This window comes from Duganella sp. BJB476 (assembly GCF_003416895.1).
Taxonomy (GTDB): domain Bacteria; phylum Pseudomonadota; class Gammaproteobacteria; order Burkholderiales; family Burkholderiaceae_D; genus Rugamonas.
The window spans coordinates 282,584-369,609 of record NZ_QVIO01000007.1 but is presented as its reverse complement, the minus strand read 5'-3'; the positions used below and the strand labels follow the sequence as shown (position 1 = coordinate 369,609).

The 87,026-nt window shown below is 63.9% G+C and carries 83 protein-coding genes and 1 rRNA gene (1 of these 84 cut by a window edge); 49 read left to right on the top strand and 35 right to left on the bottom strand.

Going from position 1 to position 87,026, the window contains the following annotated elements; translation table 11 throughout:
- Positions 1–93 precede the first annotated feature (93 nt).
- The 3 genes from rrf (at position 94) to D0T21_RS25775 (ending at position 6,248) form a co-directional block, all read left to right on the top strand.
- Positions 94–206: ribosomal RNA gene (gene rrf / locus D0T21_RS25785) — 5S ribosomal RNA — on the top strand.
- Positions 207–460: 254 nt separating this feature from the next.
- On the top strand, positions 461–2,257 hold the full coding sequence (locus D0T21_RS25780; protein WP_229211642.1) for a serine hydrolase: 1,797 nt from the start codon (positions 461–463) through the stop codon (positions 2,255–2,257).
- Positions 2,258–2,339: 82 nt separating this feature from the next.
- Positions 2,340–6,248, top strand: coding sequence for a two-component regulator propeller domain-containing protein (locus tag D0T21_RS25775; RefSeq protein ID WP_116992216.1), 3,909 nt, complete (start codon positions 2,340–2,342; stop codon positions 6,246–6,248).
- A gap of 10 nt (positions 6,249–6,258) precedes the next feature.
- Here D0T21_RS25775 and D0T21_RS25770 read toward each other — a convergent pair whose 3' ends face one another.
- The 5 genes from D0T21_RS25770 to D0T21_RS25750 form a co-directional block, all read right to left on the bottom strand.
- Complete coding sequence (locus tag D0T21_RS25770) at positions 6,259–6,600, bottom strand: DUF1840 domain-containing protein (RefSeq protein WP_116992217.1); 342 nt, start codon at positions 6,598–6,600, stop codon at positions 6,259–6,261.
- Between the two features lie 175 nt (positions 6,601–6,775).
- The gene (locus D0T21_RS25765) at positions 6,776–7,282 is read right to left on the bottom strand and encodes a hypothetical protein (RefSeq protein ID WP_116992218.1); all 507 of its coding nucleotides are present in this window, start codon (positions 7,280–7,282) and stop codon (positions 6,776–6,778) included.
- Positions 7,282–8,988 carry a M1 family metallopeptidase gene (locus tag D0T21_RS25760; protein WP_116992219.1) on the bottom strand — a complete coding sequence of 569 codons (1,707 nt, stop codon included), beginning with the start codon at positions 8,986–8,988 and terminating at the stop codon, positions 7,282–7,284. Before D0T21_RS25760 ends, D0T21_RS25765 begins: the two co-directional genes overlap by 1 nt.
- Before the next feature lie 122 nt (positions 8,989–9,110).
- Complete coding sequence (locus D0T21_RS25755; protein ID WP_116992220.1) at positions 9,111–10,622, bottom strand: YifB family Mg chelatase-like AAA ATPase; 1,512 nt, start codon at positions 10,620–10,622, stop codon at positions 9,111–9,113.
- A 98-nt stretch (positions 10,623–10,720) separates the two neighbouring features.
- Positions 10,721–10,960: an accessory factor UbiK family protein gene (locus tag D0T21_RS25750; protein ID WP_008444917.1), complete on the bottom strand. Its 240-nt coding sequence runs from the start codon at positions 10,958–10,960 to the stop codon at positions 10,721–10,723.
- A 278-nt stretch (positions 10,961–11,238) separates the two neighbouring features.
- On the opposite strand from D0T21_RS25750, the gene D0T21_RS25745 reads away from it, so the two are divergent.
- From D0T21_RS25745 to D0T21_RS25685, 13 genes are all read left to right on the top strand, one after another.
- Entirely contained in the window at positions 11,239–12,003 is a 765-nt protein-coding gene (locus D0T21_RS25745) for a TorF family putative porin (protein ID WP_116992530.1), read from the top strand.
- An 11-nt stretch (positions 12,004–12,014) separates the two neighbouring features.
- Positions 12,015–12,353 (top strand): P-II family nitrogen regulator, encoded by a 339-nt coding sequence (locus D0T21_RS25740; RefSeq protein ID WP_008444920.1) that lies wholly within the window; start codon positions 12,015–12,017, stop codon positions 12,351–12,353.
- Between the two features lie 11 nt (positions 12,354–12,364).
- The gene (locus D0T21_RS25735) at positions 12,365–13,933 is read left to right on the top strand and encodes an ammonium transporter (RefSeq protein ID WP_116992221.1); all 1,569 of its coding nucleotides are present in this window, start codon (positions 12,365–12,367) and stop codon (positions 13,931–13,933) included.
- A 206-nt stretch (positions 13,934–14,139) separates the two neighbouring features.
- Entirely contained in the window at positions 14,140–15,441 is a 1,302-nt protein-coding gene (gene gshA, locus D0T21_RS25730; protein ID WP_116992222.1) for a glutamate--cysteine ligase, read from the top strand.
- 85 nt (positions 15,442–15,526) lie between these two features.
- Positions 15,527–16,474 (top strand): glutathione synthase, encoded by a 948-nt coding sequence (gene gshB, locus D0T21_RS25725; protein WP_116992531.1) that lies wholly within the window; start codon positions 15,527–15,529, stop codon positions 16,472–16,474.
- A gap of 60 nt (positions 16,475–16,534) precedes the next feature.
- Positions 16,535–16,942, top strand: coding sequence for a PTS sugar transporter subunit IIA (locus D0T21_RS25720; RefSeq protein ID WP_116992223.1), 408 nt, complete (start codon positions 16,535–16,537; stop codon positions 16,940–16,942).
- A gap of 50 nt (positions 16,943–16,992) precedes the next feature.
- Positions 16,993–17,262, top strand: coding sequence for an HPr family phosphocarrier protein (locus tag D0T21_RS25715; RefSeq protein WP_008444930.1), 270 nt, complete (start codon positions 16,993–16,995; stop codon positions 17,260–17,262).
- A gap of 44 nt (positions 17,263–17,306) precedes the next feature.
- Entirely contained in the window at positions 17,307–19,049 is a 1,743-nt protein-coding gene (ptsP, locus tag D0T21_RS25710) for a phosphoenolpyruvate--protein phosphotransferase (RefSeq protein ID WP_116992532.1), read from the top strand.
- 110 nt (positions 19,050–19,159) lie between these two features.
- Complete coding sequence (locus tag D0T21_RS25705; RefSeq protein WP_229211638.1) at positions 19,160–20,275, top strand: homoserine O-acetyltransferase; 1,116 nt, start codon at positions 19,160–19,162, stop codon at positions 20,273–20,275.
- The gene (gene metW / locus D0T21_RS25700) at positions 20,272–20,883 is read left to right on the top strand and encodes a methionine biosynthesis protein MetW (protein ID WP_116992225.1); all 612 of its coding nucleotides are present in this window, start codon (positions 20,272–20,274) and stop codon (positions 20,881–20,883) included. Before D0T21_RS25705 ends, metW begins: the two co-directional genes overlap by 4 nt.
- On the top strand, positions 20,883–22,148 hold the full coding sequence (locus D0T21_RS25695; protein WP_116992226.1) for an AmpG family muropeptide MFS transporter: 1,266 nt from the start codon (positions 20,883–20,885) through the stop codon (positions 22,146–22,148). The genes metW and D0T21_RS25695 overlap by 1 nt, the downstream gene beginning before the upstream one ends.
- Positions 22,135–23,025 carry a M48 family metallopeptidase gene (locus tag D0T21_RS25690; RefSeq protein ID WP_116992227.1) on the top strand — a complete coding sequence of 297 codons (891 nt, stop codon included), beginning with the start codon at positions 22,135–22,137 and terminating at the stop codon, positions 23,023–23,025. Before D0T21_RS25695 ends, D0T21_RS25690 begins: the two co-directional genes overlap by 14 nt.
- On the top strand, positions 23,025–23,912 hold the full coding sequence (locus D0T21_RS25685; protein ID WP_116992228.1) for a pseudouridine synthase: 888 nt from the start codon (positions 23,025–23,027) through the stop codon (positions 23,910–23,912). The genes D0T21_RS25690 and D0T21_RS25685 overlap by 1 nt, the downstream gene beginning before the upstream one ends.
- Here D0T21_RS25685 and D0T21_RS25680 read toward each other — a convergent pair whose 3' ends face one another.
- On the bottom strand, positions 23,913–24,680 hold the full coding sequence (locus D0T21_RS25680) for an exodeoxyribonuclease III (protein ID WP_116992229.1): 768 nt from the start codon (positions 24,678–24,680) through the stop codon (positions 23,913–23,915).
- A gap of 76 nt (positions 24,681–24,756) precedes the next feature.
- On the opposite strand from D0T21_RS25680, the gene pyrE reads away from it, so the two are divergent.
- The 3 genes from pyrE (at position 24,757) to D0T21_RS25665 (ending at position 26,738) form a co-directional block, all read left to right on the top strand.
- Complete coding sequence (pyrE, locus tag D0T21_RS25675; protein WP_020704822.1) at positions 24,757–25,434, top strand: orotate phosphoribosyltransferase; 678 nt, start codon at positions 24,757–24,759, stop codon at positions 25,432–25,434.
- 75 nt (positions 25,435–25,509) lie between these two features.
- The gene (locus D0T21_RS25670) at positions 25,510–25,881 is read left to right on the top strand and encodes a hypothetical protein (RefSeq protein ID WP_116992230.1); all 372 of its coding nucleotides are present in this window, start codon (positions 25,510–25,512) and stop codon (positions 25,879–25,881) included.
- Complete coding sequence (locus tag D0T21_RS25665) at positions 25,881–26,738, top strand: alpha/beta fold hydrolase (protein WP_116992231.1); 858 nt, start codon at positions 25,881–25,883, stop codon at positions 26,736–26,738. Before D0T21_RS25670 ends, D0T21_RS25665 begins: the two co-directional genes overlap by 1 nt.
- A 2-nt stretch (positions 26,739–26,740) precedes the next feature.
- On the opposite strand, the gene D0T21_RS25660 is transcribed toward D0T21_RS25665, so the two are convergent.
- The 4 genes from D0T21_RS25660 to D0T21_RS25645 all read right to left on the bottom strand — a co-directional run bounded on the left by D0T21_RS25660 (position 26,741) and on the right by D0T21_RS25645 (position 30,470).
- On the bottom strand, positions 26,741–28,009 hold the full coding sequence (locus tag D0T21_RS25660) for a M56 family metallopeptidase (protein WP_116992232.1): 1,269 nt from the start codon (positions 28,007–28,009) through the stop codon (positions 26,741–26,743).
- Positions 28,006–28,377 carry a BlaI/MecI/CopY family transcriptional regulator gene (locus D0T21_RS25655; protein ID WP_116992233.1) on the bottom strand — a complete coding sequence of 124 codons (372 nt, stop codon included), beginning with the start codon at positions 28,375–28,377 and terminating at the stop codon, positions 28,006–28,008. Before D0T21_RS25655 ends, D0T21_RS25660 begins: the two co-directional genes overlap by 4 nt.
- 114 nt (positions 28,378–28,491) lie before the next feature.
- Entirely contained in the window at positions 28,492–29,796 is a 1,305-nt protein-coding gene (locus D0T21_RS25650) for an ATP-binding protein (RefSeq protein ID WP_116992234.1), read from the bottom strand.
- Entirely contained in the window at positions 29,793–30,470 is a 678-nt protein-coding gene (locus D0T21_RS25645) for a response regulator (protein ID WP_116992235.1), read from the bottom strand. The genes D0T21_RS25650 and D0T21_RS25645 overlap by 4 nt, the downstream gene beginning before the upstream one ends.
- Positions 30,471–30,664: 194 nt before the next feature.
- Between D0T21_RS25645 and D0T21_RS25640 the strand changes: the two genes are divergently transcribed.
- The 3 genes from D0T21_RS25640 to D0T21_RS25630 are packed head-to-tail and all read left to right on the top strand — an operon-like array spanning position 30,665 to position 32,701.
- Complete coding sequence (locus tag D0T21_RS25640; RefSeq protein ID WP_116992236.1) at positions 30,665–31,243, top strand: porin family protein; 579 nt, start codon at positions 30,665–30,667, stop codon at positions 31,241–31,243.
- A 7-nt stretch (positions 31,244–31,250) separates the two neighbouring features.
- Positions 31,251–32,015: a MipA/OmpV family protein gene (locus D0T21_RS25635; protein WP_116992237.1), complete on the top strand. Its 765-nt coding sequence runs from the start codon at positions 31,251–31,253 to the stop codon at positions 32,013–32,015.
- Between the two features lie 5 nt (positions 32,016–32,020).
- Positions 32,021–32,701 (top strand): hypothetical protein, encoded by a 681-nt coding sequence (locus tag D0T21_RS25630; RefSeq protein WP_116992238.1) that lies wholly within the window; start codon positions 32,021–32,023, stop codon positions 32,699–32,701.
- Here D0T21_RS25630 and D0T21_RS25625 read toward each other — a convergent pair.
- Positions 32,690–33,268: a nucleotidyltransferase family protein gene (locus D0T21_RS25625; RefSeq protein ID WP_116992239.1), complete on the bottom strand. Its 579-nt coding sequence runs from the start codon at positions 33,266–33,268 to the stop codon at positions 32,690–32,692. The two genes, D0T21_RS25630 and D0T21_RS25625, sit on opposite strands and share 12 nt — an antisense overlap.
- A 150-nt stretch (positions 33,269–33,418) precedes the next feature.
- Here D0T21_RS25625 and D0T21_RS25620 point away from each other — a divergent pair, with 150 nt between their 5' ends.
- On the top strand, positions 33,419–34,456 hold the full coding sequence (locus D0T21_RS25620; RefSeq protein ID WP_116992240.1) for a 5'/3'-nucleotidase SurE: 1,038 nt from the start codon (positions 33,419–33,421) through the stop codon (positions 34,454–34,456).
- Positions 34,453–35,091 (top strand): hypothetical protein, encoded by a 639-nt coding sequence (locus D0T21_RS25615; protein ID WP_116992241.1) that lies wholly within the window; start codon positions 34,453–34,455, stop codon positions 35,089–35,091. The genes D0T21_RS25620 and D0T21_RS25615 overlap by 4 nt, the downstream gene beginning before the upstream one ends.
- Positions 35,092–35,124: 33 nt before the next feature.
- On the opposite strand, the gene D0T21_RS25610 is transcribed toward D0T21_RS25615, so the two are convergent.
- The 10 genes from D0T21_RS25610 to gatC all read right to left on the bottom strand — a co-directional run bounded on the left by D0T21_RS25610 (position 35,125) and on the right by gatC (position 45,859).
- Positions 35,125–38,085: a sensor histidine kinase gene (locus tag D0T21_RS25610; protein WP_116992242.1), complete on the bottom strand. Its 2,961-nt coding sequence runs from the start codon at positions 38,083–38,085 to the stop codon at positions 35,125–35,127.
- A gap of 47 nt (positions 38,086–38,132) precedes the next feature.
- Positions 38,133–38,528: a hypothetical protein gene (locus D0T21_RS25605; protein ID WP_116992243.1), complete on the bottom strand. Its 396-nt coding sequence runs from the start codon at positions 38,526–38,528 to the stop codon at positions 38,133–38,135.
- A gap of 23 nt (positions 38,529–38,551) precedes the next feature.
- Entirely contained in the window at positions 38,552–40,513 is a 1,962-nt protein-coding gene (locus D0T21_RS32115) for a DUF4253 domain-containing protein (protein ID WP_116992244.1), read from the bottom strand.
- 16 nt (positions 40,514–40,529) lie between these two features.
- The gene (locus tag D0T21_RS25595; protein WP_116992245.1) at positions 40,530–41,330 is read right to left on the bottom strand and encodes a lysozyme inhibitor LprI family protein; all 801 of its coding nucleotides are present in this window, start codon (positions 41,328–41,330) and stop codon (positions 40,530–40,532) included.
- Positions 41,327–41,812 (bottom strand): GNAT family N-acetyltransferase, encoded by a 486-nt coding sequence (locus D0T21_RS25590; protein WP_116992246.1) that lies wholly within the window; start codon positions 41,810–41,812, stop codon positions 41,327–41,329. The genes D0T21_RS25595 and D0T21_RS25590 overlap by 4 nt, the downstream gene beginning before the upstream one ends.
- Positions 41,813–41,922: 110 nt before the next feature.
- Complete coding sequence (locus D0T21_RS25585) at positions 41,923–42,240, bottom strand: DUF5615 family PIN-like protein (RefSeq protein WP_199538563.1); 318 nt, start codon at positions 42,238–42,240, stop codon at positions 41,923–41,925.
- Entirely contained in the window at positions 42,224–42,442 is a 219-nt protein-coding gene (locus D0T21_RS25580; RefSeq protein ID WP_116992247.1) for a DUF433 domain-containing protein, read from the bottom strand. Before D0T21_RS25580 ends, D0T21_RS25585 begins: the two co-directional genes overlap by 17 nt.
- Positions 42,443–42,543: 101 nt before the next feature.
- Complete coding sequence (gene gatB, locus D0T21_RS25575) at positions 42,544–44,004, bottom strand: Asp-tRNA(Asn)/Glu-tRNA(Gln) amidotransferase subunit GatB (RefSeq protein ID WP_116992248.1); 1,461 nt, start codon at positions 44,002–44,004, stop codon at positions 42,544–42,546.
- Between the two features lie 24 nt (positions 44,005–44,028).
- Positions 44,029–45,501: an Asp-tRNA(Asn)/Glu-tRNA(Gln) amidotransferase subunit GatA gene (gene gatA, locus D0T21_RS25570; protein ID WP_116992249.1), complete on the bottom strand. Its 1,473-nt coding sequence runs from the start codon at positions 45,499–45,501 to the stop codon at positions 44,029–44,031.
- Between the two features lie 55 nt (positions 45,502–45,556).
- Entirely contained in the window at positions 45,557–45,859 is a 303-nt protein-coding gene (gatC, locus tag D0T21_RS25565) for an Asp-tRNA(Asn)/Glu-tRNA(Gln) amidotransferase subunit GatC (RefSeq protein ID WP_116992534.1), read from the bottom strand.
- A gap of 274 nt (positions 45,860–46,133) precedes the next feature.
- Here gatC and D0T21_RS25560 point away from each other — a divergent pair, with 274 nt between their 5' ends.
- The 8 genes from D0T21_RS25560 (at position 46,134) to D0T21_RS25525 (ending at position 56,362) form a co-directional block, all read left to right on the top strand.
- The gene (locus D0T21_RS25560) at positions 46,134–47,177 is read left to right on the top strand and encodes a rod shape-determining protein (protein ID WP_008445008.1); all 1,044 of its coding nucleotides are present in this window, start codon (positions 46,134–46,136) and stop codon (positions 47,175–47,177) included.
- 92 nt (positions 47,178–47,269) lie between these two features.
- The gene (mreC, locus tag D0T21_RS25555; protein ID WP_116992250.1) at positions 47,270–48,406 is read left to right on the top strand and encodes a rod shape-determining protein MreC; all 1,137 of its coding nucleotides are present in this window, start codon (positions 47,270–47,272) and stop codon (positions 48,404–48,406) included.
- A complete protein-coding gene (gene mreD / locus D0T21_RS25550) occupies positions 48,403–48,915 on the top strand; it encodes a rod shape-determining protein MreD (protein WP_116992251.1) in 513 nt (170 codons plus the stop codon). Before mreC ends, mreD begins: the two co-directional genes overlap by 4 nt.
- Before the next feature lie 41 nt (positions 48,916–48,956).
- Entirely contained in the window at positions 48,957–50,939 is a 1,983-nt protein-coding gene (gene mrdA / locus D0T21_RS25545) for a penicillin-binding protein 2 (protein WP_116992252.1), read from the top strand.
- A gap of 9 nt (positions 50,940–50,948) precedes the next feature.
- Positions 50,949–52,061, top strand: a complete 1,113-nt coding sequence (gene rodA, locus D0T21_RS25540; protein ID WP_116992253.1) for a rod shape-determining protein RodA — start codon at positions 50,949–50,951, stop codon at positions 52,059–52,061.
- The gene (gene rodA, locus D0T21_RS25535) at positions 52,061–53,206 is read left to right on the top strand and encodes a rod shape-determining protein RodA (RefSeq protein WP_116992254.1); all 1,146 of its coding nucleotides are present in this window, start codon (positions 52,061–52,063) and stop codon (positions 53,204–53,206) included. The genes rodA (D0T21_RS25540) and rodA (D0T21_RS25535) overlap by 1 nt, the downstream gene beginning before the upstream one ends.
- Positions 53,203–55,206: a penicillin-binding protein 2 gene (gene mrdA, locus D0T21_RS25530; protein WP_116992255.1), complete on the top strand. Its 2,004-nt coding sequence runs from the start codon at positions 53,203–53,205 to the stop codon at positions 55,204–55,206. The genes rodA (D0T21_RS25535) and mrdA (D0T21_RS25530) overlap by 4 nt, the downstream gene beginning before the upstream one ends.
- Before the next feature lie 10 nt (positions 55,207–55,216).
- Entirely contained in the window at positions 55,217–56,362 is a 1,146-nt protein-coding gene (locus D0T21_RS25525; protein WP_116992256.1) for a septal ring lytic transglycosylase RlpA family protein, read from the top strand.
- 5 nt (positions 56,363–56,367) lie between these two features.
- On the opposite strand, the gene D0T21_RS25520 is transcribed toward D0T21_RS25525, so the two are convergent.
- From D0T21_RS25520 to argS, 9 genes are all read right to left on the bottom strand, one after another.
- A complete protein-coding gene (locus D0T21_RS25520; protein WP_116992257.1) occupies positions 56,368–57,498 on the bottom strand; it encodes a sterol desaturase family protein in 1,131 nt (376 codons plus the stop codon).
- Between the two features lie 40 nt (positions 57,499–57,538).
- Positions 57,539–59,776, bottom strand: coding sequence for a hypothetical protein (locus D0T21_RS25515; protein ID WP_116992258.1), 2,238 nt, complete (start codon positions 59,774–59,776; stop codon positions 57,539–57,541).
- Between the two features lie 87 nt (positions 59,777–59,863).
- Positions 59,864–60,556, bottom strand: a complete 693-nt coding sequence (locus tag D0T21_RS25510) for an SPOR domain-containing protein (protein WP_116992259.1) — start codon at positions 60,554–60,556, stop codon at positions 59,864–59,866.
- Between the two features lie 18 nt (positions 60,557–60,574).
- Positions 60,575–61,342 carry a type III pantothenate kinase gene (locus tag D0T21_RS25505; RefSeq protein ID WP_116992260.1) on the bottom strand — a complete coding sequence of 256 codons (768 nt, stop codon included), beginning with the start codon at positions 61,340–61,342 and terminating at the stop codon, positions 60,575–60,577.
- Positions 61,339–62,139: a biotin--[acetyl-CoA-carboxylase] ligase gene (locus tag D0T21_RS25500; RefSeq protein ID WP_116992261.1), complete on the bottom strand. Its 801-nt coding sequence runs from the start codon at positions 62,137–62,139 to the stop codon at positions 61,339–61,341. Before D0T21_RS25500 ends, D0T21_RS25505 begins: the two co-directional genes overlap by 4 nt.
- Positions 62,136–62,942 (bottom strand): SDR family oxidoreductase, encoded by an 807-nt coding sequence (locus tag D0T21_RS25495; RefSeq protein ID WP_116992262.1) that lies wholly within the window; start codon positions 62,940–62,942, stop codon positions 62,136–62,138. Before D0T21_RS25495 ends, D0T21_RS25500 begins: the two co-directional genes overlap by 4 nt.
- Positions 62,943–62,944: 2 nt before the next feature.
- On the bottom strand, positions 62,945–63,616 hold the full coding sequence (locus D0T21_RS25490; RefSeq protein ID WP_116992263.1) for a thiol:disulfide interchange protein DsbA/DsbL: 672 nt from the start codon (positions 63,614–63,616) through the stop codon (positions 62,945–62,947).
- 25 nt (positions 63,617–63,641) lie between these two features.
- Positions 63,642–64,337, bottom strand: coding sequence for an SPOR domain-containing protein (locus D0T21_RS25485; protein ID WP_116992264.1), 696 nt, complete (start codon positions 64,335–64,337; stop codon positions 63,642–63,644).
- 21 nt (positions 64,338–64,358) lie between these two features.
- Positions 64,359–66,068, bottom strand: a complete 1,710-nt coding sequence (gene argS / locus D0T21_RS25480; protein WP_116992265.1) for an arginine--tRNA ligase — start codon at positions 66,066–66,068, stop codon at positions 64,359–64,361.
- Positions 66,069–66,290: 222 nt separating this feature from the next.
- On the opposite strand from argS, the gene rsmB reads away from it, so the two are divergent.
- From rsmB to D0T21_RS25440, 8 genes are all read left to right on the top strand, one after another.
- Positions 66,291–67,697: a 16S rRNA (cytosine(967)-C(5))-methyltransferase RsmB gene (gene rsmB, locus D0T21_RS25475; protein WP_116992266.1), complete on the top strand. Its 1,407-nt coding sequence runs from the start codon at positions 66,291–66,293 to the stop codon at positions 67,695–67,697.
- On the top strand, positions 67,690–68,343 hold the full coding sequence (locus D0T21_RS25470; RefSeq protein WP_199538564.1) for a DUF4390 domain-containing protein: 654 nt from the start codon (positions 67,690–67,692) through the stop codon (positions 68,341–68,343). The genes rsmB and D0T21_RS25470 overlap by 8 nt, the downstream gene beginning before the upstream one ends.
- On the top strand, positions 68,344–70,641 hold the full coding sequence (locus tag D0T21_RS25465; protein ID WP_116992268.1) for an ATP-binding protein: 2,298 nt from the start codon (positions 68,344–68,346) through the stop codon (positions 70,639–70,641).
- 63 nt (positions 70,642–70,704) lie between these two features.
- Positions 70,705–71,418, top strand: coding sequence for a response regulator (locus D0T21_RS25460; protein WP_116992269.1), 714 nt, complete (start codon positions 70,705–70,707; stop codon positions 71,416–71,418).
- A 16-nt stretch (positions 71,419–71,434) separates the two neighbouring features.
- A complete protein-coding gene (locus D0T21_RS25455) occupies positions 71,435–71,842 on the top strand; it encodes a GTPase (protein WP_229211636.1) in 408 nt (135 codons plus the stop codon).
- Between the two features lie 111 nt (positions 71,843–71,953).
- Positions 71,954–72,211 (top strand): DUF3567 domain-containing protein, encoded by a 258-nt coding sequence (locus tag D0T21_RS25450; protein WP_020704859.1) that lies wholly within the window; start codon positions 71,954–71,956, stop codon positions 72,209–72,211.
- Between the two features lie 53 nt (positions 72,212–72,264).
- Positions 72,265–73,032: a class II glutamine amidotransferase gene (locus D0T21_RS25445; RefSeq protein ID WP_116992271.1), complete on the top strand. Its 768-nt coding sequence runs from the start codon at positions 72,265–72,267 to the stop codon at positions 73,030–73,032.
- A 93-nt stretch (positions 73,033–73,125) separates the two neighbouring features.
- Positions 73,126–74,406, top strand: a complete 1,281-nt coding sequence (locus tag D0T21_RS25440; protein WP_116992272.1) for an EAL and HDOD domain-containing protein — start codon at positions 73,126–73,128, stop codon at positions 74,404–74,406.
- Between the two features lie 19 nt (positions 74,407–74,425).
- On the opposite strand, the gene D0T21_RS25435 is transcribed toward D0T21_RS25440, so the two are convergent.
- Positions 74,426–74,815 carry an SPW repeat protein gene (locus D0T21_RS25435; RefSeq protein ID WP_116992273.1) on the bottom strand — a complete coding sequence of 130 codons (390 nt, stop codon included), beginning with the start codon at positions 74,813–74,815 and terminating at the stop codon, positions 74,426–74,428.
- Between the two features lie 162 nt (positions 74,816–74,977).
- Between D0T21_RS25435 and D0T21_RS25430 the strand changes: the two genes are divergently transcribed.
- The 4 genes from D0T21_RS25430 to D0T21_RS25415 all read left to right on the top strand — a co-directional run bounded on the left by D0T21_RS25430 (position 74,978) and on the right by D0T21_RS25415 (position 78,241).
- On the top strand, positions 74,978–75,919 hold the full coding sequence (locus D0T21_RS25430; protein WP_116992274.1) for an ABC transporter ATP-binding protein: 942 nt from the start codon (positions 74,978–74,980) through the stop codon (positions 75,917–75,919).
- A 10-nt stretch (positions 75,920–75,929) separates the two neighbouring features.
- Positions 75,930–77,243: an ABC transporter permease gene (locus D0T21_RS25425; RefSeq protein WP_116992275.1), complete on the top strand. Its 1,314-nt coding sequence runs from the start codon at positions 75,930–75,932 to the stop codon at positions 77,241–77,243.
- Between the two features lie 10 nt (positions 77,244–77,253).
- The gene (locus D0T21_RS25420; protein ID WP_116992276.1) at positions 77,254–77,466 is read left to right on the top strand and encodes a DUF6434 domain-containing protein; all 213 of its coding nucleotides are present in this window, start codon (positions 77,254–77,256) and stop codon (positions 77,464–77,466) included.
- A gap of 100 nt (positions 77,467–77,566) precedes the next feature.
- Positions 77,567–78,241: a hypothetical protein gene (locus tag D0T21_RS25415; protein WP_116992277.1), complete on the top strand. Its 675-nt coding sequence runs from the start codon at positions 77,567–77,569 to the stop codon at positions 78,239–78,241.
- Here D0T21_RS25415 and metH read toward each other — a convergent pair.
- Positions 78,190–81,963, bottom strand: coding sequence for a methionine synthase (gene metH, locus D0T21_RS25410; protein WP_116992278.1), 3,774 nt, complete (start codon positions 81,961–81,963; stop codon positions 78,190–78,192). The two genes, D0T21_RS25415 and metH, sit on opposite strands and share 52 nt — an antisense overlap.
- A 241-nt stretch (positions 81,964–82,204) precedes the next feature.
- On the opposite strand from metH, the gene D0T21_RS25405 reads away from it, so the two are divergent.
- Positions 82,205–83,050 carry a glycosyltransferase gene (locus D0T21_RS25405; protein ID WP_116992279.1) on the top strand — a complete coding sequence of 282 codons (846 nt, stop codon included), beginning with the start codon at positions 82,205–82,207 and terminating at the stop codon, positions 83,048–83,050.
- Here D0T21_RS25405 and D0T21_RS25400 read toward each other — a convergent pair.
- A complete protein-coding gene (locus D0T21_RS25400; protein ID WP_116992280.1) occupies positions 83,028–83,660 on the bottom strand; it encodes a TetR/AcrR family transcriptional regulator in 633 nt (210 codons plus the stop codon). The two genes, D0T21_RS25405 and D0T21_RS25400, sit on opposite strands and share 23 nt — an antisense overlap.
- 143 nt (positions 83,661–83,803) lie before the next feature.
- Here D0T21_RS25400 and D0T21_RS25395 point away from each other — a divergent pair, with 143 nt between their 5' ends.
- The 3 genes from D0T21_RS25395 to D0T21_RS25385 are packed head-to-tail and all read left to right on the top strand — an operon-like array spanning position 83,804 to position 85,896.
- Positions 83,804–84,466: a DUF3313 domain-containing protein gene (locus tag D0T21_RS25395; RefSeq protein ID WP_116992281.1), complete on the top strand. Its 663-nt coding sequence runs from the start codon at positions 83,804–83,806 to the stop codon at positions 84,464–84,466.
- 42 nt (positions 84,467–84,508) lie between these two features.
- On the top strand, positions 84,509–84,967 hold the full coding sequence (locus D0T21_RS25390; RefSeq protein ID WP_116992282.1) for a hypothetical protein: 459 nt from the start codon (positions 84,509–84,511) through the stop codon (positions 84,965–84,967).
- Entirely contained in the window at positions 84,964–85,896 is a 933-nt protein-coding gene (locus tag D0T21_RS25385; RefSeq protein ID WP_116992283.1) for a DUF2145 domain-containing protein, read from the top strand. Before D0T21_RS25390 ends, D0T21_RS25385 begins: the two co-directional genes overlap by 4 nt.
- Here the strand turns inward: D0T21_RS25385 and D0T21_RS25380 are convergent.
- On the bottom strand, positions 85,893–86,531 hold the full coding sequence (locus D0T21_RS25380; RefSeq protein ID WP_116992284.1) for an NAD(P)H-dependent oxidoreductase: 639 nt from the start codon (positions 86,529–86,531) through the stop codon (positions 85,893–85,895). The two genes, D0T21_RS25385 and D0T21_RS25380, sit on opposite strands and share 4 nt — an antisense overlap.
- Before the next feature lie 102 nt (positions 86,532–86,633).
- Between D0T21_RS25380 and D0T21_RS25375 the strand changes: the two genes are divergently transcribed.
- Complete coding sequence (locus tag D0T21_RS25375) at positions 86,634–87,014, top strand: MerR family transcriptional regulator (protein ID WP_116992285.1); 381 nt, start codon at positions 86,634–86,636, stop codon at positions 87,012–87,014.
- Here D0T21_RS25375 and D0T21_RS25370 read toward each other — a convergent pair.
- Positions 86,977–87,026, bottom strand: partial view of a 2-hydroxychromene-2-carboxylate isomerase gene (locus tag D0T21_RS25370; protein WP_116992286.1) — the 3' portion only. Its footprint extends 559 nt past the window's final position; 50 of the gene's 609 nt are visible here — the last part of the coding sequence; its start codon lies off the right edge, out of view; it ends in the stop codon at positions 86,977–86,979. The two genes, D0T21_RS25375 and D0T21_RS25370, sit on opposite strands and share 38 nt — an antisense overlap.

Genomic DNA, 87,026 nt, shown 5'->3' with positions numbered 1-87,026 from the left:
GTTGGAACGTTCGTTGATACAACTTCATTACCCCATTACTTACTTTTTCCAGATTCGGAGCGTCGCTGAAAGCGTCGCTCGTACAAGTCAATGCCTGATGACCATAGCAAGTTGGTCCCACCCCTTCCCATCCCGAACAGGACCGTGAAACAACTCTGCGCCGATGATAGTGCTGCAACCAGTGTGAAAGTAGGTTATCGTCAGGCTAGTTATAAGAAGAAGCCCACCAGGTGATCCTGGTGGGCTTTTTTGCGTCTATTGAATGCTAATATGGTAATTATCAAGTTATCTATTGGAGTTTCATATGTCGACTCGTTCCGTAATCGCAACCGTAATTGCATTGGCTTTCTCCGCATCGGTCTATGGGCAGAAGCTCGACGCCGATACATCGTTGGGGGCGGGCGTTTCAAAAATCACTGGCGCCCGTGACTGGACCGCTCGCCAGGAGCCCGGGTTGATTGTGCTGGAAGCACCCGAAGGCGATACCCGCATGGTGCTGGTCGAAGTCGATGCCGCGGATGCTGCGGCCGCGACAGCCGCAGCATGGACACGCTACCAGCCCACCTTCAAACGCACCATCAAACTGGTGACGGTGGAAGAGGCAACTAATGGCTGGCAGGAGCGCAAGGCGACCAGCTACGAGACATCCCCCAGCGAAAAAGCAGTGATCTACGCGGAAGCATTCCGCGACGGCGACAAATGGACGGTGCTGCTGCTCGATGGCAGCGAACAAACCGTCGGCAAGCGCGATGCCGCGCTCGACCTTGCGCTGCAAAGCCTGCGCCCCAAGAACTATCTGCCGGAATCGTTCGCCGGCCGCGCGGCGCATCCGCTGGATGCCGCGCGCCAGGAACAGTTGCGCACCTTCCTGCAAGACTCCATGAAAGTGCTGGGTGTCCCCGGCCTGTCGTACGCGCTGCTGGATCACGGCAAGATCGTCTACGAAGGCGGCCTCGGCGTGCGCGAACTTGGCAAGCCGGCGCCGGTCGATGCCCATACCTTGTTCATGGCGGCCTCCAATACCAAGGGCATGAGCACGCTGATGCTGTCGACGCTGGTCGATGAGGGCAAGCTCAAATGGGACCAAAAGGTCACCGAGGTCTATCCGGCTTTCAAGCTGGGCAGCGCGGAGACCACGTCCAAGGTCGAGGTCAAACACCTGGTGTGCGCCTGCACCGGCCTGCCACGCCAGGACCTGGAATGGATCTTCGAATTTAAAAACGCGACGCCCGAAACGTCGCTCAAACTGCTGGCTACCAACAGCCCGACCAGCGGATTCGGCGAAGTCTACCAGTACAACAACCTGATGGCATCGGCCGCCGGCTATATCGGCGGCCACATCGCGTATCCGGACAAACCCTTGGGCGTGGCCTACGATGAGGCGATGCAAAAGCGTATCTTCACGCCGCTGGGCATGAACGATACGACCTTCGACATGGCCCGCGCGCTGCGCTCCGACCATGCCAGCCCGCACTCCTACAATGTCGACAGCAAAGTCGAGGTGCTGCCGATGAACTTTAATTATTCGGTTGTGCCGCATCGGCCCGCCGGCGGCGTCTGGACCTCGGCCCATGACTTGATACGCTACGTCCAGTTGGAGGCCAATCAGGGCACGCTACCAGACGGCAAGCGGCTGGTATCGGCCGACGCCTTGCTGGCGCGTCGCCAGCCGCAAGTGGCGGCGGGTGAAAACCGCAGCTACGGCATGGGCTTGTCGGTCGAGACAGCCTGGGGCGTGCCGGTCGTCTATCACGGTGGCAGCATGTTCGGCTACAAGAGCGACATTTACCTGATCCCCGGCGAGGGCACAGGTGCAGTGTTGCTGACCAACTCCGACCAGGGACGCGCGTTGTTGCGTCCCATGTTGCGCCGTTTGATGGAAATCCTTTACGACGGCAAGCCGGAAGCGGTCGAAGCGGTGCGTCGCGCCGCCGAACGCGGAGCAGCTGAACGCAAGCAGGAGCGTAGCGCCACCACCTTGCCGCCGGATGCCAGCGCCGCAAGTGGCCTGGCCCGACGCTACCGCAGCGCCGAACTGGGCGACCTGACTGTGCGCCGCAATGGCAAGAAGCTGATTTTCGATTTCGGCGAATGGCAGACGCCGGTGGGCACGCATAAGAACGAGGATGGCAGCCTGTCCTTCATGACCAGCGCCGCCGCGTTTTCCGGCCTGGAACTGGTGGCTGGTCGCAGCTCCGGCAAGCGTACGTTGACGGTGCGCGACGGTCAGCATGAATATATCTTTACTGAGCTTTAGCCCTTGCCAACCCCGCCAGTGAATTGGTGGGGTTTTTTACCTTTGTGCATTAGAATGGCTTGCATCTAGGAGACGCAGCCCTATGCCAGGTTACGCAACACGTTCCATCCTTTTATGTGGCTTGCTCCTGCTGGCGCTGACGCCTATTGCGCGCGCGGCGCCGCTCAGCCTGCGGTTCGAACACCTCGGCATCGAACAGGGACTGACCCAGGAATCGGTCACCGCGGTATTGCAGGACCGTCACGGCTACATGTGGCTGGGCACGCAGGCCGGCCTGAACCGCCACGACGGCTACCGCACCACCGCCTTCAAGAACGATCCGGCCAATATCCGCAGCCTGCTCGACAACTACATCCATGCGCTGTACGAAGACGGCAACGGCACCATCTGGATCGGCAGCAAAGGCGGGCTGGACCGTTACGATCCCGCCACCCAGTCGTTTGTCCACCAACTCAGCAAGAGCGGCCTGACCGTCCTGAGCATCGTCGGCGACGGCGCGCAGGGGCTGTGGCTGTCCACCAGCGAAGGCTTGCAGCATCTGGACACCGCCAGCGGCAAGGTGCAGACGCTGCGCCACGCGGCGGCCGATGCCGACAGCCTGGGCGACGACCGCATCGGCCCGCTTGCGCGCGACCCGTTCGGCAACCTGTGGGTGGGCACGGCCAGCGGCCTGGAAATGTTGCAAGCCGGCGGTCACAAGTTCAAACACTGGTCTGCGCGCGATGGCGCTGCGCCGTCCAGCAATATTCTGTCGCTGTCGATCGGCGCCGACGGCGTGCTGTGGGCCGGCACCATGCAGGGTTTGCAGGCATGGCGCCTGGCCAGCGACGGCGCCGAGCGCGTGCCGCTGGCGCCAGCCGATGATTTGCACGAGCAGCGCATCACCGCGCTGCTGCACGACAGCGACGGCGTGCTGTGGGCCGGCAGCTATAGCGACGGCTTGAAGCGGCGCGATCCGGTCACGCGGCATTTCTACACCTACCGCCACAACAGCCAGGACCGCCACGGCGTCGGCGACAACCAGATCAGCGCGTTGTACCAGGACCGCACCGGCACGCTATGGGTGGGCAACTGGTACACCGGCCTGGATTGGGTGGACCTGACCAGTGGCGGCTTCGAGCGCTACACCGAATACCCCGGCGTGATGCCCAGCATCAGCAACAACAAGGTGCGGGTGATCACCGGCGCCGGACCCAACAAGGTCTGGCTGGGCACCGGCAACGGCTTGACCCTGCTCGACACCGCCAAGGGCGACACCGAGGTCTGGCGCCATAATGACCGCGACCCGGCCAGCCTGCCGGGCGACCAGATCCAGGCGCTGCAGACCGACCGGCGCGGCCGCCTGTGGGTCGGCAGCACCACCGGCCTGGCCTGGCGCGATGCGGCCGGCGGCCCGTTCAGGCGGGTCGTGCTGGATGCCGATCCGGCGGCGGCGACGATACAGCGCATCGTGGTCGATCGTGGCGGCGTCATCTGGGTGGCGTCGCGCGCCGGCTTGCACCGCGTCGATCCGCAAACCAGCGCGGTCAGCACCTGGCGCCACGACGCCGCCGACCTGAACAGCCTGGATGGCCGCATCTATTCGCTGATGGAGGACAGCCACGGCGTGCTGTGGGTGGGCACGGAAAACGGTCTCGACCGATTCGACCGCGCCAACGGCACCTTCCGCCACTATCGCCACGAGCCCGGCAAGGCGGACAGCCTCAGCCACAAACGCGTGCACTACACCTATGAAGACGACAAGGGCCGGCTGTGGATAGGCACGGCGGCCGGTCTGTGCCGCGCCGAGCCGGGCGCCGACGGCGAACTGCATTTCCGTTTCTACCCGACCAACAGCGGCCGCGCGCCGGACCCGGTCGGCGCCATCGTCGGCGATGACCAAGGCCGCTTGTGGATCAGCAGCACGTCCGGCCTGGCGATGCTCAATCCCGACACCGGCGTGTTCAAGGAGTACACCTCGCGCGACGGCCTGATCGACGGCTCCTACTTCATCGGCTCCGGCTACAAGGCGGCCGACGGCACGCTGTTCTTTGGCGGCCTGTCCGGCGTGACGGCGTTGCTGCCGTCGCGCATCCACGACAACCCGCATGCGCCGCCGGTGTCGATCACCGATTTTTCCATTTTCAACCAGTCCATCCTGACCGGCCAGGCGCGCAGCGACGTGCTGGAGAAGGGGCCGATCTACGAAGCCAAGACGCTCAGGCTGGGCTACCGCGACGCTGTCTTCTCGTTCGAGTTCGCCGGCCTGCATTACGCCGATCCGCAACGCAACCGCTTCGCCTACCAGCTGGAAGGCTTCGATCCGCAGTGGGTGACGGCCGACGCCGGCAAGCGCTTCGCCACCTACACCAATCTCGACCCCGGCCGCTACGTGTTCCGCGTCAAGGCCGCCAACAAGGACGGGGTCTGGAGCAGCGAACCGGTGGCGATGGAAGTGATCATCGCGCCGCCGTTGTGGGGGACCTGGTGGTTCCGCCTGCTGATGCTGAGCCTGGTGCTGGGCGGTGTCTACCTGCTGTTCCGCATCCGCATCCGCATGCTGGTCAACCAGAAGCATGCGCTGGAGGCCGAGGTCGGCAACCGCACGCGCGAGCTGGTGCAGCAGAAGGAATCGATCGAACGCCAGAAGCGCGAGGTTGAACGCCAGAAGGAAAGCGTGGAGCTGGCGCACCGGAACATCTCGCTGCTGTCCGATATCGGCCGCCGCATCACCGCCAACCTGGACAGCGAAGCCATCATGTCGATGCTGTACCAGCAGGTGCATGCGCTGATGGACGCCAGCGTGTTTGGCATCGGCATCTACCGGCCCAAGGAGGAAGTGATCGAGTATCCGTTCGCGATGGAGAAGGGCAAGCGCTACACGCCCTACACCCGCAGCATGCGCGAGCCCAACCAGCTGGCGGTGTGGTGCATCACGCACGCGCAGGAAGTGTTCATCAACGACCTGGAGCATGAATACCAGCGCTACATCGACCACCTGGAGCTGGTCTCGGGCGCCGACGACATGGGCACGCTGGAGGACGGCTCGCTGCCGACCGAGCCGCGCTCGCTGATCTATGTGCCGATTTCGGTGGCCGGCCAGGTGCGCGGCGTGATCACGGTGCACAGCTACCGCGCCAACGCCTACCAGCGCATCGATCTCGACATGCTGACCACGCTGGCGTCCTACGTGGCGGTGGCGTTCGCCAACGCCGATTCCTACCGCAAGCTGCAGGACACGCAGCAGCAGTTGGTGGAACGCGAAAAACTGGCGGCACTGGGGGCGCTGGTGGCGGGCGTCGCGCACGAGCTGAACACGCCGATCGGCAACAGCCTGGTGATCGCCAGCACGCTGGAAGACAAGACGGCGGAGATCGACCTGCGCCAGACGCAGAACACCTTGCGCCGTTCCGACCTGAGCAGCTTCATCGAGGCGGCGCGCGAGGCGTCGCTGCTGCTGATGCGCAGCCTGCGCAACGCGGCGGAATTGGTGAACAGTTTCAAGCAGGTGGCGGTGGACCAGGCCAGCGCCAAGCGGCGCCATTTCAATCTGCACCAGGCCAGCCAGGAAATCGTGACGACGATGAAGAACCAGATCCGCAAGGCCGGCCATCAGGTGGAGCTGGAAATGCCGGACGATATACAGATGGACAGTTTCCCCGGCCCGTACGGCCAGGTCATCATCAACCTGATCAACAACGCGCTGCTGCATGCGTTCGAGGGACGCAGCGGCGGCGTCATCAAGCTGTGGGCGGTGCGGCTGGGGCCGGACCAGGTGCGCATCGTGTTCCAGGATGACGGCAAGGGCATCCAGCTGGAACACCAGGCCCGCATCTTCGACCCTTTCTTCACCACCAAGCTGGGGCAGGGCGGCAACGGCCTGGGCCTGAGCATCACCTACAACATCGTCACCTCGCTGCTTGACGGCACCATCCGGGTCGACAGCGCGCTCGATGTGGGCACGCGTTTTACGCTGGATCTGCCGCTCAAGGCGACGCTGTTGGGCGACTAGCGGGCGGGGCTCAGATGCCCCAGATGATGCTCTCGTTTTCCTGCTTGGCCGAGCGCAACATTTCCAGCAGCGGGAAGGCGCGGGCGGCAAAACCAACCCGTTGCATCACCGCGTGTTCCGTCGATTCGCCTTCTTCCTGCTCATGGGTGTGGACGTCGTGCTCGACGTCCGTTTCCGGATGCAGTTTACTTGCGGCAACTTCACCTTCGAGCAGGGACAGGGCGTGGGCCGCTTCCTGCGCCGTGATAACGCCGCGCGTAGGATTCTTGTGCAGCAAATCCAGGATGCGCTGGGCATGTTCCTGGTACATCAACACTTCTGGACTGGACTTCGATTTGAAGGAAATTAACATAGCGTGCTTTCTTAATCTTGTAATTGGAACGATAGCACGGCGCACCGTTTCTTGCCTGAGCGGTCCGCCGTAGTCTAGACATTAGGCCTTGGGGACCACTATACAAGAGGCGACCCCATCTGTATGAGCGCTAGCGCACATCAGATTAAGCATTTTCTAAGCCTGGGGCCTGGTTTCAGTTCAGTTTGAAGGAACTCAGGTAGGTTTCGACGCTGTCCTGCACGATATGCTTGTCGCGGCCCATGACGATCACCTGGTAAATCCGCTTGTCGCGGGCGATGAAGTGGCCGATCAGGCGCATCGCTTCGCCATTCCGGCTGCCCTTGGCCTCGACGTCGAGCGTGGCCTGCTTGCCGTCGGCGGATGACTTGGTGCTGGTGACGGTGGCGCCGATATTGTTGACCAGCGCCGTCTTCATGGCTTCGATCGCTGCCGGGCCCTGGACCGCGTCCGGCAGCTGCGCGCTACCGACGGCGAAGATGACGCCGTCCACTTCGGCCGCCGTCATTGTCATGTTCACCGACAGCTTATCGAGCTGGATGCTGCGGGTCTGGCTGGCCGGCTTGCCAGGGAAGAGCACGGCGTAGGGCGCGTCATTGCTGCGGTAGTCGCGCCAATCGTATTGCGGGCTGCAGGCGGACAGGGCGGCCGCCAGCAGCAGCGCCACGGAGATTTTTTTCATCACGATTTGGCTTTCTTTTTACGTTGTTCTTCCTGGCGTTTCCAGTCGTCGATATGGACTTGTTGGCGCAACACGCGGGAGTTCGGATCGATGGTGTAAAGCGCTTGCTGCGGCAGCGTCAGTTCGCCTTTGCCGTCGGCCATGGCCAGTGTTTCTATGCGGCCGTTGACGCGCACTTCGACCGGCATCGGGAAGGCGCCGCCATCCTTCAGCTTCCAGCTCAGCTTGAGCTGATTGCCGCTGCGCTCCTCGACCAGCTCCGGCAGCGCCGCGTGGTACAGGTAGGCGTCGAAGAACCAACCCAGGTCGCGGCCGCTGGCCTCGTTGGCGATGGCGATGAATTCCGTCGTGCTGCTGTAGCGCGGCCTGAAGTTGCCCGGCTTGGGCGTCTCGGTGCCGTAAACCATGCGGCGCGTGGCGCGGAAGAAGGCGTCGTCGCCGATCAGATTGCGCAGCGTGTGCAGGATCAGCGAACCCTTGGTGTAGATGTCGTTGCCGGGGCCGCCTCGTTCGTCTTCGTAGACATCTTCGATGCGCTTCGATTTTCCGCTGACCACGGGCACCTTGTTGAGCAGCGATTTGCGCTGGGTGAACAGCTCGGCCTGGAACTCCCTTTCGCCGCGCAGGTGCTCCAGGTACAGCGGCTGCATATAGCTGCCGAAGCCTTCGTGCAGCCACATGTCATCCCAGTCGGCGTTGGTCATCTGGTTGCCGAACCATTCGTGCGACAGCTCGTGGTGCAGCAGCCAGTCGTAGCCGAACGGCGACTTGGCGTAGCCGTTGCCGTAGGCGTTGATGGTCTGGTGCTCCATGCCCAGGTGCGGGGTTTCGACCACACCCATCTTCTCGTCGCCAAACGGATAGGGGCCGATGCGGGCCTCAAAGAAATCTAGCATCGGCGCGAATTCGGCGAACAGGCCCTGGGCCTGCTTGTCGTGGCCCTTCAGGTACCACATGCGCAGCGGGATCTTGTTGCCGTAGCGGCTGTCGTAGTCGCCCGACAGCACCTCGTAGGGGCCGATGTTGAGGGCGACGCCGTAGGTGCTGGGGTTCTTCGCGCGCCAGTGGTAGGTGCGCCAGCCGTCTTTCTCGTCCATGCCGAGCGCGATGCCGTTGCCAGCCACCACCAGCGGCGACGGCACGCTGATGTGGAGGTCGATTAATCTTGGCTTGCCTTGCGGGTGGTCGATGCAGGGCCAGAACAGGTCGCAGCCTTCGCCTTCGACGGTGGTGGAAATCCACGGCTGGCCGTCTTCGGTTTTGCTCCACATGAAGGCGCCGTCCCATGGCGCGTGCGAGGCCACGTGCGGCACGCCGTGGTAGCGGATGCGCACGGTGGTGCGGGCGCCGGCGGCCAGTGGCGTCGGCAGAGTCAGGTAGAGGCGGCCGTCCGGGTTGCTGATCGCCGACGGCGCCAGCTGCACGCCGTCCACGCTGGCGAAATCGATGGGCAGGTTGCGGTCCAGCTCGACCGCGATGCGGGTCAGCGGCGCGCCAGCCAGGAAGGTCAGCGCGGCGTCGCCGCTGATGCTGCGGGTGGCGGGATCGACGCGCAGCGCCAGGTCGGCCTGTTCGAACGTGACGGCCAGCTGTTCCGGCGCGCGCGGGCTGCCGGAGTTGGCGGTGAAGTCGGTCAGCGGCAGCTGGGTGGTGGCACAACCGGCCAACAACGCGCTGGCGGCAAGGTAGAGGGGCAGGCGTGTCATTGATTTCCCGGCGGGTTGTAGGGGCACCGAGCAATATAGCAGCAAGGCTAACGAAGAGGTGATGCTTAGCGCCGGGATCGGCAGAATTTAGCACGGGCGGTGGATGCCGGGATGTGGAGCGCTCAGCGGTCGCGCAACGCCCGCCGGTACTGGACCGCTTCGCTGACATGCGGTTCGAGGATGCGTTCGCTGCCAGCCAGGTCGGCGATGGTGCGGGCCACACGCAGGATGCGGTGGTAGGCGCGGCCGGACCAGTGGAAGCATTCCATGCTGAGTTTCAGGCTGGCCTTGCCGGGGCGGTCGAGTTTGCAGTACTGGTCGATCTCGCGCGTGCTCAGGTACTGGTTGCGCTTGCCCTGGCGTTGCAGTTGGCGGTCGGTGGCCGCCTGCACGCGGGCGGCGATCACGCGCGACGGTTCGCCGTTGGCGTCCGCCGCCAGGATGTCAGGATCGACCGCCCCCACTTCCAGCTGGATGTCGATGCGGTCCAGCAGCGGACCGGAAACGCGGCCCTGGTAGCGCTGGATAATGTCCGGCGTGCAGCGGCAGATGCCGCTGATGTGGCCGTCGTAGCCGCAAGGGCAGGGGTTCATCGCGGCAATTAGCTGGAAGTGCGCGGGGAAGTCGGCCTGCCGGGCGGCGCGTGAAATGGTGATGCGGCCCGACTCCAGCGGCTCGCGCAGCACATCCAGTACGCTGCGCGCAAATTCGGGGAGCTCATCAAGAAAAAGGACGCCCCTGTGCGCCAGCGAAATCTCGCCCGGCCTCGGCACGCTGCCGCCACCGACCAGCGCCACGCCGGATGAGGTGTGGTGCGGCGAGCGGAACGGACGACGCTTCCATTGCTCGATATGGAAGTTGCCCGTCAGCGATTGCACGGCGGCCGCTTCCAATGCTTCCTCGTCAGTCATCTCCGGCAGCAGGCCGGGGAAGCGTGCCGCCAGCATGGTCTTGCCCGCGCCTGGCGGGCCGACCAGCAAAACCGAATGATTTCCTGCGGCCGCCACCTCCAGCGCCCGCTTGGCGAACACCTGTCCCTTGACGTCGGCAAAATCGGGATACTCCAACTGCGCCACCTGCGGCGTCGAGTCATGACGCGACAGCATGGACTCGACCGACTTGGCGGCGAAATGGCTGCACACCTGCAGCAGCGATTGCGCCGGGTAGATGGCGGCGTTGCCGACCAGCGCCGCCTCGTCGGCATTGGCCAGCGGCAGGATGAAGGCCAGCGTGCCGCCGTCGCGGCGCGTCGCCAGCGACATCGCCAGTGCGCCGCGTATCGGCCGCAATTCGCCCGACAGCGACAGCTCGCCGGCGAACTCGTATTGATGCAGGCGGGTGGAGGGGATTTGTTTGGACGCCGCCAGGATGCCCAGCGCGATCGGCAAGTCAAACCTGCCCGACTCTTTCGGCAAATCAGCGGGGGCGAGGTTGACGGTGATGCGTTGCGCGGGAAATTCGAAGCCGCCGTTCTGGATGGCGGCGCGGACGCGGTCCTTGGCTTCCTTGACCTCGGTGTCGGCCAGGCCGACGATGGCGAAGGCGGGCAAGCCGTTGGCCAGATGCACTTCGACGCTGACCTCCTGCGCCTCCATGCCCGCCAGGGCGCGGCTTTTGAGTACGGCTAGGCTCATGGGTTAGCGGACGACCAGTGGGGATACCAGCCGCCAGCGTAGCCCAGGCCCGCTGTGGTGCTTTGCGCTAGCCCAAACGGGCGCGGCGCGGACCTGCTTTATTGACCGGCTTTGGCTTCCAGTTCCGCCAGGCGCGCTTCCAGCGCTTCCAGCTTGGCGCGGGTCTTGGCCAGGACTTGCGCCTGCACATCGAATTCCTCGCGCGTCACCAGGTCCAGCTTGGCAAAACCCTGGGTCATCATCGACTTCACATTCTTCTCGATGTCCTTTGCTGGTGAGTTTTCGATGGCCTGATTGATCTTGCTTTGCAAGTCGTTAAAAAAAGTGTTCATATCCATAATATTCCTTGATCTCGCCAGCAATGCACTGCACCATTGCAGTGCACTCCAGCCTTAATGTGGTGCGAAATTCGGCAAAATCACCGTCGCACCCATCCCATTCTCACATTCTTTCAAATGCGGTCCCGTTGCCCTAGTTGATACGGCAGCTATCACCTCGACAACATTAGCTGGCACGCATTCTGCTACAGAAGCTATGAACGCATTCACCGCTTCGCTACACACAGGATTTTAAACCGCAACTGCTAAATAAGTTCAACTACACAAGGAAAACAATGATGAAAAGCCTGAGCAAGAACTTTACCCTGATCGCAGCGTTGACTTTAGCATTCGCCTCCATGAGCGCCGGCATGGCGCGCGCCGAAGACGCGACACCCGCGCCGGAAGCGAAACCGGACAATGAAGTCAGCTTCAACGCTGCCATTGCCAGCGACTACCGCTACCGCGGCGTATCGCAAACCCGTCTGAAGCCTGCCTTGCAGGGCGGCGCGGACTACACCAACAACCCGACCGGCCTCTACGCCGGCACCTGGCTGTCCACCATCAAGTGGACCAAGGACGCGGGCGGCGACGGCGATGTCGAATGGGATCTGTACGCCGGCAAACGGGGCGAGATCGTCAAGGATGTGACTTATGACGTCGGCGGCCTGTACTACTTTTACCCGTCGAATGGCCTGCACCCGAACGCCAACACCTTCGAATTGTACGGCCAGATCGGCTACGGCCCGGTCACGCTGAAATACTCGCAATCGACCACCAACCTGTTCGGCTTTGCCGACAGCAAGAACAGCGGCTACGTCGACGCATCCGGCAACTTCGACCTGGTCGACGGCTATGTGCTGAACGTGCACGCCGGCCACCAGAATGTCAAACACAACGGCGCCTCCAGCTACACCGACTACAAGCTGGGCGTGACCAAAGATTTCGGCGTAGTGACGGTGGCATTGGCGGCGGTCTATGCCGACACGAAAGCCTACGTCGGACCGGATGGGAAGAACCTGGCCAAAACCGGGGCTGTCCTGACCATTTCCAAAACCTTCTAAGCGAGGCCAGCATGAAAATGATTACCGCCATTATCAAGCCGTTCAAGCTCGACGAGGTCCGCGAGGCCCTGTCGGCGATCAACGTGCAAGGCATCACCGTGACCGAGGTCAAAGGCTTCGGTCGCCAGAAAGGCCACACCGAGCTGTACCGCGGTGCGGAATACGTGGTGGACTTCCTGCCCAAGACCAAGATCGAAGCGGCGGTGGACGATTCCATCGTCGAGCAAGCGATAGAAGCGATCGAAGGCGCTGCCCGCACCGGCAAAATCGGCGACGGCAAAATCTTCGTGTACAACCTGGAACAAGTCATACGCATTCGTACCGGCGAAACCGGCAACGAAGCTCTTTAAGGGGAAGCTTGATGAAAAAAACTATAACAACGTTGCTGGCTGGGGTATCCATCCTGTTCGCGCTGTCCGCGCCGGTGCACGCCGAGGATGCCAAACCGGCCGCTTCGGCCCCGGTCGCCTCCGCTGCTGCACCGGCCGCGTCGGCGCCTGAAGCGGCTCCAGTTGCCGCTCCTGCTGCCGCCGCGCCAGCCGCTGCGCCAGCCGCCGCAGCGCCGGCGGAAGCCGCCCCGGCCGCTCCGGCCGCCGCCCCCGTGCCGAATAAAGGCGACACCGCCTGGATGATGGTCTCGACCATCCTGGTCATCATGATGTCGATTCCCGGCCTGGCGCTGTTCTACGGCGGCCTGGTTCGTTCCAAGAACATGCTGTCCATCCTGCTGCAGGTGTTCACCATCTTCGCGCTGATCATCGTGCTGTGGTGCGTGTACGGCTACTCGCTGGCCTTCACCGAAGGCAACGCGTTCGTCGGCAAATTCGACCGCCTGTTCCTGAACGGTATCTGGGATCCGGCCAAGGCCACCTTTGCCACCGCCGCCACCTTCAGCAAAGGCGTGGTCATTCCGGAGTTCGTGTATGTGGTGTTCCAGGCGACCTTCGCCGCCATCACCTGCGGCCTGATCGTCGGTTCCTTCGCCGAACGCGCCAAGTTCACCGCGGTGCTGGCTTTCATCGTGCTGTGGTTCACTTTCGCTTACCTGCCGATCGCCCACATGGTCTGGTTCTGGACCGGTCCTGATGCGATCAAGGATGCCGCGACGCTGGCCACCGAAACCGCCAAAGCCGGCTTCCTGTGGCAAAAAGGCGCGCTGGACTTCGCCGGCGGCACCGTGGTGCACATCAACGCCGCTGTTGCCGGCCTGGTGGGTGCTTACATGATGGGCAAACGCGTTGGCTACGGCCGCGAATCCATGGCGCCGCACTCGCTGACCATGACCATGATCGGCGCTTCGCTGCTGTGGGTGGGCTGGTTCGGTTTCAATGCCGGTTCGGCACTGGAAGCGGGCGACGTCGCCGCACTGGCCTTCGTCAACACGCTGCTGGCTACCGCCGCCGCCACCATGTCCTGGCTGCTGGGCGAGTGGATCGTCAAAGGCAAGCCTTCGATGCTGGGTGCCGCTTCGGGCGCCGTCGCCGGCCTGGTGGCCATCACCCCGGCTTGCGGCTACGTCGGTCCGATGGGCGCGCTGATCATGGGCCTGCTGGCCGGTGTCGTCTGCCTGTGGGGCGTGAACGGCCTGAAACGCCTGCTGGGCGCCGACGATTCGCTGGACGTGTTCGGCGTGCACGGCGTCGGCGGTATCCTGGGTGCGCTGCTGACCGGCGTGTTCGCTTCGCCATCGCTGGGTGGCCAGGGCATCTTCGACTACGTCACCAACAAGATGTCGGCCGATCCATACTCGATCGTCAGCCAAGTGACGATCCAGGGCACGGCCATCGTCACCACCATCCTCTGGTCGGGCCTGGTTTCGCTGATCGCCTACAAGCTGGTCGACATCGTCATCGGTCTGCGCGTGCCGGAAGAGCAGGAGCGCGAAGGCCTGGACATCACCAGCCATGGCGAGTCCGCCTATCACGCTTAACCTCACGCTTAAACCTATGCTTAATTGCTAATGTTGTGCGGGCCCGCTGCGGCGGGCCCACCGGGAAGCGCCTCCAAAAGAGGCGCTTTTTTTATTTCCCGCCTTTAAAATAGGGTTTTCGCCCCGATTTGGGGTATCTGCACGGTAATATCTGATGTTCTGTGTGCCTGGAGGGTCGTCCTCCCGCATCATTTAAGGAAGTAATCATGGTTCCCCACCTCGTCACGGCCCTGACCGGACCGCTGCTCGACCTCGAAGAAAAGATCCTGGCTGCAACGCCGGCCATTGAGCGCTGGTTCCGCCTGGAGTGGCAGGAGCACACGCCGCCGTTCTATTGCTCGGTCGATATGCGCAATGCCGGCTACAAGCTGGCGCCGGTCGACACCAATCTGTTCCCCGGCGGCTTCAACCATCTGGCGACGGAAATGCTGCCATTGTCGGTGCAGGCCGCCATGGCCGCCATCGACAAGTACTGCCCTGACGCCCGCAACCTGCTGCTGATTCCGGAAGTGACCCAGCGCCATCCGACCTACTGGCAAAACGTCGCGCGGCTGATGCAGATCTTCCGCCAGACCGGCTTGCACGTGCGCCTGGGTTCGCTGTCGCCGGAAATCACCCAGCCGACCCCGCTGGCTTTGCCGGACGGCAATATGCTGGTGGTCGAGCCGCTGGTGCGTTCGGCCAACGGCCGCCGCGTGGGCCTGAAGGATTTCGATCCCTGCACGATCTTGCTGAACAACGACCTGTCGGCCGGCATTCCTGACATTTTGCAGAACATCCACGAGCAAAGCCTGCTGCCGCCGCTGCATGCCGGCTGGGCCGTGCGCCGCAAGGGCAACCACATGAACGCCTACGACGAGGTGGTCAAGAAGTTCGGCAAGCTGATCGGCGTCGATCCGTGGATGCTCAACCCCTTCCACGCCAAGTGCGACGCCGTCAATTTCCGCACCGGCGAGGGCTACGACTGCCTGGCCGCGAATATCGACGCGCTTCTGTCCAAGATCAAGAAGAAGTACAAGGAATACGGCATCAAGGACCAGAAGCCCTTCGTGATCGTCAAGCCGGACGCCGGAACTTACGGCACCAGCATCCTGACGATCAAGGATTCCAGCGAAATCAAGGACTTGAGCCAGGCCCAGCGCGACAAGATGATCGTCATCAAGGATGGCAAGGAAGTGACCGACTTTATCATCCAGGAAGGCGTGCCGACCTTCGAGAGCATCAAGGACGCCGTGGCTGAGCCGGTGGTCTACATGATCGACCGCTACGTGGTGGGCGGTTTCTACCGCGTGCACGCGGAAAAGGGCATCGACCAGAATCTCAACGCACCCGGTTCGCAGTACGTGCCGCTGGCTTTTGCCCAGCAGCACGCGGTGCCGGACCTGAAGGCCAAGCCGGGCACGGCGGCGCCGAACCGTTTCTACGTCTACGGCGTGGTGGCGCGGCTGGCCTTGCTGGCGGCGTCGCTGGAAATGGAACGCACCGATCCGAATCCGGAAGTCTACTAAGTCCCATGGGAGCGGCCTGGTCCGCTCCCCGGTGCCGCAGGCGAATCTCGGCTAAAATCAGGCATTACCCAGAATGGATGCGCCCATGAAAATAGCTTTCCTCGCCGATCCCTTGGCCAGCTTCAAAACCTACAAGGATTCGACCTACGCCATGATGGTGGAAGCGGCCAAGCGTGGCCACACCGTCTACGCCTTCGAGCAAAAAGACATGGCGCTGGACAGCGGCGTGGTCTACGCCAACGCGGCCGAGATCACCATCACCGGCGACAGCCACGACTGGTATCGCGCGGCGCCGTCCCACGAAACCAACCTGGGCGAGTTCGACGCCATCATCCAGCGCAAGGATCCTCCATTCGACATGGAGTACATCTACGGCACCTACCTGCTGGAGTTGGCCGAAAAGCAGGGCGCCAAGGTGTTCAACAAGCCGGCGGCGATCCGCGACCACAATGAAAAGCTGTCCATCGCCCAGTTCAGCCAGTTCACCTCGCCGACCCTGGTGACGGCCGACGAAGCGCGCATCCGCGCCTTCCAGAAACACCATGGCGACATCATCCTCAAGCCGCTGGACGGCATGGGCGGCGCCGGCGTGTTCCGCGTGACGGCCGACGGCATGAACCTGGGGTCCATCATCGAAACGCTGACCGACAACGGCGCCCGCACCATCATGGTGCAGCGTTATATTCCCGAGATCGTCAAGGGCGACAAGCGCATCCTGGTCATCGCCGGCAAGCCGGTGCCGTTCGCGCTGGCGCGCATCCCGCAGAACGGCGAAGTGCGCGGCAACCTGGCGGCCGGCGGCGTCGGCGTAGCCCAGCCGCTGACCGAACGCGACTATGAAATTGCCAATACCCTGGGTCCGATACTGGCCGCCCGTGGCTTGTTGCTGGTAGGATTAGACGTTATTGGTGATTGCTTAACGGAAGTGAACGTCACCAGTCCAACCTGCTTCCAGGAAATCACCCAGCAAACGGGCTTCCAGGTGGCGGCGATGTTCGTCGACGCCGTCGAAGCGGCCGTGCAGGGCAAATAACTAACAATTAACTTGCGTCGGACGTCAAAAAACGTCCGCGCTCACTGGCGGTTTAAGAATATGGTTGGCATACTGCTTATGACGCACGCACCACTGGGACAGGCCTTCATTGCCGCCTGCGCCCATGTGTTCCGTGGTCCCACCGAGCGGCTGGAGGCGATCGACGTGATCGCCGACCAGGACCTCGGCGAAGTCCAGGCACTGGCGGCGGCGGCGATCAAGCGTCTCGACGACGGCGACGGGGTGCTGGTCATCACCGACGTCAAAGGCGGCACGCCCGCCAATTGCTGTAACCGCCTGGCGGACGCCGGCCGGGTGGAGGTGATCGCAGGCATCAGTTTGCCGATGCTGCTGCGCGCCATCACCTACCGCCGCGACGTGCTGGACGTGGTGGTAGAAATGGCCCTGGCCGGCGCGCAGAGTGGGGCAGTGCGCGTCGATAACCGAATCCGGGTCGGGCAATCCTGACTCCGGAATTATTTTTTGCAGTGCGCATTTCTGATTGAGACAAAAGAAAAATGATTCAACAAGAACTTGAGATTATCAACAAGCTTGGTTTGCATGCGCGTGCCTCCGCCAAATTCACCCAACTGGCAGCAAAATTTCAAAGCGACGTCTGGCTGACCCGCAACGCGCGCCGCATTAACGCCAAGTCCATCATGGGCGTGATGATGCTGGCCGCTGGCAAGGGCGCCAAGGTCACGCTGGAAGCCGATGGCGCCGATGAGGGCGATTGCATCGCCGCGCTGACGGCGCTGGTCAACGACAAGTTCGGCGAAGGCGAGTAATGCCTGCGGAACGCAGCCGTCCCCGCACCCCCACCGGCCCGGCCATGGCTTCCTTCACGCTGCATGGCATCCCGGTGTCGCGCGGCATCGCCATCGGCCGCGCCCACAAGCTGGCGCCGGCGGCGCTGGACGTCAAGCACTACCTGGTGGCGGAAGAGCACCTGGAGGCCGAAGTATCGCGCCTGCAGCAGGCGCTGGTGCAGGTGCACAAGGAGCTGCAGACGCTGTGGAACGAACTGCCGAAGGATGCGCCGACCGAACTGGGCGCCTTCATCGACGTCCATGCGCTGATCCTGTCCGACCCGATGATCTCGGAAGCGCCGCTGGACATCATCCGCACCCGCCACTACAACGCCGAATGGGCGCTGCTGACCCAGATCGACGAGCTGTCGGCGCAGTTCGACGAAATCGAAGACCCCTATCTGCGCGAGCGCAAGGCCGACATCCAGCAGGTCGCCGAGCGCGTGCTGAAGGTGTTGATGGGCACCGCCCAGATCCTGCCCGCCACCACCGGCGAGGACGGCTTCCAGGCGCAGATGATCATCGTCGCCCACGACATTTCGCCGGCCGACATGCTGCAGTTCCGCGACCGTTCCTTCATCGGCTTCGTCACCGACGTCGGCGGCCAGAACTCGCACACGGCCATCGTCGCCCGCAGCCTGGACATCCCGGCGGCGGTGGGCATGTCCGGCGCCTCGACCCTGATCGAGCAGGACGACTGGCTGATCATCGACGGCGACGCCGGCGTGGTGATCGCCAACCCGAGCGCGCTGGTGCTGGAGCAGTACCGCGAACGCCAGGGCGCCGCCGCCCGCGCCCGCAAGAAGCTGCAGAAGCTCAAGAAAACCCCGGCCATCACCAAGGACGGCGTCGAGATCATGCTGATGGCGAACATCGAACTGCCGGACGATTGCCCGGCCGCGATGGAGGCGGGCGCCAACGGCGTCGGCCTGTTCCGCTCCGAGTTCCTGTTCATGGGCCGCAACAGCCGCATCCCGTCCGAGGACGAGCAGTTCGAACAGTACAAAAAGGCCGTGGTGGCGATGAAGGGCCGGCCGGTGACCATCCGCACGCTCGACATCGGCGCCGACAAGCCGCTCGACCAGACCGAGCACACCGCGCTCAATCCGGCGCTGGGCCTGCGGGCGATCCGCTACTGCTTGGCCGAGCCGCAGATCTTCCTGACCCAGCTGCGCGCCATCCTGCGCGCGTCGGCATTCGGCAAGGTGCGCATCCTGATCCCGATGCTGGCGCACGCCTTCGAGATCGACCAGTCGCTGGCCATGATCGCCCAGGCCAAGGCCGAGCTGCGCGAGCAGAACATCAAGTTCGACGACGATGTCGACGTCGGCGCCATGATCGAAATCCCGGCCGCCGCGCTGGCGCTGCCGATGTTCGTCAAGCGCATGGACTTCCTGTCGATCGGCACCAATGACCTGATCCAGTACACGCTGGCGATCGACCGGGTTGATTATGAGGTCGCACACCTTTACAATCCGCTGCATCCGGCTGTGCTGCAATTGATCTCGATGACGATTGCGGCCGGGCATAAAGCCGGGATCGACGTGGCCGTATGCGGCGAGATGGCGGGCGATATCAAGCTCACGCGCCTGCTGCTGGGCATGGGTTTGCGCGAATTCTCGATGCACCCGGCGCAGCTGCTGTCGGTCAAGCAGGAAATCCTGAACAGCGACCTTGCGCGCATCATGCCGCAAACCCGCAAGATCATGCGCTCGATGGAACCAAATGTAATTGCAGACGCGGTCGAACAATTGCAGTTGATGTAGTAAGTGGTGGGACCCATCCTCGCGGTCCCACCTTGATAGATGGCCCGCGGGGCCGACCCCTATAAAAATTAAACCACATGCCATCCTTAGGATACGTTACTCCGCAAACCATGCATTTTGCGCAGCCGCTGCCGCTGCAAAGCGGCGCGTCGCTGCACGACTACATGTTGATGTATGAAACCTACGGCACCCTCAATGCCGACAAATCGAACGCGGTGCTGGTCTGCCACGCGCTCAACGCCTCGCACCACGTGGCCGGCGAATATGAAGGCCAGCCGAAAAGCCTGGGCTGGTGGGACAATATGGTCGGTCCCGGCAAGCCGCTCGACACCGACCAGTTCTTCGCCATCGGCATCAACAACCTGGGTTCCTGCTTCGGCTCGACCGGGCCCATGCACATCAATCCCGCCACCGGCAAGCAGTACGGCGCGGCCTTCCCGGTCGTCACGGTGGAGGACTGGGTCCATGCCCAGGCGCGCCTGGCCGATCAACTGGGCATCACGCAGTTCGCCGCCGTCATGGGCGGTTCGCTGGGCGGCATGCAGGCGCTGGCCTGGTCCATCATGTACCCGGACCGTTTGCGTCACTGCGTGGTGATCGCTTCCACCGCCAAGCTGTCGGCGCAGAACATCGCCTTCAACGATGTCGCCCGCCAGGCCATCCTGTCCGATCCCGACTATCGCGGCGGCGACTTCTATGAACACGGCGTGGTGCCGAAGAACGGCCTGCGCGTGGCGCGCATGGTCGGCCACATCACCTATCTGTCGGACGACGACATGGCCGAGAAGTTCGGCCGCAAGCTGAGGGATGCCGCGGAGGCGGGCGACTACAAGTTCGGCTTCGGCGTCGACTTCGAAATCGAATCCTACCTGCGCTACCAGGGCGACAAGTTCAGCGAATACTTCGACGCCAACACCTACCTGCTGATCACCAAGGCGCTCGATTACTTCGACCCGGCGCGCGCGCACGGTGGCGACCTGGCCAGGACTCTGGCCGGCACCAAGGCCAAGTTCTTCCTGGCCTCGTTTACCACCGACTGGCGCTTCTCGCCGGAGCGCAGCCAGGAGATCGTCAAGGCGCTGATCTGCAACCGCCGCCAGGTCACCTACGCGGAGATCGATGCGCCGCACGGCCACGACGCCTTCCTGCTGGAAGATCCGCGCTACATGAACCTGGTGCGCGCCTACTACGATCAGGTGTGGAACGAAATAAAGGACGCAGGATGAACTTCAACGATTTAAGCAGCGCCCGGCCGGACCTGGCCTTCATCGCCCACTGGGTGCCGAAGAATGCACACGTGCTCGACGTCGGCTGCGGCGACGGCGTGATGATGGACTACCTGCAAAGCGACAAGCAGTGCAGCGGCTACGGCATCGAGATCGCCGACGACAAGGTGCTCGACTCCACCAAACGCGGCGTGCGCGTGATCCAGCAGGACATGGAGAACGGCCTGGCCCTGTTCGGCGACAACAGCTTCGACACGGTGCTGTGCCTGTCGTCGCTGCAGATGATGAAACATGTGGAGCCGCTGTTGCGCGACATCGTCCGCGTTGGCAAAGAGGCGATCGTATCGTTCCCCAACTTCGCCTACTGGCCGCACCGCGTGGCCTTGCTGAAAGGCCGCATGCCGGTGTCGGAATCGCTGCCGTACGAGTGGTACGACACGCCGAATATGCGTTGCGCCACCATCACCGATTTCCGCGACCTGGCCGAAGAATGCGGACTGGAAGTGATCGAATGCGTGGCGCTGGCCGAAGGCCAACGCGTCTCGTTCCTGCCCAACCTGCGCGGCGACCTTGCCGTGTTCCGCTTGCGTAAAAAGGTCAGCCACTGATGACGATCCAGGAACAGCCATCGAGCGCGCCCGGCTGGCGCACCTACCTGAACGGCCGCACCGTCTCCATTCTGTTCCTGGGCTTCAGCTCCGGCCTGCCGCTGTACACGCTGATCTACCTGATGCAGGCGTGGCTGGCCAAGTCCGGGCTGGACGTGAAGGCGCTGGGCCTGTTCGCGCTGGTGACCTTCCCGTACACCTTCAAGTTCCTGTGGGCGCCGTTCATGGACCGCTACGCCATCGGCTCGCTGGGCCGGCGGCGCGGCTGGATGGCGTTGACGCAGCTGGCGCTGTTCCTGGTGATCGGCGGCCTCGGCATGCTGGATCCGAAGCTGGAGCTGACCCTGATCGCCGGCACGGTGTTCGTGATCGCCTTCCTGTCGGCCAGCCAGGACGTGGTGATCGACGCCTACCGCCGCGAGATCCTGGCCGAGAACGAGCAGGGCCTGGGCGCGGCTATCGTCGTCAACGCCTACAAGGCCGCCAGCCTGATTCCAAGCGCGCTGGGGCTGGTGCTGGCGGACAGCATGCCGTGGCAGGCTGTGTTCTGGATCGTCGCCGCCTTCATGCTGCCGGGTTTCATTTGCACGCTGCTGGCCAAGGAGCCCGCCGTGTATGGCGCGCCGCCCAAGAACCTGCAGGAAGCGGTGGTGCTGCCGTTCCGCGAGTTCGTGCAGCGCGATGGCTGGAACCAGGCCTTGCTGATCATCGGCTTTGTGCTGCTCTACAAAATCGGCGACAGCATGGCCACTGCGCTGTCGACCAAGTTCTTCCTCGATATCGGCTTCACCACCAAGCAGATCGGCCTGGCGGCCAACGCCACCGGCTGGTGGGCGGCGCTGGCCGGCGGCGCCGTCGGCGGCATCTGGATGATCAAGCTGGGCATCAACCGCGCCTTGTGGGTGTTCGGCGTGTTGCAGGCGATCGCCATCCTGGGCTTCGCCTGGCTGGCCAAGACCGGGCCCGATCCGCTGCTGCTGAGCGCCGTGTTCGGCTTCGAAGCCTTCGCCAGCCTGGGGCTGGGCGCGGCGGCGCTGGTGGCCTTCATGTCGCGCGCCACCGATCCGCGCTATACGGCCACCCAGTACGCCTTGTTTTCCAGCCTGGCCGCGGTGCCGCGCACATTCATCAATTCCTCGGTCGGGTATATAGTGGCGGAAACCGGATGGTTCTGGTTCTTTATTGTGTGCTTCATCCTGGCGTTTCCTGCCATGATGATGCTGCCTAAAATCGCCCCATGGAATACCAGGAATGAACCAGCTTAAATTAAACGCCGCCTTGCTGGCGCTGCTCTGCTGCGCCGGCGCCGTCGCGCCCGTAGCCGCCGGTGGCCAGGACGACGGCATCCCCGTCACCAGCATGTCGCGCCTGCGCGGCATCGGCGGCGACGCCCGCCAGTTCGACCAGCAGTCCAAGCTGCAGTACGACCAGATGCTGGCCCAGGCCCACCAGAAGGACGCCGTCGCCACCGAGCGCAATCCGCAGCTGATACGGCTGCGCGCCATCGCCAAGCGGCTGATCCCGTTCACCGCGCGCTGGAATCCGGACTCCGCCAACTGGAAGTGGGAAGTCAACCTGCTCAACTCGCCGACGGTGAACGCCTTCTGCATGCCGGGTGGCCGCATCGCCTTCTACAACGGCATCCTGACCAAGCTGAACCTGACGGACGACGAAGTGGCGATGGTCATGGGCCACGAGATCGCCCACGCGCTGCGCGAACACGCGCGCGAGCAGGCCGGCAAAAACACCATCACCTCGGTCGGCGCCCGCATCGCCGGCGCGCTTGGCTCGGCTTACTTCGGCGTTGATCCGCGCCTGGGCGACGCGGCGGCCGGTATGGTGGCGCAGGGCGCCGCGCTGAGCTTCTCGCGCGGCGACGAGAGCGAGGCCGACCTGGTTGGCCTGGACCTGGCAGCCCGCGCCGGCTTCGATCCGCGCGCCGGCATCGCGCTGTGGCAGAAAATGAGCGCGGTGAACAAGAGCCAGCCGCTGCCTTTCCTGTCGACCCACCCGAGCGGCAGCAAGCGCATCGAGGACATGAACAAGAATATGTACCTGGTGCTGCCGGTGTACGCGCGCGCCAAGGGGCTGGATGCCAACGCGCTGCCGCCGTATCACTCGCTGGCGCTGCCGCGTTCATAATGTCGCGCGCTCCGCTGCCGATGCGCGACGGTGTCGCGCCCAGCTATCTGTGGCTGCCGGAAGGGCAGTGGCCGGACCTGCTCACCTTCCTGATCGCGCGCTATCCCGACGTGACGGAGGCCTCGTGGCGCGACCGCATGGCGCGGCATGAGGTGGTGGACGGCGACGGCAACGAGCTGGCGCCGCACAGCGCCTACCGGCGCGGCATGCGCATCTTCTACTATCGCGAGCTGGATGCCGAGACGCCGATTCCGTTCGAGGAAGAGGTGCTGTTCATGGACGAGCATCTGGTGGTGGTCGACAAGCCGCACTTCCTGCCGATGATACCGACCGGCCGCTTCCTGCACGAGACGCTGCTGGTGCGGCTGAAGAAAAAGCTGGGCGAGCAGGATCTGACGCCGATCCACCGGCTGGATCGCGAGACGGCCGGCGTGGTGATCTTCTCGCGCCGCCAGGACAGTCGGGGCGCCTACCAGTCGATGTTCCAGAAGCGCGTGATCGAGAAAGAGTACGAAGCGCTGGCGCCGCGCCTGCACGGGCGCGACTTCCCTTTTACTTACCGCAGCCGCATGGTCGACGGCGACAAATTCTTCATCATGAAGGAGGAGCCGGGCGAGCCGAATTCCGAAACGCTGATCGACGTCATCGAGCACCGCGCCGACTGCACCTTGTACCGGCTGCATCCGCACACCGGCCGCAAGCATCAATTGCGCGTGCACCTGGCGTCGCTGGGGATCCCCATCATCAACGACGCTTTCTACCCGGTGGCACTGCCGTGCAAGCAGGACGACGTCTCGCAGCCCTTGAAACTGCTGGCGCGCCGCATCGCCTTCACCGATCCGCTGAGCGGCGAGCGGCGCGAATTCCGCAGCCGCCGCAGCTTGTAGTTACGCGTAGGTGATGGTCAACGGCGCGTGGTCGGAGAACTTTTCTTCCTTGTAGATCGCGACCGTGGTGGCCTTGGCGGCGATGCCCGGGGTGGCGACGTGGTAGTCGATGCGCCAGCCGACGTTCTTCGCGTACGCCTGGCCGCGGTTGCTCCACCACGTGTATTGCTCTTCGCGCGGATCGAGGCCGCGGTGCACGTCGACGTAGCCCACTTCGTCGAAGACGCGCGTCATCCACTCGCGCTCTTCCGGCAGGAAGCCGGAATTCTTCTTGTTGCCCTTCCAGTTCTTCAGGTCGATTTCCTTGTGGGCGATGTTCCAGTCGCCGCAGATGACCACTTCGCGGCCCTCTGCGTGCAAGGCTTGCAGGTGCGGCAGGAACAGGTCCATGAAGCGGAACTTGGCTTCCTGGCGCTCCGGACCGGACGAGCCGGACGGGCAATACACGGAAATCACCGTCAGGTTGCCGAAATCGCAACGCACATAGCGGCCCTCGGCGTCGAACTCCGGCGAACCGAAGCCGATCACCACGCGGTCCGGCTCGATCTTGCTGTAGACGCCGGTGCCGGAATAGCCTTTTTTCTCGGCATAGTGGAAATGGCCGTGGTAGCCGCCCGGATTGAGGAATTCCGGCGTCATGTCCGGAGCCTGCGCCTTCAATTCCTGGACACAGACGAAATCGGCGTCCTGCATGGCCATCCATTTGAAAAAGCCCTTGGTGGAGGCGGAACGGATGCCGTTCAGATTGGCAGAGATGATTTTTGGCATGGTCGATTCGATGCGTAAATTTTGGAATGCGCTAGTGTAGCGTTAAAATACAGGCACTTTACAGAAATGAGGCAGTATGACGAATCCACTGAACCCCCTGCGCCAGCAATTTATCGAATTTTCGGTCAAAACCGGTGTGTTGCGCTTCGGCGACTTCACCACCAAGGCCGGGCGCCAGTCGCCGTACTTCTTCAACGCCGGCCTGTTCCATGACGGCGCGACCTTGGCCCAGCTGGCCCAGTTCTACGCGCAGACGCTGCTGGACTCCGGCGTCGAGTTCGACATGCTGTTCGGCCCCGCCTACAAGGGCATCACGCTGGCCTCGGCCACGGCGGTGGCGCTGGCCGGCAAGGGCCGCAACACCTCGTTCGCCTTCAACCGCAAGGAAGCCAAGGACCACGGCGAAGGCGGCACCATCGTCGGTGCCAAGCTGCAAGGCAAGGTCGTCATCATCGACGACGTGATCTCGGCCGGCACCTCGGTGCGCGAATCGGTGGACATGATACGCGCCGCCGGCGCCGAACCCTGCGCCGTGCTGATCGCGCTGGACCGCATGGAACGCTCGGGCAAGGACGACCAGCTGTCGCCCAGCTCGGCGGTGCAGGAAGTGGCCAAGGCCTACAACATCCCGGTCATTTCGATCGGCAACCTGGACGACCTGTTCAGCTACCTGAACGGCGCCGGCGCCGATCCACAGCTGTTGCAATACAAGGACGCCGTGGCCGCCTACCGCACCCGTTACGGCATTGCCTAACTAGCCATATTGCTAGACTTTGAAATTTCTTTGATGTAACCTCATTCGGTATACCGGAGACCAAGGGGCAAACCCATGAACATCGCAACACTGAAGGTGCACGGCGACGACGACGGCCTGTACGACATCCGCGACGGATTGCCGACCGAGCCGGACAGCGACTGGGAAAAGGGCGACGTCAAGCCCGACGGCCGGGTGCGCCTGGATTCGGGCTTCTATGTGGCCGTCGGCGCCGACCAGAACCCGGACCAGCTGCTCAAGCAGATCCGCCATTACCTGGCCGAGTGCCAAGCGCGCGGCATCCACTTTGAGCGTTCCGATGTCGCGGCCGAGCTGCGCATCTCCTTCACCACCGAACGCGGCGAAGCGACCCCCAGCCTGGACTTCACGCTGGCCGACCTGAAGCTGCTGGTCGACATGGGCATCAACCTGAGTATCACGGCTTGATGCGGTTCTCCGAAGACCGCCTGGCCAGCTTCCGCGCCGGTCCGCAGGCCGAGCGCCGCGTCCACATCTGGGAACCGGCCGCGCCGCGCGCGGTGATCCTGGCCATCCACGGCGGCATGGCGCACGCGGGCGACTACGTCACGCCGGCGCTGTACTTCCGCCAGCACGGCATCGCCACCGTGGCCTACGACTTGTGCGGCCACCAGGATGCGCGCCGGGTCGACATTCCCGGCTTCGGCGTCTTCCTGGACGACAGCGTGGCTTTCCTGCAGTGGGTCAAGCAGCAGTATCCCGGCTTGCCGGTGTATGTCATGGGCCATTCGATGGGCGCGCTGATCGCCACCCACCTGGGCCTGGGCCACTTCGCCGGCGACGCCGCCATCAAGGGCTTCATCCTGTCGTCGCCGTACTATGTGAACGCGATCAAGGTGTCGCCGGTGCTGCTGGCGCTGGCCGGCGTGCTGGGCGCGCTGGCGCCGCGCATGAAGGTGCCGCTGGCGCCGTTGACCGACATGCTGACCCACGACAGCGCCATCACCGCCCGCCATCACGACGATGAACGCGACGGCGTCCGCGCCACTGAGATCACGGTCCGCTTCGGCAACGCGCTGACCCATGCCCAGCAAGGGCTGGCGCCGCGCATGGCCGGCTGGACGCATCCGCTGTTCGCGGTGGTGGCCGGCGACGACAAGCTGGCCGACGCCGATGCGGCGGAGAAGATGCTGAAATCGGTGCCGCCGGCGCTGTTGACCTACCAGCGGCATCCGCAAAACTACCACGAGAATTTCAATGAGCTCAATCGCGAGCAGATCTTTGCCGACATCCTGGCGTGGATGGCGTTAAGCCCCGCCCACTAGATTTACTTCAGCACCCACACGTACTGCATCTGCATCCACGATTCCACCGGCTTGCCGGCGCTGGTGGCGGGCTTGAACGAGCACTTCTCGATGCCGGTGCGGGCCGCTTCGTCCAGGTCCGGATGGCCGCTGGATTTCGCCACCTGCGATTCTTTGAACTTGCCGTCGGTGCCGACCAGGAACTTCAGCGTCACGGTGCCGGTCTCCTTCCGTGCAATGGCGCCTTCCGGCCATTTCGGCTTGCTGCAGGTGCTGAAGTCGGCGACGGCATGCACGTTCGCCACGGCGGCCTTGTCGGCGGCCACCGCCTCCGCGTAAATCGACATGCAGGCCAGCGCCAACCCCAGCATCGGCAAGGCGGCTTTCCAGTTCAGGGCCTGCGGGGCAGGGCGGCACAGACGTTGAATACGATCCATCAAATTTCCTCCGTTGGCCGCTTGGGCCAGGTGGTGAGTTGAGAACTGGAGACGCTCCAGCTCTGAAAGTGCAAGGGCCAGACGCCGCGGTTCGCCGAGCTGCCTTGCTGCGAAATCGTCTGCGATCAGTTCGCGTTCGATGCGAATGCGGCGCGAGATCCACCAGACGGCAGGGTGGTAGAACAGCAGCGTTTCGATCACGTTCTGAAGCAGGTTAATCAGGTAATCATGGCGTTTGATGTGCGCCACTTCGTGCGCCAGCAGCGCCTCCAGCAGATCGGGCGGCATGCCCGCCACCAGCGCGGCCGGCAGCAGCACGATAGGACGCCACAAGCCGGCGGTGATCGGGCTGGACACCGTGTCGACGATGCGCAGCCGCACCTTGCGGCCGATGCCGAAGCGCTCGGCGAGGCGCGCCAGGCTGGCTTCCCAGCGCAGTTGGTCCTGGCGGTGGCGGCAGTCGCAATGCTTGGCGGCGCGGTCTATCCACAGCAGGCCGAGTACCATGCGCAGCGACAGCACGATGGCGCACAAGGCCCACAGGGCGACGATGTCGCGCACCGAGTCGCGCAGGTCGAACGGCTGGCCGTTGCCGACGATGGACTGCGCGGCCAGCCGCAGCATGCCGGTGCCGATCACGCCGGTGATGTCGGCGCCGCCGGTCATGCGCTGATACAGTTCAAGCGCCGGCCAGCACAGGCAGGCCAGCAGCGCCGAGCAGGCCACCAGATAGCGGTATTCGGCGCGGCTATTACGCAGCAAGGTCAGGGCAACGGCGGTGGCGCAGCCCAGCAGCAGGCCTTGCCACAGGAAGTGCATCAGCGTCAGGCCGAGGGCGAAAATGAAGGCGCTCATTTCTTTTCATCCTTGAGGATTTTCTCGATCTCTTCGCGCTCCTTCTTCGAGATGCCGGAGCGCAGCGCCGCCAGCACCAGCGCCTTGGCCGAGCCGGCGAAAGCCTTCTGCATCAGGTCCTTCAGCAGATTGGTTTGCAGCGCGTCCTGCGCCTGCGCCGGCGCGTAGATGTGCGAGCGCTGGCTTTCGTCGCGGATCAGGATGCCCTTGGTGTGCATGATCTGCATCAGTCGCAGCACGGTGCCGTAGGCTAGCTCCGGTTTCTGTTCCAGCATGGCCTCGTGCACCTGCTTGGCGGTGGCCGAGCCGAGTGGCCACAGGGCTTGCAGTAGATCGAGTTCGGCGGCGGTCGGTTTGGGTATGCTCATGATGTGTCTCTTGTGGGCTTGCTAAAGTATTTGTAGATTAGTCTGTCTAGACAAAAATGTATACTTTAATTTCCAGCGCCGCCACAGCGTGTTGCTTAGCGTAGACAGGATTGTCTATAAAGTGATGGTGATGCGGGCGCCGCCCAGAGGCGAATCGTCGATGGCGATGGCGCCGCCGTGCAGCTGGACGGCTTTGGCGGTGATGGCGAGACCCAGGCCGTAGCCGCTGGCGGCGTAGTCCTGTTCGCGGGCCAGTCGGTAGAAGGGTTCGAACACGCGCTCGCGCGCCTCAGGCGGGATCCCGGGGCCGTCGTCCTCCACCGTGATGTGCACGGCGCTGCCATCGCGTTCGGCCGACAGCACGACGCGCGAGACCGCGTACTTGGCGGCGTTGCCCAGCAGGTTGTTGACGGCGCGCGCCAGCAGGCGGGCGTCGCCTTGCAGCTCGCCCAGGCCTCCGGCGATGCTGGCGCTGAACTGCTGTCCTTGCGCCGGGGACTGCGGCGGCGCGCAGCCTTGCAGCAGCGGCGCCAGCGAGAACAGCTGGCGCGGCATGGGTTGCGCCTGGTCGAGCTGCGTCAGGCCCAGCAGTTCGTTGACCAGCGTTTTCAATTCGTCGACATCGGTCTCCATCGCCACGATGCGTTTTTGCAGCGACGGGTCGTCGGCCGCGTGGCGCTCGCGCAGCAGCTCCAGGCCGAACTCCAGCCGCGCGATCGGCGTGCGCAGCTCGTGCGACACGGAGCGCAGCAGGTTCTTGTGCGCGTCCATCAGCAGACCGATACGCTCGGCCATGTCGTTGATGCGGCAGGCCAGCGGCGCTATGCTCGACGCCGGCCGCACCTCGGCCCGCGCCGCCAGGTTACCCTGGCCGAAATCGTCGGCCACCTTCGACAGCGCCAGCAAACCGCGCCAGTGCCGGCGCGTCCACCAGCCTATCGGCACCAGCAGGAACAGCGCGATCACGCCGAAGCGGATGGCTTCCATGCTCAGCGCCTGGCCGATGTCGATCGGCAGGCGCTGAGCGTGGATCACGTCGTCGTCGCTACCGATGTAGCGCGCGCCGGTGGTGTCGACGCGGCGGTAGAACGCCTTGCCGCCGACGTCGATGATCACCGCGCCTTGCAGCAGCTGCTCGCGTTTGGAGGGGGGCAGCGCCGCCAGTGCCGTTGGCAGCGGCTGCAGCTCCAGCGTGGCTTCGGACACTTCGCGCACCTTGTTCAGGCGCGGCAGCCATTCGTCGCTGGGCGCCTTGTCGATATACTGCTCCAGCAGGAAGATCTGGCCGGCCGCCTGGCGGCGCGCGATCTCCTCCAGCGGATCGCCGAACAGGCGGCTGAAGGTGAAGTAGATCGCGCAGGTCGCCAGCGTGATGGCCAGCATCACCAGCAGTGCAAAGCGCCAGAAAAGACGGTTCATTCCCAGGCCGAGGGGCTGAACAGATAGCCTTCGCCCCAGACGGTCTTGATACGCTCCGCGCCGCCGTCGCCGAACTTGCGGCGCAGGCGCGAGATGCAGTTGTCGATGCTGCGATCGAGGCCGTCGAATTCGATGCCGCGCATCTTGACCAGGATGTCGTTGCGCGACATGACCTTGCCCGAGGCGTCGGCCAGGATCACGAACAGTTTGAACTCCGCGCTGTTCATCGCCACTTCCTCACCGCGCCAGTAGACGGCGCGGTTCTCGCGCGAGATGCGCAACTGGCCGATGACGATGTCGTTGTTGGCGGCGCCGCTGCCGCGCCTTTGCAGTGCGCGCAGGCGCGCCAGCAGCACGCGCGGCTGCACCGGCTTGTTGACGTAGTCGTCGGCGCCCTGTTCGAGGCCGGAGACTTCGTCGAAGCTGTCTTCACGCGCGGTCAGTATCAGGATCGGCACGGCGCTCAGTTGGCGCAGCTGGCGGCACACCACCAGGCCGTCGACGCCGGGCAGGGTCAGGTCGAGTATCACCAGGTCCGGCTGGGTATCGCGGAAGTGGTCGAGCGCGCGGTCGCCGCGTGTCACCACGTCGACGGCGTAATCGTATTCGTCCAGGTATTCCTTGACCAGCGCGGCGAGCCGCGCATCGTCTTCCACCAGCATTACACGCTGCATCGGGCCTCCATTTCGCAGGTATTGTAGTGGAGCGCGGCGCCGAAGTGGCATTTTCGACAATCGGGTACACATTCGTACACTTTTTATACAAATGACGCCTACAAATTGAGGACAATTCAACGACAGACCGAGGCGGATTCCGCGACGAAGGGTGCCTACCATTGGAGGCTCTTACTTCAACCTGGAATCGGAACATGAAAAAGACTGTATGCAGTGCCCTGATCGCTCTTGCCGCAAGCCCTCTGGCGCATGCCGAAGGGGTGTATGTTGGCGCCAATGTCAGCGGCCGGACCGACGGCAGCGTCAAATATACCGAGAACGGCGTGACGACCGATCACGGCGCGGTCAAGAAGGCGACGCCATTGGGGCTGTTTGCGGGATATGATCTGTCGCCGGTGTGGGCACTGGAAGCCGGCTATCGCAACGACAGCAGCTCGACCAGCTTCGACATTAGCCCCGGTTACCAGCTCAAGACGCGCGTCAGCACGGCCTACCTGGCGGCGCGGGGGACGTGGAAGCTGAGCGAGGACTGGGCCCTGTTCGGCAAGGCGGGTGTGGCTCAGGGACGCCTGAAGATGGATATCAGCGGCAAGGATGCGCCACCGGGCGAGTCGGCGCACAAGACCGGCTTGTACCTGAGCGTGGGCGCGTCCTACCTGATCACCAAGGACGTGGCGTTGCAACTGGAGTTGGAACGCAGCGATAAACTCAAACACGAAGGCCTCACCGCCGGCACGAATCGTCTCGCCTTGGGCGTGCGCTTCGGTTTTTAAGGAATTCATGAGCAAGCTATCCCCGTTATTTTTGCTGCTGGCCGCGAGCGGCCCGGCGTTGGCCGAAAACACCACCGAATTGATGATGCCCGATGGGAGCAAGGATATGTACGCGGGGCTGGCCTTCACCACCAGGACAGCTGCTGCGGAGGGCGAGACGCGCCCGGTGATCCTGCGGCCGCTGCTCCAGGTCCAGTGGAGCAACGGCATATTTGCGTCGGCCAGTGGGGTGCTGGGCATGCACCTGTCACAAACAGCGGGCGTGGAATATGGGCCGCTGATCTTTGACAGCAACTCGCGCAACCCAAGCGACAGCTGGCGGCTGCGTGGCACGCATCCGGTCAGGGGGACGCTCGATGGCGGGGGCTTTTTTAACTACTACCTGGGTGACGAGGCGCGCGTGACGTCGAACCTGATGTACGACACCAGCGCACATGGTTTCCGTGGCCAGGTCGGCGTGCAGAAAACCTTGCCTTCGCCGGCACCGCACCACACGGTGACGCTGTCGGCCGGTGTTTCGCTGGCCAGCGATCCGGTGATGCGCGAGTTGTACGAAGTGAGCACTACTACCGGCGGCGTGCGCAACTACCGTCCTTCCGCCGGCGTGATGTCTGCAAGCGCGGGCGTCAACTGGAACTGGGCTTTGAGCAGCAACTGGCTAGTCAACAGTTCGGTGACCGGCACGCGGCTCGGCAGTGGACCGGCCGGCGCTCCCTTTGTCGATCGCCGCAATTTCATCACCTGGTCCAGTGGACTGGCTTACCGGTTTTAATCGGCATGTTCAAACTCCTCCTGCTCTGTTTCGCCTTGCTGCCGGCTTTCGCCAGCGCGCAGGAGGACTCCGACTGGGTCGAGTATCGGGAAGCCTATCGCCAGATGATCTGGTTCGAGAAATACGGCAAGCCCAAACAGTTTTTGCAGAACCACTTCCGGATCCGTCCGCGCGACAAGAGCGTGGCCATGGATGGCTTGCGCTTGACCCTCAACAGCAAGGCCACGCACCTGGCGCTGCCGCTCGATGCGCTGGGGCGCGCCGTGTTCCCGTTTTCCAAAGCAGCGTATGACGACAACGCGGAACTGACCGTGAACCGCAAGGCGGGGCAGCTCAGGTCCGGCGCCTGGGTGTCCATCGTGACGCGGCCGGACGGCGTCTATGCGGCCGCCGACCTGCGCACCGCCTGCGATCAATTGCTGGCCTACCTGCGCTATTCCGGCGAGGCGGCGGGGAAGAGCTGCGCCGGCGTGCAGTTCTCGTATCCGAAGAGTGACAGCTCTCAGGTGCAGTTCCATGCGGCCGGTGGCGCCGTCACCATGCTGGCGGCGAAAGAGGGGCCGGCCTTCACGGGCGACGTGGTCGCCAGCTTCAGGGTATTCGTCTACCGCTTCGCCGCGCTGCCGGAGGCGGGGCAGATCGTCACCAGCAGCACGCCGCTGGCGATTGCCGCGCTACTGGAATGACTCGATAGCCAGCAGAGGCCAGCGCTGCGCAAAGCGTTTGGAAACGACGCGGTGACGGTAAGTGCCGGCATCGGCGCGGGCCGGGTTATGGCGCACGCGCAGTCCGAATAGATCTTCCAGCCCGTGCGGAGCGATCACGCGGATGGTGCCGTCCGCCGCGAGCGCCACGCCGATGCAGGTCGCGTATTCCGGCCAGGTCGCCACGCCTTCTTCCAGCGACAGCAGCGGCGCGACCTCGCGGCCGAATTCGCGCATGAACCATGTGTGGACGTGCGCCTGGTTGGTCACTTCCCATTCCAGTCCCGGCATCAGCTGCCGCAGCCGCGCTTCCAGTTCCGCGTCGCGCTGCGGCGGCGCGTCTGGAGCGAAGTAGACCAGGTCGACGTCGGCCAGCGGCGTGGCGAACGCGTGGCCGTGCAGCGCGTCCCACACCAACGTGCGCACCGCGCCCGCGCCGATGCACCAGCTGTCCAGTGCCAGGCTGCGGGCGGCCGACAGTGCGGCCATCAGCTCCGCCGAGGTACGGACTAAGTCGAGCAGGCGTTGCTCCAACGAGGACGATTTCATTGTGCGGCAGCCCTGGCGGGGAATTGAAAAACACATCATATCGTGGCTGCCTCTTTATAGCTGGTATAAGCGTGGCTGACGGTCGTGTCACGCTGTCGTAACACGTCGTCAATACACTTCCGCGTTCTTATTCATTCGACAGGAAGTGCCATGCCATCCTCCCTCTTCAACAGCGCCGCGCGCGCCATCGCCTTGTGCGGCGTTTTTGCCTTGCCTGCCGCGCCGGCTTCCGCGCTGAACATCCTGCTTTGCAACGACGACGGCATCACCGCCGCCAACCTGCGCGCGCTGAAAACGAAGCTGATCGCCGCTGGCCATAGCGTGGCGGTGGCGGCGCCTATCGACAATCAATCGGGCCGCGGCGGCTACATCGCCTTCCTGACCCCGATCGGCGCGCTGACCGGCAAGGAGCGCGGTGCGCTGGCGCTGGGCCTGGCCGCCGGCGCTCCCGGCGTGGGCGTCGATGCCGGCGATGCCGATGTCTCCTACGTCAACGGTACGCCGGTTGCGGCTTGCCTGTACGGCGTCGACGTACTGGCCAAGAAGAAGTGGGGCGGTGCGCCCGACCTGGTGATCTCCGGCCCTAATGAGGGCAACAACACCGGCGCGATCAACGCCAGCAGCGGTACTTTCAATAACCTGGTCTACATGATCAATCGCGGCTTGCCGGCAATGGCCGTCAGCGACGCCACCACTACCCAGGTCACCTGGAGCGCCGCGCTGCCTGCGTCGCATCGTGTGTATGAAGTGGCCGGCATCGTCGTCAAGCTGGTTGATACGCTGATCGCCAACAAGGCCAAGGCTGGCGGACTGTTGATGCCGGAAGGCGTGGGCTTGAACGTCAACGTGCCGGACTTCAGCGCCGGCGCCGGCGCGGCGCTGCCGTATCGCTTCACCCGCATCGGCAAAGCCAGCAGCTACCTGCCGGCGTTCTACGAGAAACTGTCGGACAGCCCGCTGGCGGTGGCCTCCGGCGTCAACTTCCCTGTGCCGGGCATCAGCCTGGCCACCGGCGGCACCGTGCTGCCGAGCGGCGTAACGCTGCCCAAGGATACCGCCGCGACGTCGGAAGACAATGTGATCGCCACCAAGACTGCGGTGACGATTTCTCCGGTCGAAGGCGTGCCGCAAGCCCGCCGTGCCTTTGAGGACGCGATGAAGATCAAATTGAACGGGATCGCGCAATGAACAACTCGATGAAGGCGGCCTTGCTGGTCGTGGTCGCGGGCCTGGCGGGATGTAATGGCTCGACCAATAACGAGCCGCCCCCGACCAGCAGTGTGCCAACGCTGGGCGAGGGTGCGCTGCAAGGTTATGCCAATGGCGATACGCTGTCTGGCGCCAGCATCTACACCAACAAGGATGGCAAAGGCTATGTGCTGCTGTCGGCCGACGGCGACGGCGCCGCCACGGTGATGCATGTGGTGGATGGCAGCAAAGGCCTCCGCGTACCGGTGGCCAGCAGCGGCATGGTGACGCTGGCCTACGACCGTACCCAGGCGGTGGTATTGAACGCGCTGTCGGCGTCCAACGCGGCCGGCAGCTATCAGGTGCTTATCGGCGGCAAGCCTGCGCTGTTCACGGTGGCGGCCGATGGCGCCATCAGCGCGGGCGGCAGCGACTGCAAGCTGTCCGGCAAGGTGGACTTCACCGCCACCTACGGCGGTGCGGCGGCACTGACGTTGACCGCCAGCGGTTGCGGCAGTTCCGCCGAAGGCAGCTACAAAGGCCTGGCGCTGGCATCGGCCGACGCGGCGCCCGCCGCACTGCAACTGGTGGGCGAAAACGGCAGCGCGGTGCTGGACTTGCTGGCTTATCGCTGATGTCTGCCGCCGCGCATGCCGCAGCAGGCCGGTTCAGTAGGCCGTCCTGCCGGGAACCGTTGCGGTGACTGTGGTGCCAGCAGCCGGTGTGCTGTCGATCTCCAGGCTCGCACCGATGCTGTTGGCACGCTCCTGCATCCCCACCAGGCCCCAGTGGCCGGGCCGATGGCCCGCTGCGGCGACAGCATCGTCCAAACCCCGGCCGTTGTCGCGAATGCGCAGGACGAACGAGGCGGCGCCGTATTCCAGTTCAAGCGCGATCCGGCCGGCGTCCGCGTAGCGTGAGGCATTGAACAGCGCTTCGCGCGCGATCGCGTAGATCTCTTCGTGTACTGCCGGGCGCAATTGTCTCGGCGTGCCTTGGACCTTCATCTCAAACACATGCGAGCGATGCTCGGCCAGTCCTTTGCCGAACTGCTCCAAGGTCAGTTCCAACGCGTCCGGCGAGGCCGAAGCCCTCAGATCCATCACCTGATCCCTTCCTTCCACCAGCAGTTGTTCCGCCAGGTTGAGCGTCTGGTCCAGGCGCGTTCGCTCCTTCGTGCCTTCCTTCAGACTCCGGCTATGCCCGTCGAAGGTCATTAACAAAGCCTGCATGCTTTGCAGCAGCGTGTCATGCAACGCGCGCGCGATGCGTGTGCGCTCCGCCAGGCGCTCATTCAGTCGTTCCTGCATCCGCCGCGTCAGGTAGCGTATCCGCAGCGCGTAGGCGGAGTACAACAGCAATAACCCCAGCGCCACCAATAACAATTTAAACCAGCCACTTTGCACGAACGTTGGCGGAATCTCTATCTCCAGCACCGCGCCTTTGGTGTTCCAGAAATTGTCCTCGTTGGATGCCGTGACTTCAAAGCGATATTTACCCGGCGCCAGGTTGGTGTAATAGGCTTGCCGGCGGCCGACCGGCTCCTGCCACGCGTGATCCAGGCCGATCAGCCGGTAGCGTACGCGCACGCGCTCGGGAATCGACAGGCTCAGGGCGGTGAAGTCGATTTGCAGGTTCTTTGTGCCAGCAGGCAGGCCGAGTTCAGGTCCGGCAGGGAGGGCGTGGCGCACGCCGTCGGTGAGCACGCTGACGACTTCCACCGGCGGCGCCAGCGGATTACGCAGGATGTTGGCCGGATCGATGGTGCCGACCGAGCCCGTTGTCGCGTACCACAACACGCCGTCGCGCGAGCGCAGCAGCGACGGTACCGGCCGCAATTGCGGCGCGTGGCCCTGCATGCCGTCCTGCGCGTCGAAGCGTTCGAATGGCACGGCGGTACGGCCATCTTTTAACCACGCTTGCACATCGGCGGCGGCGACGCGATACAGTCCATCCGCGCCATGCAGCCACAGGTCGCCATTTGGCAGCCTGACGATGCCGGACACGCCGCGAAAACTCTCATTGCGTTCGCCATGCAAGGCGACGAAGCGGCCTGCGCGATAGAGGGCGACGCCATTTTCTCCACCCGCCCACATCGCCTGGCCATCGAAGTAGACTTGCATGATCGTGCCCAGTTGCAGGCCATCATTCGAACCTAGCGTGCTGACCGCGCCGCCGTTGACCACGCTGATCTGGCTGCGCAGATGCGCCATCCATAAATTCCCCTGGCCATCGCGGGCCATGGAAGTGGTCAGCAGATCGGAGAGGCCGTGCAATCCGCCTGACTTGATCCATGCGCCGTCGACCAGCTTGTACACGCCTTTGCCGGATGAAAACGAAGCCCACAGGGCGCCGTCGCGATCCTGCTGCAGGGCGTGGACGCGCAGTCCTTTCAGTTCGGGCGGATAGGGGATCGCCGTCACGGCGCCATCGCGGCCGCGCCGCTGCAGCGCTTCTGTGCCGCCCAGCCACAGGATGCCGTCCGGGCTCGTGTAGCTGGCGGTGAGCGGTCCCACCAGTTCGCGGCTGATGCGCCCTGCGGGACCGTACTTCCAGAGATCGCTGGCATAGTCTCCCACCCAGACATCGCCGTTCGGCGCGGCGACCAAGGCCGGATACTCCAGTTGCTTGTCCACGGGCATAGTTCTCAGGCGATTCGGGCGCAACCGGTCTATGCCGCGCGATGTGCCGATCCAAAGATTGCCTTCCCGGTCCTGGAACCTTGTGCTGAGCAGCGGGCCGCTGAGGCCGTTTTCCTTGGACAGACGCTGATCAGGCAGGCTGGGCCCGGCCGGCGCCAATTTGCGCTCCAGGCCATCGACATGCATCATCCACATCGTCCCCTGGCGATCGAAGTGCATGCCATAGCCTTCGAGTTCCGGCTTGACCGGCTCGCTGGCGGGCGGCTGCGTTGAGCGCACCCGGTAGTAGCCGTTTTTAAAATTGTTGCCCCATAGCGTGCCATCCGGCGCCTCGCATAGCCAGACCAGCGCAGTGCGCGGCCATGCCTGGGTGAAGCGGGTTGCGCCGGGGCTGCGAAAGTAGGCGCCCGAGTTGGTGCCGATCCAGGTCGTGCCATCGCGGGCGAACAAAATCTGGAATACCCCCATGGCCGGCAACCCCACTTCGGGCCCCAAATATTGGAACCGGCTGCCGCCGGCCGGCAGCACCGCCACGCCATCGCGCATCGCCGCCCAGATCGCACCATCGGGCGCCGCTTCGATATGCATGACGCCGACGGGATGCAGGCCGTCCGGCTCCACATAGGTATGCGCGCCATTCTTCCTGAACACGGACACGCCACCGACGCGGTAGCCTGCCCAGACCGCGCCGTCGGGCGTGGTGGTCAGCGCCATGATGTTGCTGGACTCGAGCGGCTGGCCGTAGACCTTGTCGGTGCGCTCGAAATGCACGCCGTCAAAGCGATACAGGCCGGTAGGCGTGGCGATCCATAACCAGCCGTCGGGGCCTTGAGCGAACTTCGTCACGCTTGTTGGTGCGCCATCCAGTTCGGTCCAGGCCGTGTGGGTGTAATCGGTGAGTAACGGGCTTGGCTCGGAGGCGTTGCTGAAGTGCAGCCCGGCGATCAGAAGTAGAAAAAGCGAGGCGTTGAGTGCGCGTAAAATCATGAATCGGGACTTGCTCTGCAACAGTTAAGTGTGGGATTTATTTTCGTTCATTTTGGCGGTCTTCTGTTCCCCCAGCCGACGACCTGATGCTCTGGCGGCGACGCCACAATATAGGCGAACGATGCCGCCTCCGAACCGTTTGGGATTCGCCAGTAGTGAACCACATCTCCACCCTCAATGAATTGCCCGATGTATTCCAGGTCCGAGGCCTTGATTGCGCCGGGTTCTGACAATAGTCTTCCGAATTCGCGTCTGACATACCGCGGGAGTTCGCGTTCATCTTCCTCGCTCAGTCCGGTCTTCCCGAACCACGGGGCGTTCTCGATAACCGCTTCATCCTTCCGCATCTCATCGAGGGTAGCTTTCGCCGGAGCGTGGTCCTCCGTCCTTGAGCAGCCGGCAAGTACTATTGTAGCGACGATGGCAACTACAGGGATACGCATTTGCATTCTCCGACCGCGATGTATTAATCCCACCAGAAATACCAGTAGCGTGAAGCCAGTAGAGAACTGGCCAGCTTGCCTGTGCTGCCCACACCCTGCTCAACGATATCATCGCAATAAGCGGTATGCTCGCGAGCAAGACGCAAGGCTTCGGCCCGCTCGGCACACGGCCTGGCGACTTCGCACTCGACGACGCTATCCGTGACTACCAGCGGCTCTGCCTCAAAGCGCTCCGCCCAGGACGCGTGCAGCGCAGCGTGGATGTGCGGCTCCGGGCAACCGTTCCAGTTCCCATAGCCGAGGCGCGCAAATAGCTCGAACGGTTCGTCCACCGTGACCAGGCCGATGTAGATTTCGTCCATCAAACGTCCTGGCAAGCCTTCGTAGAGGCTTTGCGGCGCAGCCTGGGGCGCGATCGCTTGCTTCGGCCAACTTGCCCTTGCCGGCGCATGCTCCTTGAGCCAGGCTTGCAAGTCGAATCCGCGCGCCCGGGCGATGCACGCCGCGCCGCCGTCGGCTGGCGGTTCTATCATCTGTTTCAACTTCGCCACAGCGACGGCGCCACCGATCAAGAACGGGTAGGTGCCGCTGCCTTCGGCGTAGGCACGGCGCAACTGCGCCACCAGCGCCATCGCGTCCGGCCCGAACACACGCAGCGTCTTGAAAGCGCCGTGGTCTTGCGGCGTTTGGTGGGACGGCGCCACCACGCCCTGATCGGCCACAGGCGCCGGCTGCAAGACACCGTTATCGGGCAGGATGCCATGCTCGTCCAGCGCAGCAATAAGCGGATGGTCGAAGCGGTTGACCATGATGGGCGCGACCAGCCCGATCAACTGCCGGGCTTCACTATGCTGTCCACCACGGCTCAGGGCCACCGCCCACCAACCACAGCAAAGGCCGAAGATGGGCCAGGATGCCGGTCCCGACCGGGCGCCCGCGAGCAGCCCTTGCATGGCGGTAGTCAGCAAACCCAAGGCGCGGTCTTCGTTGCGGCGGCAGGCCAGCAAGCCTTCGACGAAGGGCAGGAAATGTTGCACATTGTCCGGCAGGCTGGCACGGTCCAGTGTGGCGAGTATGGCGGCGGCGCTGTCGGGCGATCCGAATCGCGCCTCAAGCAAGGCCGTGTCGAGGTGTACGAACGGCGCGCCGTCGGACATGGCATCGGCCTGCGCCTTGTAGTGCATGGCCGTCGCGAAGGCGCCGGCATGAACGCAGACACCGGCCAGCCGGCCTTCGAGCTTGCCAGGTTCTGCCAGCACCGGCATGCCACGCCATGCTTCCAGTGCCGCCAGCGCATCTGCCAGTTGTCCTTCCACGGCGCGCGAGGTGGCGTCGCGTACGGCGATATCCCAGAGGATCGTCTCTTTGCCTGCATTCGCAAACGTCTGGTGGGCGCGTGCCACCAGCGCGCGCACGCGTGCATTGTCGCCCAGCGCGCCGGCGGCGATGATTGCGCGATAGAGCTCTGTCAGTGCCGCATTCTTGCCCACTTCGGGTTGAACGAACTTGATGTCGGCGATACTCGCCAGCAGCTCGGCCACCGGATCGCGTGGCGCCGGTTCCTGCAGCGCCTGCGCCGGTGCAAGCAAGCGCGCGCGTAGTTCGGCGACGGAATCGCGCCAGCCTTCCGCATCGCCGCTTTCCTCCCACAAGGCCATCAGTTCCGAATTTTCGCCCAGCACCCGCACAAGCGCGCGCTCGGCTTGGGCGACGAGTGGGTCCGGTACCTCGATGCGTGTGCGCAATACCCAATCGTCGACCGGCTCGCTATAGGCGTCGCGCTTGCCCGCGTGACCGCGCAGGCGCGCGATCGTTTCGACGGCTGCCAGCACAACTTCACCATCGCCGGCGTCGAGCGGTCCTTCGCCATCCAGGACCTGGCCTATCGTGTCTCGCACCAGGCTCAGATCTTCACTTTCGGCCAGCGCAAACGCCCAGTCACATGCCGTGTCGTTGCCGAATGCGTCAACTGCCCAAGCACCCATGGTTTACTCCTTCATTTTAGCGCTCCGGTATCCAATTCCTCAGCCGGTCGTTTTGGGTCTGGTATTGCCTGCTCAGGCAGACGTCGATGTCTGCGGCGGGCGCGCAGGTGGCGTCACGCTCTTTCAGCCATTTGCGCTGGAAGTCGCGCAGCTGGTCGCGGTCGCCGATAGTGGCGTAACCTTGGCGCAGTTCCTTGACCAGCTTGGCCAGCGCCAGATCCTGCCTGGCCAGTGCCGCATCGGCGCAGATGGTTTTTTCGACCTTCGTGGTGGCAGCCTTGCAGTCGTAGGACGGACCGTCGGCTGCTGGCTCGAAGCGTGCCGTGGGTTTGAATTGCGCGGCGTCCATGCTGGTGCTGGCGCCGCTGCGGTCGAAGAATTCAACGCTCACCGGCGCGACGTCGTTGGCGCTCATCCAGTCGATCAGCGCGCGGCGCGCTGGCGCTGGAATCTGTTGTGCGGACAAGCTGTTGGAGCCGAGACGCAGTTCGCCGTCGATGATATTCGCGCCAAGGCCCTGGCCGGTCTGGGTGTCGATCCAGAAGAAGCCCTTGAACGGGCAGGCGTGCGCCTCGCAGGCCGAGATGCTGACGTAGCGTTTATCCGCCACAAACACCGGCTCCGGCGGGCCACCCAGGCCAGGCAGCACTTCCCTGGAAAATTTGCCGGGAAGGCGAGTCTCGATCAGCGGCTTGGCGCGCTTGTCCCAGATGAAGGCATTGCTCGACTTGCCTTCGTAGCTCAACGGCCAGTCGACCGTGGTGGCGTCGGCCAGCGTGGACAGCGTCAATGCCAGCAGGGCAATCAGTTTTTTCATTGGGCTTCCGTAAAGAGGCGCTTGAGCTTACGGCCGCCGGTGATTTCGAAGCCGTGGCGCTCGTAGAACGCCAGGCTGCGGTCGTATTCCGGCAGCGGCGGCGTGCAAACTTCCAACCGGTTCCAGCGCCGCTTGCGCGCCAGTTCGGCGGCGGCGTTCAGCAGCAGGCCGCCGACGCCGTTGCTGCGGAAGGGCGGGGCGACGAAGAATTCCTGCATGGTCGCCAAGGCGCCTTCCGCATACAGCGCGCGGCCTTCGGAGATGCCGACGAAACCGATTGCCTCGCCTTCCGCAATCGCGATCAGCGCGAGGTATTTTTCTTCGCGCAGCAGTGCGTGGCACAGGCTGGCGGTTTTTTGCGGGTCCAGGTTGAAGGTCTTCACGCCCAGGCGTTGGGAGATTTCCTCGGTCAGCGCAACGGCCATCGCGGCGATCGCGGCTGCATCTTCAGGAACGGCCAGGCGTATTCTCGTATCGGTCATTGCGTTGATTCTTTAGTCGTAAGGTTAAACAGGATAGCAGTTTGCGATCCGCGAATACTCGCGCTTTATCACAGCCCAGGCTTTTTACCGTTAGAACGGCCGTTCTGCGGTCAAGTGATCCGGGTGAGCGTGCAAGGTGTCAGGCGCGCAAGCGCCTGTGTGAGGCCGGGAATGAGCGGCAACAACGCGTTTAATGCGTTCGAAGGTGTATCCAGTACTACGACGGCTATCGGAAAATGACTTAAATTTTGCTGATGCTGGATGTTTTTATCGACAGTGACGAACGCGTCGAAATGTGAGGCTGCCTTTGCAAGTAGCGCCCCATTTTTCATGCCACTCCAGCCGCTTTCGCTCACTGTGGAAACCGTGTGATTGGGCAGATGTCGCCGTAGTCCGGCAGGGACCGACTCGTCAAGCAGCACGCGCATGATCAAGCAGTCGGCTCTTTGCCGCCTCTATGACTGCCACGGCCATTTCTCGGGAAACAGTGGGGAAATCTGCCAAGAACTCATCTAACGAGGAAGGCCCAACCAGATAATCGAAAAGGTTTTGCACGGGAACTCTTGTCCCTTCAAAGCAAGGAACGCCGCTCATGATTTCTGGATCGCTCTTGATATACCTAGTATTCATTGCAGACTCCTGTAGGGAAAGTCTAGCATATTCGGGGGCCAATAAAAACGCCCCACAAGTTAGCTAACTGTGAGGCGTTTGCAAACCCATTGTCGAAGGTATTAGCCGGCCAGCTTGGCTTTCAGCAGCTCGGTCAGTTGCGCCGGGTTGGCTTTGCCGCGCGAGGCTTTCATCGCCTGGCCGATCAGCGAGTTGAGCGCCGCTTCCTTGCCCGCGCGGTACTGCTCCACCGATTTCTCGTTGGCGGCGATGACGTCGTTGACGATCGCTTCCAGCGCGCCGGTGTCGGAGATCTGCTTCAGGCCCTTGGCTTCGATGATGGTGTCAACCAGGTTCTCGTCCGTGGACTTGGCTTCCCACATGCCGGCGAAAACTTCTTTCGCGGCCTTGTTGGAGATGGTGCCGTCGGCGATGCGTTTCAGCATGGCGGCCAGCTGCACCGCCGATACCGGCGATTGATCCAGGTCCACGCCTTCGCGGTTCAGGGTCGACGAGACGTCGCCCATCAGCCAGTTGGCGGCGGCCTTGGCGTTTTCCTTGCCGGCTTTGTCCACCACGGCGACGAAGTAGGTCGCCATCGCTTTCGACGCGGTCAGCACCAGCGAGTCATATTCCGGCAGCGCGTATTCGCTGACGAAGCGCTCGCGCATGGCGGCCGGCAGTTCAGGCATCGAGGCCTTCACCTGCGAGATCCACGCGTCGGAGATGACCAGCGGCGGCAGGTCCGGGTCAGGGAAGTAGCGGTAGTCCTGCGCGTCTTCCTTGCTGCGCATTTCGCGCGTTTCTTTGCGGTCCGGGTCGTACAGGCGGGTGGCTTGGACCACCTTGCCACCGTCTTCGATCAATTCGATCTGGCGGCGTACTTCGACGTGCACGGCTTCTTCGATGAAGCGGAACGAGTTCAGGTTTTTGATCTCGCAGCGGGTGCCGAGTTTCTCGTCGCCTTTGCGACGCACGGAGACGTTGACGTCGCAGCGGAACGAACCTTCCTGCATATTGCCGTCGCAGACGCCCAGCCACATCACCAGCGAGTGCAGGGCCTTGGCGTAGGCCACGGCTTCCGCTGCGCTGCGGATTTCCGGCTCGGAGACGATTTCCAGCAGCGGCGTGCCGGCGCGGTTCAAGTCGATGCCGCTCATGCCGGCGTAGTCTTCGTGCAGCGATTTACCGGCGTCTTCTTCCAGGTGGGCGCGCGTCAGGTTGACGGTCTTGGTGACGAATTCGCCGTCCTTCTCGTAGCCGAAGGTCAGCGAGCCGCCGATGACGACCGGGTCTTCGAACTGGCTGATCTGGTAGCCTTTCGGCAGGTCGGGATAGAAGTAGTTCTTGCGGGCGAAGATGGACGCCGGAGCGATCTTCGCGCCGACCGCCAGGCCGAAGCGAATCGCGCGATCCACCGCCTGCTTGTTCATCACCGGCAGCACGCCTGGCAGCGCCAGGTCCACAGGGCTCGCTTGCGTGTTGGCTTCAGCGCCGAACTTGATCGGCGATCCGCTGAAAATTTTAGATTCGGTCGTGAGCTGCACGTGGTTCTCAAGACCGATGACGACTTCCCATTCCATATGATTCTCGCTGTATTTTTTAAGTTAGATGCCGGCGGGTGCGCGGGTGTGCCAGTCGGTCGCCAGCTGGTACTGGTGGGCGACGTTCAGCAGTTTCGCTTCGCCGAAATGCTTGCCGATGATCTGCAGGCCCACCGGGCGGTTCTTGGCGCCGAAGCCGACCGGAATCGACATGCCAGGCAAGCCGGCCAGGCTGGTGGACAGCGTGTAGATGTCGGCCAGGTAGGCGGCCACCGGGTCGTCGGACTTGTCGCCCAGGTCCCAGGCCACGGTCGGCGCGACCGGTCCCATGATGACGTCGCAGACGGCGTTCGGGCCGTTCAGCACCGCTTCGAAATCCTGCGCGATCAGGCGGCGGATCTTTTGCGCCTTCAGGTAGTAGGCGTCGTAGTAGCCGTGGCACAGCACATAGGTGCCGACCATGATGCGGCGTTTGACTTCGGCGCCGAAGCCTTCGGCGCGCGTGTTCTTGTACATTTCCTCAAGACTACCGTAATTCGCAGCGCGGTGGCCGTAGCGCACGCCGTCAAAGCGCGACAGGTTGGACGATGCTTCGGCCGGAGCGATCATATAGTAGGCCGGGATGGACAGCGCGGTGTTCGGCAGCGAGATGTCCACCAGGGTTGCGCCCATTTCGACGTACTTGGCCAGCGCTGCGCGCACGGCGTCTTCCACGTCCCTGGCCAGGCCTTCGCCAAAATATTCCTTCGGCACGCCGATGCGCAGGCCTGCCAGCGGCTGGCCCAGTTCGCGGGTGTAGTCTTCGTCGATGCCGCCCATCTCAGGCGTCAACGAGGTCGAGTCGCGTTCGTCGAAACCGGCCATGGCGTTGAGCAGCAGCGCGCAGTCTTCGGCGGTTTGCGCCATCGGGCCGCCCTGGTCCAGCGACGAAGCGAAGGCGATCATGCCGAAGCGCGATACGCGGCCGTAGGTCGGCTTGATGCCGGTGATGCCGCAGAACGCAGCCGGTTGGCGGATCGAACCGCCGGTGTCGGTGCCGGTGACGGCCGGCGCCAGGCGCGCGGCCACGGCGGCGGCGGAACCGCCCGAGGAGCCGCCAGGCACGGCGCTTTTATCCCACGGATTTTTCACCGCGCCGAAGGCCGAGTTTTCATTGGCCGAGCCCATGGCGAATTCGTCGCAATTCAATTTGCCCAGCGTGACCATGCCGGCCGCGCGGAATTTTTCCACCACGGTGGCGTCGAACGGGCTGACGTAGTTGGCCAGCATTTTCGAGCCGGCGGTCGAGCGCCAGTCGCGGGTGACGAAGATGTCCTTGTGGGCGATCGGCACGCCGGTCAGCGGGGTGGCGGTGCCGGCGGCGATGCGGGCGTCAGCTTCTGCCGCTTGCGCCAGCGTCAGCGCGCGGTCCACGTGCAGGAAGGCGTTCAGGTCGCTCTTTTCGATACGGTCGAGGAAGTGCGTCGCCAGTTCGGTGGCGGTGATGGCTTTGCTTTGCAGCAGCGCGGACAACTCTTTAATGGTTTTGGTGTGCATGGCGTTTCAATTCAGATTCGATGATCAGGGAGAGGGCGGGGCGTCGACGCCTTCCTTACTCGATCACTTTCGGCACCAGGTACAGCCCGTCCTGGGTCTTGGGCGCGACGGCCTGGTAGTCTTCGCGGCGATTGGCTTCGGTGGCCACGTCTTCGCGCAGGCGCAGGGCGATGTTATTCATGTGCGCCGCCAGCGGGTGGCTCAGTGGCGCGACGCCGTCGGTATCGACCGCCTGCATCTGCTCGGCCAACGCGAAAATGCCATTCAATTGGCCCAGCGCCGTAGCGGTCTGCTGCTCGCTCATCTCAAGTTGTGCCAGTTTGGCAATGCGTGTTACGTCGGATAGGGTCAGGGACATGGCGAATGGCGCGGACGGGCCGCGCAAGGTTTAATTGTTATATTGATAAAAAACTGGAAATTCTGCCTTTTCGCTGGCAAAAGCAAAGGATTGCCGCTTAACTCGCGGACTCAACCGATACACTTTTGGCGGGATTTTCGGCAAATCGCATTCAAATTATAAGGTAGAATGGCGGGTTGATGCGTTGACGGCGCTGAATCATTGCTGCCGCCGCGTCACCACAGGATTTCTTTCTAACGGCTTACGCGCACACCAGTAGCGCCACAGGACACACATGTTTGGTTTTTTACGCAGGTATATTTCCACCGATCTGGCCATCGACTTGGGCACGGCCAACACTTTGATCTACGTTCGCGGCCAGGGCATCGTCCTGGACGAGCCATCGGTCGTCGCGATCCGCCAAGAGGGCGGTCCTAACGGCAAGAAGACGATCCAGGCAGTTGGTAAAGAAGCAAAGCAGATGCTGGGCAAGGTCCCGGGCAACATCGAGGCGATCCGCCCGATGAAAGACGGCGTGATCGCCGACTTCACCGTCACCGAACAGATGCTCAAGCAGTTCATCCGCATGGTGCACGACTCCAAATTCTTCCGTCCTTCGCCGCGCATCATCATTTGCGTGCCGTGCGGCTCGACCCAGGTTGAGCGTCGCGCGATTCGCGAATCGGCGCTGGGCGCCGGCGCTTCGCAGGTCTACCTGATCGAAGAGCCGATGGCTGCGGCGATCGGCGCCGGCCTGCCGGTGTCGGATGCTACCGGCTCGATGGTGGTCGACATCGGTGGCGGCACCACCGAGGTGGGCATCATCTCGCTGGGCGGCATGGTGTACAAAGGTTCGGTACGCGTGGGCGGCGATAAATTCGACGAAGCCATCGTCAACTACATCCGCCGCAACTACGGCATGCTGATCGGCGAACAGACCGCGGAAGCGATCAAGAAGGCCATCGGTTCGGCCTTCCCGGGTTCGGAAGTGAAGGAAATGGAAGTCAAGGGCCGCAACCTGTCCGAAGGCATCCCGCGCTCGTTCACGATTTCGTCCAACGAGATCCTGGAAGCGCTGACCGACCCATTGAACAACATCGTCTCGGCCGTGAAGAACGCGCTGGAACAGACGCCGCCGGAACTGGGCGCCGACATCGCGGAAAAAGGCATGATGCTGACCGGCGGCGGCGCGCTGCTGCGCGACCTGGATCGTCTGCTGATGGAAGAAACCGGCCTGCCGGTGCTGGTGGCGGAAGATCCGCTGACCTGCGTGGTGCGCGGCTCGGGCATGGCGCTGGAGCGGATGGACCAGCTGGGCTCGATCTTCTCCTACGAATGATCTGACAAGACGGGGCCGCGAAACAGCGGCCCCGATGCATTGGGATGAGTTGACAGTCTCGTTGGCGCGCGAGCGCCGGATTATTGGAAGTCATGGAATACAGTCCTCCGCCACTTTTCAAGCAAGGCGCCTCCGCCCGCGTCAAGATGACGGTATTCGCGTGCATATCGATTGCACTGCTGCTGGTCGATTCACGCATGCACACCTTGACCACCGTGCGCAAAGCGGCGGCCACCGTGCTGTATCCGCTGCAAATGGCAGCCTTGCTGCCGCGCGACGCCATCTACGGCGTCGGCGATTATTTCTCCACCTTGTCGGCGCTGGAAAAGCAGGTGCGCGAGCTCAAACGCCAGCAGATCGCCGGCGCGCTGGTGCTGCAACAAGCCCAGCTCCAGACCGCTGAAAACGGCCAGCTGCGCCGCCTGATGGACGCGCGCGAACACCTGCCGGTGAAGTCGATGCTGGCCGAAATACTGTACGACGCGCGCGACGTCAACAGCCGCAAGGTGATTCTCGACCGCGGCACCCAGCAAGGCGTGGCCCTCGGCCTGCCGGTGATCGACAACCAGGGCGTGGTCGGCCAGGTCACGCGCGTGTTCCCCTTTACTTCCGAAGTGACGCTGCTGACCGACAAGGAGCAGGCCATTCCGGTGCAGCTGCTGCGTAACGGCTTGCGCAGCGTGGCCTATGGACGCGGCAAGTCCGGCGCGCTGGAGCTGCGCTTCACGGCGCCCAACGCGGACATCCAGGTGGGCGACATCGTCGTCACCTCGGGCCTGGACGGGGTCTACCCGGCCGGCCTGGCGGTGGCCCGGGTGAGCCAGGTGGAAAACAGCGCGGCCGGTTCCTTCGGCGGCGTGGTGTGCCAGCCGCTGGCCGGCATCGCCAACAACACGCAGCTGCTGATTTTGATGTCGACGCCGGAGATGCCTCCGCGTCCGCCGGATGAGGAGCTGCGCGCGCTCAAGAAGCACAACAACAAGATGGCGCCGATCAAGGAGGCGCCGAAAGAGGGCGTCGATCCGGCGCCGGCCGGCACCGCACCCGCGCCTGCGCCGGCCGGTCCGCCCGGCCTGATGCCGGTGATGCCGCCGCCAGCGCCCAAGCCTGCACCGGCCGCCACACCGGCTGCCAATGCCCCAACCAATGCCGTCAAACCCGCTACCGGTACGCCTGCACCAGAGCAGGCCGCTCCGCCGGCCGCCCCACCGAAGGAACCGGCACGATGAACCGTCCCCACTATATCCTGCTGCCGGTCAGCCCGCTGTTCATCGCCTTCAGCCTGTTCTGCGCTTTTCTACTGAACCTGCTCCCCTGGGGGAACTTCATCGGCGTGCCGGACTTCGTGGCGCTGGTGCTGGTGTTCTGGGGCGTGCACCAGCCGCGCAAGGTCGGCATCGGCACCGCGTTCTTCCTCGGCCTGTTGATGGACGTGCATGACTCGACGCTGCTGGGCGAGAACGCGCTGGCCTACACGCTGCTGTCCTACTTCGCGATCATGCTGCATCGCCGGGTGCTGTGGTTCCCGCTGCTGACGCAGGCCATGCACGTGTTCCCGCTGCTGCTGATGGCGCAGTCGGTGCAGCTGGTGGTGCGCTTCTTCGTGTCCGGCAAATTCCCCGGCTGGTTCTACTTTGTCGAAAGTGTGATCGCCGTGGCCCTGTGGCCGCTGGCGACCTGGCTGCTGCTGGCGCCGCAGCGCCGCGCGGTGGACCGCGACCACACCCGCCCGATCTGACGCCCCGGTCGAGAAGTGACTGAGCACCGTGACTGAGCACCATGACTGAACTCAAGGACAACCAACGAGAGCTGCACCAGTTCCGCCTGCGCCTGACGGTGCTGGGCGCGCTGGTGTTTTTCTGTTTCGCCTCGCTGCTGGCGCGCTTCATCTGGCTGCAGGTCTACAAGCATAGCGATTACGTCGCCCAGGCAGAAGAGAACCGCATCGCCATCGTCCCGATCGAGCCCAATCGCGGCCTGATTTTGGACCGCAACGGCGTGGTCCTGGCGCGTAACTACTCGGCCTTCACGCTGGAGATCACGCCGTCCAAGCTGAGCGCCACGCTGGACGAAACCATCGACGAGCTGTCCAAGCTGATCACGGTGGAGACCAAGGACCGCAAGCGCTTCAAGAAGCTGCTGGAGGAATCCAAGGGTTTCGAGAGCGTGCCGCTGCGCACCCGCCTGACCGACGAGGAAGTGGCGCGCTTTTCGGCGCAGCGCTTCCGCTTCCCCGGCGTTGAGGTGCAGGCGCGCCTGTTCCGCCAGTACCCGCTGGGCGAGATCGCCTCGCACGTGATCGGCTACATCGGCCGCATCAACACCACCGAAGCCAAGGCCATCGCCGACACCGAGGACGCCGCCAACTACAACGGCACCGACCATATCGGCAAGGAAGGCCTGGAGAAAAGCTACGAGAAGCAGCTGCACGGCATCACCGGCTACGAGGAAGTGGAGAAATCGGCCGGTGGCCGCGCCATCCGCACCCTGTCGCGCACGCCCGCCACGCCGGGCAGCAATCTGATCCTGTCGATCGACATCGAGCTGCAAAAGGTGATCGAGGAAGCCTTCGGCGAATGGCGCGGCGCGCTGGTCGCCATCGAGCCGGAGACCGGCGACATCCTGGCCTACGTCTCGCGTCCCGGCTACGACCCAAATCTGTTCGTCGACGGCATCGACTCGCAAAGCTGGAACGAACTCAATACCTCGCTGGACAAGCCGATGGTGAACCGTCCGCTGTCGGGCACCTATCCTCCGGGTTCCACCTTCAAGCCCTTCATGGCGCTGGCCGCGCTGGAGCTGGGCAAGCGCACGCCGGGCCAGACCATCTTCGATCCGGGGTCGTTCACGCTGGGCGGCCACAAGTTCCGCGACGATAAGCCGGGCGGCCATGGCACGGTCGACATGTACAAGTCCATCGTCGAATCCTGCGACACCTACTACTACATGCTCGGCAACGAGATGGGCATCGACGCCATCACCGACTTCATGAAACCGTTCGGCTTCGGCCAGCTGACCGGCATCGACCTGGAACACGAGAAGCAGGGTGTGCTGCCGTCCAAGGAATGGAAGCGCAACCGCTTCAAGAAAAATCCCGCGGCGCAGAAGTGGGTCGGCGGCGACACCATTTCCATCGCCATCGGCAACGGCTTCAACACCTACACGCCTTTGCAGATGGCGCACGCGGTATCGAACCTGGCCAACAACGGCATCGTCATGAAGCCGCACCTGGTGAAGATCATCGAGGACAGCGTCACGCGCACGCGCAAGCTGACGGTGCCCAAGGAAAGCTACCGCATTCCGCTCAAGCAGGAGCACATCGACATCATCAAGAACGCCATGGTGGGCGTGACCACCGGCGGCACGGCGGCGCGCGCCTTCGCCGGCGCCGGCTACACCTCGGGCGGCAAGACCGGCACCGCGCAGCTGGTGGCGATCAAGAAGAACGAGAAGTACAACGCCAACCTGATCGCCGAACGCCTGCGCGACAACGCGCTCTACACCGCCTTCGCCCCGGCCGACAAGCCGCGCATCGCCATCGCGGTGGTGGTGGAGAACGGCGGCTTTGGCGCCGGCGTGGCCGCGCCCATCGTGCGCAAGGCGCTCGACTACTACCTGCTGGGCAAACGCCCGAACGAAAAAGAAACCACCCGCGTGCCGAAGGAGGACGCCGAGCTGCGCTCCGTGCAGGACGTCCAGGCCGAACAGGGCGTCAGCGACGACAAGAAGCCGGGCGCTGAAACTCCCGGCAACAAGGAATAAAGGACCAGCATGCGCATCAACGAAAGGCGTTCCCTGTGGCGCCGCCTTCGCCCATATTTCACCGTTTTCGACGTCCCGCTGATGCTGATCATCTGCGCGCTGCTGTCGGTCGGCCTGGTCACGCTGTATTCGGCCGGCATCGGCATCCCCGGCAAGGTCGAAGACCAGTTGCGCAATATCTGCCTGGCCTTCATGGTGATGTGGTTCGTGGCCAATGTCTCGCCGCAGATGATGATGCGGATCGCGGTGCCGGCGTATGTGATCGCGGTGGCGCTGCTGATCGGCGTGGCGCTGTTCGGCACCATCAAGCTCGGTGCGCGGCGCTGGCTGCATGTGGGTATCGATATCCAGCCGTCGGAATTCATGAAGATCGCCATGCCGCTGATGCTGGCGTGGTTCTTCCAGCAGCGCGCTGGCCATCTGCGCTGGCAGGATTACGGCATCGCCGCCGTGCTGCTGGCGATTCCGGTGGGCCTGATCGTCAAGCAGCCGGACCTGGGCACCGCCTTGCTGGTGGTGGCCGCCGGCTTTTGCGTGATCTTCCTGGCCGGCCTGGCGTGGAAGGCGCTGATCGCGCTGTTCGTCGCCGCCGCCGCCAGCCTGCCGGTGATCTGGTCGGTGATGCACGACTACCAGCGCGAACGCGTGATGACGCTGATCGATCCGACCTCCGACCCGCTGGGCAAGGGCTTCCACATCATCCAGTCCACCATCGCGGTGGGTTCGGGCGGCATGACCGGCAAGGGCTGGACCCACGGCACCCAGGCCCACCTGGAGTTCATCCCCGAGCGCACCACCGACTTTATCTTCGCCGTGTTCTCCGAGGAGTTCGGCCTGACCGGTAACCTGGTGCTGATGTTCCTGTACCTGCTGCTGATCGGCCGCGGCCTGATGATCGCCGGGAACGCGCCCAATTTCTTCACCCGTCTGCTGGCCGGCGCGGTCACGATGATTTACTTCACCTACGCCTTCGTCAACATGGGCATGGTCAGCGGCATCCTGCCGGTGGTGGGCGTGCCGCTGCCGTTCATGAGCTACGGCGGCACCGCGCTGCTGACGCTGGGCCTCGGCGCCGGCATCCTGATGAGCATACAGCGCCACCGCAAGCTGGTGCAGACCTGATGCGCGTGCAAGACGGGCGCTCGCTGTGGACGCGCGTGCGGCCTTATTTCACCGTGTTCGACGCGCAGCTGGCCATCATCATGCTGATGCTGCTGTCGGTGGGGCTGGTCACGCTGTATTCGGCCGGCATCGCGATTCCCGGCAAGGTGACGGACCAGTTGCGCAATATCTGCATGGCTTTCCTGGTGATGTGGGTGGCGGCGAACACGCCGCCGCAGATGATGATGCGCATCGCCGTGCCGGCCTACGCGCTGGGCGTGGCGTTGCTGGTGGCGGTGGCGCTGGTGGGCACCATCAAGGGCGGTTCGCGCCGCTGGCTCACCTACGGCGTGCAGGTGCAACCGTCCGAATTCATGAAGATCGCCATGCCGTTGATGATGGCCTGGTTCTTCCAGCGGCAGCAGGGGCAGCTGCGCTGGCATTCCTATCTGATCGCGGCGCTGCTGCTGGCGATACCCGTCGGCCTGATCGCGCGCCAGCCCGACCTGGGCACGGCGATGCTGGTGGTGGCGGCCGGCGCCTGCGTGATCTTCCTCGGCGGCCTGTCGTGGAAGGCGATGGCGGCGCTGGGCGCGACGGCGTGCGCCGGCCTGCCGGCGCTATGGGCCGTGATGCACGACTACCAGCGTGACCGCGTGCTGACGCTGATCGATCCGTATCATGACCCGCTGGGCAAGGGCTTCCACATCATCCAGTCGATGATCGCCATCGGCTCGGGCGGCATGTCCGGCAAGGGCTGGACCCATGGCACCCAGGCCCACCTGGAATTCATCCCCGAGCGCACCACCGACTTTATCTTCGCCGTGTTCTCCGAGGAGTTCGGCCTGGCCGGCAACCTGGTGCTGCTGGTGCTGTACCTGCTGCTGATCGTGCGCGGCCTGAACATCGCCGTCAACGCTTCCACCTTCTTTACGCGCCTGCTGGCAGGCTCCATCACCATGATTTACTTCACCTACGCTTTCGTCAACATGGGCATGGTCAGCGGCATCGTGCCGGTGGTCGGCGTGCCGCTGCCGTTCATGAGCTACGGCGGCACCGCCTTGATGACGCTGGGCCTGGGCGCCGGCATCCTGATGAGCATCCAGCACCACAGCCGCGGCGTGCGCGGCGGCGCCTCCACGCGGGCCTGGGGAGCGGCCGCATGATGGAGATTAAGGATACGGAGCGCGAGCTCCAGCAGTTCCGCGCCCGCGTGACGGTGCTGGGCGCGATGGTGTTCATCTGTTTCGGCCTGTTGCTGGCGCGCTTCATCTGGCTGCAGGTGGTCAAGTACAACGACTTCGCCGTCAAGGCGGAGGAGAACCGCATCGCCATCGTGCCCATCGTGCCCAATCGCGGCCTGATTTTGGACCGCAACGGCGTGGTCCTGGCGCGTAACTACTCGGCCTTCACACTGGAGATCACGCCGTCCAAGCTGGTCATGACGCTCGATGAAACCATCGACGAGCTGTCCAAGTTGATCGAGATCGAGATCAAGGACCGCAAGCGCTTCAAGAAGCTGCTGGAGGAATCGCGGGGCTTCGAGAGCGTGCCGCTGCGCACCCGCCTGAGCGACGAGGAAGTGGCGCGCTTTTCGGCGCAGCGCTTCCGCTTCCCCGGCGTGGAGGTGCAGGCGCGTTTGTTCCGCCAGTATCCGCTGGGCGAGTCGGCGTCGCACGTGATCGGCTTCATCGGCCGCGTCAGCCGCGCCGAGGCCAAGGCCATCGAAGACACCGACGATGCCGCCAACTACAAGGGCACCGACCATATCGGCAAGGAAGGCCTGGAGAAAAGCTACGAGAAGCAGCTGCACGGCGCCACCGGCTACGAGGAAGTGGAAGTGTCGGCCGGCGGCCGCGCCATCCGCACCTTGTCGCGCACGCCGGCGGTGGGAGGCAGTAACCTGATCCTGTCGATCGACATCGAGCTGCAAAAAGTGGTGGAGGAAGCGTTTGGCGAGCGGCGCGGCGCGCTGGTGGCGATCGAGCCGTCGACCGGCGACATCCTGGCCTATGTGTCGCGGCCTGGCTATGATCCCAACCTGTTCGTCGACGGCATCGATGCGCAAAGCTGGAACGAGCTCAATACCTCGCTGGACCGGCCGATGGTGAACCGTCCGCTGTCAGGCACCTACGCGCCTGGTTCCACCTTCAAGCCCTTCATGGCGCTGGCCGCGCTGGAGCTGGGCAAGCGCACGCCCAGCCAGGTGACCTACGATCCGGGCTTCTACTACCTCGGCGGCCATAAATTCAACGACGATGTGGTCGGCGGCCACGGTTCGGTCGACATGCACAAGTCCATCGTCGTCTCCTGCAATACCTACTACTACGCGCTGGGCCACGACATGGGTATCGACGCCATCAGCGATTTCATGAAGCCGTTCGGCTTCGGCCAGCAGACCGGCATCGACCTGGAAAACGAAAAGACCGGTGTGCTGCCGTCGCAGGACTGGAAGCGCAAGCGTTTCAAGGGTGCGGCGGGCAAGTGGGTCGGTGGTGATACCATCTCGGTCAGCAATGGTTCGGGTTACAACGCCTATACCCCGTTGCAGATCGCGCACGCGGTGGCCAACCTGGCCAACAACGGCGTGGTGATGAAGCCGCACCTGGTCAAGATCATCGAGGACGGCAAGACGCGCGCCCGCACGCTGACGGTGCCCAAGGAGAGCTACAGGATTCCGCTCAAGCAGGAGAATATCGACTTTATCAAGGGTGCGATGGTCGGCGTGACCACCGAGGCGGGTGGCACCGGCGTACGCGCCTTCGCCGGCGCCGGTTACACGGTGGGCGGCAAGACCGGCACCGCGCAGGTGATCACCATCCGCTCCGGCGAGAAGTACAACGCCGCAAGGCTGGCCGAGCGTCTGCGCGATAATGCGCTGTTCACGGCTTTTGCGCCGGCCGACAAGCCGCGCATCGTGCTGGCGCTGGTGGTGGAAAACGCCGGCAAGGGTGGCGCCGAAGCGGCGCCTATCGCCCGCAAGGCGCTGGACTACTACCTGCTGGGCAAACGCCCGGCCGGGAAGGACACCACCAAGGTGCCGAAGGAAGACGCTGAAACGGTGCTGCCGGTCGAAGGGCAGACGCTGGAAGAACAAGCCGCTGCGGCCGAATTCGCAACGCGCGCGCCGACGCAGCCAGTGCCGCCGGTGCAGAAAAAACCGTAAGGAAGAAGTGATGCGTATGAACCGTAGCCGTATTTTGAATGTCTGCACCGGGCTGGCCTTGCTGGCGCTGGTCGGCTGCGGCACTGCGCCGACAGTGACCGATACCACCACCACGCCCAAGGCGCCCCGTACTTCCGGCCCGGTCATCAAGGCGCCGTCCAGCGGCAAGCCGGATACCAGCCTGCCGGTGCTGCCGCCGGCGAATTCGGGCCGTGGCGGCTACTATCAGGACGACGGCCCCGGCGACGCGCCGCCGGCCAACCTGGCCGACGTGCCGGACGCCGATGTGCGCAACGATCCGCTGCTGCCGTACTCCAACCGTCCCTACGTCGTCTTCGGCAAGACCTACACGCCGATCACCGGCAACCAGCCGTTCACGCAGATCGGCGTCGGCAGCTGGTACGGCAAGAAGTTCCATGGCCAGCGCACTTCGTCCGGCGAGATCTACGACATGTACAAGATGACGGCCGCGCATCCGACGCTGCCGATTCCATCCTACGCGCGCCTGACCAATCTGGTGAGCGGCGCGGTGGTCATCGTGCGCATCAACGACCGTGGACCGTTCCATGCCAACCGCGCCATCGACGTGTCGTACACGGCGGCGCTCAAATTGGGCTTGCTGGGCAAGGGCAGCCACGAACTCCAGATCGAACGCATCCTGCCGGATGAGGTGGACCGCATGCTGGCCACGCGCGCCGGGGTTTCGGGAACGGTGGCGCCGCGCTTGCAGTCGCAGTCTTCGTCACGGAAGGCGTCTTCGGGCGGCTTGGGTGGCGGCGGTCCGCTGTTGCTGACGCCATCGGCAACGCTGAGCGAGCCGCTGGTGCTGGCGCCGAAAGCCATGCCAGGTGCGTCATCTTCCGACGCGGAAGCGCTGATGCTGACCGACCGCGCACCGGCCGACGCCGAAGCGCTGGCGGCCACCACCGCCAAGGGGAGCTTCTACCTGCAACTGGGCGCCTATTCGCGCGCCGAGAATGCGGAAGTGGTGCGCAACAAGCTGTCGGGCAAAGGCCTGAACGGATTGGAAGTGGTGCAGGGCGGTTCCGTGCACCGTTTGTTCACCGGCCCGTTCGCCACCCGACAGGAAGCGATCCAGGCGGCGCAAGGCTTGCCTTCATCATTAAATCTCAAGCCTATCGTCGTCCAGCGCTGATCCGGTCAAAAGACCGGCCACAATACCGCAGCCGTTGTCACGACTTCGACCAGGTCGATGGCAAACATGTAGGCGGCCGACAAGCGTCCCTGCATGTATGCGCCCAGCGCCCAGAAGCCTCCCATCGCCGCCGTAATCGCCAACGCGGAGCGGGCGTAAGAGAGCATCGCCGAATGCCACAGGCACGCGGCGGCGGCCGTCACGCAAAGGCCGAACTGCGCCAGCGCCAGGTATTGGTTGCGACCGGTCAGCGGCGGATCGTAGCTTGAGCGGGCGGCTTCCAGGTCGAACGGCTGGCCTGGTGAGGCCAGATTGGCGGGGCGCCAGCCCGGAGGTTTCAGCCAGATTTTCACCTTGTCGGACCAGCGCCCCGCTTGCCGCGACAAGTTGAGCAAGACCCAGTATTCCGACACGATGGCCCAGGCAGGATCCCAACTGTTCAACGGGCTGCGCGTGCCGTACACGCAAGGCTCCCGCTCCTCGGCGAAGGTGCCGAACATCCGGTCCCAGACGACCAGCATGCCGCCGTAGTTCTTGTCCAGGTACTGATCGTTGACGGCGTGGTGCACGCGATGGTTGGACGGCGAAGAAAATACCCGGTCGAACCAGCCCAGCTTGCCGATGTGCTCGGTATGTATCCAGAACTGGTACAGCAGCACGATCAAGCCCGCCACGGCGAACTGTTCCGGCTGCACGCCCAGCAAGGCCATCGGCAGGTAAAAGATCCAGCCGATGAAGATCACGGAACTCTCCTGGCGCAGCGCGGTGGAGAAGTTGAAGTCCTGGCTTTGATGATGCACCTGGTGAGCGGCCCACATCACAGCGCATTCGTGGCCCATGCGGTGCAGCCAGTAATCGCAGAAATCAAACAGCACGACGGCAGCGACCCAACCATACCAGGAGGACCAGAAGTCCGCCAGCGACACCAGGTGGACCTTGCCGAACACCCAGGTGTACAGGCCGATCTGGAACAGCTGCGTGAGCACCGCCACCAGTTGGCTGATCAAGCCTTGGCTCAGGCTGCTCAAGGCGTCGTTGAGGCGGTAGGTGTTGCGCTGTTTCACCCATCCGTAGGCAAATTCCGCCACGATCAGCAGAAAGAACACCGGGAAGATCAGGACGATGAATTGTTCCATATTAAAAGGAATGTGAGCGATCAGCCGATAGTTTGCCACCTCACGGCTGGGATGTCTCCACTTTCAGTACGCCCTGGGCGGAGGTGACGTACAGTACCCCCGGCGCGGCGGCGGTGATGCCGTGAATGCCGGCAAGGCTGGCCGGAAGTTTGCCCAGCTTGACCTCGAACTCCCCGCTGCCGCCGACCAACGTGGTGACGACGCCGGCTGCGGTCAGCTTGCGGATGGCGGCGCGGCCGGTGTGCTGCGCATACAAAATCGTGTCGTAGGTTTCGCTTTCGGCCACGTAGACCGTGCCCGTGGCGTCGACCGCGATATCGGCCAGCTTGGAGAACAGTGCGCCGGCGCCGGTGCCGTCGGTGGTGCCGGCGACGCCCAGCTTGCCGGCGACGGTGGATACCGTGCCGTCCGGCGTGATCTTGCGGATCGCGTTGTTGCCGGCGTCCGCCACATACAGATTGCCGGCGGCATCGATGGCCAGGCCGGCCAGCGCGCCAAAGCGGGCCGTTGAGGGCGACCCATCCGCCGCGCCTGGCGTGGAGAGCCGGCCGACCAGGGTAGTGACCGTGCCATCCGGCGTCATCCGGCGGATGCTGTAAGCGTCCGCGATCAGCAAATTGCCGCTGGCGTCGAACGCCAGGCCGGTGATGCTGTCAAAACTCGCCGCCGTGCCGACGCCGTCGATGCTGTTCCCGCCCTGCCAGGAGCCGGCCACCGTGGTGACCTGGCCGGCCGGTGTAATCTTGCGCACCGTGTTGCGGTCGCCGACGTAGACATTGCCGGCCTTGTCCACCGCCATGGCCTGCGGCAACGCGAACTTGGCCGCGCCGCCCAGCCCATCCACCGGCACGGCGACCCCCTCGGTCCTGCCGGCCAGCGTGGATACCACGCCGGCCACCGTGATCTTGCGGATCAAGCCGTTGCCCTGGTCGGCCACGTAGGTGTTGCCAGCGGTGTCGACGGCCAGCCTGGTGGCGGCGTTGAAGCGCGCCGCCTCGCGAACGCCGTCGGCGCTGCCGGTCAATGTCGGTGCGCCTGCCACCGTGCTGATCGCGCCGGCAGCGGAGATTTTGAGGATGGCATGGGCAGCGGTGTCGGCCACGAACACGTTGCCGTTGGCATCGGTGGACAGGCCTCCCAGGCGATTGAACTGCGTGTTGATTCCAACGATGGTGGTGACCACGCCGGCCAGCGTCACCTTGCGGATCGCGTTGCCCTGATCGATGACGATCAGGTTGCCGTCGCGGTCGAACACGATGTCGCGGACGCCGGCAAATTGCGCTGCGGCGCCGACGCCGTCGGCGTTGCCGCCGGTGTTCAACTGTCCGGACACCGTGGAGACCGTGCCGTCCGGCGTCACCTTGCGCACGCTGTACAGGTCGGCGACATACAGCACGCCGCCGGCGCCCACCGCCATGCCCGACGCCCTGGCGAACAGTGCCTGCGCCGCGTTGCCGTCGACGGCCTTGCAACGCATCTGCAGGGTGCCGCGGTCGAAGGTGCAGTCGGGGGCGGCTGCACCGGTCAGGGTGCTGACCATCCCGCCGCTGATCTTGCGGATACGATGGCCGTCGGCGACGTAGACGTTGCCATTTGCCTCAATGGCCAGCCCTTCCGACTGGTCGAATTTGGCGGTGGCGGCCGGGCCGTCGAGCGTGACGATGATGTCCCGGCCATCCACCTGAGGCGCGCCGGCCAGGGTCGTGACGACTCCCGACGGGGAGACTTTCCGGATGGTGTAGTTGTGGGTGTCGGCCACGTACACATTGCCGTTGGTGTCGACCGCGACGCCGTGCGGCTTGTTGAAGTTGGCGGCGGCGCCGGTGCCATCGGTGGTGCCGATGACATGCGGAGCGCCGGCCAGCGTCGTGACGACGCCGGCCGCAGAAATCTTACGAATGGTGCTGTTCTCGGAGTCGGCCACGTAGGCGTTGCCGGCGTTGTCCACGGCGACGTCGTAAGGCTGGTCGAAGCGCGCGGCGGCGCCCGTGCCGTCACTGCTGCCTGGTCCGCCGATGTCGCCGGCCAGCAGACTCAATGTATTTGGCGACGGCGTCAGCGGCGGTGTCACTGGAGGCGTCACCGGCGGCGTCACCGGCGGTATCACGGGGGGCTGTGTCACGGGCGGTATCACCGGTGGCGTCACCGGCGTCGTTGGATCGACAGTCGATGGCGTCGACACCGGGGGGGCTGCGGTGCTGCCGGAGCCTCCGCCGCATGCCGACAGGAAGGCGAGAATGATTAACGACAGAATGCGGTGATCGCGGACCTGCAGCATGATGGTGTGATTAATAAAAGATAATGTTGCCGATAATAACATTTCATTTCAGCGCAATCTTCACCAAATATAACCGTGCTGGACTTATTACTTGCAGGCGTGGCTTTCCGCGTTCGGGTAGCCGGTGCGGAACTGCTCCAGCTTGGCCTTGAGCTCCGTATCCACATCGCGGAACTGGAAGGCCAACAGCTTGCTGCCGCTCATGCGCGGTGCCACGCGCGCGGTGCGCACGCCTTGCTTCATCAGGATGGCCAGCTGATTTTGCGCCGCGCTTTCGGTCTTGAACACGCCCAGTGAAATCCCCCAGCGCAGCGGCGAGTTGTCGTTCATGATGAAGTAGTTGGTCACGCCCAGCGCGCGCAGTTCGCCGGCCTTCTTGTCGGCGCCTTCCTTGCTGCCCTGCGGCGGCATATAAACGATATAGCTCGATACCTCGTTGCCCGGCAGGTTGTGGCGCGACTGGCGGTCGCCCAGGTTCAGCGGCGCCAGTTGGGTTTCGAAGCGGCGCGCGTCGGCCAGCACGAAGCTGCCGATTTCCACGCAGGCCAGCACTTCCGGCGCCGGCTTGGCGCTGGCGGCGGCGCTGGCCGCCGCGGCGGTCGCGGCCGAGGCATCGTTGGCCTTGTCGGCAGAGACGATCGCCAGTTTATCGGCGTTGAGTTGATTGAGCAGGCGCTCCGGTTCGCGCTCGTTGCCGCTGAAATGGCCGAGATAACCTTTGCCGTACGCGAACAGCGCGGCATTGATGGCGACCAGCGACCAGAAAATAAATTTCAGCACGGAGCTTCCCTTGCAACCTTAGTCGGCGCTGCCGGCGGCAGCATGCAAACCGATTAACACGATATTCTCTACGATACGGTACGGCACCTTCAGCATCGGCGCGATATACGGCGCCGCGCCGCCGGAGATGATGCACTCGGCCGCGCCATGCCGCGCGTACGCGTGCTCGATGGCGCCGCTCTGCGCGGCCAGGCAGCCGCTCAGGATGGCGTCGTCGGTATTGTCGGCGAATCCGTCCGGCAGCTTACCGTCTTGCGCAATTTGCGGCAACTGCGCCGTGTTGCGTGCCAGCGAACTGGCCATCAGGCCCAGTCCCGGCAGGATCATCCCGCCCAGGAACATGCCGTCGGCCGTGATGGCGTCGATGGTGGTGGCGGTGCCGCAGTTGGCGACGATGACTTCGCGCCCGGCCGCCAGCGCATGGCCGGCGATGGCGGCGGCGAAACGGTCGCAGCCCAGCTGCGCCGGATTGCGGTAGCCGTTGGTCACGCCGGCCAGCGCCGGCAGCGAGGCAAACCATTCGATCGCCTGCTGCGGCAGGATCATCGCCGGGAAGGTTCGTTGCAGCACGTACTCCAGCTGCACGCGCAGCGCGCCGCCGGCCACGTTGGCGATCAGGATGCGGTTGACGCCGCGGTCGCCCACCGCTTCGCTCAGGTGCAGTTCCAGATGCTGCAGGTCGGCGTGCATGACGGCGCCGTGGGCGATCCATGCGCCCAGTTCCGTGCCCGGTTCGGCCAATGCCCATTTGACGCGGGTGTTGCCGGCGTCGATCAGTAGAATCATGATAGTCCGATAGAGGTAGATAAACGCAGCGAGACGTCGCCGGACAGCACTTCGGCGCGGCCCTGTTCCGTGTCGAGCATCAGGCGGCCGATGGCGTCGACGCCGGCGGCGCGGCCTTGTTGCAGCACTTTGCCCTGGTCGAGGATGACCACTTCCTGGCCCTGCCACGCATGCAGCAGGTTCCAGCGCTCGGCGAAGGGGGCGAAGCCGGTGTCGTCGAATTCGGCCAGCACGGCGGCCAGGCGGCTGAGCAGCGCGGCCATCAGCTGGTTGCGGTCCATCTTGGCCAGCCACGGCGCGGCGGCCACTTCGCGGCCGATCTGCGCTTCCAGCTCGTCCGGCATGAGCAGGTTGATGCCGACGCCGATTACGGCCCAGATGGCGTTGTCGTGGCGGCAGGTTTGGGTTTCGACCAGGATGCCGGCCAGTTTTTTACCGTCGCGCAGCAGGTCGTTGGGCCACTTGATCTGCACCGGCACGCCCAGCGAGGCGATGGTCTCGGCCAGCGCGACGCCGACCGCCATCGGCAGGCCGGACATCCTGTGCAGCGGCCCCTTGAAGCGCCAGGCCAGCGAGAACATCAGCGCGGCGCCGGGCGCGGACAACCAGCTGCGGCCGGCGCGGCCGCGTCCCGCCGTCTGGTTGCCGGCGATGCGCAGCACGGGACCGGCCAGCGTGTCGATGCGGGCCAGCAGGTCGGCGTTGGTGGAGCCGGTTTCGGCGACGGTTTCTATCGCCACATGCGAGGCGCTGGTGGCGCAGTGGACGCGGATGGCGTCGGCGGTGAGTGTGCTCATGATGCGGCCTTGCGTGGTTTGTGCGGCGCATTGGCAAAGGCCAGGTCGTACAGTGGATTCGGCAGCATGCGCAGCAGCTTGGCGACGACGCCCATCTGCCACGGGATCACCTTGTAGCTGCTGCCGGCGGCGATGGTGCGCGCGGCCTTGGCGGCGAATTTTGCGGGCGCCATCAGGAACGGCATCGGGTAGGGATTCACCTGCGTCATCGGCGTGTCGATGTAGCCGGGGCAGAGGGTGACGACGCGGATGCCGTAGGGCTTCATCTCCAGCCGCAGCGATTCGCAGTAGCTGATCACGGCCGCCTTGGAGGCGCTGTACGCCTCGGCGCCGGGCAGGCCGCGGATGCCGGCCACGCTGCCGATGCCGACCAGCCGCGCCGGCCGGTTTTGTGTTTTCAGCTGCGCTTTCATCACCGGGATGAACGGCGCGAACGTGGCGGCGGTGGCCACCACGTTGGTGGCGATGACGGCTTCGAATACGGGGATGTCTTCGGCGAACTCGGTCAGCGTGCCGACCGAGATGCCGGCGTTGGCGATCACCACGTCGATGCCGCCGGCGTGCGCCATGAAGGCTTGCGCGGCGGCGGCAATGGCCGCGTGGTCGCGCACATCGACCGCGTAGGCGCGGTGGCGTTCAGGGTTGGGGAGGGTGGCGATCAGCTGGTCCAGCATTTCGCTGCGGCGGGCCAGCAGGCCCAGTATGGCGCCTTGCGCCGCGTATTCGGCGGCGAGGGCCGCACCCAGGCCGCTTGAGGCGCCGGTGATGAAGACCCGCTCCGGCCCGGCGCCCTGTTTGCTCATCTTTATTTCTTTTCCGCTTTCGCCTTGGCGACCAGGATGTCCATCACTTGCGTGGCTTCGGTGTGCAGTTCGGCTTCGGTGGTGGCGGCCTTGGTGCCTTCGTTGGCCATGGTCGGCGAGGTGACGTATTTGCCGTCGATGGCGATCATCGGCCACGAATCGACGCCGTAGGCATCCATCATCGAGGTCGAACGGCGCACGCTGCCGGCGACGCCCAGGCCGCGATAGATCTCAATGAACTTCTGGCGGTCCACGCCCTGCTTGGCGGCGAAGTCGAAGGCCATCTCGTCGCGGTTCATGCGGTTGTGGTTGACGTGCATCTCGGTGAAGATCTTGGTGTGCATGGTGTCGTTCAGCAGGCCCATGGCGCTGAGCGTGAAGAACAGCTTCTGCTGCGGCAGGTCGGTGCCGCTGCGCGAGATGTGCATGCGCTTGAAGACGATGGCGTCGCCCTGTTTCTTGACCCAGGCGGACAGCGATGGATCGAAAGCGAAGCAATGCGGGCAGGCGTAGTCGAAGAACTCGATGACTTCGACCTTCTTGCCGCTATCGACAGCCTGCGGCGTCGCCAGCGTCTTGTATTCGACGCCGTTCTTCGGATCGGCCGGGGAGGCCGACGACAGGGCAGCAACACTCAACATCAATGCACCGACTACGTATTTCATGAATCGCATCTGGACACTCCTGGTTTATTTTTGCTTATTTCTGATTACGCACGACGGCGACGTCGATGCCGTTTTCGGACAACTTGCTACGAACCTTGTTCATCGTTTCGACCTGGTTGTATGGGCCAAGGCGCACGCGGTGCAGCACGCCGGTGTCGGTGGCGCGGTCGGAGAGGTTGGCCTCGAAGCCCAACAGGGCCAGCTTGGCGCGGGCGCTCTCGGCGTCGGCCACTTCGCGGAAGGCGCCGGCTTGCAGGTAGTAGATGAATTTGTCGTCGCCGCTGTCGGCGGCAGGCGCCGGCTTGGCAGGCGTCGGCGTGACGTTGGCGGCGGCAGGGATGGCTGGCGCCGCGGCTTTTGGTTTTTCAACCGGAGCAGGGGCCGGCGCCGGCGCTGGAGCCGCCGGCGCGGCCTGGATCTTGTCGACCACCGCTTGCAGCGGATCGGCCGGAGGCGGGGCCTTCGGCGTTTCCTTGGCAAAGTCCTTGGCCGCTTCGCGCACCGCTTCCTTGTTGCCGTACATAGGTTTGTTCGGATCGGCGGCCTGTCCCGCAGTCGGTTCCGCAACCTTGCTGGCACGCCCCTTGTCGGTGAACGGCGTCGAGCCCTTGTTGATCACCAGGGCGACGACGACGGCGATCGCCAGGCCGATGACCAGGCCGATGACGATGCCGATGATGGTGTTGCCCTGCTGGCGCGAACGTGGGGTAAGGCTGGTGCGGAAATTCATTGTGCGGGATGTCCTTCGCAATTACATTTTGTTGGGAGCGGAGACGCCGATCAGCGCCAGGCCGTTGCGCAGCACCTGGCGGGTGGCCACCATCAGCGCGATACGGGCCGCCTTCAGTGCCTCGTCGTCGACCAGCACGCGCTCGGCGAAGTAGAAGCTGTGCAGATTGGCGGCCAGGTCGCGCAGGTAGAACGCGATCTGGTGCGGGCCCAGTTCCGCTTGCGCGCGCGCCAGCGTTTCCGGGTAGGCGGCCAGGGTCGCCAGCAGCGTCGCTTCGGTCGGCGCGGTCAGCGGCGACAGGTCGACGTTGGCCAGGTCGGCTTCGTTGCCGGTCCACTGTTCCAGCATGCGGCAGATGCGCGCGTGGGCGTACTGCACGTAATACACCGGATTCTCGTCCGAGGTTTTCAGCGCGACGTCGACGTCGAACACGAATTCGGTGTCGGCCTTGCGCGAGATGAGGAAGAAGCGCACCGCGTCGCGGCCTTTTTCGATGTCACCGCCGCCCGACCATTCGATCAGGTCGCGCACGGTCACGTAGGAGCCGGCGCGCTTGGAGATCTTGACCTCTTCGCCGCCCTTCATCACGGTGACCATCTTGTGCAGCACGTAGTCCGGGAAGCCTTGCGGGACGCCGACGTTGACCGCCTGCAGGCCGGCGCGCACGCGGGCGATGGTGCCGTGGTGGTCCGAACCCTGGACGTTGATCGCCTGGGTGAAACCGCGCTGGAACTTGACGATGTGGTAGGCCACGTCCGGCACGAAGTAGGTGTAGGTGCCGTCCTTTTTGCGCATCACGCGGTTCTTGTCGTCGCCGTAGTCTTCGGTGCGCAGCCACAGCGCGCCTTCTTCTTCGTAGGTCTTGCCGGACTTGTTGAGCATGTCGACCGCCGCATCCACCTTGCCGTCGGCGTACAGCGACGATTCGAGGTAGTAGTTGTCGAACTTGACGCCGAAGGCTTGCAGGTCGATGTCCTGCTCGTTGCGCAGGTAGGTCACGGCGAAGTGGCGGATCGATTCGATGTCTTCGATGTCGCCCGAGGCGGTGGCCGGCGTGCCGTCCGAGGCCGACACGGTTTTCTTCAGCAGGAAGTCGGCGGCGATGTCGGCGATGTAGTCGCCGTTGTAGGCCGATTCAGGCCACTGGGCGTCGCCCGGCTTGTAGCCGCGCAGGCGCGCCTGCACCGAGTTGGCCAGGGTCTGGATCTGCACGCCGGCGTCGTTGTAATAGAACTCGCGGGTCACGTCGTAGCCCTGGGAGCCGAACAGCGACGACAGCGCGTCGCCCAGCGCCGCCTGGCGGCCGTGGCCCACGTGCAGCGGGCCGGTCGGGTTGGCGGAGACGAATTCGATGATGACTTTCTTGCCGGCGCCGGCGGTGGCTGCGCCGAACGAGGCGCCCTGCGCCAGCACGGCCTTGACCACGGCCTGCTTGGCGGCGGCGCTCACGCGCAGGTTGATGAAGCCTGGGCCGGCGATGTCCGCCGATTCGACCAGGCCTTTGCCGGCCGGATTGGCCAGCAGCGCATCGACCACTTTGGTGGCCAGCTCACGCGGGTTCATTTTGAGCTGCTTGGCCAGTTGCATGGCGATGTTGCAGGCCACGTCACCGTGCGACGGGTCGCGCGGTCGCTCCAGCACGACGTTGGCAGAAACTTCGGTTCCAGCCAGGATAGGTGCGAGGGCGGCCTGGAACAGGGCGGTGATATCTTGTTTTTGTTGGGCGAGCATGAGCAAAATGGCGGCTGAACCGCGTGTGTGAATACATCCGAAAGCGAAAACGGCCGGCACTCTGGCACCGGCCAAACAGCGGTAATTATACTGGTTTGCCGCAGCCGGGTCATCGCAGGCGGACGCGAACGTTACAAGCGTTACAATCAGCTTCATCGCCTTGTCATATGCACTGCTGTATACTGCGCGATCACGCCCGCCGGCAATACCTGGAATTAGCATATGAACAAGCAGCGCCCGACGCTCTCCCTGAAGTCCCCCGCCAAGGCGGCAGCGCCCAAGCTGCGCGCCAGCCATGCGCGCGAGCTGAAACCGGCGCTGCAAACCAGCTTCCAGACCGGCCTCAAACCCGATTCGCTGGCTTACAGCCTGATCGGCGCGGCGCAGGCGGTGGCCCAGGTCCGCACCGGCACCAACCTGCCGCAGGCGCTGGCCCAGGTCTGGGCCAGGGGCGACGCCAGCCCGCAGGCGCGCGGCGCGATGCAGGACATCGCCTACCGCTGCATGCGCCAACTGGGCCAGAGCGAGAGCCTGATCGGCCTGATGGCGCCGAAGGCGCCGGAGCCGCTGGTGGCGGCCCTGCTGGCCTGCGCGCTGGCGCTGATGACGGCGCCGGACGAAGTCCAGCCCTACGAAGAATTCACCGTGGTCGACCAGACCGTGACGGCGGCCGACGCCCATCCGGACACCGCGCGCGCCAAGGGCATGGTCAACGCCGTGCTGCGCCGCTTCCTGCGCGAGCGCAAGGCGCTGCTGGAGACCGCGTTGCTGCAACCGGTGGCCAAGTGGAACTACCCGCAATGGTGGATCGACGCCGCCAAGGCCGCCTGGCCGCAGGACTGGCAGGGCGTGCTGGCGACCGGCAACACCGCGCCGCCACTCACTTTGCGCATCAACGCCCGCAAGACCTCGATGACCGCATACCTGGCCACGCTGGAAGCGGCCGGCATGGCGGCCACCCAGATCGGCCCATACGCGGTGCGCCTGGCCAAGCCGGTCGGCGTGACCCTGATCCCCGGCTTCAGCGACGGCCTGGTGTCGGTGCAGGACGCCGGCGCCCAGCTGGCCGCGCCGCTGCTGGACGTGCAGGACGGCATGCGCGTGCTGGACGCCTGCGCCGCGCCCGGCGGCAAGACCTGCCACATCCTGGAACTGGCCGACGCCAGCGTGACGGCGCTGGACGCCGACGCCAAGCGCCTGGCGCGGGTCGGCGAGAACCTGGAGCGGCTCGGCCAGCAGGCCACGCTGCGCGCCGCCGACGCCCAGAGCGCCGGCTGGTGGGACGGCAAGCCGTTTGACCGCATCCTGGCCGACGTGCCGTGCACGGCGTCGGGCATCGTGCGCCGCCACCCGGATATCCGCTGGCTGCGCCGCAAGGGCGACACCCTCCAACTTGCAACACTTTCGTCCAAAATCCTCGACAACCTTTGGCAGATGCTGGCGCCGGGTGGTAAATTGCTATTCGTGACATGTTCCTTGTGGCCGCAGGAATCCGAAGCCCAGGCAGCCGCTTTTGCAGTGCGCAACCAGGCTGTGCGGTTGGATGCGCCCGGCCAGTTGCTCCCCGCCGGTGGCGCAGGGCAGGATCACGATGGTTTGTTCTACGCGCTGTTCCAGAAAAATGCGTAGCCGTTTTGCCTGCTTAGTTGCCCGCATAATTGCCCATACGCCAACGACGGACCTTTTGAACACCGGCCCCCACGTGACATCACGATTTTTTCGCCTCCTGATCGGACCACTGCTGCTGATAATGGCCTGCCTGCTGCCGCAGACGGCCGGCGCCGCCGACGGCGTGGATATCCGTCGCTGGCAGATCGAAGCCAGCGACGAGGGTTACCGCCTCAACGCCAAGTACAGCTTCGAGCTGACCCACGACATGGAGGACACGCTGCAATACGGCGTGACCCTGTACTTCACCACCGAAATCGAGTTCACCCGTCCGCGCTGGTACTGGTTCGACGAGAAGGCCATCGTCAAGCGCCAGACCATCAGCCTGTACTACAACGTGCTGACGCGCCAGTACCATGTGACCATCGACGGCAATGTGCGCCAGACCTTTTCGACACTGGACGACGCGCTGTTCCTGATCCGCAGCCCCAACCGCTGGGTGGTGGCGCCGCGCGGCGCGCTGGAGGTCGGCAAGACCTACAACGTCAAGCTGAGCATGGGCCTGGATCCGAACTACGTCTCCAAGCCGCTCAAGGTCACTGCCCTCAACAGCGCGGAATGGCGCCTGGCGTCCGACAAGAAAATCTTCCAGTACAAGGCGGAGTAAGTGAGCACTGCCCTGCGGTATTTTTCCGTCGTCGGCGGCGCCATCATCAGTATCCTGCTGTTCCTGCTCGCTTCCGCTTCCGACAACTCAGGCTTCTTCGACCGCTATTACGCCTGGCTGCTGGGCCTGAACGCGGCAGTGGCCGGTGCGCTGCTGCTGCTGGTGGCCGTGTCGCTGTTCCGCCTGTACGGCCGCTACAAGAGCGGCAAGTTCGGCTCCAAGCTGATGACGCGGCTGGTGCTGTTGTTCGCCGCCATCGGCGTGCTGCCGGGGCTGGTGATCTTCCTGGTGTCGGTGCAGTTCGTCTCCCATTCGATCGAGTCGTGGTTCAACGTGCCGGTCGAGGAGGCGCTGGAGTCCGGCATCAACCTCAGCCGCGCCGGCCTGGACGCGGCGCTCAAGGACTTGACGGCCACCGCCAACAAGACCGTGCAGCAGCTGGCCGAACAGCCATACGGCACCGAGCGCGCGGCGCTGGCCGGCCTGGTCAAGGGCCAGGCGGGCATGCAGAACGCCATCATCGTCGATGCCGAAGGCGGCCTGATCATCAGCGCCCGCGCCAACCGCAGCGGCAACCTCAGCGCCGACCTGCCGACCCGCGAAATGATGGCCAAGGCCAAGGAGAGCGATAGCTACGGCGCGCCCGAGGGCGGCAGCGAGCTGCGCAGCAACCTGATCAACGCCCCCGTCACCACCGTCGACAGCACCAGCCAGCTGCGGCTGCGGGTGGTGATGGCGATCCCGGACCGAGTGCAGGACAACGGCACCCACCTGGCGCCGCGCTACCTGCAACTGATCCAGCTGGCGCCGGCGCAGCTGGCCGCCGACGGCGAGACCATCCGCAGCGCCTATTCGGACTACAAGGAACGCTTCGTGGCCCGGGTCGGCCTGCGCAAGATGTACATCGTGACCTTGACCTTGACCTTGCTGCTGGCGGTGTTCGGCGCCATCGCCAGCGCCTTCCTGATCGCCAGCGACCTGGCCCAGCCGCTGCTGCTGTTGGCCGAGGGCACGCGCGCGGTGGCCGAGGGCGATTTGTCGCCGCGGCCTATCGTCGCCACCTCGGACGAGCTGGGCACGCTGACGCAATCGTTCAACACCATGACACGCCAGCTGTCGGACGCCCGCAGCGCCGTCGAGCGCAACCGCTCGGCGCTGCAAAACGCCAAGGCCCACCTGGAATCGGTGCTGGCCAATATGTCGGCCGGGGTGATGGTGCTGGACCATGAATTCCACCTGATCAGCTGCAACGACTCGGTCGAGCGCATCCTGCAGCAGGCCGGCGTGACGATGATCGGCCAGAAGCTCGACGAGATCGAAGGCTTGCAGGAATTCGGCGGCGCTATCGTGGCCGCGTTCGCGGCGCAGAGCGCGCAGTCGGCGGCCGGGCGCAACCTGCAGCGGATGCACTGGCAGCGCCAGATCGAGGTGCCGCGCCGCTCCGCCAGCCTGGACGACAACGACCAGACCCTGCTCACGCGCGGCTCGCGCCTGCCGGTCGAAAGCGGCGGCAGCGGCTACCTGGTGGTGTTCGACGATATTTCCGACGTCATCTCGGCGCAGCGTTCGATCGCCTGGGGCGAGGTGGCGCGCCGTTTGGCGCACGAGATCAAGAATCCGCTGACGCCGATCCAGCTGTCGGCCGAACGCCTGCAGATGAAACTGGAAGGCAAGCTGTCGGCAGCCGACAATGAACTGCTCAACAAGGGCACCGCCACCATCGTCAACCAGGTGGCGGCGATGAAGCGCATGGTCGACGATTTCCGCGATTATGCGCGGACGCCGCCGGCCGTGCTGGAGCCGCTCGACCTGAATGCGCTGGTGGAGGAGATCCTGCACCTGTACCTGCGCGGCGAAGGCGACGACATCATCCACCCGCAACTGGCGCCCGGCCTGCCGATGGTGATGGGCGACCAGACCCAGCTGCGTCAGGTCATCCACAACCTGCTGCAGAATTCCCAGGACGCGATGGCCGAGCGGCCGGAGGGCGCGCCGCAAGCGCACATTGACGTGATCAGCGAAGCCATTCATTATCAGGGCGCGGACGGCACCACGCGCACGGCGGTGCGGCTGGCGATCTCCGACAACGGGCCGGGATTCGCGCCGAAAATCCTGGCGCGGGCGTTCGAACCGTATGTCACCTCGAAGGCCAAGGGCACCGGCCTGGGGCTGGCGATGGTGAAAAAAATTATCGATGAACATGGGGGCCGGATCGATATCCAGAACCATGTCGATAGAAGTGGCGCGTCGGTATTGATTTTGCTGTTAAAGTTAGCACCGGCGACGCAAAATACCTAAGTAGCACTGATTAAAAAAATCATTGTTGGCCATGAGCTGGCGAAATGAGGAAGGCAAGGGAAGATGGCAAACATTCTGGTAGTGGACGATGAAATGGGTATCCGCGAGTTGCTCTCGGAAATCTTGAGCGACGAGGGACACGCAATACAATTGGCGGAAAACGCCCAGCAGGCGCGCGAGGCGCGGGCCGGCGGCGCGCCCGACCTGGTGCTGCTCGATATCTGGATGCCGGATACCGATGGCGTGACCTTGCTCAAGGAGTGGCAGCGCGACGGTTTGCTGACCATGCCGGTGATCATGATGTCGGGTCACGCGACCATCGATACGGCGGTCGAGGCGACCCGCATCGGCGCGCTGAACTTCCTGGAAAAGCCGATCGCCCTGCAAAAACTGCTGAAAGCGGTCCAGCAAGGCCTGACCCGCGCGCAGGAAACGGTGCGCGCGCCGGCGCTGGCGCCGCGTCCGATCGCGGCGGCCCAGGTCGAGGAGGCGCAAAACGCCGGCTTCAACCAGCCCAACCCGGCGGCGGCGATCTCCGTGCGCGGCGGCGCCACTGTGGCCGGCGCGGACAACCACATGTTCAACCTGTCGTTCGACCTGCCGCTGCGCGAGGCGCGCGACGCCTTCGAGCGCATGTACTTCGAACACCACCTGGGCCGCGAAGGCGGCAGCATGACGCGCGTGGCCGAGAAGACCGGGCTGGAACGCACCCACTTGTACCGCAAACTCAAGCAATTGGGTGTGGAGCCGGGCAAACTCGCAAAAAAGGGCGCCTGAGCCCGTGACCGGACCCATGTCCACCGGTGCAGCCCCCAAGCGGGCGCCGGTGCCGACCTGGCTGGTCATTGGCTCCCGCGCCCGCGAGCGCGAAGCTGCCATCGCCGCACACCTGGAAACCGGTGTGCCCAGCGTCGTCATCCTGGAAGGCCTGTCGGACGGAAGTTCGGCACTGGCCTTCGACCCCGCCGTTACTCCCCCGTCAATAGATTCCGTACCGCAAGTGTTGCGTATTGCCCCAGGCTGTCTTCATTGCAGCGGCAATCTCATTTTGCGAGTAACATTGAATCGGGTGTTGCGCCGTCCACCCGCGCGGCTCTACATCAGCCTGGCATCCGCCGAGCACCTCGAACTGCTGCGTTCCTGGCTGTCCGAGACGCCCTACGGTGAATTGCTGGATTTGCAATCCGACATCGCGGCCTAAGCCCCGCCCGCTGATCGGCCTTGATTTGGCCTTGAATCGTCCGCTTTCAGCCCCATTTCGGTACTGAAGGCGCAACCGATAAGTGTTACGCCCCTTGTGAAAGGAAGCAACATGAACCTCATCTATAACAGCGAGCAATACAGTGTTGTCGAATTTGGCGCGGACCGTACCCTGGATGCGCTGCGTTTCGGCGGCTATGAGATAGTCGACAAAGGCGGCAAGCGCGAGATCTTTATCAACGGCATCCTGGCGCAGAATTTCCGCCGCGACGTCAATGAACTGATCGCCGGCGAACCGACGATGGCGGAAATCGATGAATTTTTGGGCAGTTATGATGAGCTGATGAGCCATCCGGTGCTGCTGCACTAAGAAAAGCGGGCGGCGCATGGTATGGTTCTGCTGTAACAACAGAGAACCAGACCATGTGCCAACTTCTAGGAATGAACTGCAATGTCCCGACCGACATTGTGTTCAGCTTTACCGGCTTCGCCATGCGCGGCGGCCAGACCGATACCCACCATGATGGCTGGGGCATCGCCTTTTTCGAAGGCGCCGGCGTGCGCCACTTCGTCGACCACCAGGCCGCGATCGCCTCGCCGATCGCCGAGCTGATCAAGCGCTACCCGATCAAGTCCACCAACGTCATCGCCCACATCCGCAAGGCCACGCAGGGCCAGGTGGCGCTGGAGAATTGCCATCCCTTCGTGCGCGAGCTGTGGGGCCAGTACTGGGTGTTCGCCCACAACGGCGACCTGAAGGAGTTCGCGCCGGTGCTCAACGGCGCCTACCGCCCGGTCGGCAACACCGACAGCGAACAGGCGTTCTGCTACATCCTGCAGCACTTGCGCGCCCGCTTCGGCGAACAGCGCCCGCCGCTGGCAGAACTGCGCGCCGCGCTGGCCGACATGACGCGCGAAATCGCCGGCTACGGCACCTTCAACATGCTGCTGTCGTCCGGCGGCGAGCTGTTTGCCCATTGCTCGACCAATCTGTACTACCTGGTGCGCCAATATCCGTTCGACACCGCCAAGCTGTCGGATGAGGATGTCAGCGTGGATTTCTCGCAAGTGACCACCCCCAACGACCGCGTCGCCATCATCGTCACCCAGCCGTTGACGACCAATGAACAATGGACGGCGTTCGCTGCCGGCGAATTGAAACTGTTCATCGACGGGGTTCCTCAGGCCTAGGACCGAGCCAAATTATCCGCGACAGGGGCAAGTATTACTGTCAAAATATTAGTACGGCGAAATATTAGCCCCATGTTTTGACTGATAGAAGCGATGATCGATCTCTCCCTACACGATACCGGCGCCCGAAGCCTGCGCGTGCGCGAATTCTATCTGGGCCGCCAGCCTATCCTGGACCGCAACCAGACGCTGTTCGGCTACGAGTTGCTTTTCCGCAACGCTCCGGTCGGCCCGGCACATATCACCAGTGAATTGTCGGCCACGGCGGCCGTGATCGCCCATGCCTCGCAGCTGGGCATGGAAAAAACCATCGGCGACGCCCTGGGCTTCGTCAATGTGGATGCCGATGTGCTGATGACCGACATCTTTTCCTTCCTGCCGCGCGAAAAAGTGGTGCTGGAAGTGGCCGCATCCATGCCGTTGACGCCGCAGGTGCTGGCGCGCATGACGGAACTGGCCGGCCACGGCTTCAGCTTCGCGCTGGATGACGTCACCGGCGACAGCCCCAACGTGGCCGCGCTGCTGCCGCTGACCGAATACGTCAAGATGGACATGCGCAATATTCCGCTGTCCACGCTGGCGAAGCTGGCCCCGCGCTTCCACCAGGACAAGAAAAAGCTGGTGGCGGAAAAGGTCGAGACCCGCGAGGAATTCAAGAATTGCCTGGACCTGGGCTTCGATTACTTCCAGGGCTATTATTTCGCCAAGCCGGTCATCATGAGCGGCAAGAAGCTGTCGCCGTCGCAGCTGGCGGTGATGGAGCTGATGACCCTGGTCACCTCGGAAGCGGACAACCTGGAAATCGAGCGCGCCATCAAGCGCGACGTGTCGCTGGCGCTGAACCTGCTGCGCCTGGTGAACACGCCAGCCGTCGGCGCCCGCCAGCGCATCGATTCGCTGAGCCAGGCGGTGACGATACTGGGCCGCCGCCAGCTACAGCGCTGGCTGCAAATCATGCTGTACGCCGAGCCGAGCAAGCGCGGCCATAGCATGACGCCGCTGCTGATGCTGGCGACCACCCGCGGCCGCCTGCTGGAACTGTTGGCCGGCAAGCTGCGTCCCAGCCAGCGGCAGGCCGCCGACATCGCTTTCACGGTCGGCATCATGTCGCTGATGGACACGCTGTTCGGCATCCCGATGGCCGAGATCCTGGCGCAGATCCCGGTCAACGAGGAAGTGTCGGAAGCCTTGCTGTACCGGGGCGGCTTCTTCGGCGACCTGCTCAAGCTGGCCGAATGCATCGAACGCATCGAAGAAATGGACGACCACATCGTGCCGACGCTGCGCGACCTCGCCATGTCCACCGACGAACTGGTGGAACTGGAAATGGCCGCCTTCGAATGGAGCGACAACGTGGTGCGCTACGCGCTGTAACGCACCACGCCGGGTCACGTCACGTTGCGTGGCCCGCGCCCGGCCAGTGCTTGTGCAGCTCGGGATCGGTGCGCATCTCCCACAACGCCAATACCGCCACGGCGACGCCGACCACCACCGAGTTCCACATCAGCTCGCGGTTGTCGGCGATTTTCAGCACCCACGGCGAAACCGCCACCCATATCCCCACCAGCAGATTGAGCACCACGGCCCAGAAGTAGGTCTTGTACAGATCGAACGCCGCCAGCAGCGCCACCACCGCGCCGGAGATGAACGCGGTCCATGCCTGGATCGACGGTATCGGATAAGCGAACACCCATGGTGAGATGAAGAACCACAGCCCCAGCAGCAGGATCACCTGATCCTGCCAGCGTTTGGCGGATGGATTGTTTGCCAGATTGTTTGCCATATCTGCCTCCCTGGTTACTAGTCAACACCTGCCGCCGGATGGCGGCGTTCATTCTTAGGCCGCGCAACAACGCAAAAGTTCACGCCTGTCGCTATTGTCTTGCCATTCAAGCATCACCCCGCTATGCTTGCCGCTTATCGAAAACACATGGTGGGATGGCTTATGGCATCGGTTTTACTCAGCGTGAATCAGGTTTCCAAATCCTACGGCGCGCGCAAGGCGGTCGATGGCGTGTCGTTCCAGGTGCAGCAGGGCCAGACGGTCGGCCTGATCGGCCCCAACGGCGCCGGCAAGTCCACCACCGTCGGCATGATCTGCGGCCTGCTCAGCGCCGACAGCGGCGGCATCGTCATGGATGGCGCACCCATCGGCCAAGGCTCCAGCGAGGCCAAGCGCAAGATCGGCTTCGTGCCGCAGGACCTGGCGCTGTATGACGATTTGTCGTCGCTGGAAAACCTCAAGCTGTTCGGCGCGCTGTACGGCCTCAAGGGCGCGCTGTTGAAGCAGCGCTGCGAGCAGGCGCTGGCGCTGGTCAACCTGGCCGACCGCGCCAACGACCAGCCCTCGACCTATTCCGGCGGCATGAAGCGCCGCCTCAACATCGCCGCCGCGCTGCTGCACGATCCGCAGCTGCTGATCCTCGACGAGCCCACCGTCGGCGTCGATCCGCAAAGCCGCAACGCCATCTTCGACACGCTGGAAACGCTGAAGGCGCAAGGCCGCTCGCTGATCTACACCAGCCACTACATGGAGGAAGTCGAGCGCCTGGCGGACCACATCGTCATCATCGACCACGGCAAGGTGCTGGCCGACGAAACCCCGGCCGCGCTGTACCGGCGCCTGCCGGCGCAGGCCGCCTTGCGCGCCGAGCTGGCCGCCGCGCCGTCGGCCGCGCTGCTGTCCGGCGTGCAGGCCCAGCCTGGCGTCACCGGCGTGCAGGGCGAGGGCAACGCGCTCGACATCGGCCTGGCCGACGCCGCCCACGCGCCGGCCGTGTTGGCCTGGCTGGTGCAGCAGGGCACGCCGCTGCTGCACTTCGCCACCGCCAAGACTTCGCTGGAAAACATCTTCCTCAACCTGACCGGCCGCAGCCTGCGCGACTGATAGGAACACTATGATTGCTTTGATCGCCCTGGTTCGCAAGGACCTGATCCTCTATCTCAACGACAAGCGCGCGCTGATGCTGCACCTGCTGATGCCGGTGGTGCTGGCGGCCTTCTTCGGTTCGCTGTTCGGCGGCGGCTCGGAAGCCAAGACCAGCAAGATCGAAGTCGGCCTGGTGCTGCAGGACCAGTCTGACAGCGGCAAGAAAATCGCCGCCGGCCTGCAAGCCGACAGCTCGCTCAAGATCATCGAACTGAGCGACGCCGAGGCGCAGGCCAAGGTCCGCGCCGGCAAGCTGTCGGTGGCAGTGGTGATCCCGGCCGGCTTCGGCGACAGCGCGGCAGACGCGCTGTTCAGCGGCCAGAACAAGCCGCAATTGCCGGTCTATTACGACCCGTCGCAATCGACCATGCTGGCCATGGTGAAGGGCTTGCTGACGCAGCAGGTGATGCAGGTGACCAGCGCCGCGGCCATGAGCCCCAAGGGCAACAAGACCACGGAACGCCAGCTGGCCGAGTTGCGCGACAGGGCCGCCAAGGATCCCGAGACGGCGCAGCTGAGCGTGTTCCTCACCAGCCTGAAGAAGTACCAGGACCAGCGCGTGGCCGCCGACGCCGAGAAGGAAGCCGCCGCCAAGGCCAGCGGCAAGCCGGCGCCGGCCGATGCGCCGGCCGGCATGAGCATGCCTTACACGACGCAGGACCAGGCGCTCAGCAGCGGTCCCAAGTACAACGGCTATGCGCACTCGTTTGCCGGCATGGGCGTGCAGTTCATCCTGTTCATGGGCATTGACATGGGCATCGGCATCTTGCTGGCGCGCCGCATGGGCATCTGGAACCGCCTGCTGGCGGCACCGGTATCGCTGGCCACGGTGCTGACGGGCCGCGCCATTTCCGGCGCCATCATCGCCATGGGCCTGATGTGCGCGATGTTTGTTTGCGCCATGCTGATCTTCAAGGTGCAGATCAGTAGCCCGATCGGCTTCCTCGGCATGGCGGCCAGCTTCGCGCTGATGACCGCGGCCTTCGGCCTGCTGATCGCCGCCTTCGGCAAGACGCCGGAAGCGGCGCGCGGCATCGCCACCTTCGCCACGCTGATCATGGTGATGCTGGGCGGCGCCTGGGTGCCGTCCTTCATCTTCCCGGAGTGGATGCAGCGGCTCACGCTGGTGGTGCCGACGCGCTGGGCGGTCGACGGTTTCGACGCCGTCACGTGGCGCGGCCTGGGGCTGGACGGCGTGCTGGCGCCGATCGCGGTGCAACTGGGCTTTGCCGCCGTGTTCGGCGGACTCGCAGGCTGGAAATTCCTGCGCGATCAGAAGTGAGGACTGGAAGATGAAATTCGATTGGCATGGTGGAGAAATTTCGCGGGCGACCGAAATTGATTCCGACTACAGGAACACGCAAAACGTGCGGCGCTTTCTTACCGACCAGTGCGGACCGGACTTCAAGTTCGACCGTGAACTGATGGCCTGGGTGCGCAGCGGAGCCGCGAAGAACATGGGCGATGTGGCGGATGAATGGTCGCGCCGCCGCATGGCGCGATAGGAGCGGGAGGTTTCTGCGTGACCAGAAGTAGTGAATTTTATTAAAGTTTCCTAGAAACAATCCGATACATAAGGATACAAATCGTTTCGTGAGCTTTTGAATGGCGCAATCCGTCAGGGCCCTGATCGCGCACTGCGTGAATCAGGTGGTCCGCCAGTATTATCCTGAACAATATTGTTCGCTGTGCCATGTGTACGCCATCGTCGGTTCCAACCTGATCAGCATCGTGCTGGGCCGGGTGTACCGGCCGGTGGCGGGCCTGGCCGCGGTCGATTGCGGCGGTGGCGAGTTGATGCGCATGATGGACAACGACGCCTTCGCCAATCCCAGTGGCGGCGCTTATCACTGCTGGATCGAATCTGCCGACGATCTGATCGCCGAGCGGGAAGTGGTCGACCTGACCTTTCGTCACAATCACATCTACGCTGAAAAGAACGGCCATGGCTGGCAACGCGCGCTGCCGCCGGATTTCCTGTGGGGGCCGCAAAGCCACATCGCCGTGCAGGCGCCGATCGACGCGATACCGGATGCCTTCCCGGACGGCATGGTCTGGCTGTATGAAACCGACGAGGGCTGGGAATGGATGACGGGCCAGTTGCTGGCGCATCAGAACGCCTTTGTGGCGCTGACGGCCGAGGCCTACAAGCTGTTCCAGGCCAGCCTGCCGCCGGACTCCGCGCTGTTGGCGCAGCCGGCAGCGAGCGGCGCCAGCGCCGCGTTGAATCAGGACAGGTTAGGGGCCAGCCAGCGCTCCATGTCGGCCTTGTCCACCTGACGGCGCGCGGCCATGTCGTTCAGCTGGTCCTCGCCGATTTTCCCGACCACGAAGTACTTCGATTCCGGGTGCGCGAAGTAGAAGCCCGACACCGCCGCACCGGGATACATCGCAAACGATTCCGTCAGCACCATGCCGATGTCTTCGGCCTGCATGGTGTTGAACATCTCGCGCTTGACGGTGTGCTCCGGGCAGGCCGGATAGCCCGGCGCCGGACGGATGCCGACATACTTCTCGGCGATCATGTCGTCGTTGCTCAGCGACTCGCCGGTGGCATAGCCCCACAGGTCGGTCCGCACGCGCTCGTGCAGGTATTCGGCGAAGGCTTCGGCCAGGCGGTCGGCCAGTGACTTCAGCATGATCGACGAGTAGTCGTCGTGCGCATCTTCAAAGCGCTGCTCGTACTTCTCGATGCCCAGGCCGGCGGTGACGGCGAACATGCCGATGTAATCCTTGATGCCCGACTCTTTCGGCGCGATGAAATCGGCCAGGCACTGGTTCGGGCGCTGCACGCCGTCCACCACCGGCTTGACGCCTTGCTGGCGCAGGCCGTAGTAGGTGAAGTCCACGGTGCCGCGGTTGTCGTCGGTGTAGATCTCGATATCGTCGTCGTTGACCGTGTTGGCCGGCAGCAGGGAGATGACGCCGTTGGCGGTCAGCCAGCGGCCGTCGATCAGCTTCTTCAGCAGCGCCTGGCCTTCGGCGTACACCTTGGTCGCCGCTTCGCCGACCACTTCATCGGTCAGGATGGCGGGGAAGGGGCCGGCCAGGTCCCAGGTCTGGAAGAACGGGCCCCAGTCGATGTACCTGGCGATGGTGGCCAGGTCGACGTTCTTGAACTCGCGGCGGCCGATGAACTTCGGCTTGACCGGCGCGGCCGCGCCGGTGAACGGCACCACCATCTTGTTGGCGCGCGCGTCCTTCAGCGACAGCATCGGCAGCGCCTTCTTGTTGGCGTGCTGCTCGCGGATGCGCACATAATCCTGCTCGATCTCGTCGATGTACTGCTGGCGGCTTTCGGGCGTCAGCAGCGACTGTGCCACCGACACCGAGCGCGAAGCATCCGGCACGTACACCACCGGGCCCTCGTAGTTGTGGGCGATCTTGACGGCGGTGTGGGCGCGGCTGGTGGTGGCGCCGCCGATCAGCAGCGGGATCTTCATCATGCGGAAGTGCTCGTCGCGCTGCATTTCCTTGGCCACGTGGGCCATCTCTTCCAACGACGGCGTGATCAGGCCGGACAGGCCGATGATGTCGGCGTTTTCCAGCTTGGCGCGCGCCAGGATCTCGGAGCAGGGCACCATCACGCCCATGTTCACCACTTCGAAGTTATTACACTGCAGGACCACCGAGACGATGTTCTTGCCGATGTCGTGCACGTCGCCCTTGACGGTGGCGATGACGATCTTGCCCTTCGGCTTGGCGACGATGCCGGTGCGCGCTTCCTCGGCCTTCTTCTCTTCCTCGATGTACGGGATCAGATGGGCCACGGCCTGCTTCATCACGCGCGCCGACTTGACCACCTGCGGCAGGAACATCTTGCCCTGACCGAACAGGTCGCCGACGATGTTCATGCCGTCCATCAGCGGGCCTTCGATCACGTGGATAGGACGGCCGTTGGCGGCCAGCACCTGCTGGCGCATCTCTTCGGTGTCATCGGTGATGAACTGGGTGATGCCGTGCACCAGCGCGTGCGCCAGGCGCTTCTCGACCGGGGCGTTGCGCCATTCCAGGTTCTGCGCATCCTGCTTGCCGGCGCCGGCCTTCAAGGTGCCGGCGATGTCGATCATGCGTTCGGTGGCGTCGTCGCGGCGGTTCAGTACCACGTCCTCGACGCGTTCGCGCAGCTCGGCCGGCAGGTCGTCATACACGCCCACCATGCCGGCGTTGACGATGCCCATGGTCATGCCGGCCTTGATGGCGTGGTACAGGAACACGGTGTGGATCGCCTCGCGCGCCGGGTCGTTGCCGCGGAAGGAGAACGAGACGTTGGACACGCCGCCCGAGATCTTCGCGTGCGGCAGGTTGTCCTTGATCCAGCGGGTGGCGTTGATGAAGTCCACCGCGTAGTTGTTGTGCTCTTCGATGCCGGTGGCGATGGCGAAGATGTTCGGGTCGAAGATGATGTCTTCCGGCGGGAAGCCGACGGTGTTCACCAGCAGCTTGTAGGCGCGCTCGCAGATTTCGGTCTTGCGCTCGAAGGTGTCGGCCTGGCCTTTTTCGTCGAAGGCCATGACGATGACGGCGGCGCCGTAGCTGCGGCACAGCTTGGCCTGGCGGATGAATTCTTCCTCGCCTTCCTTCATCGAGATCGAGTTGACGATGGACTTGCCCTGCACGCACTTCAGGCCCGCCTCGATCACCGACCATTTCGACGAGTCGATCATGATGGGCACGCGCGAGATGTCCGGTTCCGAGGCGATCAGGTTCAGGAAGCGCGTCATGGCTGCCAGCGAATCCAGCATCGCCTCGTCCATGTTGATGTCGATGACCTGGGCGCCGTTTTCCACCTGCTGGCGGGCCACGCTGAGCGCCTCGTCGTACTGCTCGTTGAGGATCATGCGCGCGAAGGCCTTGGAGCCGGTGACGTTGGTGCGCTCGCCGACGTTGACGAACAGCGAGTCGTCGTCGATGGTGAACGGCTCCAGGCCCGACAGGCGCTGCGCCACCGGCACATGCGGCACGGCGCGCGGCGTGACCTTGGCGAGGATCTCGCCGATGGCCTTGATGTGGTCCGGCGTGGTGCCGCAGCAGCCGCCGGCGATGTTGATGAAGCCCGCCTCGGCGAATTCCTTCAGCAGCGCCGAGGTGTCGGCCGGCAGCTCGTCGAAGCCGGTGTCGCTCATCGGGTTGGGCAGGCCGGCGTTCGGATAGATGCAGACAAAGGTGTCGGCGATCTGCGACAGCTCTTCGGCGTAAGGGCGCATCAGCGCCGCGCCCAGCGCGCAGTTGAGGCCGATGGTCAGCGGCTTGGCGTGGCGCACCGAGTTCCAGAAGGCCGGCACGGTCTGGCCGGACAGGATGCGGCCGGAGGCGTCGGTCACGGTGCCGGAGATCATCAGCGGCAGGCGCGGCACGCCGGGATTCTCTTCGTAGAATTTGTCGATCGCGAACAGCGCGGCCTTGCAGTTCAGCGTGTCGAAGATGGTTTCGACCAGCAGCACGTCGACGCCGCCTTTGATCAGGCCCTTGGTCTGCTGGTGGTAGGCGTCGACCAGCTGGTCGAAGGTGATGTTGCGGGCGGCCGGGTCGTTGACGTCCGGCGAGATCGATGCGGTTTTTGGCGTCGGTCCGAGCGCGCCGGCGACGAAGCGCGGCTTGTCGGCGCTGCTGTACTTGTCGCAGGCGGCGCGCGCCAGCTTGGCCGCTTGCACGTTCATCTCGTAGGCCAGGTGGCCCATGTGATAGTCGTCCTGGGCGATGGTGGTGGCGCCGAAGGTGTTGGTCTCGATCAGGTCGGCGCCGCCGGCCAGGTAGCGCTCGTGGATCTCCTGGATCACGTGTGGCTGGGTCAGCGTCAGCAGCTCGTTGTTACCCTTGACGAACAGCTCGCGCGCGCCGGAATCGACCGGGGCGGCGAAATCGATGAATCGGCCGTTGGGGCCGCCGCGGTATGCGGTTTCGTCCAGCTTGTACTGCTGGATGATGGTGCCCATCGCGCCGTCGAGGATCATGATGCGGCGCGCAAGGATCTCGCGCAATTGGGCATCGGTCTTGGACATGACAGGGCGGGACACGTTGTTATTCATTTGTTACTTTCTGTGGTCGTGGACGAGCGCGCCGGGAGTTGCTGGCGGTCTAAAATTATACGGCATCACGGAACTTGCTTCAGCAGACTGCCGCGGCGTAGCAACAATCTGCCAAATTTGCCTGTTTTTTCATCACGCAGCTTTACGACACACAACGATACGCTGGCGCTACAGTGCGCAATTCGTCTGCAACATGGTGTCGCGAGAATGGGGTATGAAAATCTCCGTCATCATTTCCGCGCACTGCAAAGGCCGCGAGCTCGAGTATGTGCTGACCGGCTACGCCATGCAAACCCGCAGGCCCGATCAAGTCATCATTGCGCAGGACGGGCGCGATCCCGCGATCGGCGCCGCGCTGGAGGCGGTGCGGCGGCGCGGCTGGACCATCCCGCTGCTGTACCAGAACCAGGAGCAGCGCGGCTTCGGCAAGTACCGCGCCCTGAATCGCGCCATCCTGGCCGCCAGCGGCGACCTGCTGCTGTTCACCGATGGCGACTGTATTCCGCGCGACGATTACGTGGCCAATTTTGTGCGGCTGATGCGGCGCGGGATCTTCCTGTCGGGCGGCAGCCATGTCAGCATCCCGGAATCCTTCCACCAGCGGCACGACCTGCTGGAGGCGGTGCGCGACCAGAGCTTGTTCGACTACCGCTACCTGAGCGCGATACCGGGCTTTTGCAAGAACGCCAACCGGCTCACCCGCAAGCGCTGGCTGGCGCGTGCGCTGGACCTGCTCACCCAGCGCAATGCCTTCAGCGGCTCCAACAGTTGCGCCTGGCGTGACGATGTGCTGGCCGTGGGCGGCTTCGACGAGCAGATGGCCTACGGCGGAGGCGACCTGAACATGGGCCTGCGCCTGAACCACATCGGCGTGCGCGGCGTGCGGGCGCGGCATTCGCTGGTCAGCCTGCACCTGGACCATGGCCGCAGCTACTACTGCGCCGACAAGGAGCGCGCCAACCACGACTGGAACCGGCAAGTGCGCCACAGCCGCCTGGTGCTGCCGCGCGAATCGCGGATTTGCGACGAGACGTTCTTCAATCTGCCTGTGCAGGCCTAGGCGTCGCGCCGGCAAAGAACATGTCGGTGGCGCGCTTTACCACTTGCCGGATCTCCTGCTGCGACAGCGGCGGCGGGTCGCGCTGGTACAGGCGCACATCCACTTCCGCCGTCAGTAGCGACAGGAACTGCTGCGCGGTGACCTTGGGATCGGCCTGGCGGATGTCGCCGCGCTCCATGGCGCCCGACAGCACCGCCGCCAGCGTCTCCACCGAGGTGCGCGGGCCGGCGTCATAGAACAGCTGGCCGACATCGGAGCGGCCGGCCTCAGCCACCACCATGCGGTAGACCGCCAGCGCGCTCTTGTCGTTGGCCAGCACACCCAGCATCCGCACGCCGAAATGCTCCAGCGCCGACTCCAGCCCGGCGCGGCCCATCGGGGCGGTCGCTAATTCCCGCGTTGCATCGGCCAGGTGGCCGGTGGCGCAGGATTGCACGACCGCGACAAACAGCGCTTCCTTGGACGGGAAGTAGCCGTACAGCGTGACTTTCGATCCCCCCCAGCGCTTCGCCACCTCATTCATCGACGCGCCGTCGTAGCCGGCTTCCTGAAACAGCGCGTCGGCTGCCTCAATGATGGCCTGGCGGCGCGCCTCGGTACGTACCTTCATTCCCACTCCATATCTGAACCCTGTCGTACATTTTATGCGCAAACACGCTTGACAGTGGGGGCTAATCACTCAATACTGTACCAGTGTGTTCAGTTATGGAAATCTTGAACGGTTGCTTCTTCCCTCACAAATAAGGCCATGCCATGCACTCCTCGCTCAAATTACAGTTTCCCATCCTGCTCGCCCTGTGCGGCGCAATCGCCGGTTGCGCCAGCACCCGGCCGGTCGCTTATGGCGGCCTGGCGTCGGCAGCCCAGCTGCGTCCGAACGTGGATGACAAGTCCGGACGCGTTCCCTACAGTTATTCGACGGCGGTGACGCTGCGCGATTATTCAAGCATCATCATCGATCCGGTGCTGGTCTATCGCGGCCAGGACAGCCAGTTCGAGGAGGTGAGCGATGAGCAGAAGGACATGCTGGCCGCTTACATGCAGGGCGAGTTCGAGTCCAAGCTGCGCAACCGCCTGCGGATCAGCAGGGATGCCGGCTGGAAAACGCTGCGCCTGAAACTGACGCTGACCGGCGCCAAGTCGAGCACGCGCTTCCTCAGCACGGTGACGCGCTTCGACCTGGTCGGCGGCCCGTACAACATCGTGCAGAGCATACGCGGCAAGGAAGGCACGTTCACCGGATCGGTGAGCTATGCGGTGGAGCTGTACGACGCCAGCACCAACCTGCTGGTGAGCGCATATGTCGCCAAGCAGTATCCCAGTCCGATGAATATCTCGGCCAGCCTGGGGCCGATGGACGCGTCCAAGGCCGGCATAGAGAAAGGCGCGGACGAGTTGCTGGCCGTGTTCAATTGAAAACCTCTATACTTGCTGTTTGAAAAAAACCGAGGATATCCGATGCCTATTTCCCTGCCATTCCGCCTCATCGCCGCCGCCGGCGCGCTGGGCCTGGCCCTGCATGCCAACGCCGAAAGTTTCGCCTCGTCGGCGTCGAGTGCCGGTTCCGCATCCAGCGGTAGCATTTCCGATTCGCTGAACGGTTCGAGCAACAGCTCGAGCGGCGACAAGCGCAAGGTCGCCGACGGCGAGTACCACATCATCCAGATCGCCGCCACGCCGGAGCACGCCGACCGCACCCGCATCACCATGCAGGCCAACGATCCGGCGCAGCGCATCGTGCTGGACCTGCCGCAGACCACCTTCGACAAGCAGCAGCTGGCCGTCGGCGACGCGATGTATGCGCAGAACCGCGTGTACGGCATCGAGTTCGGTCGCGGCGACACGCATCAGCCGTTCTACCTGGTGCTGGCCGACGAGTGGTACGGCGAGCTGGCCTCGCGTCCGGTCAGCCTTTGACGCCAGCCCGCGCGCTGGTGCTGGTCGCGTTGACCTGCGCGGCGCTCGGTGCGGGGGGGGCGGCGCAGGCCGCCGGCTCGTCCGGCTCGTCCGGCTCTTCGCGCTTTTGCGATCGCGGCGAGCCGCTGTCCGCAGCCGAGCAAGACCGCCTGCTGCGCTTTGCCGCCGTGCTGCGCGAGGAACTGGCCGGCGCCGACGATGGCGTGGCGCTGGTCAGCCGTTCGGGCCTGGACTTGTCGCGCTTCGGTATCCGCTACTCGCATGCGGCGCTGGCTTGGCGCTCGGAGACCGGCGCCTGGTCCGCGCGCCAGCTGTACTATGCCTGCGATGAACGCCGCCCCCGGATCTTCGACCAGGGCCTGGCCGGCTTCGCGCTCGGCACCGACGATCCGGCGCTGGGCTACGTTTCCGTGGTGCGCCTGCCGGTGGAGGGGATCGCCGCGCTGCGTCCGGCGCTGCTCGATGGGCCGCGCGTGCAGCATCTGCTGGCGTCCCAATACAGCGCCAGCGCCTACGCGTTCAGCGTGCGCTACCAGAATTGCAATCAATGGGTGATGGAGATGCTGGCCGCCGGCTGGGGCGATCTGCCCGACGGCGACGACCTGCGCGCACGCGCGCAAACCTGGCTGCGCGATGAACGCTACACGCCGCAACCGGTGCAAGTGGGTTCGCGCTTCCTGATGCTGGCGTCGCACTTCGTGCCGTTGCTGCATCTGGACGATCATCCGGACGAGGACCGTTCGGCCATGCAGCTGCGTATCAGCCTGCCGTCCACAGTGGAGGCGTTCGTGCGTCAGCGCTATCCTGCCAGCGAGCGCGTCGAGCTATGCCACGACGATGAGCGTATCGTCATCCATCGTGGCTGGACGCCCATCGCCGCTGGCTGCAAGCCGGGCGAGGGCGACCGTGTGGTGCAACTGCGGGATTAAGCGATTTCGGTGATCAAGTTGGGACGCGAACGGCGCACCTTCTTGAGGTTGACCAGCCAGTCGCCTTCCGGCTGACGATAGCCGATCGGCAGCATCACCACGCTGCGCAGCTTGCGTTCCTTCAGCGACAGGATCTGGTCGACGGCGGCCGGATCGAAGCCTTCCATCGGCGTGGCGTCGACGCCTTCAAACGCAGCCGCCACCATGGCCACGCCCAGCGCGATGTACGCCTGGCGCGCGGCCGAATCGAAATTGGCTTGCTGGCCGCGCGCGGCCACAATGCCCAGCAACTGCTTGCGATAGGCTTCCCAGCCTTCGTTGATGAAGCCGCGCTGCTCGTTGGTCAGGTCGAACATCATGTTGACGCGATCGGCCGTGATGTCGTCCCACGCCGCGAACACCAGCAGGTGCGAGCTCTCCGTGATCTGGCCCTGGTTCCAGCCTACCGCCTGGATCTTGGCGCGCAGGTCAGGGTTGGTGACGACGAAGACTTCGAACGGCTGCAGGCCGCTGGAGGTCGGCGCCAGGCGGATCGCTTCCAGGATGTGTTCCAGTTTTTCATCGCTTACCGTCTTGGCGGGATCGAACTTCTTGGTGGCGTAGCGCCAGTTCAGTTTGTCAATTACATCGGTCATTTGTGAACTCCAGTGTTAAATCGTGAATGCGCCCCCAGTTAGCAAGCTCTGGAGTACCGTTCTATAATAAGTTTCAAGTCAACTTGAGAGTCAAGGCATAAAATGAAAATAGGTGAATTGGCCCGGAAGTCGGGGTTGACCCCATCAGCGATCCGGTTTTATGAGGAGCAGGGCTTGTTGGCGCCCATTTCACGCACCGCTGCTGGTTATCGCGAATACTCCAACTATGCGATGGAGCGGCTGCACGTGATCCAGGTGTCGAAGCGCTTGGGATTTTCGCTCGACGTCATCCGGGGCATGTTTGGCGAAAACGGCCAATGCCTGAAAACGGAGATCCTGGAGCGCACGGAAACCCGCCTGCGTGAAGTAGAGGAGCAGCAGGAGGCGTTGGCGAGCCAACACCGTGAGTTGCTGGCGCTGCGCGCCATCCTGCGCGACGAGAGTGTCAGCCGGCCGTTTTGCGAGAACCTGGCGGTGAACTGAAGGCCATCGCCA

Coding starts and splice junctions, on each gene's coding strand:
- D0T21_RS25610 (WP_116992242.1), bottom strand. CDS start 38,085: ATGATTTTACGCGCACTCAACGCCTCGCTTTTTCTACTTCTGATCGCC.
- mrdA (WP_116992252.1), top strand. CDS start 48,957: ATGACTGAACTCAAGGACAACCAACGAGAGCTGCACCAGTTCCGCCTG.
- D0T21_RS25500 (WP_116992261.1), bottom strand. CDS start 62,139: ATGAGCACACTCACCGCCGACGCCATCCGCGTCCACTGCGCCACCAGC.
- D0T21_RS25495 (WP_116992262.1), bottom strand. CDS start 62,942: ATGAGCAAACAGGGCGCCGGGCCGGAGCGGGTCTTCATCACCGGCGCC.
- D0T21_RS25685 (WP_116992228.1), top strand. CDS start 23,025: ATGTCGCGCGCTCCGCTGCCGATGCGCGACGGTGTCGCGCCCAGCTAT.
- D0T21_RS25770 (WP_116992217.1), bottom strand. CDS start 6,600: ATGTTAATTTCCTTCAAATCGAAGTCCAGTCCAGAAGTGTTGATGTAC.
- D0T21_RS25775 (WP_116992216.1), top strand. CDS start 2,340: ATGCCAGGTTACGCAACACGTTCCATCCTTTTATGTGGCTTGCTCCTG.
- gshA (WP_116992222.1), top strand. CDS start 14,140: ATGGTTCCCCACCTCGTCACGGCCCTGACCGGACCGCTGCTCGACCTC.
- D0T21_RS25525 (WP_116992256.1), top strand. CDS start 55,217: ATGCGTATGAACCGTAGCCGTATTTTGAATGTCTGCACCGGGCTGGCC.
- D0T21_RS25425 (WP_116992275.1), top strand. CDS start 75,930: ATGATTGCTTTGATCGCCCTGGTTCGCAAGGACCTGATCCTCTATCTC.
- D0T21_RS25405 (WP_116992279.1), top strand. CDS start 82,205: ATGAAAATCTCCGTCATCATTTCCGCGCACTGCAAAGGCCGCGAGCTC.
- D0T21_RS25470 (WP_199538564.1), top strand. CDS start 67,690: ATGCGTAGCCGTTTTGCCTGCTTAGTTGCCCGCATAATTGCCCATACG.
- D0T21_RS25720 (WP_116992223.1), top strand. CDS start 16,535: ATGGTTGGCATACTGCTTATGACGCACGCACCACTGGGACAGGCCTTC.
- D0T21_RS32115 (WP_116992244.1), bottom strand. CDS start 40,513: ATGGGTGCTTGGGCAGTTGACGCATTCGGCAACGACACGGCATGTGAC.
- D0T21_RS25590 (WP_116992246.1), bottom strand. CDS start 41,812: ATGACCGATACGAGAATACGCCTGGCCGTTCCTGAAGATGCAGCCGCG.
- D0T21_RS25485 (WP_116992264.1), bottom strand. CDS start 64,337: ATGAATTTCCGCACCAGCCTTACCCCACGTTCGCGCCAGCAGGGCAAC.
- D0T21_RS25705 (WP_229211638.1), top strand. CDS start 19,160: ATGCATTTTGCGCAGCCGCTGCCGCTGCAAAGCGGCGCGTCGCTGCAC.
- rodA (WP_116992254.1), top strand. CDS start 52,061: ATGCGCGTGCAAGACGGGCGCTCGCTGTGGACGCGCGTGCGGCCTTAT.
- D0T21_RS25520 (WP_116992257.1), bottom strand. CDS start 57,498: ATGGAACAATTCATCGTCCTGATCTTCCCGGTGTTCTTTCTGCTGATC.
- gatB (WP_116992248.1), bottom strand. CDS start 44,004: ATGGAATGGGAAGTCGTCATCGGTCTTGAGAACCACGTGCAGCTCACG.
- D0T21_RS25375 (WP_116992285.1), top strand. CDS start 86,634: ATGAAAATAGGTGAATTGGCCCGGAAGTCGGGGTTGACCCCATCAGCG.
- pyrE (WP_020704822.1), top strand. CDS start 24,757: ATGACGAATCCACTGAACCCCCTGCGCCAGCAATTTATCGAATTTTCG.
- gatA (WP_116992249.1), bottom strand. CDS start 45,501: ATGCACACCAAAACCATTAAAGAGTTGTCCGCGCTGCTGCAAAGCAAA.
- D0T21_RS25415 (WP_116992277.1), top strand. CDS start 77,567: ATGGCGCAATCCGTCAGGGCCCTGATCGCGCACTGCGTGAATCAGGTG.
- D0T21_RS25450 (WP_020704859.1), top strand. CDS start 71,954: ATGAACCTCATCTATAACAGCGAGCAATACAGTGTTGTCGAATTTGGC.
- mreD (WP_116992251.1), top strand. CDS start 48,403: ATGAACCGTCCCCACTATATCCTGCTGCCGGTCAGCCCGCTGTTCATC.
- D0T21_RS25605 (WP_116992243.1), bottom strand. CDS start 38,528: ATGCGTATCCCTGTAGTTGCCATCGTCGCTACAATAGTACTTGCCGGC.
- D0T21_RS25460 (WP_116992269.1), top strand. CDS start 70,705: ATGGCAAACATTCTGGTAGTGGACGATGAAATGGGTATCCGCGAGTTG.
- D0T21_RS25690 (WP_116992227.1), top strand. CDS start 22,135: ATGAACCAGCTTAAATTAAACGCCGCCTTGCTGGCGCTGCTCTGCTGC.
- D0T21_RS25455 (WP_229211636.1), top strand. CDS start 71,435: ATGTCCACCGGTGCAGCCCCCAAGCGGGCGCCGGTGCCGACCTGGCTG.
- metH (WP_116992278.1), bottom strand. CDS start 81,963: ATGTCCAAGACCGATGCCCAATTGCGCGAGATCCTTGCGCGCCGCATC.
- D0T21_RS25445 (WP_116992271.1), top strand. CDS start 72,265: ATGTGCCAACTTCTAGGAATGAACTGCAATGTCCCGACCGACATTGTG.
- rsmB (WP_116992266.1), top strand. CDS start 66,291: ATGAACAAGCAGCGCCCGACGCTCTCCCTGAAGTCCCCCGCCAAGGCG.
- D0T21_RS25715 (WP_008444930.1), top strand. CDS start 16,993: ATGATTCAACAAGAACTTGAGATTATCAACAAGCTTGGTTTGCATGCG.
- D0T21_RS25655 (WP_116992233.1), bottom strand. CDS start 28,377: ATGAGCATACCCAAACCGACCGCCGCCGAACTCGATCTACTGCAAGCC.
- D0T21_RS25750 (WP_008444917.1), bottom strand. CDS start 10,960: ATGGATATGAACACTTTTTTTAACGACTTGCAAAGCAAGATCAATCAG.
- gatC (WP_116992534.1), bottom strand. CDS start 45,859: ATGTCCCTGACCCTATCCGACGTAACACGCATTGCCAAACTGGCACAA.
- D0T21_RS25440 (WP_116992272.1), top strand. CDS start 73,126: ATGATCGATCTCTCCCTACACGATACCGGCGCCCGAAGCCTGCGCGTG.
- D0T21_RS25645 (WP_116992235.1), bottom strand. CDS start 30,470: ATGCAGCGTGTAATGCTGGTGGAAGACGATGCGCGGCTCGCCGCGCTG.
- D0T21_RS25585 (WP_199538563.1), bottom strand. CDS start 42,240: ATGCGCGTGCTGCTTGACGAGTCGGTCCCTGCCGGACTACGGCGACAT.
- D0T21_RS25740 (WP_008444920.1), top strand. CDS start 12,015: ATGAAAATGATTACCGCCATTATCAAGCCGTTCAAGCTCGACGAGGTC.
- D0T21_RS25435 (WP_116992273.1), bottom strand. CDS start 74,815: ATGGCAAACAATCTGGCAAACAATCCATCCGCCAAACGCTGGCAGGAT.
- D0T21_RS25745 (WP_116992530.1), top strand. CDS start 11,239: ATGAAAAGCCTGAGCAAGAACTTTACCCTGATCGCAGCGTTGACTTTA.
- D0T21_RS25420 (WP_116992276.1), top strand. CDS start 77,254: ATGAAATTCGATTGGCATGGTGGAGAAATTTCGCGGGCGACCGAAATT.
- D0T21_RS25400 (WP_116992280.1), bottom strand. CDS start 83,660: ATGAAGGTACGTACCGAGGCGCGCCGCCAGGCCATCATTGAGGCAGCC.
- metW (WP_116992225.1), top strand. CDS start 20,272: ATGAACTTCAACGATTTAAGCAGCGCCCGGCCGGACCTGGCCTTCATC.
- D0T21_RS25615 (WP_116992241.1), top strand. CDS start 34,453: ATGAACAACTCGATGAAGGCGGCCTTGCTGGTCGTGGTCGCGGGCCTG.
- D0T21_RS25650 (WP_116992234.1), bottom strand. CDS start 29,796: ATGAACCGTCTTTTCTGGCGCTTTGCACTGCTGGTGATGCTGGCCATC.
- D0T21_RS25640 (WP_116992236.1), top strand. CDS start 30,665: ATGAAAAAGACTGTATGCAGTGCCCTGATCGCTCTTGCCGCAAGCCCT.
- D0T21_RS25505 (WP_116992260.1), bottom strand. CDS start 61,342: ATGATTCTACTGATCGACGCCGGCAACACCCGCGTCAAATGGGCATTG.
- rodA (WP_116992253.1), top strand. CDS start 50,949: ATGCGCATCAACGAAAGGCGTTCCCTGTGGCGCCGCCTTCGCCCATAT.
- D0T21_RS25380 (WP_116992284.1), bottom strand. CDS start 86,531: ATGACCGATGTAATTGACAAACTGAACTGGCGCTACGCCACCAAGAAG.
- D0T21_RS25660 (WP_116992232.1), bottom strand. CDS start 28,009: ATGAGCGCCTTCATTTTCGCCCTCGGCCTGACGCTGATGCACTTCCTG.
- argS (WP_116992265.1), bottom strand. CDS start 66,068: ATGCTCGCCCAACAAAAACAAGATATCACCGCCCTGTTCCAGGCCGCC.
- D0T21_RS25735 (WP_116992221.1), top strand. CDS start 12,365: ATGAAAAAAACTATAACAACGTTGCTGGCTGGGGTATCCATCCTGTTC.
- D0T21_RS25430 (WP_116992274.1), top strand. CDS start 74,978: ATGGCATCGGTTTTACTCAGCGTGAATCAGGTTTCCAAATCCTACGGC.
- D0T21_RS25490 (WP_116992263.1), bottom strand. CDS start 63,616: ATGCGATTCATGAAATACGTAGTCGGTGCATTGATGTTGAGTGTTGCT.
- ptsP (WP_116992532.1), top strand. CDS start 17,307: ATGGCTTCCTTCACGCTGCATGGCATCCCGGTGTCGCGCGGCATCGCC.
- D0T21_RS25680 (WP_116992229.1), bottom strand. CDS start 24,680: ATGCCAAAAATCATCTCTGCCAATCTGAACGGCATCCGTTCCGCCTCC.
- mrdA (WP_116992255.1), top strand. CDS start 53,203: ATGATGGAGATTAAGGATACGGAGCGCGAGCTCCAGCAGTTCCGCGCC.
- D0T21_RS25580 (WP_116992247.1), bottom strand. CDS start 42,442: ATGAATACTAGGTATATCAAGAGCGATCCAGAAATCATGAGCGGCGTT.
- D0T21_RS25635 (WP_116992237.1), top strand. CDS start 31,251: ATGAGCAAGCTATCCCCGTTATTTTTGCTGCTGGCCGCGAGCGGCCCG.
- D0T21_RS25695 (WP_116992226.1), top strand. CDS start 20,883: ATGACGATCCAGGAACAGCCATCGAGCGCGCCCGGCTGGCGCACCTAC.
- D0T21_RS25760 (WP_116992219.1), bottom strand. CDS start 8,988: ATGACACGCCTGCCCCTCTACCTTGCCGCCAGCGCGTTGTTGGCCGGT.
- mreC (WP_116992250.1), top strand. CDS start 47,270: ATGGAATACAGTCCTCCGCCACTTTTCAAGCAAGGCGCCTCCGCCCGC.
- D0T21_RS25625 (WP_116992239.1), bottom strand. CDS start 33,268: ATGAAATCGTCCTCGTTGGAGCAACGCCTGCTCGACTTAGTCCGTACC.
- D0T21_RS25755 (WP_116992220.1), bottom strand. CDS start 10,622: ATGAGCCTAGCCGTACTCAAAAGCCGCGCCCTGGCGGGCATGGAGGCG.
- D0T21_RS25665 (WP_116992231.1), top strand. CDS start 25,881: ATGCGGTTCTCCGAAGACCGCCTGGCCAGCTTCCGCGCCGGTCCGCAG.
- D0T21_RS25595 (WP_116992245.1), bottom strand. CDS start 41,330: ATGAAAAAACTGATTGCCCTGCTGGCATTGACGCTGTCCACGCTGGCC.
- D0T21_RS25395 (WP_116992281.1), top strand. CDS start 83,804: ATGCACTCCTCGCTCAAATTACAGTTTCCCATCCTGCTCGCCCTGTGC.
- D0T21_RS25630 (WP_116992238.1), top strand. CDS start 32,021: ATGTTCAAACTCCTCCTGCTCTGTTTCGCCTTGCTGCCGGCTTTCGCC.
- D0T21_RS25620 (WP_116992240.1), top strand. CDS start 33,419: ATGCCATCCTCCCTCTTCAACAGCGCCGCGCGCGCCATCGCCTTGTGC.
- D0T21_RS25560 (WP_008445008.1), top strand. CDS start 46,134: ATGTTTGGTTTTTTACGCAGGTATATTTCCACCGATCTGGCCATCGAC.
- D0T21_RS25765 (WP_116992218.1), bottom strand. CDS start 7,282: ATGAAAAAAATCTCCGTGGCGCTGCTGCTGGCGGCCGCCCTGTCCGCC.
- D0T21_RS25670 (WP_116992230.1), top strand. CDS start 25,510: ATGAACATCGCAACACTGAAGGTGCACGGCGACGACGACGGCCTGTAC.
- D0T21_RS25390 (WP_116992282.1), top strand. CDS start 84,509: ATGCCTATTTCCCTGCCATTCCGCCTCATCGCCGCCGCCGGCGCGCTG.
- gshB (WP_116992531.1), top strand. CDS start 15,527: ATGAAAATAGCTTTCCTCGCCGATCCCTTGGCCAGCTTCAAAACCTAC.
- D0T21_RS25515 (WP_116992258.1), bottom strand. CDS start 59,776: ATGCTGCAGGTCCGCGATCACCGCATTCTGTCGTTAATCATTCTCGCC.